The 115343-nt window shown below is 35.3% G+C and carries 101 protein-coding genes, 1 tRNA gene and 1 riboswitch (2 of these 103 only partly in view); of the genes, 50 read left to right on the top strand and 52 right to left on the bottom strand.

Annotated features, from left to right (window positions below; all coding sequences use genetic code 11):
• The 3 genes from DPQ89_RS07325 to DPQ89_RS07315 form a co-directional block, all read left to right on the top strand.
• Positions 1–444 carry the 3' portion of a MarC family protein gene (locus tag DPQ89_RS07325; RefSeq protein ID WP_127716273.1) on the top strand. The gene continues 183 nt to the left of window position 1, outside the view, so the window shows 444 of its 627 coding nt (coding positions 184–627); its start codon lies beyond the left edge, outside the window; the stop codon is at positions 442–444.
• A 135-nt stretch (positions 445–579) separates the two neighbouring features.
• Positions 580–1845: a PotD/PotF family extracellular solute-binding protein gene (locus tag DPQ89_RS07320; RefSeq protein ID WP_127716272.1), complete on the top strand. Its 1266-nt coding sequence runs from the start codon at positions 580–582 to the stop codon at positions 1843–1845.
• 2 nt (positions 1846–1847) lie between these two features.
• A complete protein-coding gene (locus DPQ89_RS07315) occupies positions 1848–4094 on the top strand; it encodes an ATP-binding protein (protein ID WP_127716271.1) in 2247 nt (748 codons plus the stop codon).
• 1 nt (position 4095) lies between these two features.
• On the opposite strand, the gene DPQ89_RS07310 is transcribed toward DPQ89_RS07315, so the two are convergent.
• A complete protein-coding gene (locus DPQ89_RS07310) occupies positions 4096–5535 on the bottom strand; it encodes a sensor histidine kinase (RefSeq protein WP_127716270.1) in 1440 nt (479 codons plus the stop codon).
• 317 nt (positions 5536–5852) lie between these two features.
• Here DPQ89_RS07310 and DPQ89_RS07305 point away from each other — a divergent pair, with 317 nt between their 5' ends.
• The gene (locus DPQ89_RS07305; RefSeq protein WP_127716269.1) at positions 5853–6800 is read left to right on the top strand and encodes a hypothetical protein; all 948 of its coding nucleotides are present in this window, start codon (positions 5853–5855) and stop codon (positions 6798–6800) included.
• Here DPQ89_RS07305 and DPQ89_RS07300 read toward each other — a convergent pair.
• The 4 genes from DPQ89_RS07300 to DPQ89_RS07285 form a co-directional block, all read right to left on the bottom strand.
• On the bottom strand, positions 6793–7224 hold the full coding sequence (locus DPQ89_RS07300; protein WP_127716268.1) for a hemerythrin domain-containing protein: 432 nt from the start codon (positions 7222–7224) through the stop codon (positions 6793–6795). The two genes, DPQ89_RS07305 and DPQ89_RS07300, sit on opposite strands and share 8 nt — an antisense overlap.
• Before the next feature lie 9 nt (positions 7225–7233).
• Positions 7234–8241, bottom strand: a complete 1008-nt coding sequence (locus DPQ89_RS07295) for a 2-oxoacid:ferredoxin oxidoreductase subunit beta (protein ID WP_127716267.1) — start codon at positions 8239–8241, stop codon at positions 7234–7236.
• A gap of 8 nt (positions 8242–8249) precedes the next feature.
• On the bottom strand, positions 8250–10097 hold the full coding sequence (locus DPQ89_RS07290) for a 2-oxoacid:acceptor oxidoreductase subunit alpha (RefSeq protein WP_127716266.1): 1848 nt from the start codon (positions 10095–10097) through the stop codon (positions 8250–8252).
• A gap of 121 nt (positions 10098–10218) precedes the next feature.
• Complete coding sequence (locus DPQ89_RS07285; RefSeq protein ID WP_127716265.1) at positions 10219–10950, bottom strand: hypothetical protein; 732 nt, start codon at positions 10948–10950, stop codon at positions 10219–10221.
• A 297-nt stretch (positions 10951–11247) separates the two neighbouring features.
• Here DPQ89_RS07285 and DPQ89_RS07280 point away from each other — a divergent pair, with 297 nt between their 5' ends.
• Both DPQ89_RS07280 and DPQ89_RS07275 read left to right on the top strand, forming a co-directional pair.
• Positions 11248–12009, top strand: a complete 762-nt coding sequence (locus DPQ89_RS07280; RefSeq protein WP_127716264.1) for a site-specific DNA-methyltransferase — start codon at positions 11248–11250, stop codon at positions 12007–12009.
• Positions 12010–12049: 40 nt separating this feature from the next.
• Positions 12050–12919, top strand: a complete 870-nt coding sequence (locus tag DPQ89_RS07275; protein WP_127716263.1) for a hypothetical protein — start codon at positions 12050–12052, stop codon at positions 12917–12919.
• Here DPQ89_RS07275 and DPQ89_RS07270 read toward each other — a convergent pair.
• The 3 genes from DPQ89_RS07270 to DPQ89_RS07260 form a co-directional block, all read right to left on the bottom strand.
• The gene (locus DPQ89_RS07270; RefSeq protein WP_127716262.1) at positions 12916–13185 is read right to left on the bottom strand and encodes a hypothetical protein; all 270 of its coding nucleotides are present in this window, start codon (positions 13183–13185) and stop codon (positions 12916–12918) included. The genes DPQ89_RS07275 and DPQ89_RS07270 overlap by 4 nt on opposite strands.
• Positions 13186–13243: 58 nt before the next feature.
• Complete coding sequence (gene acnB / locus DPQ89_RS07265) at positions 13244–15802, bottom strand: bifunctional aconitate hydratase 2/2-methylisocitrate dehydratase (protein WP_127716261.1); 2559 nt, start codon at positions 15800–15802, stop codon at positions 13244–13246.
• Between the two features lie 161 nt (positions 15803–15963).
• Positions 15964–16458: an elongation factor P hydroxylase gene (locus tag DPQ89_RS07260; protein ID WP_127716260.1), complete on the bottom strand. Its 495-nt coding sequence runs from the start codon at positions 16456–16458 to the stop codon at positions 15964–15966.
• A gap of 135 nt (positions 16459–16593) precedes the next feature.
• On the opposite strand from DPQ89_RS07260, the gene DPQ89_RS07255 reads away from it, so the two are divergent.
• Positions 16594–18006, top strand: a complete 1413-nt coding sequence (locus DPQ89_RS07255) for a HAMP domain-containing sensor histidine kinase (protein ID WP_127716259.1) — start codon at positions 16594–16596, stop codon at positions 18004–18006.
• Here DPQ89_RS07255 and DPQ89_RS07250 read toward each other — a convergent pair.
• Genes DPQ89_RS07250 through DPQ89_RS07240 form a run of 3 tightly spaced genes read right to left on the bottom strand, consistent with a single transcriptional unit; the run spans position 17990 to position 21409 of the window.
• The gene (locus DPQ89_RS07250) at positions 17990–18427 is read right to left on the bottom strand and encodes a response regulator (RefSeq protein ID WP_127716258.1); all 438 of its coding nucleotides are present in this window, start codon (positions 18425–18427) and stop codon (positions 17990–17992) included. The genes DPQ89_RS07255 and DPQ89_RS07250 overlap by 17 nt on opposite strands.
• A gap of 8 nt (positions 18428–18435) precedes the next feature.
• Positions 18436–20031, bottom strand: a complete 1596-nt coding sequence (locus tag DPQ89_RS07245) for a hypothetical protein (protein ID WP_127716257.1) — start codon at positions 20029–20031, stop codon at positions 18436–18438.
• On the bottom strand, positions 20024–21409 hold the full coding sequence (locus DPQ89_RS07240; protein ID WP_127716256.1) for an HD-GYP domain-containing protein: 1386 nt from the start codon (positions 21407–21409) through the stop codon (positions 20024–20026). Before DPQ89_RS07240 ends, DPQ89_RS07245 begins: the two co-directional genes overlap by 8 nt.
• Positions 21410–21490: 81 nt before the next feature.
• Between DPQ89_RS07240 and DPQ89_RS07235 the strand changes: the two genes are divergently transcribed.
• Positions 21491–22711, top strand: a complete 1221-nt coding sequence (locus DPQ89_RS07235; RefSeq protein ID WP_127716255.1) for a hybrid sensor histidine kinase/response regulator — start codon at positions 21491–21493, stop codon at positions 22709–22711.
• Here the strand turns inward: DPQ89_RS07235 and DPQ89_RS07230 are convergent.
• On the bottom strand, positions 22708–23913 hold the full coding sequence (locus DPQ89_RS07230) for a response regulator (protein ID WP_127716254.1): 1206 nt from the start codon (positions 23911–23913) through the stop codon (positions 22708–22710). The two genes, DPQ89_RS07235 and DPQ89_RS07230, sit on opposite strands and share 4 nt — an antisense overlap.
• Before the next feature lie 45 nt (positions 23914–23958).
• The gene (locus DPQ89_RS07225) at positions 23959–24333 is read right to left on the bottom strand and encodes a hypothetical protein (RefSeq protein ID WP_127716253.1); all 375 of its coding nucleotides are present in this window, start codon (positions 24331–24333) and stop codon (positions 23959–23961) included.
• Between the two features lie 101 nt (positions 24334–24434).
• Between DPQ89_RS07225 and DPQ89_RS07220 the strand changes: the two genes are divergently transcribed.
• Positions 24435–24872: a DUF5522 domain-containing protein gene (locus tag DPQ89_RS07220; RefSeq protein ID WP_127716252.1), complete on the top strand. Its 438-nt coding sequence runs from the start codon at positions 24435–24437 to the stop codon at positions 24870–24872.
• Here the strand turns inward: DPQ89_RS07220 and DPQ89_RS07215 are convergent.
• From DPQ89_RS07215 to DPQ89_RS07190, 6 genes are read right to left on the bottom strand one after another with little or no spacing between them, the layout of a single operon-like run.
• Complete coding sequence (locus tag DPQ89_RS07215) at positions 24869–25357, bottom strand: hypothetical protein (RefSeq protein ID WP_127716251.1); 489 nt, start codon at positions 25355–25357, stop codon at positions 24869–24871. The genes DPQ89_RS07220 and DPQ89_RS07215 overlap by 4 nt on opposite strands.
• 6 nt (positions 25358–25363) lie before the next feature.
• Complete coding sequence (locus tag DPQ89_RS07210) at positions 25364–26971, bottom strand: SDR family oxidoreductase (RefSeq protein WP_127716250.1); 1608 nt, start codon at positions 26969–26971, stop codon at positions 25364–25366.
• Positions 26972–27024: 53 nt separating this feature from the next.
• A complete protein-coding gene (locus DPQ89_RS07205; RefSeq protein WP_127716249.1) occupies positions 27025–28110 on the bottom strand; it encodes an RluA family pseudouridine synthase in 1086 nt (361 codons plus the stop codon).
• A gap of 40 nt (positions 28111–28150) precedes the next feature.
• Positions 28151–29359 (bottom strand): DEAD/DEAH box helicase, encoded by a 1209-nt coding sequence (locus DPQ89_RS07200; RefSeq protein ID WP_127716248.1) that lies wholly within the window; start codon positions 29357–29359, stop codon positions 28151–28153.
• Positions 29349–30323 (bottom strand): hypothetical protein, encoded by a 975-nt coding sequence (locus DPQ89_RS07195; protein WP_127716247.1) that lies wholly within the window; start codon positions 30321–30323, stop codon positions 29349–29351. The genes DPQ89_RS07200 and DPQ89_RS07195 overlap by 11 nt, the downstream gene beginning before the upstream one ends.
• Position 30324: 1 nt before the next feature.
• Positions 30325–31140 (bottom strand): C1 family peptidase, encoded by an 816-nt coding sequence (locus tag DPQ89_RS07190; RefSeq protein ID WP_127716246.1) that lies wholly within the window; start codon positions 31138–31140, stop codon positions 30325–30327.
• 156 nt (positions 31141–31296) lie between these two features.
• Between DPQ89_RS07190 and DPQ89_RS07185 the strand changes: the two genes are divergently transcribed.
• On the top strand, positions 31297–32229 hold the full coding sequence (locus DPQ89_RS07185; RefSeq protein ID WP_127716245.1) for a hypothetical protein: 933 nt from the start codon (positions 31297–31299) through the stop codon (positions 32227–32229).
• A gap of 81 nt (positions 32230–32310) precedes the next feature.
• Positions 32311–32910 (top strand): cache domain-containing protein, encoded by a 600-nt coding sequence (locus DPQ89_RS07180; RefSeq protein ID WP_127716244.1) that lies wholly within the window; start codon positions 32311–32313, stop codon positions 32908–32910.
• 1 nt (position 32911) lies between these two features.
• On the opposite strand, the gene rlmF is transcribed toward DPQ89_RS07180, so the two are convergent.
• Positions 32912–33823, bottom strand: coding sequence for a 23S rRNA (adenine(1618)-N(6))-methyltransferase RlmF (gene rlmF / locus DPQ89_RS07175; RefSeq protein ID WP_127716243.1), 912 nt, complete (start codon positions 33821–33823; stop codon positions 32912–32914).
• A 97-nt stretch (positions 33824–33920) separates the two neighbouring features.
• Here rlmF and DPQ89_RS07170 point away from each other — a divergent pair, with 97 nt between their 5' ends.
• Positions 33921–34691 carry an ABC transporter substrate-binding protein gene (locus DPQ89_RS07170; protein ID WP_127716242.1) on the top strand — a complete coding sequence of 257 codons (771 nt, stop codon included), beginning with the start codon at positions 33921–33923 and terminating at the stop codon, positions 34689–34691.
• Between the two features lie 98 nt (positions 34692–34789).
• A complete protein-coding gene (locus DPQ89_RS07165) occupies positions 34790–36487 on the top strand; it encodes a bifunctional UDP-sugar hydrolase/5'-nucleotidase (RefSeq protein ID WP_127716241.1) in 1698 nt (565 codons plus the stop codon).
• Here the strand turns inward: DPQ89_RS07165 and DPQ89_RS07160 are convergent.
• The 3 genes from DPQ89_RS07160 to gcvPB all read right to left on the bottom strand — a co-directional run bounded on the left by DPQ89_RS07160 (position 36484) and on the right by gcvPB (position 41329).
• On the bottom strand, positions 36484–37791 hold the full coding sequence (locus tag DPQ89_RS07160) for a hypothetical protein (RefSeq protein ID WP_127716240.1): 1308 nt from the start codon (positions 37789–37791) through the stop codon (positions 36484–36486). The two genes, DPQ89_RS07165 and DPQ89_RS07160, sit on opposite strands and share 4 nt — an antisense overlap.
• Positions 37781–38218, bottom strand: a complete 438-nt coding sequence (locus DPQ89_RS07155; RefSeq protein WP_127716239.1) for a hypothetical protein — start codon at positions 38216–38218, stop codon at positions 37781–37783. Before DPQ89_RS07155 ends, DPQ89_RS07160 begins: the two co-directional genes overlap by 11 nt.
• A 108-nt stretch (positions 38219–38326) precedes the next feature.
• On the bottom strand, positions 38327–41329 hold the full coding sequence (gene gcvPB, locus DPQ89_RS07150; protein ID WP_127716238.1) for an aminomethyl-transferring glycine dehydrogenase subunit GcvPB: 3003 nt from the start codon (positions 41327–41329) through the stop codon (positions 38327–38329).
• Positions 41330–41426: 97 nt separating this feature from the next.
• Here gcvPB and DPQ89_RS07145 point away from each other — a divergent pair, with 97 nt between their 5' ends.
• Positions 41427–42146, top strand: a complete 720-nt coding sequence (locus DPQ89_RS07145) for a class I SAM-dependent methyltransferase (RefSeq protein ID WP_127716237.1) — start codon at positions 41427–41429, stop codon at positions 42144–42146.
• Here the strand turns inward: DPQ89_RS07145 and DPQ89_RS07140 are convergent.
• A complete protein-coding gene (locus DPQ89_RS07140; protein ID WP_127716236.1) occupies positions 42143–42898 on the bottom strand; it encodes a PilZ domain-containing protein in 756 nt (251 codons plus the stop codon). The genes DPQ89_RS07145 and DPQ89_RS07140 overlap by 4 nt on opposite strands.
• Before the next feature lie 172 nt (positions 42899–43070).
• On the opposite strand from DPQ89_RS07140, the gene yaaA reads away from it, so the two are divergent.
• The gene (yaaA, locus tag DPQ89_RS07135; RefSeq protein ID WP_127716235.1) at positions 43071–43832 is read left to right on the top strand and encodes a peroxide stress protein YaaA; all 762 of its coding nucleotides are present in this window, start codon (positions 43071–43073) and stop codon (positions 43830–43832) included.
• Position 43833: 1 nt separating this feature from the next.
• Here the strand turns inward: yaaA and DPQ89_RS07130 are convergent, their stop codons facing one another.
• Positions 43834–44802 (bottom strand): YceI family protein, encoded by a 969-nt coding sequence (locus tag DPQ89_RS07130; protein WP_127716234.1) that lies wholly within the window; start codon positions 44800–44802, stop codon positions 43834–43836.
• Between the two features lie 40 nt (positions 44803–44842).
• On the bottom strand, positions 44843–45493 hold the full coding sequence (locus DPQ89_RS18605) for a hypothetical protein (protein WP_206611142.1): 651 nt from the start codon (positions 45491–45493) through the stop codon (positions 44843–44845).
• A 192-nt stretch (positions 45494–45685) separates the two neighbouring features.
• On the opposite strand from DPQ89_RS18605, the gene DPQ89_RS07120 reads away from it, so the two are divergent.
• Both DPQ89_RS07120 and asnS read left to right on the top strand, forming a co-directional pair.
• The gene (locus DPQ89_RS07120; protein ID WP_127716233.1) at positions 45686–46681 is read left to right on the top strand and encodes an adenosine kinase; all 996 of its coding nucleotides are present in this window, start codon (positions 45686–45688) and stop codon (positions 46679–46681) included.
• A gap of 16 nt (positions 46682–46697) precedes the next feature.
• Complete coding sequence (asnS, locus tag DPQ89_RS07115) at positions 46698–48095, top strand: asparagine--tRNA ligase (protein ID WP_127716232.1); 1398 nt, start codon at positions 46698–46700, stop codon at positions 48093–48095.
• Between the two features lie 11 nt (positions 48096–48106).
• Here the strand turns inward: asnS and DPQ89_RS07110 are convergent, their stop codons facing one another.
• The 7 genes from DPQ89_RS07110 to DPQ89_RS07080 form a co-directional block, all read right to left on the bottom strand.
• Positions 48107–51370, bottom strand: coding sequence for an AAA family ATPase (locus tag DPQ89_RS07110; protein WP_127716231.1), 3264 nt, complete (start codon positions 51368–51370; stop codon positions 48107–48109).
• Complete coding sequence (locus tag DPQ89_RS07105) at positions 51351–52562, bottom strand: exonuclease SbcCD subunit D (RefSeq protein WP_127716230.1); 1212 nt, start codon at positions 52560–52562, stop codon at positions 51351–51353. The genes DPQ89_RS07110 and DPQ89_RS07105 overlap by 20 nt, the downstream gene beginning before the upstream one ends.
• A complete protein-coding gene (locus tag DPQ89_RS07100; protein WP_127716229.1) occupies positions 52559–53905 on the bottom strand; it encodes a regulatory iron-sulfur-containing complex subunit RicT in 1347 nt (448 codons plus the stop codon). Before DPQ89_RS07100 ends, DPQ89_RS07105 begins: the two co-directional genes overlap by 4 nt.
• Positions 53906–53989: 84 nt before the next feature.
• Positions 53990–54817, bottom strand: coding sequence for a hypothetical protein (locus DPQ89_RS07095; RefSeq protein WP_127716228.1), 828 nt, complete (start codon positions 54815–54817; stop codon positions 53990–53992).
• Positions 54807–55496 carry a dTMP kinase gene (gene tmk, locus DPQ89_RS07090; protein WP_127716227.1) on the bottom strand — a complete coding sequence of 230 codons (690 nt, stop codon included), beginning with the start codon at positions 55494–55496 and terminating at the stop codon, positions 54807–54809. The genes DPQ89_RS07095 and tmk overlap by 11 nt, the downstream gene beginning before the upstream one ends.
• A gap of 53 nt (positions 55497–55549) precedes the next feature.
• Positions 55550–56731, bottom strand: coding sequence for a hypothetical protein (locus DPQ89_RS07085; protein ID WP_127716226.1), 1182 nt, complete (start codon positions 56729–56731; stop codon positions 55550–55552).
• A 145-nt stretch (positions 56732–56876) separates the two neighbouring features.
• Positions 56877–57725: a hypothetical protein gene (locus tag DPQ89_RS07080; RefSeq protein ID WP_127716225.1), complete on the bottom strand. Its 849-nt coding sequence runs from the start codon at positions 57723–57725 to the stop codon at positions 56877–56879.
• A gap of 295 nt (positions 57726–58020) precedes the next feature.
• Here DPQ89_RS07080 and DPQ89_RS07075 point away from each other — a divergent pair, with 295 nt between their 5' ends.
• The 8 genes from DPQ89_RS07075 (at position 58021) to DPQ89_RS07040 (ending at position 67785) form a co-directional block, all read left to right on the top strand.
• Positions 58021–59211 carry a glycosyltransferase N-terminal domain-containing protein gene (locus DPQ89_RS07075; RefSeq protein ID WP_164848296.1) on the top strand — a complete coding sequence of 397 codons (1191 nt, stop codon included), beginning with the start codon at positions 58021–58023 and terminating at the stop codon, positions 59209–59211.
• Entirely contained in the window at positions 59205–60596 is a 1392-nt protein-coding gene (locus DPQ89_RS07070; RefSeq protein ID WP_127716223.1) for a hypothetical protein, read from the top strand. The genes DPQ89_RS07075 and DPQ89_RS07070 overlap by 7 nt, the downstream gene beginning before the upstream one ends.
• A 48-nt stretch (positions 60597–60644) precedes the next feature.
• Positions 60645–60848, top strand: a complete 204-nt coding sequence (locus DPQ89_RS07065) for a Flp family type IVb pilin (RefSeq protein ID WP_127716222.1) — start codon at positions 60645–60647, stop codon at positions 60846–60848.
• A 165-nt stretch (positions 60849–61013) separates the two neighbouring features.
• Positions 61014–62060: an OmpW family outer membrane protein gene (locus tag DPQ89_RS07060; protein ID WP_127716221.1), complete on the top strand. Its 1047-nt coding sequence runs from the start codon at positions 61014–61016 to the stop codon at positions 62058–62060.
• 194 nt (positions 62061–62254) lie between these two features.
• Positions 62255–63550 (top strand): acetyl-CoA C-acyltransferase, encoded by a 1296-nt coding sequence (locus DPQ89_RS07055; protein WP_127716220.1) that lies wholly within the window; start codon positions 62255–62257, stop codon positions 63548–63550.
• A gap of 7 nt (positions 63551–63557) precedes the next feature.
• Complete coding sequence (locus DPQ89_RS07050) at positions 63558–65678, top strand: 3-hydroxyacyl-CoA dehydrogenase NAD-binding domain-containing protein (protein WP_127716219.1); 2121 nt, start codon at positions 63558–63560, stop codon at positions 65676–65678.
• A gap of 4 nt (positions 65679–65682) precedes the next feature.
• A complete protein-coding gene (locus tag DPQ89_RS07045) occupies positions 65683–66849 on the top strand; it encodes an ABC transporter permease (RefSeq protein ID WP_127716218.1) in 1167 nt (388 codons plus the stop codon).
• Positions 66850–66969: 120 nt separating this feature from the next.
• Positions 66970–67785, top strand: coding sequence for a hypothetical protein (locus DPQ89_RS07040; protein WP_127716217.1), 816 nt, complete (start codon positions 66970–66972; stop codon positions 67783–67785).
• A gap of 27 nt (positions 67786–67812) precedes the next feature.
• Here the strand turns inward: DPQ89_RS07040 and DPQ89_RS07035 are convergent, their stop codons facing one another.
• Entirely contained in the window at positions 67813–68310 is a 498-nt protein-coding gene (locus tag DPQ89_RS07035; RefSeq protein WP_127716216.1) for a hypothetical protein, read from the bottom strand.
• Between the two features lie 132 nt (positions 68311–68442).
• Between DPQ89_RS07035 and DPQ89_RS07030 the strand changes: the two genes are divergently transcribed.
• A complete protein-coding gene (locus tag DPQ89_RS07030) occupies positions 68443–68766 on the top strand; it encodes a DOPA 4,5-dioxygenase family protein (protein WP_127716215.1) in 324 nt (107 codons plus the stop codon).
• Positions 68767–68803: 37 nt separating this feature from the next.
• Here the strand turns inward: DPQ89_RS07030 and DPQ89_RS07025 are convergent, their stop codons facing one another.
• The gene (locus tag DPQ89_RS07025; protein ID WP_127716214.1) at positions 68804–71113 is read right to left on the bottom strand and encodes a Tex family protein; all 2310 of its coding nucleotides are present in this window, start codon (positions 71111–71113) and stop codon (positions 68804–68806) included.
• A 117-nt stretch (positions 71114–71230) separates the two neighbouring features.
• On the opposite strand from DPQ89_RS07025, the gene DPQ89_RS07020 reads away from it, so the two are divergent.
• Complete coding sequence (locus tag DPQ89_RS07020; protein WP_127716213.1) at positions 71231–72244, top strand: FAD-dependent oxidoreductase; 1014 nt, start codon at positions 71231–71233, stop codon at positions 72242–72244.
• Here the strand turns inward: DPQ89_RS07020 and DPQ89_RS07015 are convergent.
• From DPQ89_RS07015 to DPQ89_RS07005, 3 genes are read right to left on the bottom strand one after another with little or no spacing between them, the layout of a single operon-like run.
• Entirely contained in the window at positions 72241–72462 is a 222-nt protein-coding gene (locus tag DPQ89_RS07015) for a Kazal-type serine protease inhibitor domain-containing protein (protein WP_127716212.1), read from the bottom strand. The genes DPQ89_RS07020 and DPQ89_RS07015 overlap by 4 nt on opposite strands.
• Positions 72463–72511: 49 nt before the next feature.
• Positions 72512–75307 (bottom strand): hypothetical protein, encoded by a 2796-nt coding sequence (locus tag DPQ89_RS07010; RefSeq protein ID WP_127716211.1) that lies wholly within the window; start codon positions 75305–75307, stop codon positions 72512–72514.
• Positions 75294–76430: a hypothetical protein gene (locus DPQ89_RS07005; protein ID WP_127716210.1), complete on the bottom strand. Its 1137-nt coding sequence runs from the start codon at positions 76428–76430 to the stop codon at positions 75294–75296. Before DPQ89_RS07005 ends, DPQ89_RS07010 begins: the two co-directional genes overlap by 14 nt.
• A gap of 256 nt (positions 76431–76686) precedes the next feature.
• On the opposite strand from DPQ89_RS07005, the gene DPQ89_RS07000 reads away from it, so the two are divergent.
• Entirely contained in the window at positions 76687–77550 is an 864-nt protein-coding gene (locus DPQ89_RS07000; protein ID WP_127716209.1) for an NIF family HAD-type phosphatase, read from the top strand.
• On the opposite strand, the gene DPQ89_RS06995 is transcribed toward DPQ89_RS07000, so the two are convergent.
• Positions 77528–77920, bottom strand: a complete 393-nt coding sequence (locus tag DPQ89_RS06995; RefSeq protein WP_127716208.1) for a response regulator — start codon at positions 77918–77920, stop codon at positions 77528–77530. The two genes, DPQ89_RS07000 and DPQ89_RS06995, sit on opposite strands and share 23 nt — an antisense overlap.
• Before the next feature lie 53 nt (positions 77921–77973).
• Between DPQ89_RS06995 and DPQ89_RS18480 the strand changes: the two genes are divergently transcribed.
• Positions 77974–78117, top strand: a complete 144-nt coding sequence (locus tag DPQ89_RS18480; protein WP_164848295.1) for a hypothetical protein — start codon at positions 77974–77976, stop codon at positions 78115–78117.
• Between the two features lie 7 nt (positions 78118–78124).
• Here the strand turns inward: DPQ89_RS18480 and DPQ89_RS06990 are convergent.
• A tRNA-Met gene (locus DPQ89_RS06990) sits at positions 78125–78201 on the bottom strand.
• A gap of 93 nt (positions 78202–78294) precedes the next feature.
• Between DPQ89_RS06990 and tilS the strand changes: the two genes are divergently transcribed.
• From tilS to DPQ89_RS06970, 4 genes are all read left to right on the top strand, one after another.
• Positions 78295–79590 (top strand): tRNA lysidine(34) synthetase TilS, encoded by a 1296-nt coding sequence (gene tilS / locus DPQ89_RS06985; protein ID WP_127716207.1) that lies wholly within the window; start codon positions 78295–78297, stop codon positions 79588–79590.
• A gap of 156 nt (positions 79591–79746) precedes the next feature.
• Positions 79747–81681: an ATP-dependent zinc metalloprotease FtsH gene (gene ftsH, locus DPQ89_RS06980; protein WP_127716206.1), complete on the top strand. Its 1935-nt coding sequence runs from the start codon at positions 79747–79749 to the stop codon at positions 81679–81681.
• 34 nt (positions 81682–81715) lie between these two features.
• Positions 81716–82525, top strand: coding sequence for a dihydropteroate synthase (locus DPQ89_RS06975; protein ID WP_164848294.1), 810 nt, complete (start codon positions 81716–81718; stop codon positions 82523–82525).
• Between the two features lie 122 nt (positions 82526–82647).
• Entirely contained in the window at positions 82648–83667 is a 1020-nt protein-coding gene (locus tag DPQ89_RS06970; RefSeq protein ID WP_127716204.1) for a serine protease, read from the top strand.
• Here the strand turns inward: DPQ89_RS06970 and DPQ89_RS06965 are convergent.
• On the bottom strand, positions 83664–84467 hold the full coding sequence (locus tag DPQ89_RS06965; protein WP_127716203.1) for a fatty acid desaturase: 804 nt from the start codon (positions 84465–84467) through the stop codon (positions 83664–83666). The genes DPQ89_RS06970 and DPQ89_RS06965 overlap by 4 nt on opposite strands.
• A 133-nt stretch (positions 84468–84600) precedes the next feature.
• On the opposite strand from DPQ89_RS06965, the gene DPQ89_RS06960 reads away from it, so the two are divergent.
• The 4 genes from DPQ89_RS06960 (at position 84601) to DPQ89_RS06945 (ending at position 89012) form a co-directional block, all read left to right on the top strand.
• Entirely contained in the window at positions 84601–84987 is a 387-nt protein-coding gene (locus tag DPQ89_RS06960) for a hypothetical protein (protein WP_127716202.1), read from the top strand.
• 118 nt (positions 84988–85105) lie between these two features.
• Entirely contained in the window at positions 85106–85969 is an 864-nt protein-coding gene (locus DPQ89_RS06955; RefSeq protein WP_127716201.1) for a serine protease, read from the top strand.
• A 96-nt stretch (positions 85970–86065) separates the two neighbouring features.
• Positions 86066–87295: a HAMP domain-containing sensor histidine kinase gene (locus tag DPQ89_RS06950; protein WP_127716200.1), complete on the top strand. Its 1230-nt coding sequence runs from the start codon at positions 86066–86068 to the stop codon at positions 87293–87295.
• A gap of 178 nt (positions 87296–87473) precedes the next feature.
• A complete protein-coding gene (locus tag DPQ89_RS06945) occupies positions 87474–89012 on the top strand; it encodes a S8 family peptidase (protein ID WP_127716199.1) in 1539 nt (512 codons plus the stop codon).
• Between the two features lie 19 nt (positions 89013–89031).
• Here DPQ89_RS06945 and DPQ89_RS06940 read toward each other — a convergent pair whose 3' ends face one another.
• The 4 genes from DPQ89_RS06940 to DPQ89_RS06925 form a co-directional block, all read right to left on the bottom strand.
• Complete coding sequence (locus DPQ89_RS06940; protein WP_127716198.1) at positions 89032–89658, bottom strand: hypothetical protein; 627 nt, start codon at positions 89656–89658, stop codon at positions 89032–89034.
• A gap of 148 nt (positions 89659–89806) precedes the next feature.
• Positions 89807–90460 carry a PleD family two-component system response regulator gene (locus DPQ89_RS06935; RefSeq protein WP_127716197.1) on the bottom strand — a complete coding sequence of 218 codons (654 nt, stop codon included), beginning with the start codon at positions 90458–90460 and terminating at the stop codon, positions 89807–89809.
• Positions 90461–90535: 75 nt separating this feature from the next.
• Complete coding sequence (locus DPQ89_RS06930) at positions 90536–91219, bottom strand: response regulator transcription factor (RefSeq protein ID WP_164848293.1); 684 nt, start codon at positions 91217–91219, stop codon at positions 90536–90538.
• A gap of 114 nt (positions 91220–91333) precedes the next feature.
• Positions 91334–92305 carry a D-glycerate dehydrogenase gene (locus DPQ89_RS06925; RefSeq protein WP_127716195.1) on the bottom strand — a complete coding sequence of 324 codons (972 nt, stop codon included), beginning with the start codon at positions 92303–92305 and terminating at the stop codon, positions 91334–91336.
• A 117-nt stretch (positions 92306–92422) separates the two neighbouring features.
• Between DPQ89_RS06925 and DPQ89_RS06920 the strand changes: the two genes are divergently transcribed.
• Positions 92423–93748: a S8 family serine peptidase gene (locus tag DPQ89_RS06920; RefSeq protein ID WP_127716194.1), complete on the top strand. Its 1326-nt coding sequence runs from the start codon at positions 92423–92425 to the stop codon at positions 93746–93748.
• A gap of 1136 nt (positions 93749–94884) precedes the next feature.
• Here DPQ89_RS06920 and DPQ89_RS06915 read toward each other — a convergent pair.
• Positions 94885–95544, bottom strand: coding sequence for a thiopurine S-methyltransferase (locus DPQ89_RS06915; protein ID WP_127716193.1), 660 nt, complete (start codon positions 95542–95544; stop codon positions 94885–94887).
• Between the two features lie 132 nt (positions 95545–95676).
• Between DPQ89_RS06915 and DPQ89_RS06910 the strand changes: the two genes are divergently transcribed.
• The 6 genes from DPQ89_RS06910 to DPQ89_RS06885 all read left to right on the top strand — a co-directional run bounded on the left by DPQ89_RS06910 (position 95677) and on the right by DPQ89_RS06885 (position 101979).
• Positions 95677–96654, top strand: a complete 978-nt coding sequence (locus DPQ89_RS06910; protein WP_127716192.1) for a diacylglycerol kinase family protein — start codon at positions 95677–95679, stop codon at positions 96652–96654.
• A complete protein-coding gene (locus tag DPQ89_RS06905) occupies positions 96651–97688 on the top strand; it encodes an SDR family oxidoreductase (protein WP_127716191.1) in 1038 nt (345 codons plus the stop codon). Before DPQ89_RS06910 ends, DPQ89_RS06905 begins: the two co-directional genes overlap by 4 nt.
• Positions 97685–99715, top strand: coding sequence for a hypothetical protein (locus DPQ89_RS06900; RefSeq protein ID WP_127716190.1), 2031 nt, complete (start codon positions 97685–97687; stop codon positions 99713–99715). The genes DPQ89_RS06905 and DPQ89_RS06900 overlap by 4 nt, the downstream gene beginning before the upstream one ends.
• 3 nt (positions 99716–99718) lie before the next feature.
• The gene (locus tag DPQ89_RS06895; RefSeq protein ID WP_127716189.1) at positions 99719–100819 is read left to right on the top strand and encodes a DUF3419 family protein; all 1101 of its coding nucleotides are present in this window, start codon (positions 99719–99721) and stop codon (positions 100817–100819) included.
• A gap of 41 nt (positions 100820–100860) precedes the next feature.
• The gene (locus DPQ89_RS06890; RefSeq protein ID WP_127716188.1) at positions 100861–101544 is read left to right on the top strand and encodes an ABC transporter substrate-binding protein; all 684 of its coding nucleotides are present in this window, start codon (positions 100861–100863) and stop codon (positions 101542–101544) included.
• Between the two features lie 72 nt (positions 101545–101616).
• Positions 101617–101979 (top strand): hypothetical protein, encoded by a 363-nt coding sequence (locus DPQ89_RS06885; RefSeq protein ID WP_127716187.1) that lies wholly within the window; start codon positions 101617–101619, stop codon positions 101977–101979.
• Here the strand turns inward: DPQ89_RS06885 and DPQ89_RS06880 are convergent.
• From DPQ89_RS06880 to lysC, 6 genes are read right to left on the bottom strand one after another with little or no spacing between them, the layout of a single operon-like run.
• Positions 101976–103097: a succinylglutamate desuccinylase/aspartoacylase family protein gene (locus tag DPQ89_RS06880; protein WP_127716186.1), complete on the bottom strand. Its 1122-nt coding sequence runs from the start codon at positions 103095–103097 to the stop codon at positions 101976–101978. The two genes, DPQ89_RS06885 and DPQ89_RS06880, sit on opposite strands and share 4 nt — an antisense overlap.
• Positions 103097–104302, bottom strand: coding sequence for a PLP-dependent decarboxylase (locus tag DPQ89_RS06875; protein WP_127716185.1), 1206 nt, complete (start codon positions 104300–104302; stop codon positions 103097–103099). The genes DPQ89_RS06880 and DPQ89_RS06875 overlap by 1 nt, the downstream gene beginning before the upstream one ends.
• Positions 104303–104306: 4 nt before the next feature.
• Positions 104307–105071 (bottom strand): 2,3,4,5-tetrahydropyridine-2,6-dicarboxylate N-succinyltransferase, encoded by a 765-nt coding sequence (locus DPQ89_RS06870; RefSeq protein ID WP_127716184.1) that lies wholly within the window; start codon positions 105069–105071, stop codon positions 104307–104309.
• 10 nt (positions 105072–105081) lie between these two features.
• Complete coding sequence (dapA, locus tag DPQ89_RS06865) at positions 105082–105963, bottom strand: 4-hydroxy-tetrahydrodipicolinate synthase (protein ID WP_127716183.1); 882 nt, start codon at positions 105961–105963, stop codon at positions 105082–105084.
• A gap of 20 nt (positions 105964–105983) precedes the next feature.
• Positions 105984–106655 carry a 4-hydroxy-tetrahydrodipicolinate reductase gene (locus tag DPQ89_RS06860; protein WP_164848292.1) on the bottom strand — a complete coding sequence of 224 codons (672 nt, stop codon included), beginning with the start codon at positions 106653–106655 and terminating at the stop codon, positions 105984–105986.
• 1 nt (position 106656) lies between these two features.
• Positions 106657–108006: a lysine-sensitive aspartokinase 3 gene (gene lysC, locus DPQ89_RS06855; protein WP_127716181.1), complete on the bottom strand. Its 1350-nt coding sequence runs from the start codon at positions 108004–108006 to the stop codon at positions 106657–106659.
• Positions 108007–108057: 51 nt separating this feature from the next.
• Positions 108058–108229: riboswitch (Lysine riboswitch) on the bottom strand.
• Positions 108230–108331: 102 nt separating this feature from the next.
• On the opposite strand from lysC, the gene asd reads away from it, so the two are divergent.
• The 6 genes from asd to DPQ89_RS18475 all read left to right on the top strand — a co-directional run.
• Entirely contained in the window at positions 108332–109441 is a 1110-nt protein-coding gene (asd, locus tag DPQ89_RS06850; protein ID WP_127716180.1) for an aspartate-semialdehyde dehydrogenase, read from the top strand.
• Positions 109442–109651: a hypothetical protein gene (locus tag DPQ89_RS06845; protein ID WP_127716179.1), complete on the top strand. Its 210-nt coding sequence runs from the start codon at positions 109442–109444 to the stop codon at positions 109649–109651. It begins immediately after the preceding gene.
• Positions 109652–109730: 79 nt separating this feature from the next.
• A complete protein-coding gene (locus tag DPQ89_RS06840; RefSeq protein ID WP_127716178.1) occupies positions 109731–110375 on the top strand; it encodes a ChaN family lipoprotein in 645 nt (214 codons plus the stop codon).
• Positions 110376–110402: 27 nt separating this feature from the next.
• Entirely contained in the window at positions 110403–112889 is a 2487-nt protein-coding gene (locus DPQ89_RS06835) for a hypothetical protein (protein ID WP_127716177.1), read from the top strand.
• Positions 112890–112907: 18 nt separating this feature from the next.
• Positions 112908–113756, top strand: coding sequence for a hypothetical protein (locus DPQ89_RS06830; RefSeq protein ID WP_127716176.1), 849 nt, complete (start codon positions 112908–112910; stop codon positions 113754–113756).
• Between the two features lie 987 nt (positions 113757–114743).
• Positions 114744–115343, top strand: partial view of a hypothetical protein gene (locus DPQ89_RS18475; protein WP_164848291.1) — the 5' portion only. The gene runs 825 nt beyond the window's last position; 600 of the gene's 1425 nt are visible here — the first part of the coding sequence; its start codon is at positions 114744–114746; its stop codon lies off the right edge, out of view.

Genomic DNA, 115343 nt, shown 5'->3' with positions numbered 1-115343 from the left:
GTCGGTGAGTATATTCTAAAGCGTGTTGGAGTTCCGCTTGCTGCTTTCCAGATTTCTGGTGGTGTCATACTTTTTCTTTTTGCTTCAAATATGATCTTTGGTAGTAGTAAGCCAGAAGAAGAAATACAACTGGTCCAGGATGAGAAAGAAACGGCTATTTTTCCACTTGCAATCCCATCGATTGCTGGGCCTGGAGCAATACTTGCTGTAGTACTCTTGGCCGATACAACACGTAATTCGTTTGCAAGTATGTTATTTACAATCTTTATTTTAATTATAGTTTTACTCATTAACTTTATTCTAATGTTATTGTCTTCGAAGATTCATAAGCGCATTGGTAATTCTGGAGCAATCGTTATATCTAAGGTTATGGGGTTGATTCTTGCTTCCATGGCCGCAAATAATATATTACTTGGAATTAAAGAGTTCTTTAAAATAGTATAGCTCTCTTGTTAGTTATTCTACTATACTTGAGCTACAAATCTAAACTAAGTTAATCAATCTAAATTTTTTATAAAATTATTGCAAACATTTCAATGACCAAAACTCAGTTCCGATACCCTTATTAACGAGGTATTTATGAGTAAGAAAAAAGACATTTCAAGAAGAGATTTTCTAACTAAAACGGGTGGATGTAGCTTAGCGCTATTGAGTTGTCCGGCCATTATAGCTAATAGAAGACCAACGTTGCGAGTTCTTGGTACTCATGTAACTCTACAAGAGCAATTGAGAAAGATGGCCATGAAGGATCTTGGTATAAATCTAGAGTTTGAACCAAAAGGTAGCGCGGCCGTTCTTCAAAAAGCAGCTTCGAACCCAAGCTCGTTTGATTTATATGAACAATGGTCTGACAGTATTAATATACTATGGCAAGCCAAGTCTATCCAGTCACTTGATACTAAAAGAATTGCAAACTGGAATGAAATCAATTCTTTGTCTAAAACTGGAAAGGTTTCATTAGATGGTAAGATTGGTCTTGGAGATTCTCCCCATAAGCTACTTTATGTTCAACAAGATGGGTCTTTAGGTGAGAGATTATCAGATTCTGTTAGCTTTCTTCCCTATGTCCATAATGTTGATTCATTTGGATACAATACTAAGTTTATTGAAAAGGGGACGGCCTATGAAACTGAAAGCTGGGCATGGTTATTAGATGATCGCTATAAGGGTAAGGTTGGAATTATTAATGCTCCAACAATAGGGATATTTGATTGCGCACTCGCCGCGCAAGCCGCTGGTCTGATGAAATTTGCTAATATTGGTAATATGAGCATAACTGAAATTGATCAACTCTTTTCAATATTGGTTGCAAAAAAGGAAAGTGGACACTTTTCAGGCTTTTGGGGGTCAGTTCCCCAGTCAGTCGACTATATGGTTGATGAAAGAGTGTGGCTTGAGAGTATGTTTTCACCAGGAGTTTCTTCAGCTAGAGGCAAAGGTGTGAAGGTTACCTATGCATCTCCTAAGGAGGGATATAGAGCATGGCAGGGGGTACTTTGTTTATCATCTAAGACAAATGGCCAAATAAAGGATGTTGCCTATGAATATTTGAATTGGTGGCTCTCTGGTCAACCTGGAGCATTTATAGCACGTCAAGGGTATTACATATCTAATCCACAAAGGTCCAGGCCGTTCATGAAAGTCAGTGAATGGGATTATTGGTATGAAGGAAAGGCCGCCAGTGAGGATCTTAGAGGTACAGATGGAAAAATATCTGTTTATAAAGGAGAGCTTAGAGACGGAGGTTCTTACTTAAAAAGATTTAGTAATATTGCAGTATGGAATACTGTTATGGATAACTACGATTATAGTTTAGAAAAGTGGTATGAGTTTTTGAATTCTTAAATATGTTTAACTGGATTAAAAGTACTTCTATTAAAATAAAAATCATTACAGGATTAATATTAATCTTTTTGATTTTTTGTTTTCAATCTTTTCTTGCATTTAGCTCATTTAAAGAGATTGAAAAGTCGTTTAATGACTTAAGCCTTATTTCTAAAGAAAGTATAAATATTTTAAATATTGATAAAGAGCTATTAAACCTTCAACGTCTTGCTTTGGTCTACTCTAACTCGGGAAGCAAAAGTGTGCTCAGACAGATGCTTAAAAAACAAAATGAGATTCTGCTAGATCTAGATGAGGCGAGAAAACTTTCACGTAATGAATTCAGTACAGATATGATTTCAAAAATGGTAAAATTATTAATCGAGTATAAAGAAAATATTTTGCAACTTGGACAGAAATTTCTATATAAAGAGAAGTTGCTTAATCTGGAATTACCTAATGTTTTTGATAAAGGTATTGAGAATATAAACAGAATTCATAAATCTGTGAGTACAGATTATAAAGCACTGTCACGATCACAACAGTTGCACCAGCAGTGGTTAGAAATTAATATTAGCGCGATTTCATATTTAAGAGATCGCAAATATAGTCAAAGAGATAAGGTCTATAAAAATATAGATTTAATACTTAAAGAAAAACACAGCTTCTCGCCAAATTATAACAACTTAATAAAGACGAATGCACGTTCCTATTTAGTTATTTTTGAGAAGTCTGTACAGGCCAATAGAATATTTCTCTCTTTAATAAATGTGGTCATGGCCGGTCAATCATTAGAATTATTGTCATTATCACATGAGCTAAGAAATCATACGTTACAAGAATTTGACACCCTCAAACTTAATAATAGAGTGCTAATCGAAAATAGAAGTAAAACGTTAATAATAATTATGCTTCTTAGTGCTCCATTTTTACTAATCATTTCATTCTTCTTTGTTGATAATATTTCTAAGGGGATTCATCTTATAACTCTAACATTTGATAAGTTTCTTGAAGGTGATTTTAATAAAAGTGTACCCGGTTTAGATAGAAATGATGAAATTGGTAAGCTTGCAAAAGCTGCAGAGAAATTTAAATTATTAAACAAAGAACTCAGTGAGGCCATAGTTGTAGCTCAAAAGTCTTCTGATATTAAAAGTGAGTTCTTAGCAAATATGAGCCATGAGATTCGTACGCCGATGAACGGTGTACTGGGGATGATTGAAATTCTTAAAGAGAGTGATCTTAGCAAAGAGCAATCTGATATGATAAAAACTATATCATCAAGTGGTAAAATCCTGTCTCAAGTTATAAATGATATCTTAGATATAAGTAAGTCCGATGCGGGTAAGATTAGTTTAGAGTATCGGGCCTTTAGTTTTAAGGATTGTGTTGAAGAAATACGTTTATTATTTATCTCAAATATTAATGAAAAAAATATTTCTTTAAAAGTTAATATAGATTCAAACTTGAAAGATATGTACTTGCTTGGTGATGTTGTTAGAGTAAAGCAAATCTTAGTGAATTTAGTTGGAAACGCAATTAAATTCACTGAAGAAGGGAAAGTTGAACTTATTATGCAGATACTTGATCTAAATCAAGATGTATGCAAATTAAGAATCACTGTTAAAGACACTGGGGTTGGTATAGCTGAACAATCTCAGAAAAGTCTGTTTGACGCATTTTCTCAGGCCGATACTTCTATTACACGAAGGTTTGGAGGGACAGGACTTGGCCTTGCTATATCTCAGAAACTTGCAAATTTAATGGGATCTAAGATACAGTTCACTAGTAAAGAAGGTGTTGGGACTGAATTCTTTTTTAATCTCACTTTACAGATTTCGAATGAATCATCTTTGGAAGTTGAAAATACTCTGAATTGTGATAATTCTTTTGCTTATAATATTCTTTTGGTTGAAGATAATGCAATCAATATTAAGGTGGCATCTAAGTTTATGGAGATGTACGCATCAAATATAGATTGTGCAACAAATGGGGCAATTGCAGTAGAGTTATGCAAAAGTAATGTGTACGATATTGTTTTCATGGATATGCATATGCCAATTATGGGTGGTGTTGAAGCTTGCATAGAAATAAAAAAGAATCCTGCTTACAGAAATATTCCTGTAGTCGCCCTTACTGCCAATGTTTTAAATGAAGATCGACAAAAGTGTTTCGATGCTGGGATGATCTTCTTCTTAACGAAACCTATTTCAAGACAAGAATTGTCTGAAGTATTTGTAAAGATTAAGCAAGGTCAAAAAGCGGCATAGGTCAATGATTATCCAATATAGACTCAGAGTCAAAAACGATACTGAAGCAAGTATTTTTCATTTTTGTGTAATGAATAGAGCAGTGATTTTTCTCAAGTAATTGTTTAGTTATAGCAAGTCCCATTCCAGAGCCAGAGTCCTTATCTTTAGTTGTAAACTCTAATTCAAATATGTTTTGAGCTATCTTATCTTCTATGCCGAGGCCAGAGTCTATAACTTCTATGATAATATTTTCATTTTGCTTTCTTGACTGAAGCTTAATCCACGGCTCTTTCATGAGTTTTATAGCGTCAGTTGAGTTTTTAATAAGATTTACAAGACATAGAACAACCTCTGTTGTATTACACTGGTAAGTAAAGTCTTTTTCAATATTAAGTTCAAATTTAATTTTATGAAAATCGATAAGAGGGACAACTAGTTCTTTAACATCTTCGATAAGAGTAGAAAATTTAATAGGCTCTTTTGTAGAAGAGCTATTTTCTTTGAAGAGGTTCATGTAAAGTTCAGCAACATCGTTGGATTTGTAAGAGTGTTTCTCAATGACAGAGTAATAATATTCTTTAGATTTCGCCTTAGGATTAGTCTCAACTCTTTTTAGATTTTCTATTGCAGTGATAATGATAGTAATGTGATTTCTAATGTCGTGAGCAATGCTTGCTGCTGCGAAACCGAATTGAGCTACTTTTGCCAACTTGTCTACATTCTTTTCAAGTTCCATGATTTTTTCAAATGATTTCTTTTGGAAATGAATCATAAGTCTTATTGCCTCGAATACATTGCCAAGAAAGTAGAGTGGAACAAGTGAGTGAGTAAGTCCCATTGATAAAGATATATCATTGGCCGTGGCCAATAAAGTGACAACTACTCCAATTTTTAAAAATGATTCTTTATTCTTTCTTTTTGAAAGTTCCTTAAGTATTAAGATACTTGCGTAAATTATTCCTGAAACAGCTATTGTACCTAGAATGTAGCCATAGATCGTTGGTGAAATTGTTATGTAATAGGCCTGTTGGAAAAGTGTTCTCTTTAACGGTGGTGTTGTTTGAAATAGTGGTGTGTAGCCAAATAGTAGGTATGTGAAGAAGAATACTATGTGATGAGCGAGAAGAATTAATAAAGTTGTTTTTGTATAATTTAACTTATTCTTTTCAATCATTAGAAATGATTTTATCGCTAACATATACATGAGATATGAGCCATACCCTAGAAGCCAGAGTAATAAGAGGATAGTGTTGCCAAAGTCTTGAGCGACATCAAAGGTACCAACAACTAAACAAAGCGCATAGAGAGCAGTCATGATACACATACTTATATGCCATACTGATGATTTTATTTTATGTGTTTTAAAGTTAGAAATACCTGCCAAAGCATGATACGCAAAGAACGAAAAAACGATTGTTCCAAAAAAACGCTCAAAGCTTTGATATAAAATTAGATTCATATAGTCTCATTATTGTTATAAAGCTATTGTACTTCTAATTTTTTTTTCCAACATTAGGAAAGATGTTCGTTGTCCTCTTTCGCTTCATAGGGGACATTTGACCTATGTTTTTGTTTACCTGTTAACCAATTTTATCTATTAACTTGAGCTTGTATTAAGTATATTTTTATCTATTTATTAGAAAAGTGCCTTTCTTTCATGTTGAAAATGTGAAAAAGATATTTAATATCAAGGTTGAATTTCAGATTATCATATAGTTAAGAATTTGGATTTGTGAAAAAACATGACGTTTTCCTTTGTTAGTGTTAGAAATTTGTATGATAAATTTTGAAGCATATCAATTATTAGAATCAAATCGCATTCAGAGTGTGCAGTCTAGGGTTAGTGTCTCTGGAATTTCTTCTGGGGCATATATGGCCTCTCAGTTTCATATCAGTCACTCTCGATATGTTAATTCTATTACATTATTCGCTGGAGGACCGTATTTTTGCTCAAGAGAAAATCCTCTTGTTGCCACTGGTCTTTGTATGAAAGATGAATTTGGAGATGTTAATATTGATGCCCTAGCTAATTATACGAAATTATCTGCTTCTGTTGGTCTGGTTGATGATACAAGTTTTTTAAATCAATCAAAAGTTAAAATTATATCAGGAATGAGAGACTTTACTGTCCGTAGACGAGTCTCTAAGAGTGCCCAGCATTATTATAAACGTTTTGATGTTAGTGAAGTAGAATTTGTTGAAGATCTCGACATTGCACATACTTTTCCAACTATTAGTGACGGAAATGATTGCTCCTCTCCATCGGGGGCCCCTTATATCAGTTCATGTGGTATTGATGGAGCTTATATGGCCTTATCTACTTCATATAAGAATTTAAATTATACTGACACAGTTGATTCAAGTAGATTCTATAAAGTTAAGCAATGGGGGGCGCTCCCTATATCGTCAAGTTATCTAAAGGAATTTGCAATTGCCTTTGTTCCTAAATCCTGTGAACTAAATAGTTGCAAGCTTCATATAGCATTTCATGGATGTGAGCAAACGATTGATGATATTGGCAATCTCTTTTTTATGAAGACTGGTTATGCTAATTGGGCCCAGGAGAGTGGGGTTATTGTTCTTTTTCCACAAACAAAGTCGACATTATTAAATCCCTATGGGTGTTGGGACTGGTGGGGTTATTCTGGTCCTAATTTTCATAATAAATATGGCCCTCAAATTAGGGCCATCGATGAAATTGTCCAGAAAATCTTCTTTAAGTAGTTTTTTTCTCCGTAAGCTGTTGAGCAATAAGAAAGATAAACTTCTCTTCTTTTTCTATATGTTGCTTGTAAACTCTTATAAATTGCTCAATATCACATAGGATTGTATTTTCTTCCTCTTTGGCCATCTTTGTTATCTTTTCTATGAAGTTATTAACTTCACTTTCTAAAGACTTATGTTCTTCGTTAATTCTCTCTATTATTTCTTTGTCGGCCTCTGGGTTTTGCTTTTTCATCCAATTGTAGAGAACCTCACTTTCTCTTTTGTGATGAATTTTACATGCGAAATCTTTAAAGAATTGAAATTCACTTACAAGTTCATCTCTTGAGGTCTCTAGGGGAGTATCAATAAGCTGTTCCATTTTATCAAGTGATGCATTTACTCTTATATGATCATCTTTTAGCTGATTTATTATCTCTTTCATGAGTTCTCCTTATTTTACTTCCCAAACTTCACCGGAAAAAAGAAGCTTATTAAAGTCGCCTTCTCCTTTCTTATTTCTTACTTGTTCAATTTGAGCTGCTACTTGATCGTTAAAAGTCTCATCTTCTTCTTGATAAATCACACCATAGAATTTTGGAAAACCATTTTCCTCGTGAGAGGATAATAGTAAGTAACTTAACATTTTATTGTGTTTATCATGCACTAAGAGATCCTGATCTTTGTATTTGTCACCTATCTCAACTACTTTAAGCTTCAGTCCTTCTAGTACTATTCCAAGATTTCCTTCTTTTCCAAATTTCATAGGAGTTTCGTGTTCAAGGTAAACAGCATGGTCTGATCTTGTTTTTCTATCTGTGTATTCTTGATGACAGTTATTGTTGAAGATAACACAGTTTTGAAACACTTCTATAAATGATGTTCCTCTATGTTTATCAGCTTCAACCATCATGTCGGTCATATGTTTAGGGTCCGAATCAAGCGTTTTACATATATATGTTGCACCTGCTCCAAATGCTAGTTTTCCAGGATTAAATGTTCTATCAAGTGATCCATAGGGAGACGATTTGGTTACTTGTCCTTGTTTAGAAGTAGGTGAGAATTGACCTTTAGTGAGTCCGTAAATTTGATTATTGAAAAGAAGCATATTGATATCTATATTTCTTCTGAGAGCGTGAATAAAATGGTTCCCGCCAATTGATAAGCAATCACCATCTCCTGTAATCATCCACACACTTAGGTTTGGGTTGGCAACTTTCATACCGGATGCCACAGCTGGAGCTCTACCATGAATTGTATGGTATCCATATGTATTCATGTAGTATGGAAATCTTGAAGAACATCCAATCCCTGATACACAGACAATATCCTCTTTCTTTGTGCCTGTTTTTGTAAGTGCCATTTGTAAACTTGATAGTATTGAGTAATCGCCACATCCTGGACACCATTTAACATCTTGATCACTTGCAAAATCTTTCTTCTTATAGTTTAGTTCAGTCATATATTTTCCTATTGTATTGCTTTTTTAAACTCTTCAACTAATTCGCTAATCTTAAATGGAAGACCTTGCATTTTATTGTATCCAATCGCTTCAATTGAGTACTTTGCTTTTAAGACATTAATAAGTTGCCCACCATTTAGTTCAGGAACAATTATTCTGTTGAAATTCTTTAATATTGTTGGAACATTCTTAGGTATAGGGTTTATATACTTCATATGCATTAGAGATATTCTTACGCCTTCTTTTTGTAGTTGTTTTACGGCCATTTGAACTGCTCCATATGTTCCTCCCCATGAGACTACTAGTAGATCACCAGAGCTATCACCTTCTAGTTCTTGCTCAGGAATATTATCTACTACACGCTCGATTTTTTCTTTTCTAGCGTTTGTCATTAGTTCGTGATTAATTGGATCGTAGCTAACATCACCTGTGTGATAATCTTTCTCAAGTCCACCAATTCGATGTTCCAATCCTTTTGTTCCAGGGATTGCCCATTTTCTCACCTTGGAAACTTCATCTCTTTCTATCCACTTAAAGCCATCAGTATTTGCTGGAGCTTCTTCGATAAGATTGTGCTTAATTTCATTATAGTGCTTATCTACGTCAGGTATTCGCCAGGGCTCTGTTCCATTGGCAATGTATCCATCAGTAAGAAGCATTACTGGGGACATGTGTTGTAGCGCTAGGCGACTTGCTTCGTAGGCCATATGGAAACAGTCATTAGGTCGTGAGGCAGCAAGTATAATAAGAGGAGCTTCTCCATTTCTACCATATAGTGCTTGATATAAATCTGACTGTTCCGTTTTTGTCGGTAGACCTGTCGATGGTCCTCCTCTTTGTACATTCACAATAACTAATGGCATTTCATAAGTAACCGCAAGCCCTATGGCCTCACCTTTTAATGCTATTCCTGGCCCTGAAGATGTTGTAAGAGCTAGGTTACCAGCAAGTCCAGCACCAATCGAGCAACATATTGCTGCGATCTCGTCTTCGGCTTGAAATGTTTTTACACCGAAGTTTTTGTGCTTTGATAACTCATGTAAAATATCTGTTGCCGGTGTGATTGGGTAACTTCCTAGAAAGAGTGGCAGTTTTGCCGCTTGTGCTGCTCTTAGAAATCCCCATGCCGTAGAAGTGTTTCCATTTATCTGTCTATACTTTCCAGGAGTAATTTTTGCACTTGGTACTTTATAAGTTGAAACTACTGCTTCAAGTGTTTCCGCAAAGTGATAACCAGACTTTAAAGTTGCTATATTAGCTTGTGCTAGTTCTGGAAATTTTTTAAATTTCTCATTTATCCAATCAATAGTTGGAGTTATATCTCTATGGTATAAGAAGTAGCAGATACCTAAAGCATAGAAGTTCTTACATCTTTTTTTATTCTTTAGATCTAGTTCGTGATCTTCTAATGTATCAAGAGTTTGAGAATCGATTGGGGCCTCAATAACTTGATAGTCGCTCAAAGAGTTATCTTCTAGAGGGTTATCTGTATATGTGGCCTTCTCTAGTCCTTTGTAAGTAAATGCATCAGTGTTTGCGAGGATTGTACCACCTTTTCTTAAAGAGCCTAGATTTGCTTTGAGGGCCGCTGGGTTTAGTGCCACTAACATATCAACTTCATCTCCTGGTGTGATAACTTCATTTGAACCAAAGTGAACTTGAAATCCTGATACACCAGCAATAGTGCCTTGAGGGGCCCTAATCTCAGCTGGATAGTCTGGAAATGTCGAAATATCATTTCCCATTAAGGCAGATGTATTTGAGAATTGAGTTCCTGTGAGTTGCATTCCGTCGCCGGAATCTCCTGAAAAGCGTATAACAACACTTTCTAATTCGATGTGATCATTTGATGACATTAAGTATCCCTTGTAATTATTTATAAGCTTAATTTACAAAGGATGAGGAATTTAAAATATGATATAGCGAGATTACTTATATGATATACGTTAGTAAAACTTTTCTGATTTCTGTCAGCTCTTAGTGAACAAAGGGGAGGTCTCCATAGAAGTCTGTATGAAGTTTTTCTAAACCACCTTGAGATTTAAAATAATCAATTTTTTTATTAAGCTCTGAGATGAACTTTCTATTTTCTGGGGTATTATGACAATTAACTTTTTCTTTAATTGTGTAGAGTATTACAGAGTGACTATTGTGGAAATCTTGCATTACCTCTGGAGTGGAAGGAAACCAGTGTAAGAAGACTGTTGCTCTTTGCGCCTTCATTATTTTAACGGCCTGTTTTACATCATTAACGCTTGAGGTTTTTGTTTTACTTAAGTCTAATTCAAGTGAGCTTAGGTCGAGACCCCTAACATAGACGACTTCTTTATCTTTAATGCTCTCTTGAGTGACTATCTTTGGATGACCTTTAAGTGTGTACGCTCTTAGGCTTGTATTGCGAATCATTTTGCTAGATATAGTTTCTACATTGGCAAAATCTTTCATTGTTTTTTCGTCGCCACCTACAAAGCAGTTATACTTCTTTTTTTCAAAATCAGTTAATGCTCTCTTAAATGGTCTGAAGACGAGTTTTATATTATTATTAAAATTTCCCTTGGTTACTCTGTTGATTGCCTCTGGAGCATAGCTTTTTTCTGTTTGGTGGGCCCATCCATCGACAAGCGGAAGAACTAAGCTGACTTTTGCGAATGCGTTTAGATTAAGTAGGAGGGTAAGTAATAGAGTGAAAAATAATGTGTGTGGTTTCATTTTTAAAAATTATCATTAACTATATATTTTTAAAACTCTAGTTTGTGTTATAAAGCGATATGTGAAATATTTTTATTCACTTTGCTTGAGCAATTTAATGCCTTAGACAAAATGCTCCAGTTTATGATGAAAATAAATGTAATTATAGGAATTTATTAGATAGTAATTGTACCATGTGAAATATAACGCAAATCATATTTTTCACAATTATTACTTTTTCTATTTCTAGCTAGAATCAATAAATATTTAATAGTAGAATAGCGTTTTATTTTTTCTTTATCACTTTAGGTGCAGCTTATGACTATGCTTTTTGAATTAGATGGCAATACACATATCAACGCAGATTCCACTGTCTTAGATAGTTACAAAACTATTATGGGGAGCAATAAGGCGAAGATGTTGTATGCAGATCCTCCATACTGCTTATTAGTTAGAAGAAATAAGAAAACAGGTGAGCTTAGAGATCCTAAGCAGGCCAAGATTAATCATGAAGCCGTTACGAGGTATGAAAATATAAAAGAATATAGAAGATTTACTGAGAAGTGGCTTGGTGCTGCCGTCAAGTATATTCAAGATGATGGTGTTTTGGTTATTTGGACAAATTACCTTGGAATTAATCCGATAAAGCTAACGGCACAAAAACTAGGTTTTGAGCACTTCTATGGTGAGTTTCAATGGGGAAAGCTAGCAAAAGAAACTAATAGCGGTAATGAGATAAATGTTAGACTGTATGAAGTCGCGCTGGTTTTCTCTAAGCTTCCAAAACCAGAACTTTCCAATTCATGTCCTCCTACTCAATGGTCAATAATTACTAAGTATGATGAAGAAGGTGAGGCAGATAAATGGGGAAAGCATCCTAATCATAAGCCATTTTCATGCTTGGAGCCACTGATTAGAACTTATACCTCTCCTGGAGATAGAATCCTAGATCCTTTCACGGGATCAGGCTCCACCCCCGCTGCGGCAATTCAGCTAGGACGCAAGATCTCTGGTATAGAGTTAAGAAAGCAGTGGGCGACAATGAGTCAACAGCGAATAAAGTCTCTTTGTTGTTGCTAATTTTTTCGTGATAAACTCTTTGTTAGTATTATAATATTTTATGAGTAAAATTTTATTTTTTTTATTGGCGCTTATTTTTCCATTATTTTCTTATGCTTTAGACTTTAGTCTGAGCGCTAAAAAGTTAGTTACTCTTGACTTGGTAAATTTGAAAAAGGTTTTTAAAATACACAAAGTCAGTGTGTTTAATCCGTATATCAAAAAAAGTGAAACCTTTAATGCTTTTTACATGCCAGATATTCTTAATCATATTTATACAGGTAAAGAAAGCTGGCAAAAGAGTTTTGCCTTTGAAGTAGATACGTTGACTGGGTATAGACCTATCGTAGAAACCTATAAATTTTCTAAAAGAAACAGTTATCTTGCTTTTGAAAAAGATGGAGGTTTACCATTTGTTAGTATTGACTCTTATCGCGAGTCTGCAGTTGATCTGTCTCCGTTTTACTTAATATGGATAGAAGACAGGAAGAAAGTTCCTTCTCGAAGAAGAATTCATTGGGTAAGTCAGATTAAAAGCTTTAATCTAATTAACTCTTATCCAGTTGAAATCATTCCTGGTTCTGGTAGTGCTGAAAATATCACATGGGGATATAAGAATGTTCGTAAACATTGTCTTGCATGCCATACCGTCTATGGTGTTGGGTCTCAAAAAGATGGAGAGTTAATAACATCTGAAATTCTCTCTAGCTATACTGATGAATTATTGTATAAGCTTATCGATCGTCCTCGCAGTGTTAAAGAGTCTATGGACATGCCTATTTTCTCACCAAAAATAGACCTTCGTTCTAAAAGAATTCGAGATATCATTTCTTATTTGAGATATCTTGAAAGACTAAAACCAACAGAGGCCAATCGTAAGAAGCATGACAAGCTTTTAAAGTCATTAGAGTCTGTTAAAAAGAAGTATTAATCTTTTTTGTTAAAATCTTCACTTGTCCCAATAGACTGGTAGAACTTTCTGTCTTCTAAGCTAGAAACTTTGGAGTTGGATTTTTCTTTTCGTCTTTTGAGAAACAAATTAATCATTGAAAAAAACATAATTAATGGCATGGCCATATCAGAAATGACTTTGAAGATTGAAGAGTTATCTTCGGGGGAAAGTATATTTGTATAAATTAAACTAAACACAATTAATGAGATAAAGAAGAGATTAATTGTTAGCTTAACGTGGTTCATGCTATTAAAAAGCCTAGTTCTAAGTGAAAAAAAAGGGCACATTTAGTGCCCTTTATAATTAAACTCTAAAGTTATCCATTTGGTGGAAGTTTAAGTATTTGTAAACTTCTTCTTCTTTACCTTCAAGTGCTGGATTCATTACTTCTAGATATTCTGCCGGCGTAGGCATCTTTCCAAGTAGTGAAACAACAGCTGCAAGCTCAGAAGACCCTAGGTATACTTGGGCATCTTTTCCTAATCTGTTATTAAAGTTACGAGTAGAAGTAGAGAATACTGTTGAACCATTTCTTACTCTTGCTTGGTTACCCATGCAAAGTGAGCATCCTGGCATCTCTAGTCTTGCTCCGGCGGCCGCGAAAGTTGCATAGTAACCTTCGGCCGTTAGTTGGTCTTTATCCATCTTTGTAGGAGGAGCGATCCAAAGAGTTGCATCCGCTTGACCCTTTCCTTTTAGTATCTCTCCTGCTGCTCTGAATAGTCCTACGTTAGTCATACAAGAACCGATGAACACTTCATCAACTTTATCTCCTGCAACTTCAGAAAGAACTTTTACATCATCAGGGTCATTAGGACATGCTACTACTGGCTCTGTCATTTCATTTAAGTCAATTTCGATAACCTGGGCGTATTCAGCATTCTTGTCCGCTTCCATTAGCTCACCATTTGCTAACCAGTCTTTGACTGCTGCAATTCTCTTCTTAAGAGTTTCCGCGTCCTTGTAACCACCTTCAATCATCGATTCCATAAGTTTTATATTTGAAAGTAGATACTCTTCAATTGGTTCTCTATTTAGTTTTATAGAAGCTGCTGCTGCAGATCTCTCCGCGGCTGCATCTGTAAGCTCAAATGCCTGTTCAACTTTTAAATTAGGGAGTCCTTCCATTTCAAGTATTTTTCCAGCGAAAATATTCTTCTTTCCTTTTTTCTCAACTGTAAGAAGACCCAGTTGAATCGCTTTAAGAGGTATCATATTTACTACGTCTCTAAGTGTAATTCCTGGTTGAAGTTCGCCTTTAAATTTAACGAGAACAGACTCTGGCATATCTAGTGGCATAACCCCTAGGGCCGCTGCAAAAGCAACTAGACCAGAACCAGCTGGAAAAGAAATTCCTAGCGGAAATCTTGTATGTGAATCACCACCTGTTCCAACTTCATCTGGAACAAGTAGTCTGTTTAGCCAAGAGTGAATTACACCATCACCAACTTTCAATGAAACTCCACCTCTGTTGGAAATATATTCCGGTAAGGTTGCATGAGTTATAACGTCAGTAGGTTTTGGGTAAGCAGCAGTATGACAGAATGATTGCATAACGAGATCTGCATTAAATTTTAAACATGCTAATTCAGTCATTTCATTAGCAGTCATTGGACCTGTTGTATCTTGTGATCCAACAGTACTCATTTTTGGTAAACAAGTTGTTCCTGGAAGAATTCCTGTAACACCACATGCTTTTCCAACCATTTTTTGAGCTTGAGTGTAACCTTGATCAGCTTTAGGTACAATGATTGTTGGGTTTGTGAAGATTCCTGAATCTTCAATAGAGCTCATAGAAAGAGCTGCTCTTGCCTTGGCAGTTAGTTGTTTACCAATGATAAGTGGTACTCTTCCTCCTGCCTTATATTCATCTAAAATCGTATCTGGAGCAATTTCATATTCGGCTAATGTTTCACCATTTTCGTCAGTAATTTTTCCTGCCAGTGGATGAACAATAATAATTTTTCCAGTTTCTAATTTAGAAACGTCGGCCTGAATTGGAAGTGCTCCAGAGTCTTCTGCAGTATTGAAGAAAATTGGTGCAATGGTTTGTCCAATTATAATTCCACCATCTCTTTTGTTAGGAACATAATCAATATCATTTCCAATATGCCATAGAAGAGAGTTACACGCAGACTTTCTTGATGATCCTGTACCTACAACATCACCGACAAAAGTGATAGGAAGGTTGAATTTATCTTTTAGGTCGCCTATGGCCTTTGGACCACTTGGGAAAAGTACACCACCCATACATGTTGAGTGGAGTGGTATATCTGCTCTAGTATAAGCATAAGCTGCCGGAGAGAAGTCATCAGTATTGATTTCTCCATCTACTTTATAAACAACTGTCTTTATACTTTCAGGAATTTCTTCTTTAGAAGTAAACCATTGAGCATCTGCCCAAGACTTTATTACTTCCTTTGCAATTTCATTAGTCTTAGAAAGTTCAAATACTTCATCAAAAATATTGATTGAAAGAACCATGTTCTTTAGAGCTGCTCCAGCAAGATTTGCTAGTTCTTTGTCAGCACCTTTCATAATGTCAATAAGACCTGCGAGGTTATAACCACCAAGCATTGTTCCTAGAAGTTTGACAGCATGCTTTTTATCAATAAGATCGCACGAAACATCTCCATGTACTATCTTCAGGAGAAAGTCAGCTTTTATCTGAGCAGCTGGATCAACCCCAGGATTTACTCTATTTGTAATTAAGTCTAATAACAACTCACCTTTGGATGCTGGAATATTTTGTAGAAGCTCACACACTTCACTCATTTGTTCCTTAGTTAATGCAAGAGGTGGGATTCCTAGAGCTTTTCTTTCTTCAACGTGTTTGTCGTAAGAATCAAAGAAATTAGACATAATTATTCCTTTTTTTAATTTAATTATCAGTTTTTTGTAGTTATGAATTGTCGCTAATTATACACTAGTCTGGGCCAAGAATAAAGTAACTACTGAGCTGTCCACTCTTTTGGTGCTTAGTTTTACACTATGGCCCACATCACGCGTCATGGTGTATGGTTTTAGTGGCAATAAAAGAGTTTCAATTCTTTGACGAATTGAGCGGCCCTTTTGGGAAGCCCCTCTGATTTATAACATTCAAATTGGAGTTTTATTCTACGCGTGAAGTCAGAAGAGTCGTAATTCCCTAGTTCAAGATTGTCAGCACTGGCCTTAAATGGATAAGAACAGGCTTCGCTGAAGGCCATTTCGATTGCCTGAGGCTTTACTTCAACATTTTCAAACTCTTTTTGCTGGTCAAGATTTCTTCCATCTGGGTTATACCAGTATCCATAATCGTCTAAGGCTCTTCTGTCTTTTCCTGCTAGACACCAGTGAGAGATTTCATGAAGTGCTGAAGCGAAATAGTCTTCTGTGCTTTGAATAATTGACAGCTCTTTAGTAGATTTTCTAGCCTTATAAAATGGCTCTTTATAACCATAGGAAAGAATCGTTGAATATTCATCCTTAAAAGTTCTATCAAAAATACTTTTTATGTCTTCTACATTGTGCTGCATGAGTTGAATTTATCAATAGCTTAATAAAAAGTCATTTCTTAATATTAAGGTAATCTATCTGTAAGGTAATCTTCATTTTTAATCTTTTGACTTCATATATATTGTTTAATTCTTATTCCAGAATATAATTTGATTATGATTTTTAATAAACCTATGAATATTCGGAATTTCCTGATTCAACGAATATTCTTGATTTTTTCTTTGATGATTTTAGTTCTTTCGGCCCTTTTCTTTCTTAGTAGAAAAGTAACTAAAGAAATTGATACTCAAATCATTGAGGCCCATAGCTATGCTGATCTAGCACTTGAGCAGCAAGTAATATTCCAAAAATTGTCATTAGAGTATCGCTATGAAAAAGATGTAGATTTCTCTGCAATCAAATCTTCATCAAAACAATTATATGAAACGATAGGAAAAACCTATCAGTCACTCTTTGTTAAGGGCGACTCAAAGTACAATAATCACTTAAAGATGTTTCACAATCTATACTCCAGTCAGAACGAGAGAATTCAAGGCCTTGAAAATATTTCTAGCTCAGAAGAAATATCACAAATGATGGATGATAGTGAACAGATGTACTTCGATGCTCTTGTGATATCTCAATTCTTATTAAAATATAAAGAGAGGATTCTCTTTAATATACTAGTTATAAATATATTGTTTGTGATTTTCTTTGGAGGGTTAATTTCATGGTTAACAGTCTCTTTGTCTAATCATATTAGTAGGAGTATTGCAGTTGTTTCTGACTATGTTAATAACTTTAGTATTGAAACATTATCTTCATCAGAAGTAGAAGCGTCTAAATTTAGTGACTTTGTGAAACTCGAGCAGGGGATTAATACAATGGCAAATCGCTTGCTTATGGAAAGTAGAAATATCCAGTCAAGATCCGTAAATGATACGATAGGAAATCTTTCTGAAAACCTTGCACACTTAATAAATAACCCACTTTCTATTATATCTTCTAGCGCTAGAATCCTGACTAAGAAATCTCGTGAGGCCTTAGTTCAAGAAGAGGCCAGAGAGATAGAGGAGTCAGTAAAGCGAATCAGCTCTACAACTCTAAGCATGAAGAAGTTGATACAAAGTAAAGAGAAAACTGTTGTAAGTACATTTCAGGCCGAAAATATACAACATGCAATTGAGTTATATTTTTTAAATAAATTCTTAGAAAATAATATTGAGGTTATCTTTGATATTTCTAAAGATCATACTGTCCATGCTCTAGAGTACGAAATTATTCAATGTGTTTTTAATTTAGTTGAAAATTCAATTGATCATTTGATCAAATTAGAATGTGACAAAAAGTGGCTCAGGGTTTCGACTCGTAAAAGCGATAGTAATATTATTCTTGTAATTGAAGATTGTGGACAAGGCGCTGATGAGGACCTTATTTATGGATCTATGATGTCACAGGAGAGTGAGAAGGTAGGACTATATTCTGTGACGCAATTAATATCAAAGAACTTAGGAAGTGTAGAGTTTAGTGCACTACCAAATACAGCTTTCACTATAACACTACCAAGTCATTCTATTTTTGAGAGCTAATCATTTTCTTATATTCAGAAACAAAGTCCTCGTTTTGTACAGATTCAACCTGTAGGCTCTCGGCCAATCCTCTTTGAACAACTTCCTCAAGTCCATCTAAGCTAGGTTTGTCTAGAAAGTCAAAAGCACCATACTTTATGGCCTCTTTCATTAGTTCAGTAGAACCATGACCTGTGTAAAAAATGAATGGTATTTCAATATTTCTCTTTCTAACTTCTTTTATTACATCAATACCATTTAAACCTGGCATATTTATATCGCAAACGATGCAGTGAATTTCATTACTACTAAGAAGCTCAAGTGCAAGGGTTCCGTTTAGAGCTGTATATATTTCATCAGCAAAGTCTTCTAATAAGATTTTTGATTTCTTTAAGATTAATTCTTCATCGTCTACTAATAGTAGATTTCCTAACTTACTCATATTGTCTCCTAGAGTTTTGATATATAGCCTTTCTTATATTTTATTTGAGAAATTGGTTCTTCATTGTCTTCATATAAACTTTCAGTCCCATTTTCTGTTTGTTCTTGCTCCTGATCAGTTTCTTCTTTAACTTCTGCTGGAGCTTCTTCAATAACCTCATACTTTTTGTCAAAGTAACTTTTAAATTTATCATCTATTTCATTTATTTCAATGAACATATAGTGGTTTACAGACCTTCTTAGCAGTTGCAGATCTTCTTCACTCAATAGAAAGACGAAGGCCATATAGTGTTGTTTTCCTCCAACTTTATTTAAAAATCTCAAAGGAGGTATAATTAATAGATTTAATTGTATTCCAATATCTAAGCGTACATATGAGTAAAGAGGGATCTCTTCTTTTGTTGTAAAGGTAACAAAGAACTCACTGATTGAAGTAATATGTACATCAGTAGATTGATAACAAACTGAATTTTTCTCTTCTAATCCAAGCTGATAAGTGTCTAAAGTTAAGCATTCTTGGCCTGCAAGAACTCCGATAAAATTTGTCAGTGTGCTTGTGTCAAGTTCGTGCTTAAAGCACAGAAGTTTCTTATATCTTATAACCTTTTTTAAGGCCTCTGGAGTAGATTTAGAATCAGGAAAAATAATCATTGGTTCTGACTCAATATTTTGATTCATGATTGATTGAACGAGTTCAAAAAGAAAATCAACCCTATCTTCTTGTGGAGCTAATTTTCCTATAATTATAATTCTATATCCACGCTCACGAATACTGCTCATATCAAGATGTTTTGAAGAGAATACGTCAGTGTCAATTGCTTCCATAAAAGTATTGAATAGGTCTTCGTTTTCTTTGAATGTTTGACTAGTATCAACCAGGAGAACTCTATGCTTTATTTTTTGAGTTGTGTTTTCGAAATTTTCTACTTGAGTCTCAATTGTGTCCCATGAACTATATGAGGTGCCTTCCCATGCTCCATGCTCAATAAATGAAAAAGTGGACTTGTATAAGTTAAAAGAGTCAGGACAATTATTAGTTTCTTCTTCTCTTTTAAGACTTAGTTTCAATCCCTGTGCAAAATCTACATCCACTTCATCTTGCATTGGTATATCACTTGCAATATTTATGAAGTTTCTATCGACTTGAGTAACAAAAAGTGGTGTCTCTACAGTTGCTTTAGCAAAGAACTTTCTTGTCGTTGCAAATTTTGGGCAGGGGAAATCTTCTTCGACCATAAGATAGAAGAGTTGATTAAGAGAAGACGTTATATCACCATCTTTAACTATGATATAGTTTATACCACTTCTAAAGTACACGAGCTGACTGCTGTCTTTACAAAATGAATTTTCTAAAACTATGAATAGGTAGTTACTTGAGAATTTTGATTTTCGAATTTTTAATATCTTATTTAATAACTGCTTATCTTTATGTATTATTTCCGTGTCTATTATAATCGTAGTTTTGCGATCTTCTTGATTATGCGTAGGAAATTTATCTACTTGATCAAGTACTAACCCAAGGTCTTTTTGTTTTTTTATAAAGACTCTTAGTGTTTCGAGGAATTCTGTAGAGCTACCGTAGTAGCAAATTCTGTACTTACTCATCGTCAACAAAGCTCCTTATCAAGGCCTTGATATATTGTGGTTCAAACTTTGAGGTTTCATCTTGATTTGGAATAAATTGTCTAAGTACCTCCATTGGTGAAGATTGAGTTTCAATAATCTTTGTACTCATATAGTCGGCCAATGAGACAATCTTAGCAAGGGGATAGATCTTCTGAGATGTTAGCTGATTTGGAAAACCAGTCCCGTTAATATATTCATGATGTTGTAGAACAATTTGTCTAACGGCCTCTGGAATATAGTGAATATCTTGTAGCATTTCGTATCCGTATTCAGGGTGCTTTAAATAGTCTTCTTTTTGTGTGGTTGAGAGCATTTCATAAGGTATGTTTGGATTATCATTAAACCATTTGAATCGACACATTCCTACATCGTGTAACATTGAACCAAGAGATAGATTATTAATAGTGGCCCTGCCGGCCCAATCTATTCTCTTAGCTATAGTTACTGCAAAAATAGAAGTCAGAAAGTGATGAGAAGTACAATGTTCGGATATTTTCTTAAGTAGCATTGAAGTTTTCTCATTTGTGGACAAAGTATTATATATATTATCGCAAATTTTGACTCCTTCTTGATATAAGTTTTTATTAAGACCCTTAGTGTAAATTTCTTCTAAATACTTTTCCGATATACTTGATAAGAGATTTGACTTCTTTACAGATGCCCTTGAAGAGCTCTTCTTTGATTTGGATACTAGATCATTGATGTAATTTATATATGTTGAACGATCTTCTGTTTTGAAATAGAGTGTGTCTAAATTATGCTCTTCTTTGTATTTCTTGAGTTTTTCTTGATTAAAACTCTCTCCTTGGTTCAGAATTTTTAAGTACTTATTCTTATTTAATTTTAAAAAAACATCGAAGATACTAGTGTTTCCTGAATAGAAGTCTTTAATGGCAATTTTTGTAAATTGGCTGTCAAAAACATTTACAGCGACTTCCTCTTTTAAAGCTTCGTTTATGTCTATTTCTTTGACAACTTTCCATTTTTCAAAGGATGTATCTTTTTTAATTATTTTATGAACCGCCTCTATATAGTTCTTTGCAAATACAGGAGTGTGTATTCCAAGCTTAATAAGTTCGGCCTCTGTGAAATCCATATCTTCCATTTCTTTTTTAGAGTCAAAGGTAAGAATGATCTCAGTCATCGGATTATTAATACGGCAAAATTTTACGACAAATAGAAAGGAGTGATGCTGAATTTTTGAGTCAAGTATTAGATAGTCTATCTCAGTACTAGAAAGCTTGAGTTGAGTCTCTTTACCATTAGCGCAAAAGACCACGTCCATATTCTCTTTTTTAAAAGAAACCATAATTTCATTCACCAAGGAATGATCTGGCGTGGAAAATAATAGTTTCATTAAGTTGTCCTATATGTCTTTTACACTTAAAATAATTATAATTCACATTTACTGAAGCTAATCTTAATTTTGGAGTAATATATGTTGAAACTAGGAATCAATGAAGGTGAGGTCTTTTATATTTATGATTCTAACTTTAATGCAGTAGAGATTTCTCATAGAGATTATATAGCTAATCATGAACCATTCTTAGTTAAAACTATTAATATGGATGAAGGTAGAATTCTACAGGTTTATGATCATCCTGATGATGAAAGGAATATTTCTTTGAGTGAAAAGATCGCTGAGATTGCTCACGAAGTTAATAATCCTCTGGCCATTGTAAATAGTTCTTTGAAAGTTCTTGAAAAATTAATCTCTAAAGAGCAGATTAAAAACCTAGATATGATTACTGAAAATTTCGATGATATCAGGGCATCGATTGAGAGAATTAAGAATGTTTTCGTTCATGCTAGGACTGAAGTTGATCAAGATGAAGTCTCTTTTCATAGAGTTTCTCTTGTTGAATTAATTTCGGGGGTGCGCTCTAATTTCTCACTTCTTTTTTCAGAGATGGATGTCAACTTAGTCGTCAACATTGAAGATGGTGTTATGGATGCTCAGATAAATGTTATTGGTACAACACTAACTCAATGTTTGTTTAACTTAATTAATAATGCTTACTTTGAGGTTAAGAAAAATGACGGTCCAAAGATTATTAATTTAAATATCTCTAAAAATAGTGATCATCTCTTTTTTTCAATCATTGATAATGGAAGAGGTGTCCCTAAAGATTCCCAAGAAAAAATATTCGAACTAAATTATACAACTAAGGCAGATGAAGGCTCGGGAATTGGACTTTTTCTTGTTCGTAAATATATTCAAATGAATAAAGGCTCTGTCTCTTACGATTCTAGTTATACTAGTGGAGCCAAGTTTGATTTTAAGATACCTTTTGAGTCTTTGAGCGAATCTAAGAAGACTATTCTTGTAGTTGATGATGAGCTTGATATATTAGATATTATTAAATCTGATGCAGCGAAGACTTATAATGTTCTGCTTGCTAAAGATGGGAACTCTGCATTTAATCTACTTAAATATAACCAGGTTGACGCAATAATTAGTGACTATAGAATGCCTAAACTTACAGGATTAGATTTCTTTGAAATGGTTCGTTCTATTAATAGTACTATTCCATTTGTTCTATTTTCAGGTCAGCTTCCAAGTGATGTGGAGAAATATTCTAAAGGGCGAAAGAATTTCTATAGTGTAGCTAAGCCTGAGTTTGCTTCATTGATGGACTTGGTTATTAAGGTTGCTTAGAAATAATCATCTATGAAACTTAAGAGCTCTTTTAAAGAAGAGCTTTGTTGTATTCTACTTTTAATCCTTTTTATAGTATATTCTTTTCTTAGAATACTTTCACTGGCCAGAACCTGAGCGCTAGCAAATATTTTCTCTTCTCTTGATAGTCTTGAAAATTCAGAGCTTTGAATGTTGTGATGTGTTTCGATCAATGAGTAGGCCTTAGGCTCTAACTTCTTTAATAAATTGTCATTTGTACAATGGTCTTTTTCTATTTTTATATACTCTTCAAGTGATAGATCTGAAGTGATTTTTGGAGAGAAACTATCATGAAACAGAGAGGCTATGAAGAAGGAATATAGTGTTCTTTCATCATGAAGGTTCTTCTTTTTAAGCATGAATGCGCTTAAATAAAAAGTTAATATAGAATGAGATAAGTTGTATTGACCTTTTCTAAAAGCTCCAGTCATAAATGACTTTAAATTCTTTTGATTTCCTAACTCTTTAAAAGAGCTGTCTAATTTATCTCTAATTATTTTATTTTCTTTTTCATTTCCGATAAGCTTATTTGAATAAATAGATATAAGTTCAACTGTATCCTGCAAGCTTTCTACTGAGTCTGTATTCTTATTATTAATTTCTTCTAGTAAATTTATATAACAGTCTGGGCCAATGTAGAAATCGGTTAATTCTTTATTTTTTATCAATGAGAGAACATATTCTTTGTTTGGCGATGATTTTCTACTAACAAGTGTATAGTGGTTTTCGCTCAGCTTTATGTAAATAGATTCGAATATAGCGAAATATTTAATAATATAGTACTCATTGATAAGTGCGTACTTTGTATTTGTCACCAAAGAAATATCTAAGATTGATGATACTTTCTTTATGAGTTTCTTTGGTGCTGCAGGTTTATCTAGGAAGTAGGTTGCAAAACTTTCACAAAATTCGAAATCTTTAAGATTAGATCTTAGTGAAGAACTGTGAAATAGAAAAGGAATACCAATTGCTCGGTTTGCATTATAGACGACGCGGCCGTCACCATCAGGCATTTCATAATCACTAATTATAAGAGATATGTTATCTCTTTGTCTTGAGAGAATTTTTCTGGCCTGGTTACCACTAAAGGCACTAATTATTTCAATATTTTCAAAGCTCTCAAGAGATATGCTCACAAGATCAATAATCTCTTCCATGTCATCAACAAGTAATACTTTCATTTGATAATTTTCTCACAAATTTTTCAATGAAATATTAATTATTCTTTAAATTTTATCACTTTGTTCGTCTTTAGATTTTGACATAGAGCTTGGTGTTAATTGAATACCAAAGTATTTTGATAACTTAATGAGTAGAGGAAGTGTTATAGGAGCAAACGGGAGTATCAGAAACGCACCTAATCCCAAAGTCTTAAATATATCTTGGAGCTGGTCATTTGCCCACTTAAGCTCTTGTGATGTCGCTTTTCTCTTTAGTGCCTTATTGTATATTTCAACCATTTGAACACTTTCTTTTGACTCAGTACTTAGGACATGCTTTATTTGTTTTAAAGCTTCATAGGTTTTATCTCTAGCAGTTTTTGAGTGTTTTACTAGAAATACTAGAATGTTAAAATAGAGCATTTTTAAAAATATTTTCATTAACTCATAGCGATAGCATGATAAATACAGAAATATCAAATTTATGTGCATTTTTCTAATCAAAATGTTAAATCTAAGCTCTAATTAAGAAAGGAAATCAAATGAGTGAGCTTACTTACCTAAATGAAGAAGGCCTAGACGTATATACAAGTACTTATTTAAGTAATCGTGGATCATGCTGTAAGACCAATTGTCTTCATTGTCCATATGGGTTTACTTTAAAAAACCATCCATTAGAGTTGATTGAAGTGACTGATGAAATGATTTCTGTGGCCCAGTCAATTATAGATAAGAATACTGAAGTTAAAAAAGAAAGTGTGAGTGAATCACTTCTTAGCTCTGCTTTTGGTACTAAGAAGAAGGTTTTTCCTATAACAAGTTCTAATAGAGATAGATATAAGTTAATTAAGCTAAAAGGACAGCTATGTGGTGTACTCAAGATGGGAACACTGGTTGGTATTGAAATATATCTTAATGAGCATTTTAAGAATCAGGGACTAAGTTTAGAAATTGTTAACTCATTTGTTAAAATTTCTTAAAGTAGCTTGTCAACAACCTCAAATGGGATGAAGTTTTCAGCTTCATCCATATATGCACCATCAATTGTTAGCAACATCTCTTCATCATGGTCATTTTCAAAGTAACTATCTACAATTTCGCTTTCTTCATCGAAAATCAAATAACTGCTCTTGTATTGTATTTTTAGAGTATCATCACTTGGGTTTTCAGTTATTTCAAATGGTGTTGAATCAATTGTCAATTTTTCCATATTTACTATATGACCATCTAATTCAATATTTCTCTTGTCGTAGAAGTAGTTCTTAATTTCTTGGATGGTTACACTGCCATCAATTTGCTCAAGAGCAACTCCATAGAATGCCAGCTCTCCACTTAAGGTTTTAAGCTCTCCATCACTTTCAATCGTTAATAATTCTGCAAACTCTGTTATTGCCAATCTTTCATTGATTGCATAAACAGTATCACCATCATTAGTTGTTCCAATCTTCTTTACAAGACTCATCATTTTCCTTTACCAGTCAATAGGGAAGTAGTCTTTTAAAAATTTACCGCACCAATGTTTGCCTGTATTTATACCATCAATAAATGGATCACAAACTCTTGCCGCGCCATCGACAATATCTAGTGGGGGCTGAAAGTCGTGAAGATTTTCTTTTCTCTTCGCTAGTTCGACTGGATCTTCATCAGTTACCCACCCAGTATCGACTGCATTCATATAGATACCATATTTTGCAAAATCTCCAGCGGAAGTATGAGTAAGCATATTTAGGGCCGCTTTTGCCATATTTGTATGAGGGTGCCTTGCTTCCTTTTTAAAGCGATGAAACTTTCCTTCCATGGCCGTTACATTTACAATATGCTTCTTACCAGTATTGTCTCTTTTCATCATTGGCGCCAGTTTGTTACAAAGAACAAATGGAGCAATTGCATTAACAAGCTGAACTTCAACCATTTCAGGAGTATTTATTTCTCCTAATTTCAAACGCCAGCTATTAGTCTTTCTAAGATCAACTTGTTGTAAATCAACATCAAGTTCACCTTTTGGGAAGATCTCCTGAGTAACTAGTGAGTCGTCTATGGTATAAGGAATTTGTGATAGTTTAGCAGACTCTCTAATTCCAAGTCCTGGACCATTTTGTTTATGCCATGAAACTGGAAGGGCCTCTGTATCTGAAGTACCCACTAGTTGAGTATTTCCTGAGCCTCCCAGTGCAATGAGGCAACCTTCATGTCTTTCTAATAGTTGTCTGACAGGGCTTGAAAATGAGCTGATGGCCTTTTGCTCATTCTCCATCATATGTTCATAAAATCCAGGAGGTCTTCTTACTGTTTGGGCCGCATTATTAATAAGAATATCTAAACGATCATACGTTGATTCTATATAATTGCAGAAAAGCTCAACGGAAGGTGTATGTCTTAGATCTAGTCCATGAATATGTAATCTATGCCCCCAATCGCTGAAGTCTTCCTCTTTAGCATAGCGAATGGCAGAATCGACAGGAAATCTTGTGGTAGCTATTACCGTAGCTCCTGATCGCAGCATCATAAGGGTTGAGTGGTACCCAATTTTTAATCTTGAACCTGTTATAAGTGCAACCTGACCAGTTAGATCAGTCCTCTGATGTCTTTTAAAGTAGTTTAAGTCTCCGCATGAGGTACACATTGTATCGTAAAAGTGATGGAGTTTAGTAAATTCACTCTTGCAGACATAGCAGTTTCTAGGCGAGTTTAACTCTGCAGTTTTTTCATTGAGTAGCTTTTGGTCGATACCAATCATCTTTGGTGCAACAAAGATAGCGTCTTCTCTGGCCGATCTTATTCCTGTGTTGGCCCTTGCATTTCTATCGTCTAGAGCTTTTTTCTTTTTACGGATTCTTTTAACATCTTTTTGGCGTTTCTTAATTTCTTTGCGATCTGGTCTTGATAGTCTTCCCGATAGGGTAAGTAATTTAACTCTATCTTGCTCACTAAGATGAACTAGTTGCTCACTATGATTAACCATCATATCTAAAAAGTTTAAAGCTGTATCAAGTTCACTTTGAGTGTACTTTAATTCTAGCTCGTCTAGATATGTTTCATGTGTATCAACTGACTCAATATCGTCTATTGTCTTGCTCATTCTATCCCTCATTTGATGGTGGAATTTAGCATTAATAGGGTAGTTAATCAATCCTATAAGTCGTCTGAATTACTATCGAAATACTCTAGGACACCGGACTTTATCCGCTCATTGATCTTATCTATTGGGAGAGTGAACTTGTTTTCAATAATAGGTATAAAATCCATTGGAATGGCAGACCTAAATACCTTGTATTGGCCATTGTATCTTATTTTGAGCGCTACAGCGTGTAGTGCATGACGGTTAAATTCCATTTCATCATGATCTGCTTGAGTTGCAATCTTGTCTTTGAACCTTTGAAACATTTTGAAATTACCAAGATAGAGTTTATCGCCTAATAGTGGTAGACCTCTGACCATTGCATGAACTCTTATTTGATGTTGTCGACCAGTCTGTGGAAAGGCCAAGGCAAGAACATAACCATTTTCTCTGTGTAGAACTTTAAATTTAGTATGTGCCCTTTTTCCGAGCTTCGACTGCTCAGGATGACTATTGATATAAACTCTCTTTAGTCCATCTTCATTTGGGCCTAGTCGTTCTCTCGACTCAAAAAAATCATCTTGAGTAGCATCTTCAACTTCTTTAGCTATAAAGAAATAACATTTTCTAACCTTATCATTGAAGAACTCTTCGCCCAGCTGGTTTGAAGTGTCAGGGTTTTTTCCTATGAGCATTACGCCTGATGTTTCCCTGTCTAACCTGTGTATGCTATGCATTGTCTGATTATACTTTTCGCCGAAATAGACTGTGGCACAGTAGAATAGATGACTTCCTGTAGGGTGTGCGGCCATATAAGCAGGCTTAGAAATGACAACAATATTCTCATCTTCAAATAAGATCTCAGGATGTTCTTGTTTTTTTAGAAGTTCACCATTCCAGTATTCATCTTCTTGTGTCGTATTATGGACAGTGAAGGTGACCTCTTCCTTATAATGTAAAATAGTTGATGACCTATGTTTGCCCGGTCTGTCTTTTATGACTACATCTTTGGCCTTAATTCTTCTTTTGACTTCTTGTCTAGACCAGCTCTCTAGGTAGATTTGTAAGAATTGATCAAGCCGCATCCCTTCATGTGTTTCTTCGACATAATATGTCGCCTGATACATTTTTGTGGAAAATATTTTATTTAGAATGGCCATACACTTAATTATACTAATATTTTAAGAATGAAAACCTACTTTAGTGTTTCTTTCTTTTGTCTGCCTGGTGTTTACGGGATCTTCTTCTAGAAGAGTTTTTCTTTTTTACTGGTATAACTAAGTCTTGGTGAAATGGCTGATCACTAATTCTAGGAATTGTCTTTTTTATAAGTGATTCAATATTCCTAACTAAGGCAAGTTCTTTTGAGCTGCAAAGTGATATTGCATTACCGCTTTTGCCTGCTCGCGCCGTTCTTCCAATACGATGGACATAGTTCGTCGGATCTTCAGGGATATTGAAGTTTATTACATGGTCTATGTCGTTTACATCAATACCTCTAGAAGCAATTTCTGTTGCAACTAAAAACCTTACTCTACCTTCTGTAAAGTCTAGTAACGACTGCTCTCTTTGGACTTGAGTTATATTGCTATGAATCTGACGTGTTTCAATATTTATGCTATCTAAGAATTCTACTACATTTGCAACTGCATACTTGGCCTTGCAAAATATGATCGCCTTTTGAATATTGTTATTTTCAATAATATTTTTAAGTAAAAGTAATTTTTGCTCGTCATTCACAAAGTAGAGTGTTTGATTAATACTTTCTATAGTTGATGATTGTGGAGTCACTTCAATCTTCTGAGGTCTGTTCAAAATAGATTTTGCTAGAGTTTCAATTTCTTTAGGCATCGTTGCTGAAAATAGAATAGTTTGTTTTTCTTTATTGAGATAGTTATTTAATTTCTTTATATCCTGTAAGAATCCCATGTCGAGCATCATGTCAGCTTCGTCTAAAATAAAATGTTCTATACAATTTAGATCTAGGTACTTGTTTTCTATTAGGTCAATAAGACGTCCTGGTGTACCTACAACAAAGTCAATACCCTTTTCCAGAACTTCTATTTGATTATCTTTACTAACACCTCCTATGAGGTTTATAGATCTGATCTGACTATTCTTTGCGTAGTTAAGAATACTATCATTAATTTGGTTAGCTAATTCTCTTGTAGGTGCAACGATAAGGCACTTTGGTGTATTATTGATTTTGTCTTTGACGAGCAATCTTTCAATTATTGGTAAACTGAAGGCCGCTGTTTTTCCGGTACCTGTTTGAGCAATACCTATTAAATCGACACCTTTAGTGATTAAAGGAATACACTTTCTTTGTATAGGACTTGGTGTACTATAATTAAGATGGGTAAGATTGTTAAGAATCAATTCATTACTTATTAGATCTTTAAAACTCATTGAAGTAACTTACATCTTCAACTATTTCATCGTTTATTATCCAATGTGAAATAGGTCTTTTTTTCTTATCACTTTTGATGATAACTGAATACTTTTGTTTTATATCTTCAAGCTCACTATCTACGAGTGGGCATTTCATATTAAGCTCTTCTAGTGCTTGAGTATATTTTTTTACTGCTGTTTTTCTTGCAAATTTTGGACAGTTGATACTCTCATCAACTGAGGCGTCAATATAATTTCTAAAATCAATGCTCTTTTGTGGGTTAACCTTAAAAGTATTATTTTCACATAGTATATAAGGGCCGTAGTTGTATTTTGCTCCTAATATATCTGGGTTTTCCTGCAACATATGGTTCCAAAATCTCATTCCATTAAAATTTGCACTTAGGTCAGCAAATGAGAAAACTCCGGTTGCTAAAAACTGTCCACCTAAGATAAATTTTTCTCCGATTATTCCTGATTTTAGAACTTTCTTTAAATCTTTTTTCTTAAGGTAGTGTTTTTTGAAATACCTCTGTCCCATGCCAAACATATGTTCAAGCTTATCTATTCCTATTAACCGATCTCCGACTCTTATCAGAGGACTTAGAGGGAACTCTCTTTTATGGGCAGATCTCGACCCCAGTCGTAGTCCATCTAGTGGTTTCCACTTTCCGTAAATTGATTCCCTAAGAGGAGTAATCTTTCTATCAATCTCTTCGCCATGCAGAAGGTCTTTTACGAGCTTTCCTTTTGTGTGATTTGCAAAGTACTTTGTTAACTGTTCATATAGCTCTTTCTTTGCTTGTTCAGTATTACAGTTTTGTTCTACTTTTGATGTCGCACTTATCAATGCTTCGTTAGCAAACTTATTAATATAAGTTGAAGAGTCTATGAAAGACTCGTTTCTTCTTGTGAAAGAATCAACTTCAGCACCAAATGCCATTTGAATTGTTAAAGAAGTTACAATCAGAAATTTATTCATATTATTCTCTTATATTTCCCAGTATTCTGTCGAAGTAGACTGATACAGGTGAATCTGAATAGTTGTTAACATAGTCATAGCTCATTGTTCCGTAACCTGCATTTCCCCAATTCGTTCCCCAGCTATTTTTGAAATGGAAAATCTTTTTTACATCATCATATCCGGTTAAGACAATGGCGTGTCCATAGCACTGATAAGTTCCTGACTCGCATAGTTTATCCGTTTCTTCAGTATAAGTTACATGGGCATTGTCCCATTGTGGGGCATATACTTTAAGCGTTAAGACAACGGGTCTTCCTTTATCAATTCTTTGTTCAATTAATTGCGCTCTTGTTTTTCCAGGACTCCATAGACCAGTTATCCAATCATATTTTAGACCATCGACTTTTACTTTCTTAGAGCTATCCCACTCCAGAGGAGCTTGAGAAAAGCAATATGAAGGAGATGATGTATCGAAAGGATCTTCATTTTCACATGGGCGATTAGGTTCAAAATAGGATGTTTGATATGGTACATCGGCCTCTTTCATGAAGAAGTACTGTTTGGTAAAATTCATTGCTATGTCTGAGGTGCTTCCATACTCCTTATCACTATATTCATTGAAATATTCTTTTCCATAGTAAATTTGAAATTGCTCTGAAATATCATAGCTCTTGTTGAATTTCTGTTTGATAACGCCTTCAACTAGTGCTGTGACTGCAAAGTAAGCACATGTATTTCTATCTAGCTGGTTCTTAACCGGGCCTTGATATTGTTTTAAATCAACAGTTTTGGCACTCACTGACATTGCTGTAAGTAGTAGTAATAGCTTAATCATCTTATAGTCCTTTGCTATTTCTTACTTGCTGAATATGCCATCCACAAGCTCAGTGAAATTTATACCGGCCTGGGGAGTTCTCTCACTGTAAATATTACTTATTTTGATCAGTTTGACGCTTTGCGTGATATAACGTTGAGATTAATGGAGAAAATTATGAAGATAAATAAAGTGGCCTTTGGTCTGTTTGCGGTTGTTCTAAGTTTAAGTGCTAGCGCAAGCGTTTTGGATAATTTTGTTGAAAGATATATGACGAAAGTTTTTTCAAACGGTCATGGAGAAGGGCTTCCAAAAGTTGTTGGTTCTCTTCCAGAAGCTGTTGAGTATCGTAATAATTTTATAGAGCAAATGAATATTTCTAGAGTTGAAAATGATGGAATTATTTCGTTTGAAGGTAATAATCGTGGTCTTGGTTTGGTTAAAAAATCAAATGAAGATGAGCCTGCATTTGATTTAATTTTAAGTAAGAAGAACTATGACCAAGTTGTCTCTTGGAAAAATGGAAAGGCCTTTATAAAAGCACTTAAGTCTTACACTAAGGATTATGGTTGTATTCCTAAGATTGTTTCAACATCTCACGGGTGGAGAAGTTCTGGTCGTACTGGTGAGGGACATGGATTATCAGGGAAGTCAGGATTTAATGGAATTTATGTTGATTATAAGCATGGACCAGAAGGGATTGCGAAAAATGGCTCAAGGACAATTGAAGATGATGTAATCAAAGAAGTTCAAAAGGGTACTATTAAGTTTTGTTCAAGTTGTATAGCGCAATTTTATGCATGTAATGTCTCTGCCTACTTTGCAACTAACTTTACTAAAATGTCCGGGTGTCAAACCGTAGTCGCTACAGGACAAAATTCTCCATTCTTTCAACAAAGAGATGATGATGGTGGATACTCTAAAATTTATAATGGAGCTCATTACTGGAAGTCTGAATCTGGTACATGGGAAGAGAGACAGACTAATGAGATGGAAGCAAATGGTGAATTAAAAGGGACATGGTTTAGATCCACTCCTGTTAAGAATGAGCAGGGTGAAGTTATTGATATTATCAAAGAAAACCTTGGTAAAGTGTATATCTCTCTTTAAACTTAAGAAATGTTTAATTATTAGAGATTGATTAAATTTTTCATCAGAATTCCGATTAGTTTAAAAATAATTGGAGTATAAATGTTAAAATTAATTTTGTTGGTTAGTTCTGTTAGTTTGTTTAGTTTAAGTGCTAAAGAGTACTCAAAATTTTCTGATACTGAAAATTGTAATTCTGCTAATGGGAAAATTGCCGCTGCTAAGCATGCTGTAGAGCTATCTTGTGAGTGGATTGAAAAGTTAGGCTCTAGAAGTATTAGCGATCCTTTGGGGGCCTTTTCTAAGATTAATGAATCAAGGCACTGTGTAAATAATTATGTTTGGGTACAAGACTATATGCCTGGGCTTAATCGAACAAATTATAAGAATCACTTTGTTATGCTTATGCATCCAAATAATCCACGACTACAAAAACAAAGAGACCTTGCCCATAAGAGCTTTGGTGGACATAAAATTTTCGAAAAATTTAACAAGTCTGCTACTATTAAACCTGAGGGGTGTTGGGTTCCTTATCTTTGGGAACATAAGGGGTATTTTGAAAGGGGAGAGAAGGTTTCTTTTATTAAAAGGTGTTTTGACCCAACATTAAAAAAGAATGTAGTCGTTGGCGCTGGAGTTTACATGTCTCATGGAATGTTTGAACCTAAAGACTTGTGTGCGCCTGAGAAAAATCCATATTGAATTATATAAATGACCATGCAAGTATGTGACTAATCTTATTAGAGGTTTCCATCTTAATAATTCTTAGATCTGTAATACTTGTTTTAGTTAATATCTCTTTAAGAAGTATAAGGTTTTCTTTACTTGAGACCAATGTTGTAAACCATCGACAATTTCTTTGTAGTGAAGTGCTCTGTTCTATCATAAGTTTAATGAAACTTAGTTCCCCACCTTCACACCAAAGTTCATTTTCATATCCACCAAATGTTCTTAGGTTGTTGTGATTTATATTACCACCACTTTTCTTACTCAAATTATTCTTCTTCTTATTTGATTTCTCGTCAGCTTCTTCAAGCGAACTATAGAAGGGTGGATTACACATTGTCGCTTCAAAGAATTCATCACTTTTAATAATACTCTTGAATATATCATCTTTAGATTTCTGAAACCTAAGACCTATGAACTTTTTCAAATGTCCATTTTCTCGAATAACTTTCTTACATGAATTTATCGCGTTGGAGCTGATATCGGTTGCAACAAACTTCCATCCATAAATTGCATGACCTAGGATAGGGTAGATGCAGCCTGCACCTGTACCTATATCTAGAACTTTAATTACTTTCTTAGAGGAGTTATCAGTACTCTTGTTCTCTTCTATAAGATCATTGAGATAATGAATATAATTTGCTCTACCTGGTATGGCAGGACATAGATGACCATCCGGCAATTCCCAACTTGTTAGTCCATAGTACTTGAGTAAAAGTGCCTTATTTAGCTCTATAAGGGCCTTAGGATTATCGAAATCAATAGTAGAGTTAGAGTTGTTGCCAATCTTTATGTACTTTTCTAATCCGCTAGAGACCTTTGCCAGTTCCGCTAGATTGTACTTTGTGTTGTGTATATTATTTGGATGTAATTTCTTAAGGTTTTGCATAACGTTAATTAGCACCTATTATGGCAATAGTCTCTATCTTTAAGGAGAATATAAAATATTTATTTACTCCTGAGCATTTACTCCTTACACTTAGTTGATGAAGGTTTTTTCTTTAGTTATATTCATTCTCTTGAGTTCTTCGAGTTTTGTGCAGGCAAAACTATTTGATAAGGTTCTTAAAGTCTGCGCCGAAGATGCTGGGTGGCCTCCATTTAGTATTCCTTCACGCTCTAACACTAAGATGTTTTCAGGCTATAACTTGGATGTCCTGACTCATATTTTCTCTAAGCATGACATAGGCTTTGAAATTGTTATAAGGCCTTGGAAGAGGTGTCTTCACGATGGGATTAGTAAAGATATTACCATTGTTCTTGATGCGGCCAAGAACGAACAAAGGCAAAGAGACTATGTGATGACTAATCCAATCTACTCTTTGACTCCTGTGTATTTCTACCTCGACAAATTAGAGGCCAACTTCTCTAAGATTGAAACAAGTAAAGAGTTAAAAAAACTAGATCTTATATGTGGTCAAAAGGGTTATACGTTCAATAATTTCGGTCTTGATAATGATGATGTAACCATGATCTCTAAAGGAATTCATGAAATTTTAGATTTAGTTGTAAAGAAGCGTTGTAGTGTTGGTCTTGCCAGAAAAGAAGTCCTCTTGACTCAGCTTGTCGACTTTAAGGATTCCGAGCAAATTGCAATCAAGAAGCTTGCTGGTATTGAGACTGAAAAATTCTATTGGTTAATTAATAAGAACTTCAAGTACGCCGACAAACTTAAGAGTATTATCGACTCGGAAGTTAAAATTTTGGAACATAGCGGTAAGTCACAACAGTTTTTAAATAAATACTTTTCTAAGTAGTCCTAGAGTCCCTATATAAGTGGTCATTATCACTGTTCTAAGTTGTCAATTTGTCTCCTTCATGATTTATATGATTTTGAATCACAAAGAGGCTTTCGTTGAAAAATCTATACTTATTTATATCTCTACTTGTTAGTTTTAATTCAGTAGCAAGTGTCGTTCAAATTCTTCATACTAATGATCTTCACTCATATTATGACAATACAATAATTGACCCTAGTCGTGGTAGTTATGCTGCTCTTAAGGCCAAGATGGATGAGTTAGAAGTAGAGGCCACAACACAAGGAATACCCACTCTAAGATTCGACGCAGGAGACTTTCTTGAAGGTAATCTCTACTATATGGCCGACAAAGGTAAGCGTAGTTTTAAAATAATGGAAGAGATGGGTTTTGATGCTGTTGCCATTGGTAACCATGATTGGCTCATGGGTGGAAAAGAGCTTAATAAGTTACTTAAAGAACAACCTCCAATTTTTGAATATCTTGGTGCAAACTTTAAACCTAAGGGGCTTCTTCACTCTGCTATTCGAAAGAATGTTAAGCCGTACACGACCTTCTATATCGATGACATAAAACTTGGTGTAATGGGTCTAACTACTAATGAACTATTTTATAAGTGGAGATTTTCAGGCGGTGATATCGATAAACCATCCAAAGTAGGTCATGAAGTCTCCAAGAAAATGAAAGAAAGCTTAGGACATGATTATGTCATTGCTCTAACCCATGTTGGTGTCAATGGCGATAAGAAGATCATTAAAAATGCCGCCAATATTGATTTACTCATTGGAGGTCATTCTCATACGGCCATTATGAAGCCTGTGATGCAAAAAGATCTCAATGGTGTTGAAAGGCCTATCGTTCAAACTGGGGCCCATGCTAGGTTTCTTGGTAAACTTATATTACGACTTGAAAAAGGCAGACCATTACAAATCTTAGATTACGATCTTATCCCTATTTATTCTGCTGATCAGCATGACGAAAAAATTGATCAGTTCGTGCAAGATAGCCGTCAAACATTGAATGATCTCTATAGCGAAGAGTTCTTACAAGAAGTAGTAGGAGAGTCTCAGCTTAAGTTGCGCAATAGTGTAAATGTCTTAACTCCTTGGACTAAATTAATTACTGATGCGATTAAAGATAGTGTTGGAGCAGATATAAGTTTTCATTCTCCTGGCTTTGGAGGAGCGAGTCTACCAGACGGTCCAATTACTAGAGAGATGATATTTAATACTTATCCTCGAGTCTTTGATCTTAACGATAAGTATGGATGGTATGTTTATAAGGTAGATGTACATGGTGTTGTTTTAAAGTCATTGATAAGATTCTTCCTTAAGGGACAGTTTCCAGTAACTTTCTCTGGAGTGAATTTCGACCTAATTGATGATGAAAATGAAATTATTGATATAAATACTTCAATTGTTGATAGAGATATATCTGATGACCCTGATCACCCTCTTGGAATTCTAGGAAAATTCCTAGGTATTGAGAAAGACTTTGATGTGGTAAATATTAGAGTTAATGGAGAAAAAATCAGACCTTATAGAAAGTATCGAGTTGCTATGCCTGAAGGAATTGTCGTTGGTGGGCTAGGGATTTCCGGTTCAGTAAGACAATTGTTAAGAAATATTTCTAAGTCTGATGTAACTGTTTGGGATGCTATTTCAAATAAGGTAAAAGAAGTCGGTGTGATCACTAGAGAATATGGTAAGAGTAGGGATTCTTTTAGAACATCTATTCTACAGCCTAGGCCTAAACCAGTTAGAGTTGAAATTCCTTACAGAATTGATCAGTTCTAATCAAGTTCAGGAAAGTTTGCCTCGGGGTAGGCTTTCTTGGCCTCATCAATTAACTCGATAATAGTGTCCTTCTTAACATTACCCTTTACAAGTTTCTCAATCATAATATTGTAAATCTCAATTGTATTTACTCCGCTTTTTAAAAGTGCTCTTCCTTTTTCCAAGGTCTGTGGGGTTAGGGACTCTTTAGCAAAGATTTCAAATTTTAAGACCTCTAGTTGTGTCTCGTCTGTATTATCGTTGGTATAGTCAGAGATGATCTTTTGAGCACTTTCTTTGTCTCCAATCTGATGAAGACTATGGACAAGATTCTTTAAAATTTCAATTTTTCCATTTGAGAGTTTTGCTGATTTTACAATGGCCTTCTTTCCTTCATCAATCCTATTAGTTTTAACCATAAAGCGACCACAAATAGCTAGTCCTGCCGAAATAAATTGCCTGATTTTGGAAGATTGAGTTTTTACTTTTGAAAATACTTTCGAGTAATTCCATATATCCTCATACTTCTCATTTTGAATACTGAGCTTGGTTAGATCAGGTATCTGTTCAGGATTTAGAGTATAGTTCTCTAGTAGAAGGGATGAGATATCATATTGATCTTTAAATCGACTCTGTTTCTTATATAATTTTGCAAGCTCTTTTAGAGTTTTATAATGCTTATAATTAAGCTCTAAATTCTCGGATAGAATCTTCTCTCCTTCTGCCTCGTTTGAGCTTTCTATATAGAGTTTAGCAATATAGTAGTTTGATAAAACAGGAGTTTTATTCATATCGCTAGCAACTTTTAGTTGTTCTATAGCACTATTTATATCACCTTCTACTGCCTTGGCCTTGGCCTCTTCAACCATTCTTATATAAGGGTTTGGGCTATATTTCTTCGCAAGACTTCCACCAATGAGTTTATTAATTGCTGTTCCTGTAAAAGGTAGTGTTAGGACACCATCTGCTTCAGTATCGAGAACGATGCATGAGATTGATGGAGAGTTATCATTACTGATCAAGAAAAATCCACAGTTTAATCTGTTGGGAATTGTTTTGACATGAAAGTCTAGTAGATCTATTCCTTTATCATTGTCGATAATATCTCTAATAAATATAATTTCAGGTTTTTGAAGATCGATTAATTCTTTGGCCTCAATATATGTTTCTGGAATAAAGAATTTATCCTTATTTACACCAAAGTTTATAAGAGTTTTCTTAATGGTTGTTCTGTTCATGGCGACAGGCTCTAGAATTAGTGCTGTTTTAGAACTAAACCAGTCTACTATATGTTTATTCTTCTTATTTGATTTATCAAAACTCATCTTGTTCCTCTTGATAGATCAATTGCATAACTCTTTCTTGGGCCTTGTCATATTTTTCACAGACTTTCTTCCAAAGAAATTTATCGTACTGAGTTAGCTCTATACTAGCATATTGATATTCATCATCTGCTTCTAGTGCTGATACTTTTCCTATGAATTCAATTGCGCTCTTGTAGTTCTTACTACTGATTTTTGAGAGATCTTCTTTTGAAATAGGATTTTCATATATATATAGTGTGACGTTATGGTTTTCTCCAAGTGAGCGTAGAGGGAGCGTAATATTAATAAATTCCTCGTCAATTGAGTCTATATTTATTTTTTCTAATTCATGAATTGATGTACCACTTGTATCATTTTTTAATAGAAGACTATGCTTTGTAAGTTCAAAGTCTTCGAGCTTAATTAATTTACTAAGAAGTTTTATCATTTTAATCCTTTTTATAATTATCGGTTAAAATGATAAGAAATATGTGTAACTGAGTATAATTGAAGAAAAATTAAGGTATGCCACGATTATGTGACATACCTTAAGAACTTATAAAGATTCGTGAGCTGCTAATATTTTCTTTGTTACTTCACTTGGTTTCATAGCAGTTAAAACACCTGGCTCTACAATATTCTTAGGTAGAGTAGGAAATGCTGTAATGACCTCGTTTAAAGTAAGATTCTTATTTGCATCGACTTCATCCACTTTTCTCACAGGTGTAAAGTGAGGTGTTGTCGTTAGTACTGAAGGATGTTCATTAACAATATGATTGATTTCTCTTAGAACTTCTACAAAGTCATCTAGCTCTTTCTTTGTAAATGATTCTGTAGGCTCTATCATAAGTCCATAGACTTCAGGGAAAGCAACTGTTGGAGCATGTAGACCAAAATCCAAAAATAACTTTCCAATTTTTGCAACGGCCTGGGCCTTTGGAGTTCCAGCTGATGCTATCTTTGCAAATTCATCGTTTGAGAAAGTAAGAATAAATTCGTGCATTCTAGGTGCACTTGTACTGGCCTGTGGAAGAGATGGGAATAGCTTATTTAGTTTACTGTAGAGGTACTTCGAGCTAAGAACTGCAACAGCGGACATTTTTCTTACACCTTCACCACCTAGTGCTCTAATATATGTGTAGCAACGGATTTTATGTGCAAAGTTTCCATGATGTCTATGAAAGCTACCGATTGTTTTTTCAGTTCTATAGTTATGATACTTTCCATCTACTAATTTTACTTGTCCGCCAGGAATATAGTCTAAAAGTTTTTCACTTACTCCTACGATTGCATCTCCTGGACCACCACCTCCGTGAGGAATAGTCCATGTTTTGTGTAGATTGTTGTGGACGGCATCGACTCCCATTTTATTAAGATCAACCCAACCCGCAATTGCATTCATATTTGCACCATCCATATAGACTAGTCCGTCTACGGAATGAATAAGATCTGACATTTCTTTGAATCTTGTTTCAAATATTCCCGCTGTATTTGGATTAGTGACCATGATTCCAGCGATACGTGTATTGTATTTTTCAACCATCTCTTTTAGTTGATCAAAATCCATCTCACCACTTTCTTTGGCCTCAATTGTTACGATTCCGTATTGAATTCCTTCTTTTTTTAGAGTCTCAAAACCTGCCATAGTTGCAGTTGCTGGATTCGTTCCGTGAGCACTTCTTGGGATAAGAATGATATTCTTCGTATCTCCATTTCCATTATCTCTGTGATAGGCCTGAAACATTTTAAGTCCAACAAGTTCACCTTGTGCGCCTGCAACTGGCTGAGTCACTACGCCTGGAAGTCCTGTAATCTCCTTAAACATTTCCTGTGTTTGATAGAGAATTTCAAGATTTGCCTGGCAGTCTTCATCAGGGGCCTGAGGGTGTGTGTCTGTAAATCCTTTTAACGATGCTGCGTAATCATTTATGTATGGGTTGTACTTCATAGTACATGAACCGAGAGGGTAGATATTGTCATCAGGAGAGACGTTCATCTCACCTAGAGTATCGTAGAATTTTTTAATATCATCTTCATCAAAATCAGGAAGACCTACTTTTTGAGAACGTAATAGTGTCTGAGGAATTTCAGGAATATCAACTTCAATATCACTAGAAGTTAAAACAGAGCTTAAGAATGTAAAGAGCTCTTCAAGGTCTTTGTCTCCATGAATATCGGAGAAGCTCATTTTTAGGATATTGTTGTTGCTGTGACGTCCATTAAGAGAAACGCCAAGGTGAATTCCTTTATCAGATGCTTGCTTTATAAGTTGCTCAAGATCCCCACTGTATTGTAGCGCAATTTCATTAAAAAATGGCGTAGATTCAAAGGCCGCAGTGAACTGTTCATATTTACATATTTCTACATAGGCCTGAAGTGCTAGGTCACGACCTGACATTGCTGCCTCAGTCATTCCTTTTTCACCACGTCCAAGTATTCCCGCACCAGCGGCTGTAGAGAGGAATGACTGGTTAGAACAAATATTACTTGTGGCCTTCTCTCTTCTGATATGTTGCTCACGAGTTGAAAGCACCATTGCTAAGGCAGTATTTCCAGATTGATCTTTTCCTTTTCCAATATATCTACCAGCACTAGAGCGAATAGCTAGTTTATTAGATTCATTATATCTAATACCAAAGATTCCAAGTCCTGGCCCACCATAGTTAGGACCTATGGCCAAGTGTTGTCCTTCACCAACTATCATGTCAGCACCTTGTTGTTTACTTCCGTAGAGACTTGGTTGAATCAAACAGTCAGATGCGAGTAGCATAGGATCAATTATAGCGATGGATTGTATACCTGCTTCGCTACAGAGATCAGTAAGAGCATGCACATCTTCTAGTAGGCCGAATTGGTTAACTTGGCAGAATGCGAAGCCTGCAAGACCCTCTTTATTCTCTTCTATTATCTTCTTTGCTGTTTCTATATTCGTGATGCCAGTTTCTTGGTCTAGTGGAATTGTTACTAGCTCAAGAGCTGTTTCTCTAGCTAATGTTTTTAGAACTTCCATATCTCCCGGGTAAATACCTTCAGAGATAATGACTTTAGAGGATTTCTTTACTATTCTCTGGGCCGTATTACATGCTTCGAATAAACAAGTCGATCTATCGTAGAATGAAGCATTAATCGCTTCAAAACCTGTTAGCATACTTAGAGTGCTAGAGTACATCCAAAGAGTCCACAATGTTCCTTGCGACCTTTCTGGCTGGTAAGGTGTATAGGCAGTAGTTAGTCCTCGTATGTCACATACATATGGGACAACGCTTGGAACCTTGTACTGCTGTAGACCATCACCGATAAAACTAGTTTTAAGATTATTTTTATTTGAAAGTTTTTCTACATGATCAATAAGGTCATCATATTCTAATGCTGGAGCAATTTTAGGTGCTTCATCCATAAGAACTTCACTTGGTATATGGGAATAGAGTTCTTTAAAGTCTTTAACTCCAATTTCTTCCATCATTTCTTGTAGCTCAGCATCAGTTGCACTTATGTAGTATTTTGTTAATTCCCTTTCAAGCTTTGTAGGGTCATATGGTAGGTTTGTTCTCTTGTTCATGAACGATATCCTTTTCTTTTGTGTGTATTTTTTCGAATCTATTAATACCATGTTATTATTGGCTTTATCTATAGAAAATCGCTGATATAATGCAAGAATGGAAGACTTATTTATATATTCAGAGACACAAATTGAACCAGAGGAATTATCTCCTCTTAGAACATACTTTGACATAGAGCAAAGTAGCCAAAATTGTGTCGAAGGGCTTCTTTATCGAGATAATGAACTCTATTATCGCTCTAAAGAAAGAGGTGATATTCAATTTAATCTAAATGAATTATGGGCCTCTCATCAAAATAAAAAATATTCAATTAATCGTGAGCCTCTTGCAAAATCTCTTGGGATTAAAGGACAAGGGATGACTCATGTATGGGATCTAACTTGTGGATCTGCTAAAGATTCGATCTTGATTTTGAAGTTTGGAGCTCGAGTCACCGCCTTTGAGAGAAATCCAAGTGTGGCGGCTCTATTACTAAGTGCAAGAGAGAAATTTAATAGCAATTCATTTCAAATAAATTTCGGAAGCGCACTAGATTATGCAGAGCTATTGAAGAATGATCCTCCAGATGTTCTCTATTACGATCCAATGTATCCGGAAGAGGGTAAGAAAAAAAGCGCACTTCCTAGAAAAGAGATGCAGGTCTTTCGAGAATTGGTAGGTAACGACCTTGATGAAGAGGAAGTGTTTAAGTGGGCAAAAGGCAGTGGAGTTAAAAGACTTGTTGTGAAAAGGGGAGTTAAGTCCCCAACTTTAACTGCGCGCCCTTCTTCTAAATATATCGGAAAGAGCGCTCGTTATGATCTCTATATATTTTAAGCGGCCATGGCCTGCTTATAGTGTTTCTTTGTGGCCTTAGAAATAATCTTAATAATTTTTGTCATATGAAGTTGTTCCCAAATAGTCTCATACTCAAACATTAGACCTACACCCTTGGCCTCTTCAAAGGAGTGAAGACTTACAATCTTCGCTCTAAGGGATATATGCTCATCAAGAAAGGATAAATTAACAGTTATTCTGTCACCTTGTTTGAAGTTCTTGTGGTCTACTTGCATAAATGCACCTGACAATGAAATATTGAGAATCTCGGCATCTTGCAGTGAGTTGTTATTAGAAGAGCTAAATGAGCAAGGAATTCGTAGAGTGTATCTTTCTCTGTGTTCCCACCATCGCATATCCTTATCAAAGAATGGTTTTCTTATTTCTGGTAATAAGAAATAGAGGATCATGCCAATATTACAGCTCAATATTGCAAGACTAGGCCATTGAGGAGTGTTACTAACATATGGCCAAGTAAATGATTCATAATTTAGATGAGTGAATACAGAATAAACTTGAACGCCAACAAATACCGGGTAACTCCATTTCTTAACACCAAATAATGCCAAACCACCAATTGGAAATAGAAACCAGAACTCAAATATTTGCCTAATACCATTCATTTGGAAAATATTATTGAGTATTAATGAAAACGAGAAACCTGTGTTTGCTTTAAAGTACAAAACTTTAAATATCGGCTCAGCAATATGTAGTAATCCAAGGATTATAAATAACAGAGGCCTATTTTTCATATCTCTACCTTTTCTATTGTTTTGTTGATTATAGCAGGTTGTGGAATAAGCAAAAATTTAAGAAAAATTCAAATTTGTTCAACCAAAAAATAGCTATTTAGACCCTTACTGCCATGGCCATAAGGCACCTTTTTCTTGTAGAATACCTAAAAAATACACAAGAGAGTTATCAATGTTAGTGGTCGTTTCACCAGCTAAGAAGTTAGATTTTGAATCAGAAATCCCAAGTTTTAAAACCAGTGAGCCTAAGTTTTTAGACAAGTCCTCTGTTCTTATAAAAAGCTTGAGAAAAACGCCTGCTGATGAAATATCTAAGCTAATGAAACTCTCTGATGCTCTTACAAAGTTAAATGTTGATAGGTATAAATCTTTTAGTACTCCATTTAATGACGAAAATGCACGGGCCGCAATCTACGCTTTTATGGGTGATACTTATGTAGGGCTTGATGCGAGAAGTTTAAAGAAATCTGATGTAAAATACGCTCAAAAACACTTGCGAATTCTTTCAGGTCTCTATGGCCTACTTGGTCCTTTGGACTTGATTCAGCCCTATCGACTTGAGATGGGAACTCGTTTTGCTTGTGCTGGATCAAAGAACCTTTATGAGTTTTGGAAAAGTGATCTAACTAAGGAGCTTAATAAGGACTTGAAAGGTAGCGAATATCTAGTTAACTGTGCTTCAAATGAGTACTCGAGTGCAATTGATTTTTCAAAGTTGGAGGCGAATGTGATCACGCCTGTTTTTAAAGAAAAGAAGAATGACGCTTATAAGGTTGTAGGACTATTCGCAAAAAGGGCCAGAGGAATGATGGCCAGATATATTGTTGAAAATAAGATTACTAAACTTAATGAGCTTAAGAAATTCTCTCAAGATGGTTACACTTTTAGAAGTGATCTTTCTAAGGAAAATGAATTAGTTTTTACTAGAGGATAGCCTATTGCCAGGGATGGGTCCCATATCCCATGTAAGGTGCTACGAAATGGGCCGTAATAGTTAAGAGTATTATAATAAGTGTACTTGGAATAATGAAAGTGAGATTCTCGCTAAACCCTAGCTTTTCTAATAGTTTTGTTAGATAGAGCTGAATAAAAATTGAAATAATGATTAGAAGTACAAATATGATAAATCCAAATACCAGTGTATAGACCATACCTTTGTCAGAATTAGTTTCTTTTACAATATTGCTAGTAACTCTTTTTTTAGAATCAATCGGGGTGACTATTTTATCAATTTTCTGACTTTCGATATCTGCAAGCAATTCACCTTTGTTTTGTTTAATATCTTTTGTGGGAAGGTAGAATCTCGAAAAGGCAGGCCTAACACCTTCTTCAAAGGCCTCTATCTTTAATAGAATTTTAACTTTACTCGATAGTAGAGTTGAACCATCATCAAGTTTCTTATTCCACAATAACTCGAAATCTGTTCTATCAATTTCGGTAGTCGCTTCGAGAAAAAGGGTTTTCTTATTCTTGTCCCATGGATCAGTTTTGATACCTTTTAAGTCAATACTCAGAGTCACTAATTTTTGGATATCTTTAATTTTAAGGTAACCATCTAATTTAGTGCTTAGTCCCTCTTTATATATGGCCTTGTCTGATCTAAAAAGCATAAACGGAAATTTAGAAGAATCAAAGAATTCACTTTTTACAAGATGGTTGTCGCGCTTCTTGTTGGTCGTATCAATTGAGGATGTATCTATTTTAACATCTACATCACTTAATTTCTTAGTTGCTTCATCATACTTAAAACTTCCTTCATATTTAAGAAAGCTCCCATCAACCTCTGATACACCCATATATCCAATTGAAAAGCCAATCTTAGAGTGTTGCCAATTAATGTGCCAAACTGAAGCTTGTAAATTGAATGAGATGAGAAATAGAGATATTAGGTAGATTGATTTCATAGGCCCAGTATAGATTAAATCTCTAGACTGGGCCAATAGACTATTTACTTTTTTTAGTAACTTTTTTCTTAGCAGCAGGAGCTTTCTTTGTAACTTTCTTTTTTGCCGCAGGGGCTTTCTTTGTCACTTTCTTCTTTGCCGCTGGCGCTTTCTTTGTCACTTTCTTCTTTGCTGCTGGAGCCTTCTTTGTCACTTTTTTCTTTGCTGCTGGAGCCTTTTTAGTGACCTTCTTCTTCGCTGCAGGGGCTTTCTTAGTAACCTTTTTCTTGGCCTTAGCTCCTTTGGCTTCATTTACAGCATCTTCAACTGCTTCTTCAACTTGCTTAACAATTTTAGTAACTTTCTTTTTCGTCGATTTAACAACTTTGTCGACTTTCTTTTCAATTTTCTTTTCTAAATTCTTGGCCTTTTTAATCACTGGTGCTTTCTTGATATTGTCACCGGCCTGCTCTTTTAAAGTTTTGAGCTCATTAACTAATTGTCCGTAGAAGCCTAGAATGATTTTCTTTTGAATATTAATTTTGTCGTATCTAGACTTAAAGGTCTTTGTTAGCTCATTATGGCGCTCTTCGTTATAAGTCTTTATCTGTTCAAGAATTCCTTCGCACTTTGCTCTAAAGTCATTCTTAGTTGATTTAGTTTTCTTAGATAATTCATCTTTTTTCTTCTGTAAAAATGCTGGAATGCTCATAGGCCCTCTTTTTGTATTTATAACTAATACAATTATAATCTATTTTTTTTAAAGTTTCCTCATTTAAGTTCTAAATAAAACAAATATTAGGAAATTTATTAACTTGTTGATAATTATGCAATTTTTCATGACATATCAAGCTTATATGTTATAAGATTTCCCTCAAAAATGTTTAATTTCAGAGGAATAAATATGAAAAAATACCACGTTTATGGAATAGGGAATGCTCTTGTCGATATGGAGTTTGAAGTAACTGATTCTTTCTTAACAAAAATGAATGTTGAAAAAGGTCTTATGACTCTTGTTGATCAAAATAGACAATCTGAACTCTTAGAACATCTTACGGGAATTCAACATAAGAGAAATTGTGGAGGATCTGCTGCTAATACAATTATTGCTGTTTCTCAATTTGGTGGTAAGTCTTTTTACTCTTGTAAAGTTGCAAACGATGAAGTGGGAGAGTTTTATTATAAGGACATTATTGCTAACGGCGTAACAACGAATATGGGAGAAAATAGAGAAGATGGTATCACTGGGAAGTGCATGGTTCTTATTACTCCAGATGCTGAAAGAACGATGAACTCTTTTTTAGGTATCACAGAAACTTTTTCAGAAAATGAGTTAGTAGAATCTGAATTACTAGACTCAGAATACTTATATATGGAAGGCTATCTTGTAACATCTCCAACTGGTAAAGCAGCTGCAATTAAGGCAAGAGAAATAGCGCAAGCTAACGGAATTAAAACTGCATTAACATTTTCAGATCCTGGAGTTGTTAGTTTCTTCAAAGAAGGTTTTGTAGAGATGATTGGAGATAAGAAGCTGGATATTCTTTTTTGTAACGAAGAAGAAGCAATGAAGTTTACTGAGACAGAAGATGTTGACTCGGCCTGTGCTAAACTCAAAAGTGTTGCAAAGACATTTGCTATCACTTGTGGAGCAAAAGGTGCGATTGTCTATGATGGTGAAAGAGAAATTGAAGTCGTAACAAATAAAGTTTCTGCTGTTGATACAAATGGTGCTGGAGATCTCTTTGCAGGAGCTTTCTTGTATGGAATTACTCATGGACTAAGTTACGGGGAAGCTGGGCGTGTTGCTTGTAGTGCTTCAAGTAAATTAGTAACGCAGTTTGGAGCTAGGCTAGAACAATCACAAGTTGATGAATTAAAAGCACAAGAACTTAAGTAGTTCGGAGAAATAAGTAATGGAAAGATTATTAATAAAGAAAATCTTAAAAGAAGAAATTGTTGATCAGACAGTTCTTATAAAGGGGTGGATTCGCTCTATCCGTAAATCAAAGAAGTTTTCATTTGTTGTTTTAAATGATGGAACTTCGCAAGGCAGTCTACAGATTGTCGTTGACGCTGAACTTGAAAACTACGAAGAAGTTTCTACACTCTTAATTGGTTCATCAGTGGCAATTACAGGCCTACTCGTTCCTTCTGGTGGAAAGGGTCAAAAAGTAGAAATGCAGGCCAAGTCTGTCGAAATTATTGGTAAGACTGATGAGAGTTACCCGCTACAGAAAAAGGCGACCTCACTCGAGTTCTTAAGAGAGAATGCTCATTTAAGAATGAGAACAAATGCTTTTGGAGCTATTTTTAGAGTTAGGCATGAGTTGGCCATGGCCACTCACAAGTTCTTTTCTGACAAAGGATTCTATTATCTAAACTCACCAATTATATCTGCTGTTGATGGAGAGGGTGCTGGCGAGATGTTTAGAGTCTCAACTCTGGATTCAAAAAATCCCGCTCTAAATGACAAAGGTGAAGTAGATTTTACTCAAGATTACTTTGGTAAAGAAGTTTCTCTTTGTGTTACAGGACAATTAGAGGGTGAGTGCTTTGCTTCAGGTATGGGAGCCATTTATACATTTGGGCCAACTTTTAGAGCAGAGAACTCAAATACTCCAAGGCACTTATCTGAGTTTTGGATGATTGAGCCAGAAGTTGCTTTTGCAGATTTAGACGATATTGCAGATCTAGCAAGTGAGTATGTTCAGTATTTAATCGCTCATGCTCTTGAGCACTGTAAAGATGAACTAGATTTTCTTGTCACTCGTCATGGGGCTGATATTGATGCCACTCATCTTGATATGCTAGCTCATGTTAGAGATACAAAGTTTGTGAAAATTACTTATACTGAGGCGATTGAAATACTTAGCAATAGTAAACAAAAATTTGAATTCCCTACAGTATGGGGAAAAGAACTACAGACTGAACATGAGAGATTTCTTTCTGAGAAGCATTTTAAAGCACCTGTTATTGTGACTGATTATCCGGCCGACTGTAAGGCCTTCTATATGAAGCAAAATGAAGACGGTAAAACAGTTAGAGCAATGGATGTTCTTGTTCCAGGTGTAGGTGAAATTATCGGAGGCTCCCAAAGAGAGGAAGATTATGACAAGCTTATTGCAAAAATGGATGCTGATGGAATGGAAAAAGAGGGGTACTGGTGGTACACCGATCTAAGAAAGTATGGATCTGTTCCTCACGCAGGATTTGGTCTTGGTTTCGAAAGAGCTATAATGTATATCACTGGTATGTCTAATATTCGTGATGTTATTCCATTCCCAAGAAATCCAAAGTCATGTGACTTTTAAATAGATTCGGGTCAGTTGAATATAATATCTATTTTCGACTGACCATCGTTTGATTTGTTTAGCCGTATATTTGCAGCTATACGATCAGTCAGTTCCTTAATGTGTGAAATAATACCAATTTGCTTCCCTCTAGATCTAACGGCCATTAGAGCATTAAATGCATCTTCAATACTGTCCTTATCTAGACTTCCAAAACCTTCATCGATGAAGAAACAGTCAATATCAACTTGGCCTCGAGTCATTTCTGCTAGTGAAAGGGCCATTGCTAATGAGACAAGGAAAGTTTCTCCGCCAGATAGTGTAGAGACTTTTCTCTCTAGAGCACCATTCCAGCTGTCTATTATAAAGAACTCATGACCGTGAGTGCTCTCTTTTTGCGTTAATTTATAGCGTCCTTCACAAATAGAGTTTAGTTCTGAATTTGTCGCTAAAATAAGTTGTTTTTCTATAAAACCTAAAACAAAATTTCTGAACTCGTCCTTATTCTTTCCAAGTACATCTACTAGATTAGTAAATCTCATTTGATTTTCTAGCTTGGCCTTTAGTTCTAATTTGAAGTGTTCTTGCTCAGAAGATTTTTGTTCGTATAATTTAATCTTTTCTGTATAGACGGCCAGTTGTTGAGCTAATTCATTTAGCTTATTTTTAAGTTGTTCCTTTTCTTGTTGGATTAAAGTTTCATTTGCTCTTTTAATTGCTTCAATTGATTGAAAATCATCAAGATAAGTCTTGAGTTGTAGTGATTTGCTAATGAATATATTTGTCTCATGATTTAATGAGTCATAATTTGATGCTACTTTAAACACTTTTTGTAATTGTCCCATTAATGACATTAGTGAATTTTCAATGGCCTTAAATTGATCTGTTATAGATTCACGAACCGTTAATAGGCGAGTATAGTTTGTCTCTTTTTCTGCTGACAATTTTGTGATTTGTTTAAGCTCTTCGTTCATAGCTTCACGTTGTTTTTCTAGCTCAGATGTCAGCCTCGATAGATCTTCACCATTAGTTATTTGCTCAATTTGTATAACGAGTTCGTTAGACTCATTTTTCTGGACAACAAGTCCCGTGTTGCCATCTTTGATTGATAACTCTAGTTCAACAGCTTGTTTTTGAATTTGTGAGATGAGGTCTAAGTTGTGTTTTATTTGACGATCAAGCTCCAGATGTTCTTTGGCCTGAATAATCATTTGTTTTAATAGGGCCGATTCATTCTCGCAGAGGGCAAAGTTACATAACTGTTCGATACTTGCTTTCTTTTGTGAGATTTGTTCTCTATTTTCTTGTACAAGTTTTAAAAGTTTTTCATGCTGATCTTTTTTGGATTTAAAAGTTTCTCGCAAGTTTTTAATAAGTTGTTCTTTTAAATCAATTTCTTTACTAATTTCCTGAAATTTCTCAAGGCCTTTTTGAAGTACTTTTCTATTTTGAGCTAAATTTTCTAATTCGATATTAAGCTCTTCTTCTAAGTTAAGATTTTCCCTTAAGACAATAATCTTAGTATTATTTGCGTCAACTTCATTACTTTCGTTTAGTGATTGTATTTTTAGGCCTTGAACTTTAGAAGAGAGTTGTGTTCTTTTAGAATTTAATTTTTCAATATCTTCTTTTGTGATCTTATTTTTAGAGCGATTGATAATCTTCTCTTTTATATCTTGAAGGTTTTTCACTTCAATATCTTTTAGGCAGAGTTGGCACTGTTTTTGAGAAATAGATTGGTCAATTAATTCGGCAAGTAGAGAGTCATTCTTTTCAAGCTCATAGATATTAGTAGTATCTTCAATCTTTTGTTCTAACAGATTAAATTCATCGAGAAATTTTGAGAGATTCTCTCTTGTTTTCATTTTCTTTATTTCACTATTTCTTTGGTCGAGTTCTTTTATTTGATCTTTGTAGACGCTCAGTTGTGAAATAAGGTTATTCTTTTCTTTCATAATATCTTCAATATTATGAATTTTATCTCTTATAAGTTTGTAAGAGTTTTCATCATAGTTCTTTTCTATTAACTCAAAGGTTAGCTCATCTCTACTTGTTATTAAGTTCTGTAGGTTTAAGGCCTCACTCTTACCTTCAAGAGTAAGTTTTTCTAGATCGTTATCATAGGCTTCAAGATTTTTTCGATGAATATCGTTATTTGTATTAATTGAGATATAGTCACTATTGAGCTGAGTTAGTTCAGTGAGTTCACTGGTGCCAAGGTGTTTTAACTTATTGTTAAGACCTGTTTGTTCTCTTAATCTTTGTAGATCACTGTTTTGAGTATTTTGCAGGTCTATCTTTTCATTAAGTTGCTCAAGTTTATTCGTTTGTAGTTCAATTTGTGAACTTATCTTTTGAATACTCTCTTTTAAGTGCTCATTCTTGCTTGAGAGGAGCATGGCCTTTTTTAGAATTTCTTTTTGTTGTTCGTATTCTTCTTTGTATGACTCAAGTTTAGTCGTAAATAGACTCTGGTTTTTAAGAGCGTGATTTCTTTCGTCATTTGCTATAGTTAGCTTTTCTTTATTTTCTTGATCCTTTTTGCGAAATTCTAATCTCTTTAAACTGAGTTCAGTAAAATCTTTGAGGTGTTGTGAGATATTTGAGAAGTTGTCGTAGTGGGCCTCTATTTTTTTCTTTTGATTTGTTGTGTCGGGCAATTTGTCCTTTGCCTCATGGATTTCATCTTCTGAATAGGGTAATGATTGTTCTAATTTTACTTGCAGAATCTCTATTTCCTGTCTTAGACCTGTAACATTCTCTCTTAGTTTTTTATTAAGTTCAGAAATTTCATTTTCAGAGTATAGCCTTTCTAAAATTTTTCTTCTTTCTGAAAAATTGGAAGTTATAAATTTTGAGAATTGGCCTTGATTAAGTACAACTGATCTTATGAACTGCTCAAAAGTTAGACCAACGACCTCATCAGCGCTCTTATCTATGGCCACTCCATCTTGAGTTAGAACTCTTGAAGGGGATGGCTTCTTTATTGCGTCACCATTTTTCTTTAATACTTTCAAGCTCCAGCTTGCTCTGTAACTTTGGCCTTTTGTTTGAAAGTTTAAGTGTACACTAGCGCTACTTTTTCCAAGAGTGACGAAGTCTCGACTGTCTAGACTCTTCTTGTAATTCTTTCCATATAGAGCAAGACTAATTGATGAGAGAATACTACTTTTTCCTGATCCTGTAGGTCCTGTAATAGCAAAGAGCTCTCCCTCTTTGAGAATATCTTCAAAGTCGATGAAGTGCTTCCCACTAAGGGATGTGATATTTTCTATTTCAATTGACTGAAGTCTCATTCGTATTTTCTCTAACTTGAGTTAAAAGTTTGATAAAGTCTTCTCTAAGTTCAGTAGGAAGTTCTTTAGAGTTTGGAAACTTCTTTTGGTAGTACATTTTAAATAATTCTTCTGTAGTTAAACTCTTTTCAAGAAAGTGTTCTTGATCATGTTCGGTACTCTTTTGCACGATAGTTTGTACACTGAGTAAGTGAATTGAGTGTTCTGCCAAATCTGATCGAAGCTTATCAGCAAGTCCTGTTATTGGAACGTCTGTCTTGATTTTAAACTCTACATAAATAACTAATTCACTGTCACTATATGTTGAAATGAGCTGCTCTTTATATTGTTCTAGCTCTTCATTTGTACAGCTCACTCTTAAGAGTTTGTCGAATTGCTGTATATCGACCAGAGAGTAATTAAGTTGATTATCTTCAATAATGATTTCGCTGAAAGTCTTTGTCGTTGTTTCACTAAATCTAAAGGCCATAGGAGATCCACTATAATGAATTACAGGGGAGTCTTTGGATAGTGTTTGAGATTTGTGTATATGACCCAAGGCCACATAGTCAAAATCAGCTAAAAGTTTTGTTGGTATAGATTCAATTCCAGACAGCGTAAGTCCTAGTTCTGATCCTGCCTCTTCGTAGCTACCAAAGAGGTGATGGGCCATCAATATTGATTTAGCACCGTTTTTAACTTTTAGCTTTTCTAGAATATTTTCTAGGATAATTAGGGGACCTTGATCATAGTCAAGATTCCACTTCTTTGCCAGATTATATAGCTCATGAGTTCTAAAGTAAGGAAGCATCGATATATTTACTCGTTCTCCCTTTATTGTAAGTTCTGTTGTATATTTCTCTATTCTATCTTCAAGCAAATCCGTTAAATTTCCACTAATGAAAATATTATTATTTTCTAAAAACGGTGCAGGTGCCATGAGGAAATTTGCACTATCGTGATTACCACTAATAATAAATATCTTAATGTCACAGGAGTCTGTAATTGATTTTAAAAAATCGAAATAGAGCTTTAATGCATCGTTAGGAGGAGATGGCACATCAAAGATATCACCACTGATTAGTAGCAGATCAACCTTATTAGTAATTATATATTGAGTAAGCCAGTCGAGAAATTTTCTCTGTTCCTCTGAGCGACTGGAACGATATAGTTTCTTTCCTAAGTGCCAGTCGCTTGTATGGATTATTTTCATTGTTCTTTTTTAGGTCTGTTCTTATTTTGAGGGCGACGATTATTTCTCTTTTTCTGAGGTCTGTCACCGTCTTTTGCTTCGTTATTAACGTTGTTCTTGTGCTTTGCTTTTTGGTTCGTCCCAGTTGCGGCCATTGGCTTCTTGTTACGATTATTAGGACGCTTATTGTGCGGCTTCTTCTTTGGTGTCATTTCTTTTTCTATAGAATCAAGCTCTTTAGTGTCTTCATCATCAGAGGCCTCATCAAGTAGAACTTCATGGATTTCTTTGTCATGTCCTTCATTGTACTTCTTTAAGAATTCTTCTGATTTTTTCTGCTCTTCATCAGTAAGTCCAATTACTGTGCTTGTTTCATTGACAATGTGGCGTAGCTCTTTTGGAAAAGTCCATGTTTTTGGAGGTCTTCCGTTTTCCTTAGAAAATTGATTGACTGAGTATCTACGAATTTCGCCTTTGTCAGTGATCATGTCAAATTGTTCGACAAGTAGATGTAGTTTTTGAACTCTACCAATATCTCCGTTTGCAACTTTTTGATATGTACCTTCTTTAGGAAGAAGTGATCGTTTTTGTGAGTAAACATCATCTTCATAACGAATACAGCACTTTATTTGACCACAGATACCATTAATTTTACTAGGTATAAGAGCGAGGTTTTGGTTCTTTGCCATCTTTATTGAAACATTACCGTAGTTCTTTAGAAAACTTGAGCAGCAAGTTTGTAGTCCACAAACACCAACTGCTCCAATTGCAGCGGCCCTATCTCTTACCGAAATCTGTCTGAGTTCAATTCTCATCTTAAGCTCACCAACCAGATCTTTTACTAGGTCTCTAAAATCAACCCTTGCTGGGGCATTGAAATAGAATACAGCTTTCTTACCAAATTGGATAAATTCAACATGGGTAATATTCATTGATAATTTATGCTTCTCAATTAGCTTAATACAATAGCGTTCAGCTTCTTTTTCTTTTAGATAGTAACTTCTCTGTTCATCAACATCTTCTTGAGTAGCTTCTTTACTAATACTCTTTAATGGAAGCATGGATTTTTCAAAAGTTACATCATACGGTAGTGAATTAATATACCCTACAGTCATTCCTCTATCGCTCATGGCCATAACTTTTTGACCGTACATAAAGTTTCTCTTTCCGACTAGGAAAGGGAATGACTTCGAATTTCCAGGAAATCTTACTCTTACTAATTTAATTGTTTCACCATCAGTAAAACGATCATTAGAGGATGAGTTTTCTTGGTTATTATTTGAGTCTTCGCTTTGAAGCTGGTCAGTATTTTGTGGAGCTTGATCTTCAGTTGAGTTTTGCTCTATATCTGCATTTTCTTGCATTGTGTATTAATCCATTATTAATTTGTATAATCTAATATAATTATGAATTTTCAGTGATTTGTCTAGTGACAGGGCATCTTAAAATTATCTGATGTGACGCAGTATTCCCGTCATTTTCTCTGCTGAGTAGTTATTAAAGGTAGTTGCTTGTTCATACCATTTAATAGCATCAAGATATTTTTCAACTTCTTGGAAGTCTGTTTTTGAATAAATAATATACTGAGTCAAAGTATCGATGAGCCCTCTCTCAATTTCCTTGTTCTTCTTTAAGTATTCGATAATTTCTGCCAGACCTTGTTGATCTCTTTCGTAACGAGCAATTAGTGTAATAAACCCATCCTCAAAAGACATTTGCTCTAGATATTTCGAAAATGTATTTAGCTCAGTACTTGTGTCGACTCTGTTTTGCCCAACAATTCTAAGAGTTATCGCTCTAGATGTGATGGTAGGTAAGACTTCAAATCGATTAGGGTTAAGTAAGAAGATTGTAGTGTTAGGAGCTGGTTCTTCTAAGGTTTTTAATAATTTATTGCTCAAGACTTTCGTAATAGAATGGGCATCATCTATTACGATAAACCTTTGAGATAATTCCATATTTTTAAAATTCTGAAATCTAAAGAATTCGTCAAATGTATCTTCTTTTATACTGTAGTTCTGTGTCTCACTTTCCTTGGTGACATAAAGAAGGTCCCCATGTCCGGCCTCAATTGTTTCAAGGGCGAGCTCCTTTGAAGTACCTCTTTGGTGCGCAATGGTTTTAGCGATAAAACTATTACACCAACTTTTGAGAAACTCTCTTGGTTCAATCTCTGTTGAGGGTGCCTGAAGTATATAGAAATGAGCGAGCTTGCCTTGAGTCCACAAGGTAAATAGCTTTTGCTGAAGCTTATCTTCTATAAGACTACTGTTCATCTTTTTTGAAAATTAATTCGTTGATCTGTTCTTTAATAGACTCGAATACTTGATCTAAGCTTCTATTGCCATCAATAACAGAAATTCTATCGCTAAAGAGATCAATTGAAGTATTGTAGCCATCAATTAATTTTTCGTAGAATGCCTTTCCTCTAACTTCAAAGTAGTCTTTAGGGGCATTTCTCATGGTCTGTCTACCTAATGATGTGTCCGCAGAGATTTGTAGATAGAACGTCTTATGTGGCATTAGATTTAGCGGGAATACATTGTGAATTTGAAGTACTGTATCAACTCCTAGGCCTCTTGCCATACCTTGATAAGCAATTGAAGAGTCAATGTATCGATCATATATAACGACTGTGCCAGGTGTATTTAATTCTTTTAGGGTTACTTCTGTTAAAAGTTGCGCTCTTGATGATGCAAAGAGATAGGCTTCTGCTATTGGTTCAAGTTCTGTTGTTGAGCTTAGAATAGCTTGGCGAAGTTTTTCACCAAAAGGAGTACCGCCAGGTTCTCTTAGAATTAAAACACGAAAGTCTTGTTGCTCAAGATATTCTTTTAGTCTAATTATTTGTGTGGATTTTCCTGCTCCTTCAATCCCTTCAAAACTTAAAAAGAATGAGCCTGGAAATGCAGGTGGTCTAAATTGTTGTACTAATTCTCTATTTATTTCTTTCATGACCTTATTTTTATCATAAATAAGATCATGAAGTCACAAGATTTATGATTTTTTTAAAACTCAGCTTCTTCATTAAACACTTCGTCTGACGCAGGAGCTCTCTCTTCGTCCATAAATTCATCTTGGAATTCAGGGTCAATAGTTTCCTTGCTAAGTGTTCTTCTTACTGGATCTAGTTCAACTGGATCGGTGTTGTCATCATAGTAGTAGTCGTCATTTTCTTGCGTGATTCTTGCATCATCTGCCATTTTCTTTTTTTGAGCAGCTTGTCTAAAGGCCTTACTTCTTGTGAATGAAGTTGGTCTATCATTTACCTTTGATGATTTCTCTATACTAGGTCTTATAATAGTAGGTTTTAGTTTAACAGGTTTTAGCATCTTTGCTTTTTGCACTTGAGAAGTGTTGGTGTTATCGCTTGAATTTGTTGTAATTGCATTTTGCGTATCTGAATTATCTGTAGGCGTATTCCAACTTGATAGAACAAAGTAAAGTCCTGCAAGTGAAGTTACAAATAGTACGGCCCATATAATTTTTGATGAGCTTGAGCTTGCTTCGATTTCGCTGTCAGAATTGAATTCGTATTCATCATTACTTCCAATGTTTGAAGCTTCATTGGTTTTTGCCTTGGCCTTACCTGTTTTAAGGTTTCCAATATATGCTAGCCCAGCAATGAGGTTTGTTTTTTCATCTTGAACGGTACTTGAAGGTCTAGAGTTTAAGAATTCTTCTTTTGGTAAGTTTGGTAGTTGTTCGTTTGATTTAAGAGTTCTTCTATCAAATTCTTCTATCTCATAAAGATGGCCCCAGCTTGCACCTTCGTCTATTGAGACTTCATCTACTAGTAGAATTTCATTTTTTTCAACCATTGAAGATATCTCAAATAAAGTAAAGGGTCCTCTTACTTGACCGTCTTTTAGTACTTGAAAAGTTGTTTCTTGCTCATCAAGTGAGTGAGTCGATACAAGTTGTGGTCTTCTTCTTTGAAATAGTGGGTGATCGTAAATACCTTGCCAGTCTTGTGAGTCCAGGGATTTAAGTTTTGTTTGTTCATTTAAATTATTTGTTCTTTGTAGGAATTCTTTTATGTCCTGTTGCCATATTGGACCATATTCTTTTTCATCAATTGATAGATGAAAAACTTCACTTAAAGCATACTGTCCAGACTCTAATTGTTCTTGATTTAAGAATAATTCTGTAACTGATTCGATATCTTCTTTTAATAGTGCATTTGACATGTCGATTTCCTTTTAAAAACTCACTAGCTTATCGGTGAGTTTTCAAAAGTTTTTAGAGACATAGGTGAGTAGAACAGTAGGGGAAAAAAATGCCAAAAAAAAGCGACCAAAATGGTCGCTTTAAAGTGTTAAATTTGAGGAGTTTCTAGAACCAGCTATAGTAGAATGAAACACCAACACTTGAGTTTCTGACAATATCAGAAGCAAGTCCGTCTCTTCCATCTTTAGCTTGAGTAACAACACCTTCAATATATGGAGAAATACTTAATCCAATTGGAGTTGCGAAGTCTAGGCCTACTGAGTAATAAGAATATTCAGTAAAGGCATCAGAGTTATTTGAATCAAATTTGTACCAGTTCATGCTTGTTGAGGCAGAAAAGATGTCATTGAATTGATATCCGTAACCAACACCGATCTTATTGTAGTGAGTGTTAGCTGCTGAAGAAGAGTTCTTATTATATACAACAGAATCTGTACTTAGAGAAAGAGTGTTCTTTCCTAGTGATCTAGACGCAGAAAGAATAATTCTCCCGTATCCATCTGATCCAGTCGCTTCAGCATTATCTTTTGAATAAACATAGTATCTTGCTTGAGCAGAAAGATTTACACCGTGATCTTCAGTTGTAAGGATATTACTTAGAGAGTATCTAAGTTGAGTTGAGTGGTAAGAAGTATGATTTACTCTCTCACTTGTTCCTTCGAAATTCTTTTTAAAGTCAGTTTTAAATGCAGGAATAACAGATAGTCTGTTATTTGCGTTTAACTTATAGTGTGCATATAGGTAGTGGTAAGAAGTGAAACCATCAATATTATACTGTGAATAAGTATCATTTAGGTATGCCATTGAAAAAGGTGACTCTTTTACTGTGTTGTAAAAGCTTGCCAGGCTGCTAGAGCTTGAATTTGTAGTCGTTGTTGTTACCGTTGTCTCTGCCGCAGAAACAGATGATACTGTGATTGCTGCAAATAACGCCACTAGTGCCGTTAGTTTCATATATTCTCTCCTTACTATTTTTATCCGATATATTGCCGTTAAGTTTTTTCTCTTTTTTTAAATGAAATATCAATGATTAATTTGTTTATAGGTCATTCTTACTAGTAGATGTAAGAAAAAGTTATTTTCTGACAAAAATTAGACAAAATAAAAAGGGCTGAACAAAAATAATGACAGTTTGACACCATTTTGAGACAGTTTTTAAATGAAGTTAAATACTTACGTGTTACTGCAGTACGTAATCCATATTCTGAGATACTTTTTATATCCAATTTCAAGGGTGATTATCATCTTTGTGCCAAAACTTAGGCTTAGAAGAGATTTTGAAAGACGCAATAATGAATTGCCGTCTTTTAAAGACATTTCAAGGCAAGCCGATGCCTGTTTTCACGTATCTAGCGAGGGCGAGTTAGAACAATGTATGGTTCTAGTTCAAGATCTTCTGGAGAATTCAAAATTAGTTGAAATCGTATTTACGTCTGACTCAGTAGAGAGACGATGTTTAAGATTGAATGAGCAGTTTGAAAACCTTCGAGTTTACCGCTTGGCCCTACTCAATTTTCCATTTTTTAAGTTCTCTGATTGGGTAACTGCTAAGAAGTTGTATATGTGCCGTTATGACTTTTTTAGTGAATTAATGCTCTATGGCGCCAGAAGAGATGTTGAATTCTATCTTCTAAGTGGATCATTAAAGAATAAAGAAGAGAAGTCAGGTCATTTGAGCTTCAGTAAGTTTTCTCTTTACGATTTTATTTATGCTGCCAGTACTAAAGATGTGGCCCTCTTTAATAAATTAGGAATTAAGAATGTAGTTGAGTTTGAGTTTCGTATTTTGCAAATTTCAAAGAGGCTAGATCTTGCTAATTCGACCCTAGAATCTCGTTCCCAGCTGGATAATTATATAAGTCTTTTAAAAAATAGAGACCCTTCGACTTGTCTAATCCTAGGTTCAGCTTGGCCAAATGAGATGGAAGTTTTTAAAAATGAAAAATTTATTAAAAGTATAATTAACTCGGAAATTTTTGTTTCAGTTGCTCCTCATGGTCTGTCAGATGAGTTCATAAACTCAATCATTGAAAGTATTCATAAATTTGCTCCTAATCTTCCTTATCAAATTTTAAAAAAAGGTGAAGAAATTATTCCTGGTAGGGTTATTATTAACCCCGTCCCAGGGGTTTTATTAGAGAGCTTTTCACTATTTTCTCACTGTTTTATAGGCGGCGGGCATGGGCGAAGTATTCATTCAGTCTTAGAGCCCTACTTGGCAGGAGCTATGATCTATTGTGGGCCTAGAACACATAGATCAACTGAGTATGACTTCATTAATGATTTAGGTTCTGAGAATATACGCCTTGTGCAGGAGTTACCTAGCTTGTTTGATAAGTTAGGTGAGTATGATCGAAAAAAAGAACTTACCAAGAGGGCCAAAATAATAGACAATCATCGTAAGAAATATAAAGAATTGTTGGACAAGTTAATATGTTAGAGAAAAATGTAGATATGGCCGTAATAGGGCACAATTACCTATCCTATCTTTTTGGATTTGATCTGCTATCTAAGAAGCAAAAGATTCTAATTCTTGATGATGAAAGAATTAAGTATGGCGGACTCTTTGGGAGACAATTATCAGAACTAGAAAGAGTTTTTCTGAAAACTTGGGGTGAGGATAATAAGTTAGAACCTCTCATAAATATAGATAGGTTTCTCTCTCAACAAGATGTTCATTTCTATATTAATAAAACCAAGCTTGTCCTAGGAGCTTCTCCATTTGAAAATCTCTATGAACTCAGTAGGAAGTTTCCAAACTTCTTTCTTGCCATTGATGGAGAGTTTGGAGTCGACTTAGATACCGAGAAGAAAGAATCTTTTGATGTGGAGTTTCTTTCTTTTTGTCATAGGATGGGGCGAAATGCATGTCGTTTTAGTAATCTTCAAAACCTGTCTATTGATACTTTTTTAAATCACTGCCCAGTTGAATTAAAAAAAATATTTACTCTCTTTAAAGAAAATATTCGTCGAATGATTTTAGATACTTCAAATCATTGGGATTATAAGAGTTTAATTTACGGGGCCAAGAGCTTTTATCAAAGTAGAATGTCGATAGCCTCAAGTGATCTTGAGATTTTCCATCTCTTTCATTGCTTAATATCTCCTTTCTATTTATTAAATGAAGATAAAATAATTGAAGAGATACTACCACTTTTTGAGAGTCGGGGTGGTCAGCTAAAGAGGACTCACGTTAGAGAGTGGAAGTTCTATAAAAGAAGTCCATGGAGTCTCGAACTTGCTAGTTTTGAAGGAATTATTCACCCGGCCAGAGTCGCTCTTCTCGGAGGTCTGCCTGAAAAGTTACCACTAAAAGTTAGGCCAGATAATAAGTGTTATAAGAATGTTGTTAGCAGTGTGAAGTTTTATGAGCAAAGTCACTTATCTAAAGGGGTTCATATTCTAGTTAGAGATAATAGAATTGGAACTGATCAGTCTTTAATTGTTCTTGATAATATTTCTGATCAATCTATGGCACGTGCTCAACAATTTGTCCTAAAGAGAAAAGGTCAAAAAATAGATTTCTTCAAATCTTCTTTAAGAGATTGGCTTTCGGACGATTTGCACTATGTTCTTGGCGAGAAAATTCAATATGAGGCCGTGGAAGAATTCCACTTTGGGGATGAAGTTTTTATTTCTGAACCTTTGAACTTCTTTGAAAGATCAAATATTCACTTACCTAAAAAGACGAAAATATACGATTCTGCCAATCCACTCTATAAGAGTAAGTTAGATAATGTTTTCTACTTTGGACCTTATAAAGACGCTCAACTTGGTCTTCTTACAGCGATGGTAGATATTAAAGAGGCCCAGCAATTTTTATAGTCTAATCGGCCCTATTTCATTTTATTAAAAATATACTATAATGATTGTATGGATAATAAAGGCCAGACCTCAGTAGAATATGTATTAATGATAGCCGTAGTCGTAACTATGCTTATGTCTGTGATGGATATTGTTAAAACATCAATCCTTGGCGAGGCCAAGAACTGTGCACCTCAGTCAAAGGCCATAATCTGTACCTTTGAAAGGGCCTTTAACTTCGAAGATCTCCGCTACTTTACCATTAGACGCTAGTAACTTACTGATTTTACATTGTGTATTTTCTCTAGATTGTAAATTTTACAACGCATCGCGGTATTTTCCCTATTTTTCTCTAGATTTGATATAAAACAATGGAATACGACTTTATGCGTTAAACAGGTTCCTCACATTGAGGTTAACCATTGTAGGAGAATTATTATGAAAAATCGCCACTCACAAAAAGCATTATTAATGCTGCTAGCTATGGGACTAAGTTCACCAGTTGTACTTGGTCAATCAGATCCTCTATTAGATGATGCTCAATCAGTATTATCTTCTGAGCAAATCGACATCAATGGAACTTTTCAAGCTCCAAAGCAAGAAACTGCTGCTGATAGAATCGAAAAACTCAGAAAGCAATTAGAGCAAAGAAATGAGGATATGGTTCAAAAGAAAATTGAAAATATCAGACTACAAGAAGAGCAAAAGCTTGCTAACAAATTACAGTCAGCATTTAGCGGACAAAATTTCGACCAAGTTAATGTCTCTCAAGCTGCAACTCAAAAGAAAGTTGTGGCCCCACTTCCAGTTGCTGAAGTAAAGAGCACAGAGAAGAAGAATAAAGTTATACCAACTGTAGGTGTATTGAACATTACAGGTGAAAATGGACTTGAATTAGAGTCAAGTTTAAATATTGGTGTTGCCGTAGAGTCTCAAGTTCATGAGAGATTTAGTGTTGGTGTAGGTGTAGGTTTTGCAAATATGGGCATAACTGACGTTTCTAACCAGTACTCTGGTACCAACCCGACTTATGGAACTTATTATAATCCGGGTTACACAAATACTTATGGTCAAGGAAGAGAGATGTCTTATAAGAGACTTTCTCTAGAGCTGACTTCTAAGTTCTTCATTACAACTGAGTCACAAATTAGACCGTTTGTTGGAGCAGGGCTTGGGTATAATAGACATGATTTAAGTTACGACAATAATACTCAATATAATCTAGGTTCTGTACAACTTGGTAATGAGAATTTCGCATCATCGTTTGTCTCAGGAAGTGTTAATGCAGGTGCAGAGATTCACTTTAGTGAAACAATCGGTGCAGGTCTTGAGTTTAAGTATATGAAGTCTTTTGGGAGCTCATTTAACTCACAAAGTGCTTCAACAAATACTAACCCTGATCAGCAAAGGTTAGAGAATGTAGGTACTGCAATTGAAGAGGCGAATAATATGTCTCTTAACGCAGCACTTATTATTAAGTTTTAATCCATCTTCCGACGTATTACGTCGGTTTATGTAGATAGTTTTTCTTCTCGGTTTAAAGTGGGAGTAGTGTGGCGCTACTCCCTCTTTTTTTTGTTCTATTTCCTTTTCCTTTATCTATTTTTGCTCTATGATTTTTGAGATAAATCTTTTTATTACAAGCTTTTAGCTCATAACTAATTAATAGAGGAGAAAAGATGGCCATGAAACCTGTTTATATTATAGATGGCAAACGCTCACCTCATGCGAAGGCCGGCGCCGATCTTAAAGATGTGGACGCACCTTTTTTGGGAGCGTACTTAGTTAGTCATATGATGGATAAGACATCCATCCCTTATGATTGTATCGATGAAGTTATTTTTGGAAACACAGGAACACCTGCGAAGTATCCAAATATTTCTCGTGTGATTGCTCTTGAAGCCGGATTACACAAGAAAACTTCTGCATACTCAGTGCATAGAAATTGTGCTTCTGGTATGGAAGCAGTTTCACAAGCTTTCTTGAAGATTGCTAGTGGAAGAAGTGATTTAATCGTTGCTGGTGGAGTCGAGAATATGTCTCAAATGCCACTTATATACGGTAAAGAAATGACTGAGTTATTCGTCAATGTGATGAAGGCAAGAACAGTGTCGGATAAGCTTAAGGCAATTAGTGCTTTTAGACCTCCTTTTCTTTCTCCTATTATTGCCATTGAGCAAGGTTTAACGGATCCATTTTGTGGAATGAATATGGGGCAAACAGCTGAAGTTTTAGCTAGAGAGTTTGACCTTACAAGACTCATGCAAGATGAATTTGCTAACTCATCTCACCATAGAGCTGTAGCTGCCCAAAAGGCCGGAAAATTTGATGATGAAATACTACCACTTCTAGTTGGGGAAAAACTTAATAAGCTTCTTTCTAATGATGTTGGACCTCGTGAGAATTCTACTGTGGAAGGTCTTGCTAAAATGAAGCCTTACTTTGAAAAGAGATCTGGTACAGTTACAGTTGGTAATGCATGTCCAATTACTGATGGTGGATCGGCGCTTTTATTTGCTAGTGAAGAAGCAGTTAAAAAGTATAACTTAGAGCCTATCGCTAGAATGGTAGATTATCACTTTCATGGCCTAGAGCCTGAGAGAATGGGGATGGGACCTCTTCTTTCTATGCATGGCGCTCTTGAGAGAACAAAGCTTACTGTTAAAGATATGGACTTAGTAGAAATCAATGAGGCTTTTGCAGCTCAATTGCTTGCTGTAACTATGGCATGTAAAGAAGATAAGTATGCTGCAAAATTTGGTCTTGATAAAGCTCTTGGAGAAATTCCTTCTGAAAAATTAAATGTAAACGGTGGAGCAATTGCTCTAGGTCACCCTGTTGGATCAACAGGTTCTAGATTGATTGTGACTCTTATGCACGAGCTTAAAAGAAGAAAAGCGGACAAAGGTATCGCTTCTCTATGTATCGGTGGGGGCCAAGGTGGTGCCTGCATTATTGAAAATTTAATTAAGTAGGTAGTATATGGAAACTAAGAAAATAAGTTTTGAAATGGAAGAGCAGGTTGCTTACATTGGTTTTGGTTACAATTGTAAAAAATCAATGACAACTCTAGATGAAGAAACTCTACAAGAGCTCTCTAATGTTCTTGATGAACTACACAAGGACAAGTCTCTAAAAGGAGTTGTTTTTTGGACACATAAAGACAGATGCTTTATTGCAGGCGCTGATATAAATCTTATTGCCTCAATGAAAACTGAAGCTGATGGTGCAAATGGAGCAGAAGCTGGACAGACAATTTTTAACAAGATTGAAGATTTGAAATGTCCAACAGTAGCCGCTGTTCATGGTGTTTGCCTTGGAGGAGGTCTTGAATTATCTCTTTCTTGTAAGCATATTGTTGCCTCGGATGACAAGGGAACAATGTTAGGATTACCAGAAGTTAAGTTAGGTCTGATTCCTGGTTTTGGTGGAACATATAGACTACCAAGAAAGATTGGGCTTCCAAAATCATTAGATGTCATTCTAACTGGAAAGATGTTAAAGGCAAAGAAGGCCAAGAGACTTGGATTAGTGGCCGGTGTCTATCCAAAAGAAAGAGTTAAGACAATGGCTTCATTTCATTTTAATGAAGTTGAAAAGAAATCGGGCCTTAAAGAATCTTTGGAAAATATAGCAAGTGATAACTTCTTTGCTAAGAAAATTATTTTTCAAAAGGCCAGAGAGAATGTTTTAAAGAAGACTAAGGGGTTCTACCAAGCACCATTGAAAATTCTTGATGTAATGGAAGCAGGGATTATGAAGGGAAGGTCTAGTTATCTTTCGGCAGAAGCTCAGGCCTTCGGAGAGTTGTGCGTTAGTGAGCAGAGTAAGAACTTACAGCATATCTTCTTTATGACTGAAACTGCTAAGAAATATTCTGGTCCAAAAAGTTCTAAGGAACTTCCAAAATTGAAAAAAGGTGCGGCACTTGGTGCTGGAACAATGGGTGGGGGAATTGCATGGCTTATGGCCGACAATGGTATGGCCCCTATTATGAAAGACTTAACTGTCGAGGCTTTAGAACTGGGATTTAAGCAATCTTCTTCGAATTTTAGTGGTGCTCTTAAGCGTAAGAGAATTACTCAAGATGAATTTGTGAGAAAGCAAAGATCAATCCAAGGTCAAACAGGTTATGAAGGATTTCCAAGAGTGGACCTTGTTATTGAGGCCATTGTTGAAAATATGAATATCAAAAAGAGTGTTTTTTCTGAACTTGAAGGAGAAGTTAGGGACGATTGTATTATTACTTCAAATACATCTTCACTTTCTGTGCAAGAAATGAGTACGGCCCTTAAAAAGCCTGAACGTTTTGCAGGACTTCATTTTTTCAATCCTGTTCATATGATGCCATTAGTGGAAATCATTACTCATGATAAAGTTGCTCCTGAAACACTTGAGGCCCTTTATGGTTGGTGTATGAAGGTAAAAAAGACTCCTGTTATCGTTAAGGATGGACCAGGTTTCTTAGTGAATAGAATTCTTATGCCATTTATGAATGAAGCTGGTTTTCTTCTAAATGAAGGCGTGCCTATGAAAGATATTGATGATGCATGCTTGAATTTTGGTATGCCGATGGGGCCTTGTCGTCTTCTTGATGAAGTTGGTATAGATGTTGGTGAAAAAGTTGCGAAGATCATCCATGATGGTCTTGGAGATAGAGTTAAATCTTCACCAATTTCTTCTTTATTAACTGAGAAAGGCTTCTTAGGTAAGAAGAATCAAAAAGGTTTCTACTTATATGACAAAAAAGGAAAGGTTGAAGGAGTAAATGAAGAGGTTCAAGCACTACTTCCGGCTACAAAGAAGAAAATGGATGAAACTGAGATTCAATTAAGAATCTTCCTTCCAATGATAAATGAGGCCGCAACTGTTTTAGCTGATGGTATTGTTGATACCGCTGCTGATGTGGATTTGGGTTTAATTTTTGGTATTGGTTTTCCTCCATTTAGAGGTGGTCTACTAAAGTATGCTGATTCAGAAGGTCTTGATCGATTAATTGAGGCAATGGAAAAGCGCGCTTCTTCAGTTGATAAAGATAGGTACACACCGTGTGCTTATTTAAAAGATTTAGCGGCAAATAAGAAAAAGTTCTACGATATCTAATTAGATGATCTTAAACTTTTGTCGATATTTCTTTTCGTATATTTATAAAGCAAAAACTCGCCAGCGATTGTTATTTTTAGCAATCGTTGGTTTGTTTATTTCTAGCTTTGCCCTTCTTGTTCTCCAAAGCACAATGGGAGGACTTCAGAATAAATTAACAGGTAGATCTAAGTCTATAGAAGGTAGTGCTGTAATCTATTTAAAAGATTTCACAGATGAAGATGTTGACTTGCTCTATAATAAACTTGTTAATAAGCACTACAGACCTAGTGTTGAATATGAGATTGAATTACTTTTAAGACATCTAAATTTTATTACCCCTGTTATCCTTAGGGGGATTGATACAACTAGAAGTATTCCACAATTTTTAAATAAAGAAGATCTTGAAAGTGTTATCATTGGAACTGATTTGGCCTATAAGGTTTCTGCTATGGCCGGTGATGATGTCGCTTTTATTTCTCCCTCTCATGTGGACAGTCTTCTTGATGATATTCCTCGTTTATTAAATGTTACGATTTCTTCTATCATTAGAACTGACGTTCCTGAAGTTGACATGTTTAATACTTGGGTTAGGTTACCTGTTGTACAAAACTTAATTCGTAAAAGAGCTGTCAACCGATTTAGGCTTTATAAGGATGTTGATGCCGATGAATTACAGCAGATGCTGGATACTAACTTCTCTGGAAGAGCTCGGTTAGAGACATGGGAGTATAAGAATAGAAATTTGGTATGGGCATTAAAGCTTGAAAACTCTGTAATGCTCTTTCTATTTACGGGAATGACTTTGTTAGTATCTCTATGTATTACCTCGGGACTAATGATATTTCTAGGTAAGGTAAAAGGGGATCTAGTGTCATTTTGGATATTAGGTAGTTCAAAAAAGAAGTTAGAATTTGCAATGAAAGTCTTTTTAAATGCAACAACCCTTGGAAGTATTGTTGGTGGCCTCATCTTTGGTTTTATTTTTCTTGGGCTTATGAAAGTATATGCGCCAAATATAATGCCTGATATTTTCGTCGATCGACAAATTCCCGTTTTTATAACACTAAAAGGTGTTCTACTTTCTTTTATCATTCCCTATTTTATCTCTATAACTTTTAGCGCTCTTGCTATTATTCAATTTAAAAAAGAAGAAAGTAGCTATCTCGACTATGTCAGATCAATCGGGTAATTCATCTCTTTGTGCAATATTTTCAGTAGCTTATGGGGCATACTCTGGATCAGTGAAATTTTCTTAAATATTTTATCAAAATAGTCCGATACAAAAGTGTCAAGTAATTTGGAGACGAGAATGTTTAAGAAGATTTTTTTAATATCTATGCTTTCTTCCTTTGTAGTTGTTAATGCTACAGAATCTAAGGTTTTAAAGGTGAAAGTTGGTGGTCCAATAATCATCACTGAAAGTGAGCTCAAAGAGTGTACTTTTGGTAAAGAAGAGAAAAGATCAATTTGTACAAGTATTATAAGAATGAATAAGAAGGTCTATATGGCCTATCTTGAAAAAGGTTATCCAGATATTGAGCCACTGACGAGTAAGGACTTTGAAAGTTGTAAGAATATTGAACAGAGATATCAATATAAATGTAAAACGAATGTCATTAAATCTAAATTAGATATTAAGAAGAATAAGTTTTTAAGACAAAAGGCGAAAGGTACTAAGCAACCAACTTCTAAGGCCTCGGATAATCCAAATTGTCCATTCGAAGATGAGGAGTCTTGTTACCGATATGATCAGCTCGTTGCAGATTGTATAGAGCAGGATCAGGCCATGTATATTTGTAGAGACTTAGCAGTAAATGCAATTGATGATAGGTTCTATGAAAAACAGAGTCAAAAAGAGCAATTTATGGCCTATAAGCAATGTTTAGATTCAGTAGGGGATGCTGTAGGATCAATTGATTTCTGTATGAAAAAAGCTGAGGATACAAGTGCACAACAAGATTCAGATTGTTTTCTACATGGTCAGGATCAAGGTTATTGTAATGGGTTTCACTATAAGCGATCTACGTCAACACTTTCAGATTTTAAAAGAGTAAGAACTCCTTATGCGGTTCCAACGTCCTCTTCTATTGGAGAGAAAACTTCTGCTAGTGGCTTTGAAAACTAAAGAGCACGTTGTTGCGTGCTCAATATTTTAAAATAGTCTGTTACATTCTTCTAAATCAATTGTTCCAATATCTTTAATTCTAGAGTGTGTAAAATCAATGCCTCTAACATTTGTTTCTACTTTTTCTTCTAATGTTCTAGTGCAATGGTTTTCTTTTTTATCAAACCTTTCTTCTAAGAAAACACGTACCTGAATATTTTCTCTAGGATTTTCTGGATCAAGAAGAACATCAGGTATTCCTTCTGGATCTAGAAAAGAGCAAAACCTTGTTCCTGCCGTTACACATGGCCCTCTATTATCGTTATTAGAGTGATCGAAAATGGCACTCCATTTAAGAGATGGGACAGATATTTTTAATTCCTCTAATCCGTATCCGAGGCCAGAACATCTAACTGATTCCAGATCTAGTATTATCTGTGAACTATGTGTTTCATCCTTAATGATACGAGTAAAGCTTGTTTCCTCAGCGTTAATTTGTGTTGTTAATAATAGTGTTAAGATTGTAAGTAATTTCTTTGTTCTCATTTGTTCTCCTTTGTTAGGCAAGAATATAGGAGCTTTAAGGTATAAAGAAAATTAAATTACTTTTAGTGGTGTTATAAAGAATATTTATATGTCTAAGGTACTCTTTTTTTAATATTTTGATATAATGCTTATATGATTAAAGAATTCCATATACATCTATACTATACAAGTGAGTCCATACATTATGCCAAAGAGTTGTGTGAACTTATTTCTACTAAATTCTCTGTCTCAATTGGTCGTTTTCACGAAAAGAATGTTGGTCCACACCCTATGTGGAGTGTTCAAATACTTGTAGAACCTGATCTCTTTGGAGATGTGTTAAGCTTTGTTGCGCTTAAGAGAAAGGATCTAATTGTCTTTTCCCATCCTGTCACAGGTGATGACTTAAAAGATCATAGAGATTATGCAATTTGGATGGGTGAGATTAGAGAGTTGAATTTGTCGATATTTAAATAAGTTTAACTGCTCCTATTTAGGAGCAGTTAAAAATGAGTTATTTAAATTTCATTCCTTTAAGGGCCGCGAAAGCATTGTTCTTTAAAGGAGCTTGTGCTTGTGGTTGCGACTTTGGTCTTGAGTTTGTTCTTGGCCCTGAATCATGCCTCGATTTAAACTCTGCTTTACCGTCATCACTCTTACAAGATAGAGATATTCTACCTCTTTGAAGATCAACTTCTTTGACTCGAACCTTAAGCTCTTGACCTACTTTTAACTCTTCTAGAGCGTTTTCAACAAATTTGTCCGCTATTTGAGATATATGTAGTAGTCCATTTTCTTTGATACCAATATCAACGAAGGCACCAAATTGGGTAATATTTGTAACTATTCCTGGATACCATTCATCTTCTTTAAGGTCTGAAATCTTAGATATATCTTTTCTAAATTCAGTTGTCTTAAATTCAGTTCTAGGATCCTGAGAAGGTGATCGAAGTGACTTGATTATATCTGCATGGGTGAATTCACCGATCTCTTCTTTAAACTTCTGATCTTTTTCCATCTTTAAGATGTATTCATTATTTTCAAGAAGGTCTTTTACTTCAATAGAATTGCTCTTACACCAGTTAGTGATAGAGTCATATCTTTCGGGGTGAATAAAGGTACTATCGAGCGGATTTTCTCCGTTATATATTCTTAAGAACCCTGCCGCTTGTAAGAATACTTTTTGACTAAATCTAGAGACCTTAAGGATCTCTTCTCTATTTTTAAAACCGCCTTTTTCTTCTCTGAACTTTACAACATTTCCTGCTACGCTAGGTCCTATTCCCGAAATGAAAGATAGAAGTGGTGCACTGGCCGTATTGATATCAACACCAACATAGTTCACACAACTTTCTACGACTCCATCAAGTGACTTCTTAAGTCTTGTTTGATTCACGTCGTGTTGATATTGACCAACCCCAATAGATTTAGGGTCAATTTTTACAAGTTCTGCTAGTGGGTCTTGGAATCTTCTCGCAATTGAAATCGCACCTCTAACAGTTGGGTCCTTGTCTGGAAATTCTTTTCTAGCTATCTCTGAAGCAGAGTAAATTGATGCTCCGGCCTCTGAAATCATTGTGGCCTTAACTTTTCCTGCCTTAACTTGAGGAACAAGTTTTTCTACAATGGCAAGAGTTTCTCTTCCATAAGTACCATTTCCAATTGCAATATATTCAACATTGAATTGTTCGATCATGGCCTCAATTATTTTTGCGGATTCAACTTCATGATTCTTTGGAGGGTGTGGATAAACAACTGTATCAACGATGAATTTCCCTGTTTTATCAACAATAGCTAGTTTTACTCCTGTACGAACACCTGGGTCCATTCCAAGTACTGTCTTTGAGCCTAGGTACGGTTGCAGTAGTAGGTTTTTTAAATTTACACCAAATACATCAATTGCAGACTCATCAGATAATTTCTTTAAGTCTGTTTTCATCTCTAGATCAAGTGAGCTATGAATATAGTTGTTGAATGCTTTTTTAGAGCAATCCAAAAGAACATTTACAAGTGTTAACGCTTCATCATCAAAGTATTTCTTTTTAATCAGCCCTGTTGCTACTTCTTCAGGAAATGAAACTTCAACTTTGAGGATCTTTTGAGTCATTCCTCTTCTCATTGCTAAGAACCTGTGGGATGCCTTTGGATCTTTTAGCTCTGATACTTTCTGCTCAAATTCGAAATAGTCTTTATACTTTTCAAAGTCTTTGATTGTTTCGGCCTTGTCTCTTTTTGAAGATTTTAAGAGGGCCTCACTCCAGTAGTCCTTTCTGAGTTGTTCTTTAATTTCGATATCATGAGCAAATTTCTCTATGATGATATCACAAGCTCCTTTAACGGCATGGTCAAAGGATTCGATTTTCTTTTCAGGATTAATGAACTTAACGGCTTCTTTAGCAAGGTCTTGCATAGATCCTTTTGTCGTTAAGATAAGATCTGCAAAAGGAGCAAGTCCTGCTTCAGTTGCAATCATTCCCTTTGTCTTTTTCTTTACTTTAAATGGAGCATAAATATCTTCTAAAACATTTATTGATTGAGCTGCTAAGATTTTCTTTTCTAGCTCTGGTGTAAGTTGTTCTTGCTTCTTTATTGTTTCAAGAATAAAGGCCCTTCTCTTTTCACGCTCTAAATACTCTTCATAGCTATCTTGAATATCTCTAATCTGAACTTCGTCAAGACCACCTGTGGCCTCTTTTCTATATCGAGTAATAAATGGAATAGTGCAGTCTTCTTCAATTAACATACTAAGAACTGCCATGATCTGCTTGGCCGAAATTTCTGTATTAGTTGAAGCATATACTACTGCATTTGAATCAATTGCCATTTAAATAATCTCCTTAAATTTGGTCTCTTAGGTTGAAACCCTGTGTTAAATTTAGTAATTTATTTGAACGTATACGATAATGAGAGCTACCTACTTTGACAATGAGAAACCAAGAAAATGACTGAGTATGACGAATTTTTTGATATTTTAGTTTTAGGAAATGGCATTTGTGCTCAATCTATTCTGTTTGAAATGTCTAATAATTCAAAATTTGACCTTGACAGTCTTAAAGTAGCTCAAATTTCACAAAACTCAGTGCTAGCACCATGTTCAGATAATACAACTAGTGTTGTCTCCCTTAATGGTACAACAAAAGGTAATAGTGACTTAGGTGATATGATTGTTGAGTCTTTTCATTACACAAAAGAGTATCAATCTAAATTAAAAGGCTTCTACCCTGGAGATCATTATTTTTTACTGCCAAGTGATGAACATAAGAAAAAGAAATTTATTCGTAGGCACGAGAGCTTCTACGATATAGAAGTTTGTGGTCTTCAGTTGCAAGGCGCTACTGAAGAGAATTTTGTCGTTAATAATAAAGAGTTAAGCGAGTTTTTAGATCAAGAGATAAATAAATGTGACATTAGAAAGATTGAAAGTGTTATAACTGATATTGCTTCAAACAAAATTGTCACTTGCTTAAATGGTAAGAAGTATAAGGCCAATATTATCATCAGTGCTCTTGGAGCATACTCGAACCATTTCTTTAAAAACTTTACAAACGCTCACTTAAGCTACTCTAAGACTATTGCTGGCGATTATATTACTTTTGAAAGGGTAAATCTTGGCAAGAAGAGTTTTGTAGTCTCTTCTGGGCATCATAATATGGTCTATAGACACTTTAATCAGACAGTACTAATTGGTGGTACAACTTTAGATACACAGTGGGACAGCGTTGATTTTGTCGAAATTAAAGAGCAGTATGATTTTTATAAAGATCTCTTTAAAGAGAAGATACCTAGTTTCGATAAGGCCATTATAAGAAATGGAAAGAGACACAAAGGAAGAAAGCGTATGCCTTATTGTGATGAAATTATAGACGGAGTCTATTCTATGCACGGTGTGTATAAGAATGGTTATACATTTTCCTTCTTCTTGGCCAAGAAGTTAATTGATAAAATAAATCCCTAAGGACATTCGCCTTGGGTGAATTTTACTTTCTTACACTGTGCTACACATGAGTTTGAGTAGGTATTTCCGTCGCGGCCGCAAACTGGCTGATAGATCTCCATGCATACACATGAATCAATGGACTCTTGGGCGTTTTTCTTGGAATTCGTCTTCGTCTTCGGTGAGAGTTCAGTACTGCATGCAGAAAATAAAAGTAGGGTAAGTAGTATCTTTTTCATATAGCTCCTCTATCATATTATATATGAAAGAGGAGATTTTACAATTTGATTATTCTATCGTTCCAGGAAGAGATCCTTCAACATTATCAATGACAAGGTCAACATATTCGCTCTTAGACTCTTCATCACCCTTTGAGTTCATTTGTTCTTCATCAACTAGGTGTTTCCAGTTGTGGTAGATTTTATTGTCCGGAGTCTCTAGTCCAGTTGAGTCTACATATAGTAGGTGCTTATTCTCATCTCTTAGTACATCTCTAAACTTTAAGTAGTTCTTGTATCCTCTGATGACTTTTATAAGCTTTATTTCTGTTGGGCCAAAAGAGTCTCTAAAGTAACTAGTTCCAGAAGTAAATGACTGCAGGTAGTACCAAGACTCTTCCATCGTATCTTTAAATGGTCTAGAACATACATAGTAGTCTTTACCTTTGAATGACTTAATCTTATTTGGTCTATAGCTACTTCCGTAGTTATGAGATCTTCTTCTCGCTGTTGCATTCTTATAAGCTTTAGACTTTAGTAGAATACAGTGGTTGTAATCTGCTGTTACGTCGATTACAAACTTCTCTACACCGATTGACTTACTTTCTGATACATCATCACCAAAAGATTGATTTTCGTAGTCGTTGTAGTTTATTCCTTTAGACACATCAAATAGTCTAATTCCAAGCCCAAAGAACTCACCAAAAGGTATTTTTACAGCGGCATCGATACCAGATCTAATGCTTGTGTATTCTGATTCACTTGTTCCTTTATAGATTGAAAACCTAGAGCCAACACTGAAGTTAAATCCATTTGAATATTTAGGATTAACCGTGTGAATCTTTGAGACGTGTCTCTTTATTTCTATTCCCATATATGATTCAGGGTTCTTTACACAATTGATAAAGTCGCTTGTTTCACGTGTTCCTATAAATGCACCAGGTTCTGTAATATTGTCTTTCCCAAGAGCAAGAGTACATAGTTGTCTTTTAAAGCTTTCTCTTTGTAATTTAGTGTCACCACTACTTAGAAGATTTAGCTTTCCTGTCTTAGTAAAAGTTTTAGCTATATGAATAATTCTGTTTTCTAAATTCTTTGTATTAAGCAGTTTCTGTGCATCTGCTACTGGTAAGTGGTTAAAGTTTTCGTTTGTAGCAGCTTGTTGAGAAGCAAAGATCTCAAGCGCACTTGGTTTGAACTTACTTGCAAATGCTCTTTTATCAGTAAAGAAGTTTAGGTTTTCAAATAAATAATCTACATAGTTTTTAAATTGAGTTTTTCTTGTATCTTCTTCAGATTTCTCTACACCTTCTAGGGACTCAATATCAAAGAAGTCTTTTGCATTAATATTTCCATCAAGAATACTTGAATTTACTTTTGTCGTTGTTGCTTTATGAGACTCTGGAGTATATCTCGAAGACGCATCATCTTTACTGCTTGTATTAAGTGCTTCGTTACTCATAACATTTGTTTTAATCCATGGAATCTTTGCTTTAAAGAAACCTGTAACAACACTTGATTTTAGACCAATTTCTTCGTCAATTGGCTCAAGCTTGAAGATTGAAACAGTTCTCAGTGCCATTCTAGGAAGGTCTGCAACTTTGATTGGAAGATCAATAAGTGTGTTAATAGTTCCATTTACAACTTCAACTTCTTTTTCTGCTCCTGTAATGAAAGTGAAATCATCAAAGTTTGTAGAATCTATTTCCATCTCTGCGTGATTAGGAGCAAGAAGCATGAACTTTAGTTTAAATCTACCTTGCTCAAGTCTCTCATATCTTGGAGTATTGAATCTGTGACCTCTGTCAATTCGCGGGTTAAGCACAATTTGATAAGTCTTTGCAATTGTAAGGTTCAAGTGTTTGTTAACTGTGAAGTTATCAACATTGTTACCGATTAAGATATACATCACCCCGTCAATTTGAAACTTATTCATTTGCTTGATTGGGTTTTCTTCAGCTTTGCCAAATCTTGCATCTACTAGGTCATTATCCCAAGGGTTTAAAAGTAATCCTGTTGAAATAGATTCTTCTTTTAAAGGACCCTCTTTTACAAGAACTGTTAATTCGCTATTCATCCAGTGTGAGTAGTTATGTTGAACATATCTAGACTTTTTTCTATATTTAAAACAACCTTTATGATTTGTTGTAACTTTAATTATCTGAGTATCTTCGATTTCTCTATTGTTAAAAGTCAGCTCTAGTAATCTATCTCTAAGTGGTGTGTTAGTTGCTTTTGCGTAAACACATGAAGAGAACTCCATTTGGTATTCTAGGTACTTCACATCACTTCTTTTAAGTTGTGTAGAAGCTGCTTTAATTGTCATCTTTACTTCATCAAGAATAAGCTTGCTATCAAGATCATTCTTTGTAAGTGCAGAGTTATTTACATTCTGACATCCTTTTGCTCCAGCTACACTTAGGTTTGTAAATACTTGGTTTGAAGGGTCGAGAGTATATTTCAAGTTAATACTTGCACTCTCTTGTGGAAGAGTAAGTGTGCGATTAACTTCTGAACAGTTTAGAGCAACACCGTAGTTGATTGTTTTGATCTCTGACCAAGTGACACAACCACTTGCATCTGTAGTTAGCTTATCGTTAATTCCTGTGATTGATACTTCTTTAGCATTCAATGCTCTTACGCCTGTAGGATCTTTTAGACATGCTTTAAGAGTGAAGCGCACATCTTGAATTTCTTGCGTTAGAGAGCTTTGCCCAGAGACTATTGCTTGAGCACTAACTCTACTAAATGAAGAGAGTTGTAGTGAGTTGTTGGCCGATGCTTCTTTGTCTTTTACCCCAAAAGAGCAACTTGCTACAAGTACACTTAACAATAGAAGAGATAGAAGTCTTCTAAAATAGATCATATGTTTTCCTTAAGCTAAAGAGTATTACTGTCTCATCTGATTGATAAACATTTTGATTGATTACTTTATTTGAAATTAATTCTGCTCCAAGATTTATTTGCTTAGGCATATTCTTGTATTCAAATCTAATTCTATTTCCTTCTTTATTTGCCATCCCGTATCTCGAAGAGTTGTAGTAGGCCACTGAGGCGTCAGCATCAATGCTAAAGTTTTCAATTTTAAGTGAGTAGCGATTACCTTCAGAAGCATAAGTAAGTTTAGCTCCAGCTCTGTAGGCCGAGTTATTCTCACTTGCTGCAGTATTCTTTAATGTATTTCCATTTAGTTCTAACTTGTAGTTATTAGATATATCAAAAGCGTACTTAAGATCGATATTCCATCCACTATAAGTATTGGCCAGGACTCCGTTTCCTTTATTAATAGGTGTTCCTGAGTTACCAAGTAGGATAGACTCATAGGCAACAGAGTTTGAAATATTGTCATAAGCAAAGTGAGTAAGACTAAATTTGATATCTCCAATATATAGTTGTTGATCTATTACAAGAGACTCAGCATAGAATCTTGGATCACCTTCTTCAGTTACATCTATTCTTTGCGATAAATTTCTATTATTAGGTATTGCTTGTGTTGCAACTACAGAAAATAATGTATCTAAAACTTTATATTGAAATTTCTCTTTGGCAGCAATGAACCCTTTCTTGTCTACAACCATTGGAGCATCTAGGAAAGATTGATTAATTACTCCACCTTCTAGTTCAATTAGCTCTAGCGGTGAGTACGAAACTAAGGCCTCTTTAAGATAGTTTCCATTGCTTGGTGTGTAGATATTATTGTCACGAGCACTTGAGCTAGAGCCTGTCTCGAAATTCATTCCAGCGCTTAATCTTGTATGAAGCTCTGGAGTGAGAAAGTACTTAGCGTATGCGCTTACTCCAATACCCATAACGCTTGCTGTATTAAGGGTACTGTCTGATTTAACGCCGCCAAGTCCAAGTCCAATCTTTACATCTGTATCTTTATTTTTATTTTCGTTACTTGTTGTGCTAACTGCTTGTGCGAAAGTAGACATCGAAACTAAAGATATTCCTATTGCTGTTGCGATAATTTTCTTAGTTGGTGTCATAGTTAGCCTTACTTAAGTTATGTATTAGTTAAACTAATATATACAGCGCTGTGATGCAATGCATACTTTCTTTTTTATATAGCTTATTAGAGCAAGATCGATACCATGATTGCGGAACAATATTTTCTGGAAATTTTCAAGATAACAGCAACTTATATGCACTAAATGAACACTAAATTGACAACTCTTTATCAGGTGTACAAAGTCTGGTCACATTCATTTAACTTTATTTAGTAAGCTAAGTTACTGAATGTATATGTTAAAACTTTTTATGTTTTCGTCATTTAATGACGATAATAGAGCTGTGAAATTATATCTATTTATACTGATATTTATGGTTGCTTCTTGCGCATCTAACTCTCGTGTTCCGGCCCAACTCGACCCAGTAGATATTGTCTTCGATTTAGATTGGACTCTGATTAAGCAGTTAAAAAGAGGTGAGAACTTAGAGGGTGAGAATATTATTCACTATCAAGATGAAGTTTATCGTCTAAATGATGGCGCCATTGAATTGTTAGAGTACTTAAGTTCAAGGCCCGATGTGAGAATAAGCTACTATAGTGGAGGGCAAAGTGCTCGTAATATTGAGGTCTTAAAACAAATTAATATCTTAAAATCTAACGCCTATATTTTAGCTTATAAGGTTTTAAGTAGGGAGGACCTTGAAGTCATTAGCACTGATGAGTCTCTTGCGTTTACTGATAGATTTAAGAAGAATTTGAAGCTCGTTAATTCGGACTTATCATCACTTGTTCACATTGATGATGATATACGCTTTGCTAGTAATGAAACTCAAAGTAGAAACTTTCTTTGGTTACAAAGTGTTCTTTATCACATTGAGCAGCCAGATCAAGTTGCTATGACAAAGGGCCCATTTGATCCAAAGACTAAGCATGCTCGTCTATTTGATAAGAAGAAATTATTCATGGTGAAGGATATATTGCAAAAGTCTCTAGAAAGCAGAAAGAGCAACGACTTTGTAGACTCTGTCCATAAGCATTCACGCCAGTGGAATTTTAAAGCAAATAAATTCGAAGCAGCTCAAGCGAGGCCTTTTCTAAAAGAGCTAAGGGGGAGTAGTTGTCAGGATCTAATATTTAACTTTTTAGTAGTCTTTTAATTTTAATATCTAACTCTTCTTCGTTCCATGGCTTATATATATAGTCGCTAGCACCATGCTTTATGGCCTCTAGGATATCCATTTTCTCACTTTCCGTTGTAAACATTAGGACTGGGATATTGTTAAAGTGTTTTGACTTCTTAATGGCCTTAACGAAATCTACTCCAGAGTATTCTGGCATTTGTAGATCACAGATAATGATATCTATATACTTACCTTCGCGTTTAAATTGCTCAAGAAAGGTTATGGCCTCTAAAGCACCAGAGCAGTGTCTAAATTCTCCCTTATATCCCAGCATAGAAAGATGGTCTTTTAGCATACTAAAATAAAAAGACTTATCATCAATAATTAGGAAATTTGTTTGTGCCATTGTGTTATTATAAAGGTAAGTCAGATTTTTTTAAATACTTATTATGGAATTTTATGGACTCGAATGATGGAATTAAGTTATTAATGCAAGTGCTTATCGGTATTCTTGTAATTTTGTTTATTTTTGCAATGTATTTGAAACATAAGCCAAGAGAAGTAATTGAAGGAAATGAAGCGCAGATCGAATTTGTTAACTAGAAAAAAGTGGTCGCCTATACTAGAATTGAACTAGTGACCTCAGCGTTATGAATGCTGCGCTCTAACCAACTGAGCTAATAGGCGGTCAACTTTTGTGTTGGTGATATTAATAAAGCATTTTAGTACAGTCAATAGATAAATGTAGTAAATTGTTAGTTTTTTCTATGAGTTATAAATATGAAATCATTAGAAACAGTGCAGTGTGGACGAAATTATCAAATCTTAATGCACTTAAAACGCTTCATTGAGGGACTAAATTTACTAGATTCTGGCAGTGTGTTGGTAGGGCTGTCTGCCGGTGTGGATTCCATGAGTTTGGCCTATATGCTTAAATGGCTTGAAAAGCATCATGGAATGAGTAAGGTTAAGGCCGTCCATATTAATCATGGGACGAGGGTCCAAAGCGACCAAGAAGAAAATCACCTTAGAAAGTTTTGCAAAGATTTAGGCATCCCATTAATAGTTAAACACCTTGAGCTCTCGCTTGATTTACCAAATTTTGAAAATACTGCTCGTAACGAAAGATACAAAATATTCAAAGAGCAGGCCCATATGCATTCTCTAGTTGCTCTAGGCCATCACGTTGATGATTCATTTGAGTGGAGTTTAATGCAGCAAATGAAAACCTCAGAACCTAAGAGCTGCTTGGGGATACCTGTGGTTAATGGGATTATCCGCAGACCGCTAATGTGCCTAACAAAAGAACATATCATATCCTTTGCCACGAATGCACAGATTCAATGGTATGAGGACTTAAGTAATGAAGACACTCGTTTTGAGAGAAACTATATGCGCCAGGAGATTATCTCTAAGCTTAAAACGAGGTATTCTAAAATACTTAAGAACTATGTAAATCGCTCTAATAAAGTTGCTAAAATGTATGGATTGAATATTTCCTTGGCCACTCAAAAAATACCTTCAAAAGTAGTTAAGCGCTCTTGGAAGAAAAAGGCCGTCTGCTTTATCAATGCCGATTTTAAATCCAATTTTAATGGACAAGAAGAGAAGGTCCTAGAGGCCGTGAGAGACCTCTCAAATGCCAATAGGGGAACAACTCATGATCAAGTACAAAAGTTATTGAGAATGTCACATACGGGAAAGTCAGGGCCATTAAGTTTCTCTGGTGGGGTTATAGGTTATAACTTCAAAGGTGTCCTTGTGCTGCTAAGTGAGCAAGGAACTAAGGAAGTAAATCTCCTAGATGATTTACTCATACATCAATTAATGAGCTCTCAGCAAGCTTCTCAGATTCCTGAGAGAATGCTTAAAGCAAGGCTCTTTTATAATGAGAATTACTTTCCACCGTTTTTGGCCATAGGCCCTAAATCAAATGAGGATATTTTAAGAGGTCAGAGAGCGATTAATCCACTTCTACCAAAGACAACTCAGTACTGTTTGGAAAACGGTATTTGGTTTCAAAGTCTGGCCCATATTCTAGACTCAAAGCAGAAAAAATTGACCTTTTTCTTTTAAAAATGAAAATGCTCCGTGCCAAGGGTTTAATTTTGTTAAACTAATCTCTAATATTTAAGTGTGAAAGGCTTGAATGTTTAAATAATCATCACTAGAATAAAGGACTTATACATCTCGATATGGTTATCGAGACTAATTTAATAATTAAGGAAGATAATGAAACAACAACAGAAATCTTGGGCACTATGGCTTTTTCTATTTCTTGCTATGGTCTTATTATGGCAAGCGACTAGCCAGTCTATTAAGAAAGAGAAAATCGTTGAGTACTCAACATTCTTGCAACAAGTTCAATCCAAATTCGTCTCTGACGTAACTTTCATTGGTGAGTTATCTATTAAAGGTACTTATAAAGAAAGTTATGAAAATGGTGATAAGTTTACTGTTATTGGTAAGACGGATGAATATACTAAGAAGTATCTCCTAGATAATGGTGTAGCACTAAAGTACCAAAAGGAACAAAGTGGAAGTCTATTTACGACTTTACTCGTTCAGTGGGCCCCAATGCTTATTCTGTTCGTACTTTTTTGGTTCTTCTTAAAGCAATTACAATCTGGTGGCGGAAAGGCCATGAGTTTTGGTAAATCAAAAGCAAAGCTTTTGAATTCTCAAGATAAGAAAGTTACTTTTGATGATGTCTCAGGTGTTCAAGAAGCAAAAGAAGAGCTTGTTGAAGTCGTAGACTTTTTAAAAGATCCAAAGAAATACACAAGCCTTGGAGGTAAAATCCCTAAAGGTTGTTTATTAGTAGGACCTCCGGGGACAGGTAAGACTTTACTTGCAAGAGCTGTTGCTGGTGAAGCAGATGTTCCATTTTTCTCAATTTCAGGTTCTGACTTTGTTGAGATGTTTGTTGGTGTTGGTGCTTCAAGAGTTAGAGACCTCTTTGAGCAAGGTAAGAAGCAAGCTCCTTGTATCATCTTTATTGATGAGATCGATGCAGTAGGACGTCACCGTGGACACGGTATGGGTGGCGGACACGATGAGAGAGAGCAGACTTTGAACCAACTTCTTGTAGAAATGGATGGTTTTGAATCTAATGAAGGCGTTATTATAATGGCCGCTACAAATAGAATTGACGTTCTTGATCCTGCACTTCTTCGTCCAGGTCGATTTGACAGAAGAGTTTCTGTTGGACCACCAGATGTTAGAGGGAGACTTGGTATCTTAAAGGTTCACGCAAAGAAGACACCTCTAAATGATAATGTAGATCTAGAAGTTGTTGCTAAAGGTACTCCTGGTTTTACTGGTGCTGATTTAGCAAACCTAGTGAATGAAGCTGCACTAACTGCTGCTCGTCTTGGGAAGAAGAAGTTAGATATGGGAGACTTTGAGTCTGCTAAAGATAAAGTTTTAATGGGACCTGAAAGAAGATCAATGGTTATTTCCGATAAAGAAAAAAGAGTAACTGCTTATCATGAAGCTGGTCACACTTTAGTTGGAATGCATCTTCCTCATACTGATCCTATTCACAAAGTTTCTATTATGCCTCGTGGAGGTGCTCTAGGTGTTACTCAAACTCTTCCAAGTGAAGATATGCATAACTTAACTAGATCTAAGTCTGAAAACTTAATCGCCTTCTTAATGGGTGGTAGATGTGCAGAAGAAATAGAGTTTAATGAAATTACTAATGGAGCTTCTAACGATATCGAAAGAGCAACTCAACTTGCTCATAGTATGGTTTGTTCTTGGGGAATGTCGCCTAAGATGGGACCAAGAAACTTCTCTAAACCTGGTAGCTCGCCTTTTGGTGGTCAAGGTATGGACTCTATTGGTTACTCTGAAGATACGGCCAACTCCATTGATGAAGAGATCAATACTTTCATCGATACAAATTATAAACTGGCCTTAAAAATTCTAAATGATAACAAAGATGCTTTAGATAGAATTGCTGAGGGTCTTATTCTTTGGGAAACTCTTGATCTTAATCAAGTTCAAAATTTAGTTGATGGTGTTGATATTGGAGTTCCAATTATTGAGCCGAAGGTCTCTGAGCAAGCTCCAAGTGAAGCTGCACCAGAAGCCGCTGATGTAGAAACATCACAAACGTCTTCTGAAGACGCAAAGGACTCAGATCCTGTTCCAGTTTCCTAATAAAACAGTAAATTCAAATTTTTCTATGATGGGGGTGATTAATATCACCCCTAATTCTTTTTCCGATGGTGGGAAGTTCCTTGGCCGTGAAGAAGTTTTGAATCAGTTAAAAGTACTTAAGAATCAAGGAGTACGTATCTTTGATTTTGGAGCCGAATCCACTGCTCCTTTTAACGATCCCATTAGTAGCGAACTAGAATGGACTCGATTAGCTCCAATACTTGAGTCAGTATTAGATTCTCAAGCTCTAGATCAGAGGGAAGATTCGATTTCAATTGATACTTATAAGTTTGATGTTTTCAAACAAGCATATGAACTTATTAGAAAGAAGGGTTCATCTTTTAAAGTAATTTGGAATGATGTTTCTGGAAAATTGGAAGATGAGGTTATTGAGTTTTTAAAGGAGCACGACTTTAAGCTCGTTATTTCTCATAATCTATGTCCCGATAGAATAAGAACTAGCTCTCATATGGATTTCACTTGTGAGCATATTGATTTAGTGAATTACTTCAGTTGTTATGAACAAAAATTAAAGTCCCATGATCTATTAAGTAAAGTTATCTTTGATCCATGTTTTGGATTCTCTAAAACCGTTGAGCAAAATTATGAGCTTCTCTCATCCATGCAGAAGTGGCTTGATCCAAGGTTTCAGTGGATTCTTGGTGTATCACGCAAGTCATTTCTACAAAAGCTTTGTAGTAGCGATGATAAGGCCCAGAGGACTCAGCAGTCTGAATATCTACATACACTTTTAATATCTCGATGGATGAAGACCTTTAAGACTGAAAATATTCTCATTAGATTGCATGACCCGGCCGTGTTCAATAGTGCTTCTTTAGTTTAAATCGGTTAAAGATGAAATAACTTCACGATTTTTAGAGTATATTTTGTTTAGCCTTGTATCTTCTTGTCATTACGCATTAGCTTTTCTAAAAAAGACTTTCTATAAAAATTTTAGGAGAGTCTATGAAGTTTGCAGTTTGCACAGTTTTGGCATTACTAACGATGAGCTCGTTTGCAGCACCACAAAAAGTCGTCTATGGAGACGATAACAGAGTTCTATTAAGTAACTCAACAAATGAGAATTTTAAAACATGGGCCAAGGCAACTGCCGCTATGATTCCTTCAAATAAAGTAAGGTTTCCTCAGCTTGATGACTTATATCCTGATACAATAAAAGTTTTTTCTGAAACTTTAAAAGAATCTCGTAACTTGTGTGAGGGAGGAAAGTTTGCTGAACAACTTACAGCTGCTAATTGTTCTGGTTTCTTGGTTAAAGAAGGTGGAGTGCAATATATTGTAACCGCTGGTCACTGTATGAGAGCTCAAAGTGACTGTGACTCAAATGTTTGGGCCTTTGGGTATGATTCATCTGTATCTGTTGAAGCTCCATTTTTAGCTACTCAAAATGTTTATAAATGTGCAGAAATCGTTGACACAAAATTATCTAATATTTCTGACAATGATTACGCTGTTGTTAGATTAGATAGAGAAGTTGAAGGCGTGACTCCCCTTGAATTTAGAAAGGAAGGAAAAGTTTCTGAATCTACAGAATTAGTTGTAATCGGTCATCCTTCAGGTCTTCCTACTATTATTAATGATAAAGGAACTATTCGTGAAAATGATAATGACTTCTACTTTGTTGCTAATCTAGATACTTTTGGCGGAAATTCTGGTTCAGCTGTTTTAGATGCTGAAACTGGTCTAGTTGAAGGAATCCTTGTTAGAGGTGAAGATGATTACGAATGGGTAAGTCTTGACGAAAACCAAAGCTGCTATAGACCACTAGTTTGTGAAGAAGGTAAGTGTAGAGGAGAGGATGTTACAAGAATTACAAATATTTCAATTCTTACTGGAAAGGAAGCTCCTTTTGAAGAGGAAGAGGCTAGTTATGATAGAAACTACCCAAGATATAGTCCTTGGATAGACCCTGATCACGATTATGACCCATACCCTTGGGAGTTTGATTTTAACGATCTTTATTAAGTGATATCGGCCTTCATGGAGATGAGAAAGCTCTCATCGACTTCGAAGGCCCTCTTGTAATCATAATACGGAATCTTTGGATAGAGATGATGTATTAGATGATAGTTCTGACCTAGCATTAAATAATTTAAAATTCTTCCTTTTATAATTCGAGTATTCTTATACTTGTCAGTTTGCTTGTGGGGATGGTGTGGAATCCATGCAAAAACCATTGATAGAATTGCTAGTCCACCAAGGGCCGGAAGCACCCAGATCATTAGAGGATAAATATAACCAAATTTTGAACTAAGAATTATAAACGAAGTTACAAAAATAATATTCATTATATTAGAAGTAATGAAGATATCTCTTTTCTTGTAAGCTCCTTGCTTGAAAATATTATAATAGGCCACCAGATAAATAATTGGTAGCTTTATAATAGCAATGAAGACATTGCTTGAAGACATGAATAGGTCTGGATCTTTTCCTACTTGATTGGTTTTACTATGATGACGTAGATGTTGAAGCTTTAGTACAGAAAACGGTGCTAGTAGTGTGTACCCGCTTATATAACCGATAAGATTTTCAATAAGTTTAAACTTCTTAATACTTGCACTAATATTTTCATGACAGGCCTCATGTAGAGGAGTGAATAGCCCGTAGGATAGTAACGAGTTTAAGATGACTGCTGTCCAAAGTGGAATGAGACCACTATAGGCCAAAATCGATACAATAATGTAGAGTGACAAAAGCATAGTAAATAATGCCAAGGTCCTTGTCGCAAACTTCTTAGGGTAGAAATCTTTTTTAATTGTATTCATAGATAGTATTTTAGATAACTTTGCTTTTTTCTCTAGCTCATTGAAAACTTTACTTTCAGCTTAATGTAAATGTTTAAAATTTAGGCACTCTATAGAATGTTGCAATCTCTGTAAGTTCTATTAGAATAGTTGTATGAGCTTAAAAATAGGTCAAGTCGCCCTTCATTCTAAGAATAAACTCACTCTCGCTTCTTTTTTAAGTGAATTGTTGGATATGGAGTTGTCCCACTCGGGTGAGGCGATACGTTTGGAAGACGATAATTTCACTTTAATTATTATTGAAGATCCTTCAATGAGTGTTGTTTCAAATATGGTTATTGACTTTTTCACTGACTCTTTAGAAGAGCTGCAAGGGCTTATTCAAAAAGTTGAATTCATAAAGTATCGTTACCGCATCACTTTTGTGACCGATGAGGGAAAGGTTCTTGAGGATGTAAAGATCCATAATATCGGTCATTTACACTACTTTTTTCTAAGTGATACTGATGGAAGACGCTGGAAATTCTCCTACAGAAGTTAGAAGACACGGCCTGTCAACCCCTCCCTGTAAAAAATGTAAGAAGTTGTAAGTATACATAAGCAATTCGCTTGGGTTTAATACTTTTACTCTTTTTCGAGCAATTAATAAGGAAGGTTATATGAAATTAAGGATGATCCTAACGACAGCAGTAATGACTTTAACTGCGTTAACAGCACAAGCATCAATGGATAAAGTTGTATACGGTGAAGATAACAGACTTGATATCTTTGAAGTTACAAATCCAATGCATTTGAAATTAGCGAAAGCAACTGCAGGATTAGTTAAATCATATAGTGTAGAAGACATGAGAGATGGTCAGTCTAAACTATCTGGTGGAAGTTTAAGTGTATGTTCTGATGAAAAATTTGATGGTCAAATGACTGCAGCTTTTTGTTCAGGATTTCTAGTAGATCATAAAGGTGAGCAATTCTTTGTAACTGCTGGTCACTGTATTGATTCTCAAAGAGCTTGTGAAGGAATCAAATTCGTATTTGATTATAATGTACAAACTCCAGGTCAAACTCAACACAAAGTTCCTACATCTTCAGTTTATAGTTGTAAGAAGCTAGTTGATAGAGTTCTTTCAAGATCAAATAGCAATGATTACGCAGTTGTTAAGCTTGATAGAAAAGTTGAAGATAGAGAAGCATTAACTTTTAGAACAGAAGGTAAAGTTTCTACAGGTGAAGAAATTCTAGTAATTGGTCACCCTTCAGGTCTTCCTACAAAGGTTGCTGGAGACGCATTTGTTAGAAATAACAATAACTCAATTTACTTCTCTTCAAACTTAGATACTTTTGGTGGTAACTCTGGTTCTGCAGTATTTAATGCAAGAACGGGTGAAGTTGAAGGAATTCTAGTAAGAGGTGAGCAAGATTACGTTTTCAGAAATGGTTGTAAAGCTCCTAAGTACTGTGAGATGGATAGCTGTCGTGGTGAAGATGTAACTAGAACGACTGCAATCAACTTCTTTAAAAGATAATTACATTTAAGAATTATATTAGAGGGGCCCGTTTTTACGGGCCTTTTTATATTTTAATTAAGTTGCTAACCAACTAAGACCTATTAGACTCTATCTATGGCCAAAAAATCATTTTTTAGATCAACTTATAAGAAAGACCTACTGCTTTATTCAATTATTTCTGTATCGATAATTCAATTGGTATTCCTATATAGATTCTACTTTGACGGTTTCTTGATCTGTGTTTATTTTTTACTTCCGTTTATACCAATTAATACTGCAGCAATTATTCTCCTTAAAAAGCATGAGAGACATTATAGCTCATATATGATCTGCTTTAGTGGCGCTTTAACAGCTGTTACTTTGATATGGCTCTTTGGTGGATTTAAGGCCCCTGCTCCATTTTGGATAGCTTTTAGTCCATTATTCTTTGGAGCGTTGTTTGGCAGAAAATCGCTTCCCGTTAGTATTGCGTATATGCTTAGCTCATATGCAATCTTTTACTTCTTTGACTCGCCAATTCAGCTACAGCCAAAGGCCTATCTAGAAGAGAAGCTTGTTAATCTTGCTATGCTATCGCTTATAATTCCTATTGTTGTTTATGGTTACTTGAACTCATTTGATAAGTACCAGAGAAATCTTAATGAACAATACCGAAGAAATAAGAAACTATTGCGAGTGTTATTACATGATATATCTAATCCCTTATCAGTAATTCGCTTTATCCATAAGAAAATAAAAGCTTCGATTGATCCTACTTTGGCCCAAAAACTAGAAGCAAATTCTAGTGCTATTTATAAAATTATTGATGACGTCAAACTCTATGAAGAAGGGAGCTCTAATAAGGAAAGATTCTTTAAAGAAGTTATTAGTGCAGATTGTGTCCTAAAAGATATTCACAATATATTTGATGAAATTGCTCATAAAAAAGGTGTTTCGATTATTGTAGAAAACTTCTTAAGCGATGAAATTCAAATTAAAACAAATCTAGGTCTACTACAAAATCAGATATTATATAACCTCATCTCTAATGCTATTAAGTTCACTCCTAAAGGAAGTAATGTAACAATTAGGGCCAATTGCATAGGTGGCAAAGTTGTCTTTGAAGTCTTAGACGAAGGCCCAGGAATAGAGAAATCTAAGATAATTCTATTAGATTCTGATCAGAGGATTCATAGCTCTCTTGGCACTGATGGGGAACTAGGTAGTGGTTATGGACTAGGTCTTGTTGTTTATTTTCTAAAGAATCTAGGTGGAGAGTTGGATGTATTAACCTCTGAAACTGAATCTGAAATTAGCTTAGGAACTTTATTTAGAATTCAGATACCTGAGTATATTACTCCGTAAGGTTGTCAAAAATTCTACTTTCAAACTCTCTAGCGTCAAAATATCACGGTCACAATGACACTTCACAATGATAAGTAGCTGAATTTCACCAATAAGTATTGGCATGAAATCTGCTTATACTTAATTAAGTATTCCTAGGATGGGAGTACTAGAGAGAAATCATCAAGGAAGATGACACATGAGAGATTTTACTACTAAGCTTGGCCTTATCTTAGGTGCGAGTGTTTTATTCTGTAATGCTTCGGCCAAGAATCGACTTATCATTAAGTACAAACCAATGATAGCTAACTCAAGGGCAACAAATGAATTACCAGTTTTAAAAAAGAAATTTGATTCGACCGTGACAATGAATAAGGAGATGAAGCTTCTTAAAGATTCCGCTATGGTTGAATATGTTGAAGTGGATACTCTGTTAAACACTCAACAAATTGAAGTACAGGCCTTCGCAAATGATTCTCGCTACTATGAACAATGGGCACTTGGTACAGGCGATGGTGGTATAGAAGTTTCTAGTGCATGGAATGATACGACTGGTTCATCTAGTATTGTAGTTGCTGTAGTTGATACTGGGATTAGATATCATTCTGATATAAGTTCTAAAATTCTTCCTGGTGCTGATTTAGTAAGTGATGCTACCTATGCTAACGATGGTGGTGGTCGAGATGATGATCCAAGCGATCCGGGAGATTGGGTTAGCTATGGGGATCCTTGTTATCAAGGAAGAAGCTCTAACTCTTCTTGGCATGGAACACATGTGGCAGGAATAATTGCAGCTAGTACAAATAATAATAGAGGGATGGCAGGAGTTAATTGGAATGCAAAGATCGTCCCGGTTAGAGCTTTAGGTAAGTGCGGTGGTTTTACTTCAGATATAGCAGATGCAATTAAGTGGGCGGCCGGAATATCTGTCTCAGGTGTGAGTAATAATGCAAATCCTGCTGATGTGATCAATTTAAGCTTAGGTGGAGCAGGTCCATGTTCTGCTTATATGCAAGATGCAATTAATCAAGCAAAGAGTAGAGGTGCAGTTGTTGTTGTGGCCGCGGGAAACTCATCACAGAATTTAGATACTAATGAATTTACACCAGCTAATTGTCAGGGTGTTCTAGTAGTAGGTTCTAATACGCAAAATGGTTATAAGTCATCCTTTACGAACTATGGAAAGGTGATCGATGTTAGTGCTCCGGGAGGAGGTAATGGCTCTAGTGTTTTAAGTTTAGGCAATACAGGAAGCACAACTCCTGGAACTGATAGCTATGTTTATTATAGTGGAACAAGTATGGCGGCTCCACATGTTGCTGGGATCGTCTCTCTTATGAAAAGTGTGAATCCATCTCTTTATCCAGATCAATTAATGGCATTAGTAAAAGAAGCTGCTAAGAGTTTTCCATGGAATAGTGGTTGTTCTGAACAGAGCTGTGGAAATGGAATCGCCCTTGCGTGGCGTTCTGTAGAGCTTGCTTTATCTGAGTCAGCAGATCCTAATTTTCGTGATGAAGAAGATGTTCTTGCAGGGAGTGCACCGTTAGGCTCTTCTACTTTAAATACAACTACGGGCTCAGGTGGACTTTGTGGAAGTGTCATCTATAAAGGAGAGTTTGATTCAAAGAATAGTAATTCAGATGGATCTGGTCCTCTTTCAATGATGGTTTTAATAATTCTGTTAGGGATTTCGTTTAGTGGTTTTGCGAAATTCAAAATAATGGGTGACTCTTAAATGAGTCACCCATATATTTTTATCTACAAATTGAAGTGTAAGTTTCGATTCTATTTCTTGAATTTTCAATAGACTTAAAAAGACCTACTGGAGTAGTTTGCTCTAAAACTTTCATTCTCATATCAGTTGTAGTGTAGCGGTAGAAGTACTCAACATTTCTACGACCATATCTAGTAACAGGATAGTCAGTACAAATATTTCTACAAACTGTTCTACCTCTATCATTTGTTCTACATTCTCTTCTACAAGTAGTTTCATAAACAGTATAGCTACAAGATTCTCTTTCTCTATATGTGTCTGAGTCTTCGCTAGTAGTTACGATCTTTCCATCAAAGTCATACTCTTGATTAATATCACTTCCAGCAATGAAGAACTCATCATTGTATCTATTAATATTTAAGTTCTCAGGAAGTTTGATTTTGATTTTCTTGTCAATACCTTCAAAGTCGATTTTTAACTTATCTGCTGATGTGAACTTAATTGAAGTTTTGTACTCATTCGTAGGTACAGATACTTTAACTAACTTGCTTGAGAAGATACTCTTTTTAGTTTTAAAGACTAGATCTTTCTTTGCCTTAAATGTTCCATCAAAGTCCTGACATGAGACGAGACTTAATAGTAGTGCTAGTAAAATGGATTTCTTCATATTCTCTCCTAATAATAAAGTGTGACGAGCTAAACATATGAAATTTAGAACACTTTTTAAAGGAAAATGAAGCTTTGTAAGAAAAAATGTAAGTTTTACTAACGTAGAATCAGTTAGTTATATTCTTTAGAGATAGAGAACAAGGACCCTAGGCTGCTTGATCTAGAAATGTGCAAATTACTTTAATGCCATCGTCTTCAATTCGGCACTCCTGCACCTCACAGGCAACAGGGTAGTGGGTATTTTTAAGCGTCTTTATTTTCTTATTATTGACCTTAATAGTTGCATGCAGCGGAAGCTCCTGTTCAGTTATCAAGGTTAGAGTATTGTCGTCATAAGAGATGACCTTAAAGTCGTGAATGACATTAGTTACTTCTAAAATAGAGATGAAGTCATTCTTTCTATTGGCCCTGACAGTATGTTCAATTTCGCAAATTTCATAAATCTTCTCGAGCATAACGATTAAGTTATCCGTCTTTAATAAATATTCGCTAGCTCCTAATTCAAAAGCTTGGGTAATTTCTTTTATATTATTCTTTGCTGTTAGCATTACAAATTTAGATTTATGTGTTGATTTATTATCTTTTAACTTCTTCAGTAATTCGAGTCCAGACATCTCAGGCATCATAAGATCTATAAGAAGTAGATCTGGCGTAAAGTTTCCTTCTTTTAGAACGTCTAGGGCCTGTAGTCCATTATTGGCAGTCTCAATAATAAATCCATCTTTAGTTAGGTTTTTTGAAAGTAGTTTTTGATAATCATCATTATCATCAACAAGTAGTATTTTCTTTGGCCGCATCATTACCTCACTTTATGTAATCTATTAAATCGAAGAAATAACTCAATTTTATGAAGCAATTGTTAAGTAATATTGTTCTTATGATGCCAAGGTAATTTTATATCCCTCTCCATACACAGACTGTATTGAAAAATGAGAAGGCTTAATCTTTCTTCTAAGAGCAGAAATATACGTATCGATCATTCTGTCATTAGCTGAGAAATTCCCCGGAGAAATATGATCTAAAATTTTTTCTCTACTTAGAACTCGGTTCTTATTCTTTAAGAGGAGGTGAATGATTTTGAATTCACTACTTGTGAAGTGAATTTTTTCACCTGTAACATGTACTTCTTGAGAAGGTATATTTAAGACTATATCATCAAAGTTTTGAATTTCACTGGTATCGATAGAACTTACGCTCTTTAGTACTGCAGTGATAACTTCTTTTAGTTCATTGGGCTCAAAAGGTTTTTCGATATATTGAATGGCCCCAAGTTTATAGCCCGTAATTCTAGAATTACTTCCAACTTTACTTGATAGGAATATGATAGGAGTATTTTTAAATTCTTCTTTAGACTTTAGCTGACTGCAAATTTCGTAGCCACTAGTATCTGGTAACATTATGTCGAGAACTATAAGATCTGGCTTAAAATCATAGGCCTTAGTCATAACTTCATCGCTTGTCTGCGCTTCTTCTAGGATGAAATTATTTTCAAGCGTTTTTCTAATTAAAAGCCTGACATCTTCACTATCATCTACAATAAGAATTTTAGATTTAAGCATGGTAACACCTTTTTTCATTAATACTTTTCAATTAATTTTATTAGCAAATAGAAAAAAATCACTTTTAGATTTCCTAAAGATTATTAACTGATAAAAAGCTGTATTTACAAAGGCTTATTGGAATAGCTTATTTACGTCACCGGCAAGTTTTCTTTGTTCAAATCCGCAGAGTATATTTTCGGCAACAATCTCTGCCATCTTATACCTGGCCTCAGTTGTGGCGGAGCCAATATGTGGTGTTATAAGTATATCGCTCTCATTATAAAGAGGGTGGTCTTTTGGTAGAGGTTCAGGTTCAGTTACATCAAGTCCTGCACTATAGATTAGTTTATCTCTAACTGCTCTTAAAAGGTCATCTTGTTTGATTATTTGACCTCTGGCCGTATTGATAAGTAGGGAAGTCTTCTTCATTTTTCTAAAGGATTCAATATCGAAGACTTCTTTTGTATCTTCATTTAAATCACAGTGGATTGAAATAATATCACTAGCACTTAATAATTGCGAAAATTCAACCTTAGTTGCGCCTAGTGAGTTTTCAAATTCTTTTTTCGAACTTCTAGCACAGTAGATGATCTCCATATCAAAGGCCTTCTTACATAGAGAGGCGAATTCTTGACCAATTCTTCCCGCTCCATAGATGCCAAGAGTTTTTGCGCGAAGGTTTTGTCCAATATAACCTAGAGGTTCCCATCCTTTCCATAATCCATTTTTTGCGTCAGAGGCACTAGTTGTAATCTTCCTCGATATATTGAGTAGTAGGGCAAAGGCAAGGTCTGCTGTTGCCTGTGTTAGGACATCTGGAGTATTGCCAATAGCTATCTTTAATCTTGTGGCCGTTTGCGTATCAATATTATTATATCCGACGGCGTAGTTTGTAATAACTTTTAAGTGAGAGTTTTCCTCAAGAAATGACGAGTCAATTCTATCGCTAAGCATAGTTATAAGAGCATCGAAGTCTTTTGAAACAGATTTTAAGAGTTCATAGGAAAGAGTTTCTGCCTTATCCCATGTTGTGACGCTGTGCCCAGCTTTTTCAAGAATCTTCATCGCTATAGTGTTAATGGGCTTAGTGATAAGAATTTTCATGAGTACTCCAATTGACAGTAAATGAAAGTATTTTTCAAAAGACTAATAATAGCAATACTTTCCATAATAGTAACAATGATTTTTTTATATTAAGTCTTATTCGACAAGGAGGTTCGAATGAAATCTTTAATACTAGGTTTAGGCCTAATCGCAACTGCAAGTACTCAAGCATCTACAGTTGCCATTATTGATTCAGGTACAGATATGCTTCACACTGATATTGCTCCTAAAGCATGGATCAACTCAGTGGAAATCCCTAACAATGACAGAGACGAAGATCGAAATGGATACCAAGATGATATCCACGGTTGGAACTTTGCAGAAAGCAACAATATGGTTATTGATTATAAATATCTTGGCCTATTGAATGATGACATCAGAAAGTTTTTTAATATCCAAGAAAAAATGATGATTGGTACAGCGACTGCTGAAGAAGTTCAGTGGGTAAGAGATATTCTTGGAAATGAAGAATTCATTAAGAGAATATCTAAGTACGGTAATTTCATGCACGGAACACACGTAGCTGGTATTGCTGCAAAGAATGCAGACTCGGCCAAGATTCTAGCTGTAAAGCTTATTCCTACGGAAGTAAAACTTCCTGGTCAAGATAAAGGTGTTGGACTAGAGATGTTTAAAAAAGGTTTAGTCCTTTTAGCTTCTCAGCAGGCCGTAATGATGGAAGAGATTGGTTTCTATGTTGATGGACATAAAGCAGATATTGCAAATGGTTCATTTGGAACTGGTTATCCTCAGGCCCAAGGTATTGTTGGTATGCTTTATAAAACTCTATTTAGAAAAGAGCCGACTCCTGAGTTACTTCACGAGCTAAGTGTTCTCTTTTTAGAAACTGCTGTGAAAGAAAATGCAAAAATGGTTGAAGCCGCTCCAAATACTTTATTTGTTTTTGCTGCAGGTAACGATGGTTTAAACAATGACAAGTTTCCAACTTCACCAACAAATATTCAAGCTGATAATGTAATCTCTGTTGCTGCTACAATTGGTAGAACTTCAATTGCTCCATTTTCTAATTATGGAAAAGAGATGGTTGATGTTGCCGCACCTGGTGTAGGAATTCTTTCAGCTGTTCCTGGAAATAATTACTTGAAAGTTTCTGGTACATCGCAAGCAGCTCCATTTGTTGCAAATATCGCTGCTAGAGTAAAGGATATGAACCCAGCACTTTCTCCAAAAGATATTAAAGCTGTTATTATGCAGACTGTAGACTTTAAAACTTACTTGAAAGATAAGGTTGCTACGCAAGGACTAGTTAATCCAGGTAGAGCAATTAAAGCTGGTATGCTTTCAAGAACTATGAGTGTTGAAGCTGCGATCGAGAACTCTAGACTGACTATTTCAGATATGCCTGAAGAGAAATCAATCCTGGCACCTGTAAACTACACAAGAGATTTAGTACTACCGCTTCCATCACTTTTTAAGTTTTAGAAGTATTCGTACACAATCAAAAATGAGAAGGGGACCCCACAGTCCCCTTTTTTTTATTTCAACTGAATGTGATGAGCAACCATTATTCGCTCTGTTACTCCCTGGTCTCGCAGTCTTTGCGAGTTAATCTTTCCACTGGGTTTTGTGGCAACATAAGTAGGCATTTTTTGGAATATTTATCCAATCTTCTAGCTGCGGAGACGAGACTGCTTAGAGATAAGCTAAAAATATATTATAGTATACAAATGAAATTTTTTTATAAACTACTTCACATTTTAGCTCTTCTTGTCCTTGCCATTTTTGCTTATGAGTATTATCTCTGGATAACCGTTGGAGGGTTTCCTTTTGTTGATGATCGTTCTGTTTTAAGGGCACCTTATAAACCTCAAGTTTTGAAAGATCATGCCTTTGTGATATGGGTTTTATTAACTGTTTTTGCAACTTATTATACGGGTTACATATTTCAGAAAGTTAGTATATCTAAAAGTATTAACTTTCAATTTTGCTTATATATAGTTAGTTCTTTTTTTATTTTTAAAGAAATAATATTCGACAGAAGCTCGTTTCCTTTTTCACTGAACTACGTTTTTTACTTTTTTTATGTTCAAGTAATTTTAATACTCTTTTATTTTATTATTCAAAGAAGAAAAAAATGGAATAACAAACTTTCTATATTTAAAAAATGAAAGGTTTCATATTAGAAAAAGAAAAACTTCTTGAAGCTATAGATCAAATGGTTAGATATATTAACTTAAAATAGTTGAACTCCCCAGACTTGAAAGAGTTGAGGAAGCACCCAAAGAAGGTTAATGCGCTTTAGGGTAATTGATTGAAAACGAGTAATTAATGAGCTTGTTCGTTTTGTAAGTATCTGGAGTGAAATGAAATACTTAAATAGGGAAGCAAGAGTTTTTTATTTAATATATATTTAGCCTGAGAATATAAAGTTAATATGGAAACAATGAGTAACGTGAGAACTCTAGACTGACTATTTCAGATATGCCTGAAGAGAAATCAATCCTGGCACCTGTAAACTACACAAGAGATTTAGTACTACCGCTTCCTTCACTTTTTAAGTTTTAGAAGTATTCGTACACAATCAAAAATGAGAAGGGGACCCCACAGTCCCCTTTTTTTTATTTCAACTGAATGTGATGAGCAACCATTATTCGCTCTGTTACTCCCTGGTCTCGCAGTCTTTGCGAGTTAATCTTTCCACTTTTTTCGTGTAGAATTTCAAATTTGGTTGCAACTGGTTTGTAGGCCGTCTCAATTTCTTCTTTAGGAACACTAAATGGAGGTCCAATTAAATCTTCTTTCACAGAGTGGGCCGTTACTAGGAATATTTCTGTAGCTTCACTAGAGAGTTGTTTGAGAGCTTCGTAGTAATCTAATCTCATTTGTGGTGGCAGGGCAACTGTTGCGGCCCTATCATAGATGAAGTTGATTTGTGGTAATTGATCTTTTTTTAACTTAAATATGTCACCGCAAAAAATTGTAATACCTTTGGTTGTGTAAATAGAGAAGTCACCACCTTCTTCTTTATTATACTCTAGAGAATTATCGGCAAAGAACTCGAGCACAGCTTGTTCAGCAATTTCAACTCCGTAAACATTGAATCCTCTCTCTTGTAGATAAATCATATCAAGAGTTTTTCCGCATAGGGGAACGAGAACATTGCCACTGGCCTCACTGTAGCTTTGTTCAAAGAACCATTTTAGAGCACCATTGTACTCGCTCATGTGAAAGCCAATTCTTCTATCTTGCCAAGCCTCTTTCCAAAAATTTGCATCCATAATTGATTATCCTATCAGTAATTTTAATAAGTTAAGGTCTGTTGTTTTTCTAACATACCTTGAAATAAATACATTTTCCACTTTTAACAACTCAATATAATTTATAATCGAAGTATTAAAAAAGAGGAACTTATGCAAAATATCAGCGTATATTTAAATCAAAGAGCTAGTCATACATCATTTGATTATTGGAAAAATAATATTGATCGCTCATTATTTAGAAGTGATATTACTTATAGAACTCCAAAAGACCTTAATGAGCTGCAAGAGAATCTCTTAACTGACATTAGAGATAATAAGCATGCAATTGTCTCAGTGGGTGGGGATGGGACAGTAAATACCTTGATCCAATCTCTAGCTGGGCAAGATATTGGACTTCTGGTTATGCCTGGAGGCACGGCCAACGATCTTGCAACCGAATTAGGCAATAAAGAAAGTGTTAAAAAAGTAACTCACTTTATTCGTAACAATGAATTCAAATATATTGATCTGATTAAAGTTAATGGCAATTTTATGGCCACAAATGGAGGACTAGGGTTAGGTGCCCAAGTTGCTGGACGAATTAATCAAACACGAAAGACATTTCCAAAGTTTAAGAAATTAATGAATTTGACAGGCAAGAGTGTTTATTCATTCTTTATCCTATCTGAACTTAGGCGCTTATCTTTTCCAAAGTACAAGATTAGAGTTAAGTCTAAGCAATTCAGCGGTGAAATAGAAACACCTTTGCTTCTCATAAATAATCAGCCTCATTTGGCCTCAACTTTCAATGTTGCACCCGAGACAAGAAATGACGATGGAAAGTTCAATGTGACAATCTTTAAGCATAAGTCGAATAGGCAATTCATTAATTGTTGCTACAAAATGGCCACAGGGGAATATCCTTATGGAGATCCAAACTTAATAAGCTTTGAAACAGACTCAATACAATTAGAAAATCTCGACTTAGACAATAGATTGGACTTTTTTGGAGATGGTGAAATATTCTGTAGCGACGCAGATTCCAAGCAGGTTTGGAATATTGAATCATGCCCTAAATCACTAAAGGTTTACTCAAAAGATGACGAAAAATCTCTATTAAATCTAAAGAATGAGGTCTGTTTATCATGAAAATCTTAATAACTGGTGCTACCGGTTATTTAGGGAAAAATCTTATTGGGCCCTTATCAAAGAGTCATGATCACTTATATCTTTTAGTCAGAAAAAGAAGCCTACTTGCTGCAAAAAAACTCTACGGACATTTAGAAAATATAACTTTTGTAAAAGGTGATTTAACTAATCCTGACTTACTTGATGAAGTAGATACTAATTTAATGGATTCAATCGAGTCCATTATTCATATGGGAGCTTTCTATGATTTGCAAGGTGATCACAAATCTTGCTTTCTACAAAATGTCTTAGGAACTCAGAATGTAACTTTCTTCGCAAGACTGTGTAAGAATTTAAAAGTCTTTCACTATGTGAGTACAATCGCTGTAAGTGGAGATCATAGAGGTAATTTTCTAGAATCTGACTTCGATATTTCTCAATCTTTTTCTAACCCTTATGCTGAAACCAAATACGAAGCGGAAAGACTAGTAAGAAAATGTAGCAAAGACTTTAAGATTAGAATTTATAGACCAGGTATTATTATTGGTCATAGTAAAACAGGGGAGTTCGATAAGGTCGATGGGCCGTACTACTTTTGGAAGACACTTTCTAAGTTCACTAAACTTCTACCTTCTTTATTAAAGTTACCAATTATGCCACTTCCACTTGTTGAGAATTCTACTATTCCTTTAATAAGCGTAGATCATGCCTCTCAGATGATGCTTAAGTCAATTGAAGGCACTTCGGATGAGCAGCTAGAGTGCTATCACCTTGTAGATAAAGAGCCTGTTTTAGTGAGAGACTTAATTGAATTTAGTCTTTCAAAATTTAAAATTAAAGCAAAGGTCTTAGCGATAAGTAATCATCCACTTATCGAAAAGAGTTTTGATACACTAGGTTTACCAAAAGAGATTATTCACTATATGACGGTTAAAGTTAATTATGATACAGCTAATGCCCGCGAGAAACTAGCTCTAAGCGAGCATCAAAGTTTTAGTGAATACCAAGATATTATAATTGATCGTGCCATTTGTCGCTTCAAGGGGGGCAAATGAAACACGTACTCTCAATTGCCTTTGCTCAGTCCAATAAGAACTTTGATGAAATTGTCGAATTTAACGGCGAAAAAGTACGACTAACTCAATACGCTACTGGCTTTGATTTTGAGCTTGCTAAGGACCTTATTCGACGATTTGATGGACTTTGCGATGTTATCTCAATAAGTGGGGTACCTCCAAAAATTAAAACCTCAAAAAGTTCTTATGAGCATTTTCAGTCCAAAGAACTAAAATCTATCGCTAAGATTACAAGAGTGGTGGATGGACAAAAGCTCAAAGATATCTATATCCCTTGGGCCTTTAGACAATTTTATCTAACTAATAAGAATAAGTTCAAGGCCAAGAGAATTGGAGTTTACACAGGGGCATTACAAAAGTCTCTAGTGCAAATACTTGAGGAACTCGACGGAAAAGTATGCCTGGCCGATCCATATACATTTTTAAGACTTCCTTATAATCTTCATTCAAATATAGAGCTCGAAAAATTTCTTTCTAAATTGAGTCCCGTTTTCTCTAGGATGAAAATTAAGAAGACTAGTCTTGCCAGCTTTAGTCAATCTGAATCCAAGCATAATAAAGGACTTAAGGAATTTTTCAAATCAGATATTTTTGTTGGAAATGAAGGAATGATCCAAATTATTGATAGGGATCATCTTGCGGGAAAAACTGTTGTTTTAGATTTTATGGGCTCTCAAATGAAGAAGAAGCTTGTAAAAGACGGTATTCATGATGTGATAACTTGCATGCCTAAAGTTGTTAAAGGTCGTTATGTAAACTTCTCAGTTCTAGAAGGGCTAATGCAATCATTTCAGTCTGAAGATCTCACTGCCGACTTATTGCTTAAGTGGGTAGATAAGTTAGATCTAAAGGTTGAGTATCATAAGCTCAATGTTGAAGCTGAGAACTCAGGAAAGAAGAAATTTGCTTTTATTATACATCCTCTAAGCAAGGGACACTTGTTTAAACACCCATTACTGCGTAAAGCAAGACCTATTGAGGCCCAGCTTGGACCATTTGTAGAAAAGGCCATGGCCTACACTCCAGGTTTTTACTATGGGTCTATAAAGGGCATTCGTTCAGAAAAAAATAATGAAGAAATAGAAGGTCTTATTTACTCTGTTGCAGAAACTCCTAAAATGCTTCTGTCCCAAGAGCCGGATAAGGTCTATAAGAAATTGATAGATCTGTGCGTGGATGCTGCTCATCATAGTGCTCAAATTATAGGACTTGGAGCTTTTACTAAAATTGTCGGCGATGCAGGTATTACAGTTGAGCAGAAATCTCCAATCCCAGTGACAACAGGTAATTCTCTATCGGCCTGTTCTACTTTGTGGGCCGCGAAGTTTGCCATTGATAAACTGGGTTTTGTTGAGAGCGAGAATTCTATTCGTAAAGGTACTGCAATGGTGGTAGGAGCTACTGGAGCAATTGGTGCTGTCAGTGCAAAGATTCTTGCTACTAAGTGGGAAAGAGTCATTCTAGTGGCACCAAGGGCCTATAAACTGCTAGAGCTTAAAGACGAAGTTCTAAAAGTAGCACCACACTGTGAGATAGAGATTTCCACTCATGCAGATGGACTCAGTCATGAATGTGATCTAATTATTACTACAACTTCTGCTCAGGGAAAAAAGATCTTAGATATTGAAAAAGTTAAACCAGGCTGTGTTATCTGTGATGTTTCTAGACCATTTGATATAAGTGAAGACGATGCCATGAAAAGACCTGATGTTATGGTAATTGCTAGTGGGGAAGTACAACTTCCAGGTGAAATTAACTCCAATGTTGATCTTGGGCTTGAGGGAAATATAGTTTATGCTTGTCTGGCAGAAACCGCATTACTCGCAATGGCGGGTAAATTTGAAAGCTTTACGCTGGGCCGAAATATTAGTTATGAGAAAGTTTTGGAAATAGACCTACTTGCTAAAGAGCACGGTGTAAGACTTTCTGCTATAATGGGCCATAATGGTTTTATTACAGATGAAGAATTTGAGCTGTGCCGAGCACACGCTCTTAAAAAAAGGTAGAAAATGGTAAAGAAATACTTTTCAGATTTAAATTATACAATTGGAAATGAAGATACTCAGATGGAATTTGAGATCATTCAGAAAACCAAACCAAAGAATATTTTAACTATTGCTGGATCTGGAAGTAGAGCATTACCTCTACTTCATAAAGGTGTTCAAAATCTTTACTGTGTAGATGTTTCAAGACCACAACTCTTTCTCACTGAACTTAGAAAAGAAACTATAAAAAAACTCTCTCATCACGACTATCTAGCGTTTTGGGGATTTCCTCCATACGCTGCCTATGATTACTCAATCAAGAGGCGAGAGATCTTTGAAGGGCTTGAGTTGTCTTATGACTGTGAAGCGTACTTTAATAAAGTATTCGCAGAGGTTAAGTGGGGCAGCATTCTTTATCTAGGAAAATGGGAGAGAACCTTTGCAGTTTTTGCTAAGATTGTTCAAAAAATTCTAGGAAAGAACTTTGACCAAGTATTTAAATATCATAATTTATCTGACCAGATTCACTATTATAATAATGATTTTCCATTAAAGAAGTGGAAGATTATACTCTTCTTACTTGGTAATAAGAGTGTATTCAATGCTCTCTTATACAAAGGTGATTTCATTAAAATGAATCAACCACAGAGTCATTTTGAATACTATTTTGAGGCGTTTGAGAGACTATTAACTCACTCAAGAGCAAGAGATAGTTTCTTTTTGAATCTTTGCTTCTTTGGAAAATTAAATCATGAAGATGCAAATACAATTGAGACAAGAGAGGACTGTTACGAGATTATGCAAAAGGCCTTGAATGCTAACTCACTAGTCCATTTCCTAAATCACGACTTACTATCGGCCTCTAATAAAGTTGATAAAGGTACAATAGACTATATAAGCCTAAGTGATGTTCCAAGCTATTTCTCTGGTGATCTTGAAAAAAACTATCTGCAAGAGCTAAAACCTTGTCTTAAAAAAGGCGCGATACTTGTTTTAAGAAGCTACCTTCGTGTGCCAGAAAGTAACTTGGATGGCTTTGTTGATGTCACTCCAAAGTACTCGGAGATTTTGGCCAAAGAGAAAGTTCAAATGTACATAGTTCAGGTATTTGAATATTTAGGTTGATTTATATTTACCAGGATTAATTTGTAGAGGAAAATAGAACAATGAAATTACTGTTCTATGGACTGATCTTTTTATTCAATTTTAATACCTTCGGCTATGAAGTAAGAGTGGCAACTGTTGAATGGCCCCCTTATGTAACTGGAAAGAAATCTGCGGAAGGATCTAGTGTAGAAATTATTCGCAATGCCTATGCAAAAGTCGGTCACTCAGTAAAACTTGTCTTTCTTCCTTGGGCCAGGGCCATAAATTATATGAAGTCTGGGAAAATAGACGCTATCATGCCTATCTATAAAACCAAAGATCGCGAAGATTTTATGTACTTCTCTAATTCTTTCCAACGAAGTGATCTTCTCTTATATAAGAATACCAAGTCTAAAATTAAGTACTCATCTTTAAAAGACTTAGAAGGGCTGAGTATTGGGCTCGTAAATGGATACAAGAATATTCCCTATATTGATAACTCAACAACTCTGAAAAAAACGTTTGTTACTAAAGATTTATCTAATCTCAAAATGCTTGCTCGCTCACATGTTGATGTCGTTTGCGTAGACAGTGAGGTTGCCAAACAACTGATAGCTGAAAATAGATCCTCCTTAGAAGGAAAGATTGAACCACTTTATCCTGCACTGGATTCAAAAGAGCTCTTTATTGCATTTTCAATAAAAGCAAAGGGTTCGAAAAAGATGCTAAAAGACTTTAACCACGGACTTTCTCTTCTTAAGTGACTATTAAAATTTTTTAACAATTGATTAAACCTTTATAGCGATAGCTAAGATATTCTTAGTTAAGAGGTCTTTATGAACTTATTGTCCATTCTTCTACTTATCTTTTTAAGCTTCAGTGCCCATGCCCAAGGTATTTACAGTGACTTTGGAATTGCTCGTATATACTGCTTTGCTAATGATGCGGATATAGAGCTAGAGTTAACTCAAGATAGTGCGACTTCACATAACTTTGTGGCCATAGGTGGAGATATTCAGAATATTTCAAGTAATGTAGTGGTAGAGGGGATGCCCAATGGTGTCAGTTTCTATCTTCCCAACGAAGAGAAGTCAGTACTTAGTGTCATCATTTTGAGTGACGAGGACATTAAATTTGAAGGTCTAGTCGCACTTACTGGAACGACGGGACCAATCGATTTTGATTGTGAAATCAATTAATAAATATTTTCCATGACCTGAATCAGTTCACTACCACTAGCAACACTGCTACTTGCGTAGTGATTAATTACAATGCAATCTCGCTTAGCTACTACATAACTGATAACTTCTTTATCAGATAGGTAATTATTAAGCTGGACAATAGTTGCTAAATTCTGTCCCTTCTTAACAACTTGTCCTGGTCTAAAGTTAAACTCATAGAGACCGCCTACAGGTGCGTAGTAAGTCTTATAATCGCTTAATAAACATTTCTTAACACTATTGTTTGGCGTCTCAACATCACTTGTTACAACTCCTCTTTTATAGAGATAGTGAAGGATATGTCTTAGATCTAATTGGGCCTCTTCTAGAGATATTCGCTCTTCTGAACCAAGTTCAACCGTATAAGATTCAAATGGAATATGATATTCAAAGTCTAAATCTTTGAATGCTTGTTTTAAGTTTATCCAAGGAGTGAAGCAGGCCTCATCCATAGCACCTGCAAATTCGTTTGGAATAATGAGGTTGTGGGGGAAGTTTAAATCATCACATCTTTGTTCTAAGTATTGAGGGACATATAAGTAGCGAGTAGCAATTGGACCTGTGTGTAGATCTAGAACATAGTCAGCGTTTAAAGATAGATTTTGTAACTCAAGATTCAAAATACCATTATGCTTTGGCCCGTAGGAGAGAATTTCATTTTTCTTTTCAATTAAAAGTCTTGAAAGTAGCTTCTTATATTCCTTAGCTATTTCTAAATTATCACTATCAAAACTATTCTGTGCAAATTGAGTAATTTCTGCTTTTTTATCTTTCGTATAGTCACAATATAATCGATTCCAATTATCACCCGTATTAGGATTAAATCTTCCGTGAGTATAGGTTCCCATTTTTGAATTTATTGCAGCGGGGTTGGCCATTGGGACGATTCGAATAGAACCCTTAATTTCTTGGGACTCTAAATACTTTAACATTTGAAAAATTACCGCATTTCCTTGATGTTCAGCTCCATGAACACTAGCTTGGATATAGCACTTAGGTCCTTTTTGTGGGCCTTTAATGTCGATGACACTAAGTTTTAACGTATCTCCGCTTGGAAGTTCATGGATAGGGATGAGAGTTTTAGAAACTTTATTCATTAGATTAACCAATCTGATGAGGACTTTATTGTCCTTGGAGTCATCATATCTCCATTATAGAGGATAACTTCTGCTGGTAAATTATGGCAGAGAAAAAATGGCATGGCCTCAGTGAAGCCATAGGCACCGGCCTGAGAAAATACAAGCCAATCTCCTTCATCGACATCATCTGGTAGCTGAAAGGTTCCAAGTTTATCTAGAGCAGTACAAAGTGGTCCATGCACTGTAAACTCTGTTGTTTGGGCATTACTATCTCTAAATAATTCGCACGGGAAGCTTTGATTAGTAAGTGCTGGCCGTGCCAGATGATTTATTCCGCCATCAAGAACAAGTAGCTCTTTTCCTCGAACAGTTTTTCTGTCAATTACTTGCGATAAATAATACCCATAAGGACCTGTACAATATCTTCCAAGTTCCATCCAGATAATATCTAATTTATATTCTTTTTTAAGCTTAACAAGTAGAGAGTTTACATCTTTGAAATCAATTTCTTTCTCTTCTTTAGTATAAGGAATTCCAAGTCCACCACCAAGGTCGATAACTTTCATCTCAATATTTAAATCAGCAGAAAGCTCTTGCAAGGAAATAATCGTTTTAGTCCAAATATGCTCGAGTTTTCCTAAATCTAAAATATTTCCCCATTGGAATACATGAAAACCTTGAAAATCAAGCTGCTCGCAGCGAGACATGTCTATCTTTTTCCACTCAGGAGCATCTAGACCAAAAGGTGTTATATCATCTCCACCTAGAACAGACTTACCTTCGTCCCATGCCAGTTGAACTCTGAGTAGAACTTTTGGTCTTGCACCTAACTCTTGTGCTATTTCAGATAGCCAATAAGCTTGATTTAAACTCTCAAGAACGACAACATCCACTTCATTTCTAATCATTGAACGTAGATACTTTCGAGATTTACTAGGGCCAGTTGAAAGGATATTTTCTGGAACAATGCCAGAGCTTAAAACTTGCTCTAATTCACCTTGACTAGCGACATCTAGGCCAAAGCCAAGATTTCTAAAAATCTTTAATATTGCCGACATGGGATTTGCCTTGCAGGCATACCAAAGTTTGAGAGAGTCATCCTTTTGATCTCTCATATAAGTAAGATGACTCTTTAAACCATCCAGATCATAAAAGTAAAAAGAAGAGTCTAATCTCTTAATCACTCGTTTTAATTGCTCTTTATGTTCTGGATTTAAAAACATTTAATTACCTTAGAAATTGTTCTAACTCTAGTGAAGCTTCACTTTTCTCATCACGATATTTCACTATCATTGCACAATTCATACTTAGTCCCATGTCTTTTGCCCAAGAAAGTTTTTCATTCACTGGACGCGAACCTGGAACAACAATTGCGTTTTCCGGAATAGCTTCTCCACGCTCAAGCATTCTTTCATTAACACAGTCAAATACTGGAACACCTTTTGAAAGAATCACACCTGGAGCGATTACTGCTCCTTTTAAAACTTGGATTCCTTCAACAATGACTGCACCAGCACCAATGAATGCATTATCTTCAATAATAACTGGAGCAAGACCAACTGGCTCTAGTACACCACCAATTTGGACCCCAGCAGATAAGTGAACATTCTTTCCAATTTGTGCACATGATCCAACTAGTGCGTGTGAATCAACCATAGTTCCTTCATCTACATAAGCACCAACATTTATATATGCAGGAGGCATGATAATGACACCTTTTGCAACGTAAGATCCACGACGTACTGATGATCCACCAGGAACCATACGAACTCCATTTTCAGGAGTAAAACTTCTTGGAGGAAGGTTGTGCTTATCTACAAAACCTGGGTAATTCTCATGAGCAAAATCTGTTAAAGTTCCATCTTTGAATGATGAAAGAATCGCCTGCTTAACGGCTACATTTGCTTGCCAAACACCGTCGATTTTAGACGCTGCTCTTATTTCGCCTTTTTCAAGTAGATCAAAGGCCTCTTTCCAATTTAAATCTGTCATATCTATTTCCTTATTTAACTGTGTTATACCATTCGTTTATTTTTGAGTGTGAACTTACTAGCTCTTCAATACTTGAGAGATCTTTATCAGTTAAAGGCTCTCTCAAAACAGCAGTAGAAATTTGCTTATCATGTGCCATTAATGCCTTAACTGGAATTGGATTTGAAGCGATAAATAATGTATTTGAACACTCGGCCCAAAGTGATTTCTCTTTCAGTGTAGAGTTAAGCGCCATTTCAACGTACTTATTAGTTTGCTTAGGCCAAACATTTGATGCAACAGAAACTAGGCCTTTACAACCAAGTGGAGCAAAATCAGACAATAGTGCATCGTCACCAGAGTAGACTAGGGCCTTAGGTGCGGCCTGAACATATTTAGAAAAGTCTTCAGTTGATCCAGACGCTTCCTTTATGGACCATAAGTTCTTATGGTCTTTGAGCATAGTGACTGCTTCAAAACTCATTTTGATCCCAGTTCTACTAGGAACATTATAGAGCATGCACGGTCTAGAACTTAAGTCCATTAACTCTTTAAACCAGTGATATTGTCCTTGAGTTCCAGGTTTTGCATAAAGAGGTGTGACTAGCAGATAAGCATCAACTTTAAGAGTTTCAAGGTAATTAACCCACTTCTTAGTTTCTTTTAGATTGATTCCACCAACTCCAACCATGATCGGAGATTTAAGTCCTAAAGAAAGAGTGTGTTCTAAGATTTTCTTAGACTCATCCATATCTAAATTGAGGGCCTCTCCCGTACTTCCTAAAATAAGTAAACCATTTCTTGCTTCATCTTGATCGCGAAGTACTCTCGTTAAATCTTCATAATGAACTTCACCTTCACTAGTCATTGGTGTGATTACTGCTGTCCATAATTTATAGTCATTTAAATGCATAAGTTTCCTTCAATATTTTTTTAATTTAATAATTTGTTAAGAGTAATGTCTTCAAAGTCATGAAGACCTGGTTCAACTTCAGAGAGAAGCTCACATGCCTTAAGGGCACCACTTGCGAAGATACTTCTGTCTAAGGCCTCATGTCTTAGAGAAATTTTTTCATTCTTAGTACTGAGTGTAATCGTATGATCGCCAACCACATCACCAATTCTTTCATGAGTTATATCGAATTTCTCTCCACTCCAATCTTGCCATTTAATGGCCGTTCCACTAGGAGCATCTAATTTCTTCGTATGGTGAACTTCATGAATATTAAAGCTATATTCATCAAAGAGTTTTGAGGCCTTTGATAGACAATCGCTAATCATCTTGTGCACTAAATTCATTCCAATCGAAAAATTTGATGCCTTAATCCACTTTACTCCAGCGCTCTTAATTTGACCTGATAGCTCTTGAGAAAAGTCTAGCCCTGTAGCGCCAGTTACAACAGAAATCCTCGAATCAATAAGAGTAGGGATTAGAGATTCAAAGACGGGTCCATTTACAAAGCAAATGGCCACGTCAAATTTTTTAAGTTTTTTGGCAGTAGGGGAGTTCTTAGAATCAAAAATCTCATAATGACATGATTTCTGCTTAAGAAGCTCTATTACATGACTACCTGTTTTACCTTTACCAATAACTGCAAATTTCAATTTACTCTCCAATAAAGTGGTCATGGAGTTTTATTACAGCATTTGCCGCTTGATCTTCCTCTACTAAGAAGCAGAAATTATGTCTTGAAGCACCGAGACAAATCATACGAACATTTATGTCGCCTAGTGCTTTAAAAATTCTACTACCTAAACCACTTGTATGGTTTATATTGTTACCTATTAGAGATACTAATGAAAGGTTTTCCTCAACTTTTACAGTCGCCAATTCTTCTAATTCTCTTATCAATTTCTTGTTTAATAGAGTGGAATCATCAATTGTTAACGCTACTGAGATTTCTGAAGTGGTAACGCTGTCTACACTAATCTTATGATTATTAAAAATTTTAAATATTTCATAGAGAAAACCGTGAGTATGAAGCATCTTCGGTGTCGATATAGTTAATAGACTCTGATCATTTCGTATGGCCATGGCCCTAATAAGTGGAGACTCTTCACATGATTGTTTAATCCAAGTTCCATGAGCATTAGGTTCATAACTAGAACCAACATAGACAGAAATATTCTTTCTAAGTGCAGGAGTTAAAGTCGTAGGGTGAAGGATCTTTGCACCAAAAGTTGCTAGCTCGGCCGCTTCGGAGAATGTTATTTCATTCATCAGCTTTGCACTAGGAACTATTCTTGGGTCTGTAGTTGCAATTCCCGCTACATCGGTCCAAATTTGGAGAATGTCGGCACCGATGCCTTCTGCGATAAGAGCAGCACTATAATCACTTCCCCCACGACCTAACGTTGTTGTATGTCCGTCTTCTGTTTGTCCTATAAATCCTTGAGTCACGTAAGTTAAATTATCATACTTACAATCAATCAAATGAGTGTCACTTAAAGAAGCAATTTCATCAATAAGTGGAGACGCTTTTCCAAACTGATCATCAGTTCTCATTATCTTTCTAATATCAAAATTCTTAACTTTTCTTTGATCTGCCCATTCAACATCTAGTGCCCGAGTAAAGAGAACCGAGGACATCCTCTCGCCTAAAGATTGAATCGCATCAAAAGCTTTTAAAGAACAGTCACGCAAAAGAAAGATTCCTCTAGAAAGGGTTTCTACTTCATTTAGAAGACCTTCAATCTCTTCTAGGTTCTCAATTTCAAGGTCTTTTGCGATGCTTAAGTGCTTTTCTCTGATATCAGCAATAATCTCTTCACAACTTTCCCAGTCTGAACTTTGAGCAAGCTCTGAGAGTTTAATAAGTTTATTAGTTGTACCATATGTTGCTGAGACAACGACTATATTCGCATGGTGATTCTTGGCCACACCGGCCGATCTTTTCATGGCCGTAGCATCTGCCATAGAGCTTCCACCAAATTTCGCAACAATAATTGATTCCACCTAATTCTCCTTAAGTGTGAAAGTTTATAAATGGCAACGGGATTTCTTAGAATAGCTTGAAGTTCTCCACATTGCCTGTGACAGTCCTAAGGATTCAGCCTTAGCAACCAGCAAGCTAAATAGAGTGGACTCAGCTTACTTCGGCAGAACTCCCTTCACTTATAGTCACTAGATCCATTCATCTTCCTATAAGCTATCTGAGCAATGCGCCTCTTCATTTGTTAAAATGCTAACTAAAAAGATCAGAATATTCAAGATGAGTTTTACAAAAAGAGAAAAAAGACACAATATCTAGCTAGATATTTAACTTTTAGAGGGTTTATTTATGAAAAAAGTAGGATTTGTTGGCTGGAGAGGAATGGTTGGATCAGTATTGATGGGAAGAATGCAGGAATTAAATGATTTTTCTAGCATTGACTCAACATTCTTTTCTACTTCTCAAAGTGGGCAAGCTGCACCTGAATATGTAACCAATAAGACACTGCAAGATGCAAATAGTATTGCTGAACTCTCAAAGATGGATATTATCCTCACTTGCCAAGGGGGAGACTACACTAGTGCAATTCATCCAAAACTTAGAGAGTCTGGGTGGAATGGTTACTGGATTGATGCTGCTAGTACTCTTAGAATGAAAGAAAATAGCGTTATTATTTTAGATCCAGTTAATAGAAAGGTTATTGATCAGGCAATAGATAGTGGAGTGAAAGACTTTATTGGTGGTAACTGCACAGTCTCACTTATGATGATGGCCTTAGGCGGTTTATTTGAAAATGACGCAATCGAATGGCTCACGAGTATGACTTATCAAGCGGCATCTGGTGGTGGTGCCAGACATATGAAAGAGCTACTAACTCAAATGAATACTCTAGGGCAGACATTTACTGGAATGGATCAAGATCAGGCCTCAGATATTTTAGAAGTAGATAGAATTATCACAGAAACAATGAATTCAAAATCAATGGACACAACTTGCTTTAGTGCACCTTTAGGTGGAAGTCTAATCCCTTGGATCGACTCACCAGTAGATCTTGGACAAACAAAGGAAGAATGGAAAGGCGTCAGCGAAACAAATAAAATCCTAGGTAGAAATCAAGACAATCTTATTCCAGTCGACGGAACGTGTGTACGCGTAGGAACAATGAGATGCCATTCTCAGGCCTTTACTATTAAACTTAAAAAAGATCTTTCAATTGAAGAAATTGAAAAAATGATTAGCTCTCACAATGACTGGGTAAAGGTTATTCCAAATAACCCTGAGGCCACTCGAACTGCACTTACTCCTGCAGCAGTAAGTGGAAATTTAGAAATTCCAATCGGTCGCCTTAGAAAAATGAACCTAGGGGATAGATATTTAAATGCATTCACTTGTGGAGACCAGCTTCTATGGGGAGCAGCAGAACCAGTTCGAAGAATGTTAAATATTTTAGTTAACTAAATGAGCCGATCTAAAATCCTAGTCTACTCAACACTTGGGCTCGTTGTTATTGCGATAATATCAGCGAGCTACTTTGATAAGGACAATAATCTCAAAGACGATGCTATCAGATTTCTCAATGTAGAGGATTGCCAAAAAATCTCTCACGAATTTATAAAGAATGATTGTATCGAGATTATTAATAAGAAGAAGTCCCAAATCAAGAATTAACCTTGTAAATTCAAATACATAGACCATTGTAAATACTACAATAAAATCGATATTTTTCCTAGATTTGCTATATTAGGCCATGACAAAATTAATATCGTTCTTACTCTTTTTCACACTACTTACTTCCACTCAAGCGGCTACGCTAGAAGAAGTTTATACAAGTACAAAAGAGAGTCTCATCCTTATTGGTGAATCACATAAAGATGATGTCTCAAGACAAAAGGTTAGGGAGTCATTAAGTGCGTTTAAAGAGGCCGGTGGAGAAATTCTTGCTCTAGAGATGATTGAGTCTCACAAGCAATATCTACTAGATAATTTTGAAGCTAATCTAGATGGATCTCAGAGTATGTTAAGTGAGTATCTAACAAAGAGATGGCAATACAATACTGAGAGCTACATGCAGCTAATATCTGAAGCTCGAAGACTTGATCTTAGACTAATTGCAATTGACCTTGATAAAACTCAATGGCCTAGAGAGACAACTGTGTATCCAGTCATACCTGATATTTCAAAGGTTCGCGCTGCTCGAGAGGCGCATATGTCAGAAGTACTTTGCGAATATAAAGAAGTAAAGACTATCGTGCTCATAGGCTCGTTTCATACTTATAAGAGATTTCTACCAAGTGCTCTTGAGTCGAGCTGCGCAATGGAAAGTGCCAGTATTATCTTAAAAGATCTTCTAAAGTCAGTATTTTTAACTAATTACACAAATTTTCTAATGTAAAATAAATAAATAACCGATACTTTTACTATGATGAAATCATTTCTAAATATATCGGCTCTCTTGCTAGCACTTACTCATGTAAATAGTTTTGCTCAGGACACTCGAGTAGAGAAATTTGTTAATGCAATTTGTGCTAAAGAACAGAAGATAAAGTACACTCCATGTATTTTCAATAGTGGCCCTACTAATGAAGAAGATATAAGCGTAACTGATTTTGGAAAATCTGGTATCGAGATTATCTCTAAACTTAGTAATCATACCCTCACAGATAAGAATACCTTTTCATCAATTGCAGACGCCTGCGATAAGGCCTCGGCCAATAACACTCCTATGATTGCACTAAGTACTCTTGGAGATATCGTTGAAAGAGATTGCTTTTGTACTTTTAAATCTAAAGTTAGATACAAGGCCCTGTGTGATGAATTTGATACAACAGATATAGGCCTAATAGCAAAAATTCCTACTTATTTAAAAGTTTCCGAAATGATTATTGATGCAAAAATTAGACATGATAAATTATCAAAAGAAACTGAGTTCTGTCCCGAATTAAATGAAATCAAGGGACAAGGCCTAGAAGAGTTTGGAGTTGATTTGGCCAGAGTGGACTTATCTTATTTTCCCCATGCAATGAAGCCCAAAGAGTACGATCCCAAGCTATCATTTGTAGAAAATGTTGCTAAAAGAGCAGATGACTTAAAGGCCAAAGAGCAACTGAAGAATAATGAAAACTTAATTCACTATCTCTATAAGAGCGAACATTCCATTGAACCAAATAGACTAACGTTGAGAGAGTTAAGCACCCCAGATAGTAGAAGAATGATCTCTGCTAAAAAGCTCTACCCAAAAACGCTTGAGAGACTTAGTAAGACTAACTATATAGAAAAAATTAAAGAGGCCGGTAGTATAGAAGATTATATTGCGCCATTTTTTTCAGATAAAGAAAAGGCACGTAAATATCTCCAGACACTAGGGCAATTTTCTCTTGAAGAAGAAATTCCGCAAGAGGTAAGAGATTTTGAGGCCTCGTTATTTTTAAATAACGACTTAAAACATCTAGTCCAAAGCTCTAGCGATATAAACTATAATAAACCATATGATCTGATTGAACTTATAGAAGAGTCTATTAAGGCCGACATATCACTACTAGATTATGATAAGAAAAACTATGAACATCAATTTGTCTGTGGTGATATTAAGCGTTCTTTACAAAAGCTTATTGGATTAACAGGCCAGAAGAATGGAAATTTAATTAATGAAGCTAAAACTTCAATATCTCAAAATATTTCAGAATTTAATAAATTTATAAAAAAAGCTGATGGTAAGCGCTTCATAGATGGAAGAATTAAATCACAAATTAGAACAACCGCATGTCTTGATGAAACGAGTAATATTCTTCAAAGAAGATCGAATAAGTTTGCTAAACTAGGAGGGAAACTTCCTAAAAAATCTTTAGAAACAAGTGTGGTACAAATATCTGTATTTTCTACTCCTGAACTAGTTCTAACCTCTCCTGAGACAGAAGAAAAGACAGTTGTCCCAGAAGTTGTTGAAGTAAAAGCAAATGAAGCGGTTATAGAGTCTTTTGAGTCTAGTGCTAATAACTTTAAAGAAAAAGTTTCAAAGATTAGTGATTCCCCGAGGAAAAATTCTCTTATAAAAGAATTCAATGACTATGCTAATAAAGTCTACAGTTCTGTAACAAATAGATCCTATCCAGGAGGATTTGATATTCAAAGAACTCCTATAAAGAGCTACTCTAAACTTATGTCAGATTACAATAAGGACTCGTTTAAAATTAAAGCGAGCAGTAAGGCAACAGATATCATTAAAAAGTCATACGAATTAAAAGAAGAGCTAAAAAAAGCAGATCCAAAAAGAAAGAGAGAAATCCAAAGACTCTTAAGCACTTTAGATGAGCAATTAAGTTCTATAGAAAATGAAGGTGTAGATATTGCAGCAATAAAAAGAGAAGTCGCTAGTGCCTTTGCAAAAACTCAAACATCTTCCATTGAAGTTGCTGATAAGGGCGATACACCTAAACCAACTCAATACAAAACAAAAGAATCAGCGAATAATTATGATAGGGGAGTTCAAGCACCAACAAATGCCACTACCTCTACTCAAGCTCAGGCCCAATTAACTGCAGCAACAACAGGAGCAAGTTCACCAAGTTCTGATGCGGCCCCTGCACAATCTGCTCCTAAGGCCAATACTACAAAGCAGACACAACCCGTTATTAAGCCAATCTTTTTAACAGCAAAGCAAAACCTTAAAGAAGTCCTAAGCTCTCAAGATTCAAGAGACGCTGACTTTTTCATCATCTATGATGCCAAGACAGATAAAATTGTAAAACAAAGTGATAGCAATATCCTTTGGAGTTATGAAGTCAATCAAATTGAAGGGAATATGAAAACCCTAGACTCACAAGAAAGAAAGTATGTTCTCGAACTACTTGAGAAACGAAATCGCTTCAAGACTGAGAATTTAAATTCTATTTTATCTGGGAAGAGGTAGTTCTTGGGAATTGACTTAATGTTTGACCGTTTAATTATAAAGTTCATTATAGTTCTTGTTGTATTTGTCTTCTTTGGCAATGTGTTTGATCGCATTTTTGGTGAAGGTCGTCGATATATTCTCTTACTTTTGTTAGTCGTTTTGGGAGGCTATATTAAAAGCTTTTATAATATAAAAAAAATGAGAGATGAAAGCAGGAGAGAGAGTTCTTTACCAAAGAAAAGAGTAATGTTGACTCCCTTTCAGATTTTAAAGTGTGAGAGAGATTTCCCCCTGCCTCTTTGCGATTATGCTATTGAGCAGATAGCTCAAAAAGACCTTAATAGAGCATTAAGACTGGCGAAAGATTATTGCTTCAATGAGGGGGGAAGTAAAGAAGTAAGAAGCTTTCAAAAGCGAGTCGCTTGTGGAAAACTCTTAAAGCTGAAAGTTGTTAATAATAGGTTAGAGAACCTTGACGAGGTAATGGAGATATCCTGCTTAGAAATAGATTCTAGACTTTGTCGAAGAGTAATGTTGGATAATAAAATATCAGCTAAAAATAGAGCAATTGTTTACTCTTACTACTTGTCAAAAATAAAAGGCTCGGCCCATACGTTGTCAATAATGGATAAGATGATTGATATAGTAAAAGTCGACACAATAGATGTTGTAGAGGTTAGAAATGTGATTTCAAAATGGCGCGATATTTGTAAATCTTCAGATGAGAATGCCTGCAAAGAAGTTTTAAACTTTACTAGAGCAGTAGAACTCTTGCGCGACAATAAAGTCAAAGATGCGAAAAAGGTATTGAAAAATATAAAATGTAGATACCGAGACCCTTGCTTAAGGCAAATGAAGTATGTAAAGGATATTATCCGCGGGTAATGCTAACTCCACACATACAACTTTTCATCAAGTATCATAAAAAGGTTTACACATGAAGTTTTATGAGAAATTTAATAACACCTACATATGTATAAGTTTTATTATTATCTTCACTATTCTCAGTGCGTTCAATGGTTTTGCACTAAACTCTTTTATTTCATTTCAGGCTCCTGCGCCAAAATATTCATTCTATCTACTGATAGCGATAAACCTCATTCAAATACTAGTGATTCCTTTAGTCGTTGTTAATTTATTGAAAACAAGAATTATGAATAGGTTTTTAGAGATAAAAGATCAGAAATTATATAAAAATATTATTCTTTCTAAAATGCCTTATATTGGAGTTCTAATTTTATTCACATTATACAGCTTTTTTAAGACAAGCGTTGTTTTTGAAAGTTTGATAGTAATGGCCAGTATCTTGTGCTTGATTCTAGTGATTAGAAATTACCTTTCTCTATTTAGGGTCACTTATTTTTCTAATAATTTTGCTAATGTCTTTATATCTCTTTTATTATTCACTCTTATTGATACTGTATTTTCTTATTTTATAATCAAGCTTGGGACTATTTTATAATCGACTTTTCCTTTGTCGACGTTAAATAATTTGACTAAAAAGGGGAGTTGACCATCTATTTTAATGTTCGAAATACTTATTTTTCCTAACTAGCCTAAATGTTCAGTTTTAAATATAAAGCTCGCTGCAACTCCTCTTTGAGAAACATTTTAGTGTGTCATTCATGTAGCATGGTACTACTTAAGCTTTGAAAATTTAAGCAACATTGAATTATCTTGAAAGAAGTTTAATTCATACTAAGTGCATCAAAAGCTCCAAACATGATTGAGTCAACACCTTACTTAGAGTCTTATTTTGGTAACAGTTTTAATGAGTCATATCGCGCTCAGAAGAAGCTCAAAGCCAACTATCTACGATAATTTAAATGATCCAACAATTGGTATTCAGAATAAAGGAAATGGGTTTCAACAATGAATGCCTTTACTTTGATACTCTTTATATTGTTTTCAAATAGTTCATTCTCTTCAGAGGATATCTTTCTAACCTGTATTGAAGCAGGGGCAGAAAAGATCGAATGCGGTGAAGGTGATGTTTATATTCTTAACGGGTTTGTAAACTCAGGGGAATTTTATCAACATGACTTTTCTCACTTAAAGAAAAAGACAGAGATTTTTTCTGAATTAATTTTCTCTAACGACATTAGAGACATAGGCGATATCGACCTAGACAGGTTGGGCCTTAGTGCATCTGAGCGCGAGTCTTTAGAAACTATACTTCCCGAACTATTGGACTATAAGAAGAAAATTGATCTAGGAAAATTTTCATATAGTCAAAAATTGCTATTAAAAAAGTCTCTCACAGACAATTTAAAGAAATTAACAAATGGTGAACTTAATCAAGATGAAATGATTAGAACAGGAAAGGAAATAGGTCTTTTTTCCACAAATCTAAGTGCTACAAATGATAATCTTTCTCGTGATCGCGATCATTTAGCGATTGGAGATCAGCTTGGAGTAAGAAACCCTGACGATTTAGGCGGGCTAAGAACTGTGGGCCGTGAAATAATAAAG

Source organism: Halobacteriovorax sp. HLS, assembly GCF_004006665.1.
Taxonomy (GTDB): Bacteria; Bdellovibrionota; Bacteriovoracia; order Bacteriovoracales; family Bacteriovoracaceae; genus Halobacteriovorax.
This window is presented reverse-complemented; position numbering and strand designations above follow the sequence as displayed.

Excerpts from the sequence above, each read along its gene's own strand:
- DPQ89_RS07320 (WP_127716272.1), top strand. The coding sequence starts at position 580 with ATGAGTAAGAAAAAAGACATTTCAAGAAGAGATTTTCTAACTAAAACG.
- DPQ89_RS07315 (WP_127716271.1), top strand. The coding sequence starts at position 1,848 with ATGTTTAACTGGATTAAAAGTACTTCTATTAAAATAAAAATCATTACA.
- DPQ89_RS07310 (WP_127716270.1), bottom strand. The coding sequence starts at position 5,535 with ATGAATCTAATTTTATATCAAAGCTTTGAGCGTTTTTTTGGAACAATC.
- DPQ89_RS07305 (WP_127716269.1), top strand. The coding sequence starts at position 5,853 with ATGATAAATTTTGAAGCATATCAATTATTAGAATCAAATCGCATTCAG.
- DPQ89_RS07300 (WP_127716268.1), bottom strand. The coding sequence starts at position 7,224 with ATGAAAGAGATAATAAATCAGCTAAAAGATGATCATATAAGAGTAAAT.
- DPQ89_RS07295 (WP_127716267.1), bottom strand. The coding sequence starts at position 8,241 with ATGACTGAACTAAACTATAAGAAGAAAGATTTTGCAAGTGATCAAGAT.
- DPQ89_RS07290 (WP_127716266.1), bottom strand. The coding sequence starts at position 10,097 with ATGTCATCAAATGATCACATCGAATTAGAAAGTGTTGTTATACGCTTT.
- DPQ89_RS07285 (WP_127716265.1), bottom strand. The coding sequence starts at position 10,950 with ATGAAACCACACACATTATTTTTCACTCTATTACTTACCCTCCTACTT.
- DPQ89_RS07280 (WP_127716264.1), top strand. The coding sequence starts at position 11,248 with ATGACTATGCTTTTTGAATTAGATGGCAATACACATATCAACGCAGAT.
- DPQ89_RS07275 (WP_127716263.1), top strand. The coding sequence starts at position 12,050 with ATGAGTAAAATTTTATTTTTTTTATTGGCGCTTATTTTTCCATTATTT.
- DPQ89_RS07270 (WP_127716262.1), bottom strand. The coding sequence starts at position 13,185 with ATGAACCACGTTAAGCTAACAATTAATCTCTTCTTTATCTCATTAATT.
- acnB (WP_127716261.1), bottom strand. The coding sequence starts at position 15,802 with ATGTCTAATTTCTTTGATTCTTACGACAAACACGTTGAAGAAAGAAAA.
- DPQ89_RS07260 (WP_127716260.1), bottom strand. The coding sequence starts at position 16,458 with ATGCAGCACAATGTAGAAGACATAAAAAGTATTTTTGATAGAACTTTT.
- DPQ89_RS07255 (WP_127716259.1), top strand. The coding sequence starts at position 16,594 with ATGATTTTTAATAAACCTATGAATATTCGGAATTTCCTGATTCAACGA.
- DPQ89_RS07250 (WP_127716258.1), bottom strand. The coding sequence starts at position 18,427 with ATGAGTAAGTTAGGAAATCTACTATTAGTAGACGATGAAGAATTAATC.
- DPQ89_RS07245 (WP_127716257.1), bottom strand. The coding sequence starts at position 20,031 with ATGAGTAAGTACAGAATTTGCTACTACGGTAGCTCTACAGAATTCCTC.
- DPQ89_RS07240 (WP_127716256.1), bottom strand. The coding sequence starts at position 21,409 with ATGAAACTATTATTTTCCACGCCAGATCATTCCTTGGTGAATGAAATT.
- DPQ89_RS07235 (WP_127716255.1), top strand. The coding sequence starts at position 21,491 with ATGTTGAAACTAGGAATCAATGAAGGTGAGGTCTTTTATATTTATGAT.
- DPQ89_RS07230 (WP_127716254.1), bottom strand. The coding sequence starts at position 23,913 with ATGAAAGTATTACTTGTTGATGACATGGAAGAGATTATTGATCTTGTG.
- DPQ89_RS07225 (WP_127716253.1), bottom strand. The coding sequence starts at position 24,333 with ATGAAAATATTTTTAAAAATGCTCTATTTTAACATTCTAGTATTTCTA.
- DPQ89_RS07220 (WP_127716252.1), top strand. The coding sequence starts at position 24,435 with ATGAGTGAGCTTACTTACCTAAATGAAGAAGGCCTAGACGTATATACA.
- DPQ89_RS07215 (WP_127716251.1), bottom strand. The coding sequence starts at position 25,357 with ATGATGAGTCTTGTAAAGAAGATTGGAACAACTAATGATGGTGATACT.
- DPQ89_RS07210 (WP_127716250.1), bottom strand. The coding sequence starts at position 26,971 with ATGAGCAAGACAATAGACGATATTGAGTCAGTTGATACACATGAAACA.
- DPQ89_RS07205 (WP_127716249.1), bottom strand. The coding sequence starts at position 28,110 with ATGGCCATTCTAAATAAAATATTTTCCACAAAAATGTATCAGGCGACA.
- DPQ89_RS07200 (WP_127716248.1), bottom strand. The coding sequence starts at position 29,359 with ATGAGTTTTAAAGATCTAATAAGTAATGAATTGATTCTTAACAATCTT.
- DPQ89_RS07195 (WP_127716247.1), bottom strand. The coding sequence starts at position 30,323 with ATGAATAAATTTCTGATTGTAACTTCTTTAACAATTCAAATGGCATTT.
- DPQ89_RS07190 (WP_127716246.1), bottom strand. The coding sequence starts at position 31,140 with ATGATTAAGCTATTACTACTACTTACAGCAATGTCAGTGAGTGCCAAA.
- DPQ89_RS07185 (WP_127716245.1), top strand. The coding sequence starts at position 31,297 with ATGAAGATAAATAAAGTGGCCTTTGGTCTGTTTGCGGTTGTTCTAAGT.
- DPQ89_RS07180 (WP_127716244.1), top strand. The coding sequence starts at position 32,311 with ATGTTAAAATTAATTTTGTTGGTTAGTTCTGTTAGTTTGTTTAGTTTA.
- rlmF (WP_127716243.1), bottom strand. The coding sequence starts at position 33,823 with ATGCAAAACCTTAAGAAATTACATCCAAATAATATACACAACACAAAG.
- DPQ89_RS07170 (WP_127716242.1), top strand. The coding sequence starts at position 33,921 with ATGAAGGTTTTTTCTTTAGTTATATTCATTCTCTTGAGTTCTTCGAGT.
- DPQ89_RS07160 (WP_127716240.1), bottom strand. The coding sequence starts at position 37,791 with ATGAGTTTTGATAAATCAAATAAGAAGAATAAACATATAGTAGACTGG.
- DPQ89_RS07155 (WP_127716239.1), bottom strand. The coding sequence starts at position 38,218 with ATGATAAAACTTCTTAGTAAATTAATTAAGCTCGAAGACTTTGAACTT.
- gcvPB (WP_127716238.1), bottom strand. The coding sequence starts at position 41,329 with ATGAACAAGAGAACAAACCTACCATATGACCCTACAAAGCTTGAAAGG.
- DPQ89_RS07145 (WP_127716237.1), top strand. The coding sequence starts at position 41,427 with ATGGAAGACTTATTTATATATTCAGAGACACAAATTGAACCAGAGGAA.
- DPQ89_RS07140 (WP_127716236.1), bottom strand. The coding sequence starts at position 42,898 with ATGAAAAATAGGCCTCTGTTATTTATAATCCTTGGATTACTACATATT.
- yaaA (WP_127716235.1), top strand. The coding sequence starts at position 43,071 with ATGTTAGTGGTCGTTTCACCAGCTAAGAAGTTAGATTTTGAATCAGAA.
- DPQ89_RS07130 (WP_127716234.1), bottom strand. The coding sequence starts at position 44,802 with ATGAAATCAATCTACCTAATATCTCTATTTCTCATCTCATTCAATTTA.
- DPQ89_RS18605 (WP_206611142.1), bottom strand. The coding sequence starts at position 45,493 with ATGAGCATTCCAGCATTTTTACAGAAGAAAAAAGATGAATTATCTAAG.
- DPQ89_RS07120 (WP_127716233.1), top strand. The coding sequence starts at position 45,686 with ATGAAAAAATACCACGTTTATGGAATAGGGAATGCTCTTGTCGATATG.
- asnS (WP_127716232.1), top strand. The coding sequence starts at position 46,698 with ATGGAAAGATTATTAATAAAGAAAATCTTAAAAGAAGAAATTGTTGAT.
- DPQ89_RS07110 (WP_127716231.1), bottom strand. The coding sequence starts at position 51,370 with ATGAGACTTCAGTCAATTGAAATAGAAAATATCACATCCCTTAGTGGG.
- DPQ89_RS07105 (WP_127716230.1), bottom strand. The coding sequence starts at position 52,562 with ATGAAAATAATCCATACAAGCGACTGGCACTTAGGAAAGAAACTATAT.
- DPQ89_RS07100 (WP_127716229.1), bottom strand. The coding sequence starts at position 53,905 with ATGCAAGAAAATGCAGATATAGAGCAAAACTCAACTGAAGATCAAGCT.
- DPQ89_RS07095 (WP_127716228.1), bottom strand. The coding sequence starts at position 54,817 with ATGAACAGTAGTCTTATAGAAGATAAGCTTCAGCAAAAGCTATTTACC.
- tmk (WP_127716227.1), bottom strand. The coding sequence starts at position 55,496 with ATGAAAGAAATAAATAGAGAATTAGTACAACAATTTAGACCACCTGCA.
- DPQ89_RS07085 (WP_127716226.1), bottom strand. The coding sequence starts at position 56,731 with ATGTCAAATGCACTATTAAAAGAAGATATCGAATCAGTTACAGAATTA.
- DPQ89_RS07080 (WP_127716225.1), bottom strand. The coding sequence starts at position 57,725 with ATGAAACTAACGGCACTAGTGGCGTTATTTGCAGCAATCACAGTATCA.
- DPQ89_RS07070 (WP_127716223.1), top strand. The coding sequence starts at position 59,205 with ATGTTAGAGAAAAATGTAGATATGGCCGTAATAGGGCACAATTACCTA.
- DPQ89_RS07065 (WP_127716222.1), top strand. The coding sequence starts at position 60,645 with ATGGATAATAAAGGCCAGACCTCAGTAGAATATGTATTAATGATAGCC.
- DPQ89_RS07060 (WP_127716221.1), top strand. The coding sequence starts at position 61,014 with ATGAAAAATCGCCACTCACAAAAAGCATTATTAATGCTGCTAGCTATG.
- DPQ89_RS07055 (WP_127716220.1), top strand. The coding sequence starts at position 62,255 with ATGGCCATGAAACCTGTTTATATTATAGATGGCAAACGCTCACCTCAT.
- DPQ89_RS07050 (WP_127716219.1), top strand. The coding sequence starts at position 63,558 with ATGGAAACTAAGAAAATAAGTTTTGAAATGGAAGAGCAGGTTGCTTAC.
- DPQ89_RS07045 (WP_127716218.1), top strand. The coding sequence starts at position 65,683 with ATGATCTTAAACTTTTGTCGATATTTCTTTTCGTATATTTATAAAGCA.
- DPQ89_RS07040 (WP_127716217.1), top strand. The coding sequence starts at position 66,970 with ATGTTTAAGAAGATTTTTTTAATATCTATGCTTTCTTCCTTTGTAGTT.
- DPQ89_RS07035 (WP_127716216.1), bottom strand. The coding sequence starts at position 68,310 with ATGAGAACAAAGAAATTACTTACAATCTTAACACTATTATTAACAACA.
- DPQ89_RS07030 (WP_127716215.1), top strand. The coding sequence starts at position 68,443 with ATGATTAAAGAATTCCATATACATCTATACTATACAAGTGAGTCCATA.
- DPQ89_RS07025 (WP_127716214.1), bottom strand. The coding sequence starts at position 71,113 with ATGGCAATTGATTCAAATGCAGTAGTATATGCTTCAACTAATACAGAA.
- DPQ89_RS07020 (WP_127716213.1), top strand. The coding sequence starts at position 71,231 with ATGACTGAGTATGACGAATTTTTTGATATTTTAGTTTTAGGAAATGGC.
- DPQ89_RS07015 (WP_127716212.1), bottom strand. The coding sequence starts at position 72,462 with ATGAAAAAGATACTACTTACCCTACTTTTATTTTCTGCATGCAGTACT.
- DPQ89_RS07010 (WP_127716211.1), bottom strand. The coding sequence starts at position 75,307 with ATGATCTATTTTAGAAGACTTCTATCTCTTCTATTGTTAAGTGTACTT.
- DPQ89_RS07005 (WP_127716210.1), bottom strand. The coding sequence starts at position 76,430 with ATGACACCAACTAAGAAAATTATCGCAACAGCAATAGGAATATCTTTA.
- DPQ89_RS07000 (WP_127716209.1), top strand. The coding sequence starts at position 76,687 with ATGTTAAAACTTTTTATGTTTTCGTCATTTAATGACGATAATAGAGCT.
- DPQ89_RS06995 (WP_127716208.1), bottom strand. The coding sequence starts at position 77,920 with ATGGCACAAACAAATTTCCTAATTATTGATGATAAGTCTTTTTATTTT.
- DPQ89_RS18480 (WP_164848295.1), top strand. The coding sequence starts at position 77,974 with ATGGACTCGAATGATGGAATTAAGTTATTAATGCAAGTGCTTATCGGT.
- tilS (WP_127716207.1), top strand. The coding sequence starts at position 78,295 with ATGAAATCATTAGAAACAGTGCAGTGTGGACGAAATTATCAAATCTTA.
- ftsH (WP_127716206.1), top strand. The coding sequence starts at position 79,747 with ATGAAACAACAACAGAAATCTTGGGCACTATGGCTTTTTCTATTTCTT.
- DPQ89_RS06970 (WP_127716204.1), top strand. The coding sequence starts at position 82,648 with ATGAAGTTTGCAGTTTGCACAGTTTTGGCATTACTAACGATGAGCTCG.
- DPQ89_RS06965 (WP_127716203.1), bottom strand. The coding sequence starts at position 84,467 with ATGAATACAATTAAAAAAGATTTCTACCCTAAGAAGTTTGCGACAAGG.
- DPQ89_RS06960 (WP_127716202.1), top strand. The coding sequence starts at position 84,601 with ATGAGCTTAAAAATAGGTCAAGTCGCCCTTCATTCTAAGAATAAACTC.
- DPQ89_RS06955 (WP_127716201.1), top strand. The coding sequence starts at position 85,106 with ATGAAATTAAGGATGATCCTAACGACAGCAGTAATGACTTTAACTGCG.
- DPQ89_RS06950 (WP_127716200.1), top strand. The coding sequence starts at position 86,066 with ATGGCCAAAAAATCATTTTTTAGATCAACTTATAAGAAAGACCTACTG.
- DPQ89_RS06945 (WP_127716199.1), top strand. The coding sequence starts at position 87,474 with ATGAGAGATTTTACTACTAAGCTTGGCCTTATCTTAGGTGCGAGTGTT.
- DPQ89_RS06940 (WP_127716198.1), bottom strand. The coding sequence starts at position 89,658 with ATGAAGAAATCCATTTTACTAGCACTACTATTAAGTCTCGTCTCATGT.
- DPQ89_RS06935 (WP_127716197.1), bottom strand. The coding sequence starts at position 90,460 with ATGATGCGGCCAAAGAAAATACTACTTGTTGATGATAATGATGATTAT.
- DPQ89_RS06930 (WP_164848293.1), bottom strand. The coding sequence starts at position 91,219 with ATGCTTAAATCTAAAATTCTTATTGTAGATGATAGTGAAGATGTCAGG.
- DPQ89_RS06925 (WP_127716195.1), bottom strand. The coding sequence starts at position 92,305 with ATGAAAATTCTTATCACTAAGCCCATTAACACTATAGCGATGAAGATT.
- DPQ89_RS06920 (WP_127716194.1), top strand. The coding sequence starts at position 92,423 with ATGAAATCTTTAATACTAGGTTTAGGCCTAATCGCAACTGCAAGTACT.
- DPQ89_RS06915 (WP_127716193.1), bottom strand. The coding sequence starts at position 95,544 with ATGGATGCAAATTTTTGGAAAGAGGCTTGGCAAGATAGAAGAATTGGC.
- DPQ89_RS06910 (WP_127716192.1), top strand. The coding sequence starts at position 95,677 with ATGCAAAATATCAGCGTATATTTAAATCAAAGAGCTAGTCATACATCA.
- DPQ89_RS06905 (WP_127716191.1), top strand. The coding sequence starts at position 96,651 with ATGAAAATCTTAATAACTGGTGCTACCGGTTATTTAGGGAAAAATCTT.
- DPQ89_RS06900 (WP_127716190.1), top strand. The coding sequence starts at position 97,685 with ATGAAACACGTACTCTCAATTGCCTTTGCTCAGTCCAATAAGAACTTT.
- DPQ89_RS06895 (WP_127716189.1), top strand. The coding sequence starts at position 99,719 with ATGGTAAAGAAATACTTTTCAGATTTAAATTATACAATTGGAAATGAA.
- DPQ89_RS06890 (WP_127716188.1), top strand. The coding sequence starts at position 100,861 with ATGAAATTACTGTTCTATGGACTGATCTTTTTATTCAATTTTAATACC.
- DPQ89_RS06885 (WP_127716187.1), top strand. The coding sequence starts at position 101,617 with ATGAACTTATTGTCCATTCTTCTACTTATCTTTTTAAGCTTCAGTGCC.
- DPQ89_RS06880 (WP_127716186.1), bottom strand. The coding sequence starts at position 103,097 with ATGAATAAAGTTTCTAAAACTCTCATCCCTATCCATGAACTTCCAAGC.
- DPQ89_RS06875 (WP_127716185.1), bottom strand. The coding sequence starts at position 104,302 with ATGTTTTTAAATCCAGAACATAAAGAGCAATTAAAACGAGTGATTAAG.
- DPQ89_RS06870 (WP_127716184.1), bottom strand. The coding sequence starts at position 105,071 with ATGACAGATTTAAATTGGAAAGAGGCCTTTGATCTACTTGAAAAAGGC.
- dapA (WP_127716183.1), bottom strand. The coding sequence starts at position 105,963 with ATGCATTTAAATGACTATAAATTATGGACAGCAGTAATCACACCAATG.
- asd (WP_127716180.1), top strand. The coding sequence starts at position 108,332 with ATGAAAAAAGTAGGATTTGTTGGCTGGAGAGGAATGGTTGGATCAGTA.
- DPQ89_RS06845 (WP_127716179.1), top strand. The coding sequence starts at position 109,442 with ATGAGCCGATCTAAAATCCTAGTCTACTCAACACTTGGGCTCGTTGTT.
- DPQ89_RS06840 (WP_127716178.1), top strand. The coding sequence starts at position 109,731 with ATGACAAAATTAATATCGTTCTTACTCTTTTTCACACTACTTACTTCC.
- DPQ89_RS06835 (WP_127716177.1), top strand. The coding sequence starts at position 110,403 with ATGATGAAATCATTTCTAAATATATCGGCTCTCTTGCTAGCACTTACT.
- DPQ89_RS06830 (WP_127716176.1), top strand. The coding sequence starts at position 112,908 with ATGTTTGACCGTTTAATTATAAAGTTCATTATAGTTCTTGTTGTATTT.